Raw genomic sequence first — 113957 nt, 5'->3', positions numbered from 1 at the left:
CGCGAGGTGGAGCGCGGCTACCAGGCCACCCGCCGGGTCGAGGACTACGCCGATCGGCTGGGCTGTTCGGTGCGTACCCTCACCCGGGCCTGCCTGGCGGTCACCGGGCACAGCGCCAAGCAGGTGGTGGACGAGCGGGTCGCGCTCCAGGCCAGCCGGTTGCTGGCGGCCACCGACGAGCCGATCGCCCGGATCGGCCGGCAGCTCGGCTTCACCGAGCCGACCAACTTCGGCCGGTTCTTCACCCGCGAGGTCGGCATGAGCCCGGGCGCGTTCCGGGCCGCCCGCGAGCGGCCAGCGCCGGCACCGATGGTGCGCCCGCGTCTGCCGGTGGACGCGCGCTTCGACGTCCGTCGGGCGTGACAGCGCCACGGCGAGCAGTCCGCCAGGGCGGTTAGGCCCAACGCGTGCGGCCGGGCCGCCGGGCATTGGGCATGATGGCGGGGTGCAGATCTCCGCGCGTGGCGACTACGCGGTACGGGCGGCACTGAGCCTCGCCGCCGCGTACCCGTCGCTGCTGTCCACTCAGACCATCTCCGCGGAGCAGGACATGCCCCGCAAGTTCCTCGAGGCCGTCCTCGCCGACCTGCGCCGGGCCGGCATCATCCGGGCTCAGCGGGGCGCGGAGGGCGGTTACGCCCTGGCCCGACCGCCCCGGGAGGTGACCGTCGGCGCGGTGCTGCGTGCGGCAGAGGGCCCGCTGGCCGGCGTCCGTGGCATGCGACCGGAGGAGACACAGTACGAAGGGGCCGCCGCGAACCTGCCGCAGTTCTGGGTCGCGGTCCGTGCCGCCCTGCGCCGGGTGGTCGACGAGGTGAGCCTGGCCGACCTGGTGGACGGCCGGCTCCCCGCCCATGTGCGGCGCCTGACCACGCTGCCGGACGCCTGGGAGCCCCGCTGAGCCGGTGCCCATTCCGGCCGGTCAGAGCACCTGGACCACCTCGTCGGTCGACAGGCGCGGCAACCGCTGCGGCGGTTCCTCGGGGCCGGGTCGGCCGAGGTTCATCAACAGGAGCACCTCGTGCCGACCGTCGGGGAAGAACTCACGCCGCACACCGTCGGTGTCGAACCCGGCCATCGGGCCTGCGGCCAACCCGGCGGCGCGGACCCCGACCAGCAGGTAGCCGATCTGGAGGGTGGCGTTCAACCGCGCCTGCGCGGCACGGTCCACCGGATCCGCGAGCCACTCCCGGGCCTGCGGGCGGTGCGGGAACAGCTCCGGCAGCCGCTGGTGGAAATCCACGTCGGCGGCGAGCACCGCGGTCAGTGGCGCGGCGACGGTCTTGGCCCGGTTGCCCTCCGACAGGTACGGCACCAGGCGCGCCCGGGCCGCCGCCGAGCGCAGCAGCAGCATCCGCAGGGGTTGGCCGTTGAACGCGGTCGGGCCGTACCGCACCAGATCGTGGATCGCCGCGATCTGGGCGTCGGTGACCGGTTCGTCGGCGAAGGTGTTGGCTGTCCGGGCCGCCCGGAACAGCAGGTCCTGACCGGCCCGGTCCAGCGTGAACAGGTCGACTGCGGTGGTCACGCGGTCACCGTACCCAGCGTGGTGGTGAAGCCGCCACGGTGGTGGATCAGCGGCGCACCGTCCACTCCTTCACCGAGGGCGAGCGGCTCGGCGATCACCACACTGTGGTCGCCGGCCGGCACCCGGTGCGTCACCCGGCAGAGCAGCCGGGCCAGCACCCCGCTCAGCAGCGGCACGCCGAACGGGCCGGAGGTCCACCCCGGGTACGCGGCGAACCGGTCGATGCCGCTGGTGGCGAAGACCCGGGCGGCCTCGGTCTGGTTGGCCGCGAGCAGGTGCACCGCTACGTGCTCGGCGCGGGCCAGCACCGGCCAACTCGACGAGGAGACGTCGAGGCAGAACGACACCAGCGGCGGGTCGAGCGACACCGACGTGAACGACGTGGCGGTGAATCCGGCCCGCAGCGGCTCACCGAGGTCGCCGAGGCAGGCCGGGCGGGTGCCCCGGGCCACGGCGGTCACCACGGTGACGGTGCTGGCCTGCTGGCGCAGCAGCGTACGGAACAGGTCCGGGTCCACCGGCCGCAACTGCTCGGCGTGGGGCTGGGCCACGGTGGTCATGCCGTCACCAACTCACGTTCGGCGTACCGGCTGGCCGGCCGGGGCAGGCCGTAGTGCTCGCGCAGTGTCCGGCCGGTGTACTCGTGCCGGAACAGGCCACGGGCGCGCAGCAGTGGCACCACGTGGTCGACGAACGCCTCCAGCCCGCTGGGCAGCAGCGGTGGCATCACGTTGAAGCCGTCGGCCGCCCCCTCGGTGAACCACAGCTCGATCTCGTCGGCGATCTGTTCCGGGGTGCCCGCCACCACCCGGTGTCCTCGGCCGCCGCCGAGCCGACCGATCAGTTGACGCACGGTCAGTTTCTCCCTTCTGGCCAGGTCGACCACGAGCTGGTAGCGACTCTGGTGGGCCTGGACTGCGGACGCGTCGGGCAGGTCGGGCAGCGGCCCGTCCAGCGGCAGGCCGCTGAGGTCGACGCCGGTCATCGCGGAGAGCTGGGCGATGGCGTGCTCGGGCACGATCAACGCCTCCAGTTCGTCGGCCAGCGCCCGCGCCTCCGCCTCCGTGCCGCCGATGACCGGTGCGATCCCGGGCAGCACCTTGACCAGGTCGGCGTCCCGACCGGCGGCGGTCGTGGCCTGCTTGAGTCGGGCGTAGAACGCCTGCCCGTCGGCGAGGGTCTGCTGCGCGGTGAAGACGGCCTCGGCGTACCGGGCGGCGAAGGCGATCCCGTCGGCGGAGGAGCCGGCCTGGACCAGCAGGGGCCGGCCCTGCGGCGGTCGTGGGGTGTTCAACGGCCCGCGTACGGCGAACGTCTCCCCGGTGTGGGCGATCTCGTGCACCCGGTCGGTGTCGGCGAAGACGCCCGCCGCGGCGTCCAGCACGAGAGCGTCGTCCTCCCAGCTGTCCCAGAGCTTGATCGCCACGTCGACGAACTCGGCGGCCCGCCGGTACCGGTCGGCGTGTGCCGGGTGCTCGGCGAGGCTGAAGTTCCACGCCTCCCGGGGCTGGGCCGAGGTGACGATGTTCCAACCGGCCCGTCCCCCGCTGAGGTGGTCCAGCGAGGCGAACTTGCGGGCGACGTTGAACGGCTCGTTGTAGGTGGTGGACACGGTGGCGATCAGACCGATGTGGTCGGTCGCGGTCGCCAGCGCGGCGAGCAGGGTCAGCGGCTCGAAGACGGCTTGGATGTTGTGCCGCACGTTCGGCCCGACGGCGAGACCGTCGGCGAGGAAGACGGAGTCGAGGGTGCCACGCTCGGCGGTCCGGGCCAGCTCGACGAAGTGGCGTACGTCGGCCACCCGCTGCGGTTCGGTGCGGGGGTGCCGCCAGGCGGCCTCGTGGTGGCCGACTCCCATCAGGAAGGCGTTGAGGTGCAGGGTTCGGGGCATGAGAGGTCCTTTCCGACGTGAGGTCGGCTCAGGCCGTGACGTCGACTCGCCAGGTGGAGAAGCGACGTTCCCCGGCGACGAGGAGCTGGTTGACCAGTAGGCCGATGGCGGAGATCGTGATGATCCCGGAGTACATGTCGGTGATGGCGAAGTTGTACTGCGCGTAGTTGATGAGGTAGCCGAGGCCGGCTTTGGCGCCGACCATCTCGGCGGCGACGAGCACCAGGATCGAGTAGGCGCCGGCCAGCCGGACACCGGTGAAGATGGTCGGCACCGCCGCCGGCAGGATCACCTTCTGGAACAGTCGCAGGTGGTTCAGGCCCATCGAACGGGCCGAACGCACCAGCAGCGGGTCCACGCCCTTCACCCCGGCGATGGTGTTCAGCAGGATTGGCCACGAGCAGGCGTAGAGCACCAGGGCGATCTTCGACGTCTCCCCCAGGCCGAGGATGAGCACGAAGACCGGCAACAGTGCCAGGGCCGCCGTGTTGCGGAACACCTCGAGCAACGGGCTGAGCAGGTCCGCCAGCGGCCGGTACCAGCCGATGAGCAGGCCGAGCGGGATGGCCAGGACGACGGCCAGCGCGAGCCCGGCCACCGACCGGGTCAGGCTGGCCGCGACGTGTTCGGCGAGTTGACCGTTGCGCAGCAGCTCGAACCAGGTCACCAGCACCTCCGACAGCGGTGGCAGGAACACCCGGTCCACGAGCCCGGCCCGGGGCGCGAGTTCCCAGACGGCGGCCAGGGCCAGCACCGCGACGCTGCGGTGGGCGAGTCGGCCCGCGTACCCCAGCAGCCGGCCCGGCCAGCCGGGGTTCGCGGGCGCGGCGGTGACCGGAGCCGCCAGTCGGGTGGGTCGTTCGGCGAGGTCAACCAACGGGGGCCTCCTGTCGTCGGAGCGTCGGGCGCTCGGCGGCCTGCGCCGCGCGTACCTCGTCGCGCAGCAGGGTCCAGATCTGGTGGCGGTGGTGCCGAAAGGCGTCGGAGGAGCGGACGTCCTCGGCCGCGTCCCGGTCGCCCAGTTCCACGTCGATGACCTCCTTGATCCGACCGGGGCGGGAGGTCATCACGGCGACCCGTTGGCCCAGGTACACCGCCTCGTCGATGGCGTGGGTGATGAAGATGACGGTCTTGCCGGTGCGCTCCCAGATCCGGACGAGTTCGTCCTGAAGCGAGTCGCGGGTCTGCGCGTCGAGGGCGGCGAAGGGCTCGTCCATCAGCAGGATGTCCGGGTCGTAGGCGAGGCTGCGGGCGATGGCCACCCGCTGTTTCATGCCACCGGAGAGCTGGTGCGGGTAGTGGCCGGCGAAGGCGCCGAGCCCGACCAGGTCCAGGTGCCGTGCGACGAGGTCGGCCCGGTCGGCGGCGGGCACCCCCTTGGCCTCCAGCCCGAACGCGACGTTGCCCGCAGCGGTGCGCCACGGCAGGAGGGCGTACTGCTGGAAGACGATGCCCCGGTCGAGGCCGGGGCCGGTCACCGGTCGGCCGTCGACCAGCACCTGCCCGGCGGTCGGTTTGGAGAGCCCGCCGACCAGGTCGAGCAGGGTGGACTTGCCGCATCCGCTGGGGCCCACGACGACCAGGAACTCCCCGGGGCGTACGCCGAGGGTGAGCCGGTCCAGCGCGGTGACCGCGGTGGTACGCCGGCCGGTGCGGGTCTCGAAGGTCTTGCTCACCCGGTCGAAGCGGACCTTGTCCCCGCTCACGGCGCACCGCCGGCGGACGCGTAGGGGTTGAACTCGTTGGTGTAGATGTCTCCCGGGCTGGGTTTCGCGCCGTCGAGTTCACCCTCGTCGGCCAGCCAGTCGATCCAGGTGGCGAACTCCTGCTCGGCGATGACCCCGCCGGTGCCGGCGACTCCGGTGCTCTTCCAGTACGCCACCAGCGAGGTGTCCTCGTTTCGGCCGCGCCGGTCGATGATGGACGTCAGCCGGGCCAGCACCGTTTCCCGGGGTTCGGTGCGGGCCCACTCGATGGCCTTGCCGACGCCGGTCACGAAGGTCCGTACCGTCTGCGGGTTACGTCGGATGAAGTCGTCCCGGAAGACGTACGCTCCGGCGCTGAACGCCCCGAGCAGTTCGTAGTCGGTGAAGACCGTCCGGATCCCACCGGCCGCGACGGCCTTGTCGCGGATCACGCCACCGAGGACGGCCACGTCGATCTGCTTCTGGCGCAGCGACTGTTCGGTGTTGACCGGAGGTAGGGCGACGAGCTCGACCTGTGCGATCTCCCGGTCGTCGAGTCCACCCCGGGCGAGCCAGGTCTTCAGCACCGCCTCGGCGTGGGCACCGAGGGTGTTCATGCCGACCCGTTTGCCGATCAGGTCCCGGGGGCCGTGGATCGGGCTGTCGTCGAGCACGTAGTAGCCCTGGAAGGTTTCCGCGTCGGAGCCGTAGTAGCTGACGACGGCGGTGATCGGGGCGTTCGCGGCGGCGAGTTTGACGATCGCGCCGTTGAACGCGCCACCGAAGTCGCTCTGCCCGGTGGCGGTGGCCTGGATGTCCTGCGGGCCGCCGGTGACGTTGCCGATCCAGGTGAGTTTGACGTCACCGAGGTAGCCGAGGTCGGCGGCGAGTTCGGGCAGGGTCACCTGCCCGACGGAGCCCTGGTAGCGCAGTTCCTTGGTCTGCTCGGTGCCACCGTCGGCGCCGCAGGCGACGGTGGTGGCCAGGAGGGCCAACGCGGTGACGGCGGCGAGGGTGCGACGGGGTGGGGACATGAGGGTCTCCTGATCTGTCCACGTTGCGGTGGTGCGAGTCCCGGGCGGGGGTCGGCGACGCCACGGCGCTGGGCGGTGGCCCGGGGGATGACTGCTGTGTCGGGTGAGGGAGAAAGCGGTGCGACTCGGCGTCAGCTCAACAGAGCGCGCTCGCGTGCCGGACGAGGTCGACGTGCACACGAGCGGTGAGGAGAAGCTCGGCCCGCTGTGACATGAGGCCATGCTGCCCGCCGCCGATCAGCCTGGTCAATGGCCTTCCACTTGATGGGATCCACTCGCGTTACGCCTTGAGAGGCGATCTACAGCAGGGATGTTGCTAGAACAAGACCCACCTGTTAGATGGGATATGCATCCCGTCACTCGGGCCGGGCTTCCACTGTGCAGCGATCGGGTTTCACGAATCGACGTTCCGGGCACATTCCTGCCCGCACGGGAAGTCTCGAAGGGAGCCCACAATGGGTGTGATGTTGCGCAAGCGCAAGAAGTTCGGGCCGCTGATCCTGCACTTCACGCAGAACGGCTTCTCGTCCTGGAGCATCAAGCTCGGTCGCTGGTCCTGGAACTCGCGGGCCAGGTCGCACCGCGTCGACCTGCCGGGGCCGCTGCACTGGAAGCAGGACAAGTCCTGATCCCCACCCACCGCACAGATCAGCGGGGCGTCGGCACTCCCGGCGCCCCGGCACCATGTCCGGGGTGTTCACCTCGCAGTGGTCCCCGATCACGCCGACGACCAGGCGACCCACGCCCGATGGTCAGGGCCCCGGCCGCACCGCGCTGACCACCACGTCCCCGCCGAGCCGACCGTCCTGCGGGCTACGGGTCACCTGGCCGGCGGCGAGCAGGTCGGACAACGCCCGGGTCGCGTCCACCGCCCGGTAGGCGGTCCGCGTCACCGCGTACCGGCGCAGTTCGGTGACCGTACGCGGACCCTGCCGGGTCAGTTCCTCCAGCAGCGCCCGGCCCAGCGGCGCCGACTCCCCCGGCGCGGCGGGTGACAGCGGATCACCGTACGGGTCGCGGAACCGCGCCCCACTCTCCCAGAGGTTCTCCTTCATCTCCTCCAGGCTGCGGTCCGATCCGGTGCCGAAGCCGATCCGTCGGTCGGCGTCGATCAGCTCGACCTCGGTGGCCAGCGCGAATCCGGCGTCGACCAGCGCCTCCCGCAGGGGTGTCGCCGACCCGGCGACCACCAGGGCCTCGGCGGTCCGGCCGACCGCAGCGGCGGTCAGCGCCACCGGATCATCCGTCTCCAGGTAGGACAGCACCGGCCCGCCCAGGGCACCTGCCGCGCGCAGAGCCACCGGCAGTCGGGCCGGCGGGCCGGGCATCAGGTGTACGGCGACCTCGGCCGGCAGTTCGGCCTCGGCGGCACCGAGTCGGGCGGGCAGTTCCTCCGTCCCGTCGGCGAGCACCAGGACGGTGAGTCGGCAGCCGGGCATCCGCGCCGCGTACCCGCCGGCCACCCGTACGGTCTGCTCGGCCAGCTGCGGGTCGCTGCCGTCGTACCCCAGGGCGACGGTGGCCCGGCGGGCGCGGCGCAGCGCGGCCGGCACCCACCGGTCCAGGTGTCGGAGGAACGAGGCGGGCCCTACGGCGTCAGTCGGCATCCTGTCGTTCTACCGCAACCGGTCACGCCGACCGGCCCGGACGGTACTTCAGCGCGTGGTCGAGGCAGCGCGGCCTCCTCGAGAACGCGCTCAGACCGGGATCGACACGCCGACACCGCCTCGGGTGTCCCCGCCGTAGCGCTCGATCTCGGCAGCCAGGTCGAGCCGCCCGATCCTGGTCCGGGCGGCGAGGGCGTTGTCGTCGAGCCGGTCGGCGGGGACCAGCCAGACCACCTCGAACTCCAGCCCGTCCGGGTCCTGGCCGTAGAGGCTTTTCGTGGTGCCGTGGTCGGAGGTGCCGACCAGCGCCCCCGCCCCGGTCAGCCGGCGGGCGGTGGCGGCCAGCTCGTCGAGGGTGTCCACCTCCCAGGCCAGGTGGTAGAGGCCGACGGTCTGCCGACCGGCGGTCGACCGACCGGCGGAGGCACCGATCTCGAAGAGGCCGAGGTCGTGGTCGTTGGTGGAGCCGGGCGCCTGGAGGAAGGCGGCTCGGAAGCCTTCCGGGGTCATCGACACCCGGCGGAAGCCGAGCACGTCGCGGTAGAACGCGACGCTGCGGTCGAGGTCACTGACGTACAGGACGGCGTGGTTGAGACGGTGGATTCCCATGGGCCAAGCGTAGCCCGGTTTAGTTGAGCGTTCAACTAAACCGCTATGATGCTGGTCATGACCCGCTGGCTGACCACGGACGAACAGCGCACCTGGCGGGCGTTCCTGACCGCCTCCCGAGCGCTGATGGACACCCTCGACCGCGAGCTGCAACGTGACGCCGGCATCCCGCACGCCTACTACGAGATCCTGGTACGCCTCTCCGAGGCACCCGACCGTCGCCTGCGGATGAGCGAGTTGGCCGAGGCCAGCGGCTCCTCACGCAGCCGCCTCTCGCACGCGGTGGCCCGGTTGGAGGCGACCGGCTGGGTGCGTCGCGAGGACTGCCCCACCGACCGGCGCGGCCAGATCGCCCAGCTCACCGAAGAGGGTTTCGCGAAGCTGGCCGCCGCCGCGCCCGGCCATGTCGAGGGCGTACGCCGGCACCTGTTCGACGCGCTCAGCCCGGCTCAGGTGGAGCAGTTACGCCAGATCAGCGAGGTGCTGGCCGAACGACTGAACCGAGCCTGACCAGATCCTGACCGAACCACTCCGGCGCGGGTCTTGTACTAAACGTCGTCGAATGAGCACGATGGGGCGTGCCTTCCGGCTTCGGTGAACTGACTGATCAGGCGCACGACCTGGTCTCCGCCGGCGATCTCGCCGGTGCCCAACGGCTACTCGCCGACGCGCTGACCGGCGCCGACCCGCGCCCGGCCAACGCCACGTCCGAGTTGGCCGAGGCGGCCAGCCTGCACGCCCGGGTGCTGTTCGCACTCGGCGAGCCGCACTCGGCGCGGGGCTGGGCCGCCTACGCGTACGCCGCCAGCTCCCGGCTCTACGGCCGCTCCGATCCGCGTACGGTGGCCGCCGCGGCCACCTTGGCGGCGGTGCTGCACCGGGTGGGCAGTTGGTCGCGGGCGGCACGGCTGTACCAGGAAGTGATCATCGAGCTGACCGCGTCCGACGGACCGGAGTCGCAGCGGGTGCTCGCCGTGCACGCCGATCTGGCCACCGTGGAGTACGCCCGAGGCCAGTGTCAGGTCGCCCGCGACCGGCTCCAGGACACCTGGGAGCTGCACCGCGAGGTCTACGGTGACGGGCACCCCAGCGGAATCAAGATGCTGGCCCGACTCGGCTCGATGCAGCGTGACTGCGGTCAGTTCGCCGAGGCGCAGGACAACCTGGCCCTGGCCCGTGAACTGGCCCGCCAGCACCTGTCTCCGGACGATCCGCTGGCCGCCCAGGTGACGGCGCTGGCTCGGGCGGCGGCCAACCCCGATCACGTCTGCGCCGACAACCCACCGGTCAGCACGCAGGACCCGGTCGTACCGTCCGCCCGTACCCCGTCGACCGGCACCACCCCACCCGCGCCGTCCTGGCCGCACCCGCGCGTGCCCGACGACGACCCGACGGCCACGCCCCCGCCCGCTGTGACGGACCTGCCCGACGCATCGGCCGGGACACCCGATCCCGCGACCGGGGCGGATCCGACCCCCTGGGCCGACACCGGCGCGAGCGCCACCCCCGCCTGGCCCGAGACCGCCGCCACCGGCCCTTCGGCCGGCTGGCCGGAGGCGGCCACGGCCGGTACGCAAGCGGCAGCGTCGGAGTGGACGACCCCCGAGACGGGAGCGGCCACGCCACCGCCGGACGGTTGGCCCCCGGCGTGGGCCACGGCAGCGGAGGAACCGCCACGCGGCGAGCCGTCCTGGGCGGCGGAGCCGCAGCAGGACGATCAGCCGTGGTCCTCGTCCCACCCGACCGACCCGCAGGAGCATCCGGCCGAGGGCTACCACCCGAGCCACGGGTATCCCGCCGACTCGTCGGCGGCCGGGGGCACGTCGCCGGTACCCACGCCTCGACAGCCGGTCGACGGCCCGGCCGGACCGCCCGAGGACTGGTGGGCCGGGCCGGCGGCCGAGCAGCCCGCGCCGGACCCGCAGCCCGAGGTGCCACCGGCAGCCGGTGCCGCCGTACCGCCGACCGTGATCGGCCTGACCGGCACGCCACAGGCACCCGGGGTGTACCGGCTGCGCCGGGTCGAGCCGGAACGGCCCGGTCCGCCGTCGCCCCTGCTGCCGGTGCCGGTACGCCGTACCGCCGCACCACCGACCGCCCAGCCGAACCGGCTGGTGCTGATCGTCGCGGCCGGTGTCGCCGTGGTGCTGCTCGGCGCGGCGGCCGTCATCGCCGGGGTGTCCCGGGTGGGCGGCGGCGATCCGACGCCCCCGACGGCGAGCGGCGGCCCGAGCGCACCAGCGGCCTCCGCCACCACCGGCGATGCTCCTCCCCCGTCGCCCGGCGCGGCGCCGACCGGGCTGTCGCTGCGCGACAACCGGGACAGCGTGACGTTGCGGTGGACGTACCCGGCCGGGGCGGAGGGACCGGTGATCGTCTCGGGTGGTCGGAACGGCCAGCCGCAGAACCCCTTCGCGGATCTGCCGGCCGGCAGCGACAGCTTCGTGGTGTACGGCCTCAACCGCAGCCTCGACTACTGCTTCACGGTCGCGGTCGCGTGGTCCGCCGACACCATCGCCCGCTCCGACGAGGTCTGCACCAAGCGGCGCTGACCGTCGAACACGCGCTATCTTTGGCAGTTCAGGCATGAAAAAAGAACGGCTCGAAAGCCGTCCTGAATGCGAATTCTAGCTAAATGGGAGACGGATTGTCAAGGCACTCCGGCGGTTCGCCGTCCGACGACGAGATCGGCCGCGAGCAGGAGTACGTCTCGATGCTCTACCAGCGCCTCGACGACCTGCGTGACCAGGCACAGATTCGGTTGACCGAGCAGTTGCGGGCGACCGGTGGCACGTTGCAGGCCCGGTCACAGCGCGACAGCTCGGTACGCATGTACGCCGAGCAGGTCGAGCAGTTCTCGGCGGTGGAGAATGGTCTCTGCTTCGGCCGCCTGGACACCGACAGTGGCGAACGCCATTACATCGGTCGGATCGGCATCTTCGACAGTGACGGTGATTACGAGCCGTTGCTGATGGACTGGCGTGCCCCGGCCGCCCGCGCCTTCTACCTCGCCACCGCCGCCAACCCGCAGGGCATCCGGCGGCGTCGGCACCTGCGTACCCGGCAGCGGAAGGTGGTCGGCCTCAACGACGAGGTGCTCGACCTGGCCACCGCCTCGCCCACCGCCCACGAGGAGCTGACCGGGGAGGCGTCCCTGCTGGCCGCGCTCAACGCCGGACGGACCGGCCGGATGCGCGACATCGTGGAGACCATCCAGGCCGAGCAGGACCGGATCATCCGGGCCGACCTTCCGGGCGTGCTGGTGGTGCAGGGCGGGCCGGGCACCGGCAAGACCGCGGTGGCGCTGCACCGCGCCGCGTACCTGCTCTACACCCACCGACGGGAGCTGTCGACCCGTGGTGTGCTGCTGGTCGGCCCGAACGTGACGTTCCTGCGCTACATCTCGCAGGTGTTGCCCGCGCTGGCCGAGACGGGCGTGCTGCTGCGGACCCAGGGCGACCTCTTCCCGGGGGTGAGCGCCCGCCGGACCGAGCCCGCCACCACCGCCGCCCTGAAGGGCCGCCTGGCGATGGTGGAGGTGCTGACCAACGCCGTACGCGACCGGCAGCGGGTCCCCGACGAGCCGGTGGAGATCGAACTGCCGCAGCAGGAGGTCCTCACCCTCGACCCGGCGACCGTGTACGCGGCACGCGACCGGGCCCGGCGCAGCGGTCGGCCGCACAATCTGGCCCGCGCCGTCTTCGACATCGAGGTCGTCCACGCGCTGGCCGACCAGGTGGCCGACCGGATCGGCGCCGACCCGCTGGGCGGGGAGAACCTGCTCGACGAGGCCGACCGCGCCGAGATCCGCCGCGAACTGCGCGAGGAACCGCAGGTCCGGGCGGTACTGGACGAGTTGTGGCCGGTGCTCACGCCCCAGCGCCTGCTCGCCGACCTGTACGCCGCACCCGAGCGCATCGCCACCGCCGCGCCGATGCTCAGCGACGACGAGCGGGCCGCGCTGCACCGCGAGCCGGGCGGCTGGACTGCGGCCGACGTGCCCCTGCTGGACGAGGCGGCGGAGCTACTCGGTGAGGACGACCGGGCCGCCGCCGCCCGCCGGGAGCGGATCCGCGCCATGCAACGCGAGTACGCGGAGGGCGTGCTGGAGATCGCCCGGGGTTCGCGGTCGATCGACGTGGAGGACGAGGCCGAGGGCGGCGAGATCCTCGGCGTGACCGACCTGCTCGACGCCGACCGGCTGCTGGAACGGCAGGAGGAGGCGGACCGGCTCACCACCGCGCAACGCGCGGCGGCCGACCGTGGTTGGGCCTTCGGGCATGTGATCGTCGACGAGGCGCAGGAGTTGTCGCCGATGGCCTGGCGGCTGCTGATGCGCCGCTGCCCGAGCCGGTCGATGACCATCGTGGGTGACGTGGCGCAGACCGGAGCGCTGGCCGGCACACCGTCCTGGGCGGAGGCGCTGGCACCGTACGTGGCGGATCGGTGGCGGCTGACCGAGCTGACCGTCAGTTACCGCACCCCGGCCGAGATCATGGAGGTCGCCGCCGACGTGCTGGCCGAGATCGATCCGGCGCTACGGCCGCCCCGCGCCGTACGCTCCAGCGGTTTCCCGCCGCAGCAGCGCACGGTGCCGGCCGAGTCCCTCGCCCCGGAGCTGGTGGCGGTGACCACGGCCGAGGCGGCGCGGCTGACCGACGGGCGGCTCGGGGTGATCGTCCCGGCCGGTCGGGTCGACGATCTCGGTGCCGCGCTGACCGGGGCCCTGCCCGAGGCGGCCGTCGGTGAGCAGCCGGAGCTGGAGAGCCGGGTGGTGGTGCTGACCGTCGCGGAGGCCAAGGGCCTGGAGTTCGACTCCGTCGTGGTGGTCGACCCCGACCGCATCATCGCGGAGTCCCCCCGAGGCCGCAGCGACCTCTACGTGGCCCTCACCCGAGCCACCCAACGCCTGACCACCCTCACCCCCACCCCTTGATCCACGTTGATCAAGAAGTTTTGGACACTTTGATCTCTCGATCCTGACCAAAACTTCTTGATCAACTGGGTGGGGCGGGTGGGGGTTGGGCCACCTTGCCGGGGTGGCGTTCGGGGTCGCGCGGCACCCGGCGGGAACTCGCCGGACCGGCGGTGCCGCCGGTCGTGGTGATCGCGCCCTGACCGCGGGTCGGGCCGCCGTCGCGCAGCACGGTCGGGTCGATCGGCACGTCGGCCGGGTCGTCCGGATCCTCCCGCTGCAACTCACTCTCCACATCGGTCGGCGGTACGGTCACCTCGTCGAGCGCGCCTTCGCCGTACACGCCGCCGGCGATCCGCTCCTCGGCTCGACGGGCGGCGTCGCGTCGCATCTCGTCCTCACGCACGATCCATCACCTCGCAAGAAGGTCGGTCTCGCTGCGTGCCCGGTGACCAGCACGGCAAACCCGCGCACCGGGCCGCCCGGCACCGTCCGTACCCCCGCCGGGGCCCGATCGGACATCCGGGCCAGCAGGCCCGGTGCGGCACGTACGTGGCCGGTCGGGACATCGACACCCAGACGGGCCTGGTTCGCGACGCACATGACCCGGGTCCCGCCCGCTGGGTGTCGATGTCGCCTCCCGCGTTACCGCCGGAGGTCTCGGCACTGCGGGCCACGCCGACTCGCGGCCCTGGGCTGCGCCCAGTCCCGGGCGGTTTGAAAATCGCGGCATGGGCTGGCGTTACTGCCCTGACGGCAGGGGGTAGACCCAGGGTGCCCCCGCCAAGTACGCGAACCGTGCCGTGGCCGACACGCGGTAGCGGGGCGAGGGTCGCAGGTTACGACTCATCAATCCTGAGGAGGACAGATGAGCACGCAGGCTGCATCTACCAGGCCGACGAACCGCCCGGCGCAGGACGTGCAGAACCGCTCGATGCAGGACACGGCCACCCGTCAGATGCCGATGATGCACGACGGGCACCGGGAGCAGATGCCGGCACCGGGTACCGAGACGAAGCAGTCGTTCCTGACGACGGAGTTCTGGATCTACGCTGCCGCCGTCACCGCCGTGGTCATCGCCGCCTTCTGGCGAGGCACCACCGCGTACGGACTGAATCTGAACAACCCGGGCCAGGCATGGATGTTCATCACCCTGCTGACCCTCGGTTACCTGGGTAGCCGTGGTCTGGCCAAGGCCGGTAGCCCGAAGCGTTCCGGTGAGGAGCGTCGGCGAGGACGGTGACGCCGGCTAGGCGGAGCCGCAACCGGCCCGTGTACGCACGGTGGCCCTTCGGGACTCACTCCCGAAGGGCCACCGTTGTGTCGTACCCGGACGGTGCCTCACCGTGCCCGGCTGCGCCGGTGATGGGCAGGGTGGGCTCTAGAATTCCTCGAAGCCGCCGAAGTCATCGCCGCCGAAGTCGCCACCGAAGTCACCGGCGGCCTCGGCCACCTCCTCCTCGGCCCCCTCGAAGGCGTTACCGATCATGTGCCCGGCGAGCATGCCACCGGCGGCGCCCAGCGCGGCACCGGCCACCACCCCGCCCATGCCGACCCCACCCCGGCGCTGGTGCGGGTGGCCGAACCCATGCGGGGCACCGTAGCCCTGCGGGGCGCCGTAGCCCTGCGGTCCGAACGCCTGGGCGCGCAGGGCCCCGAAGCGGCCGATCGTCTCCTGCAACCAGCCGTCGACCACCTGCACCCAGTCGGAGCGCTCCGCGTCGGTGTGTGGGACCTGGTAACGCCCGAAGACGTCGTGGCCGGGCGTCAGGAAGCCGCCGCGCTTGTCGCACTCCAGCACCACGTCGACGCCGTGCGGGTTGGCCACGAAGGTCACTTCGAGTTCGTTGATGGTCTGCGCGTACTGCGGTGCGGCGAAGAACTCGATCTCCTGGTAGAACGGCAGCGTCTGCTGGACGCCGTAGATCATGCCGCGTTCCAGGTCGGCCTTCTTGAACCGGAACCCGAGCTGGAGGAACGCCTCCAGAATGCGTTCCTGCACCGGCAGCGGATGCACGCTGACCTCGTCCAGATCGCCCTTGTCGACCGCGCGGGCGATCGCCAGCTCGGTACGCAGCCCGAGCGACATGCCGTGCAGACGCTGGCCGTACACCGCGGTGATCGGGGTCTCCCACGGCATCGGCAGCTGGAACGGGATCGACAACGCCTGCTTCGGCGCGAGCTGGAGGGGCCCACTGACCACCTGCCGGTGGAACTCCATCACACCGGCCTGCTCACCGACCTCGACCCGGGCGACCAGACCGATGGCGATGTGTTCGATGTCCGCCTGGGCGTCCCCGCCGAGCAGGTTTACCTGACCGTCGAGTGCCAGTCCGGGTCTGGTGTTCGGGTTGGCCAGGACAGTGTCCACACTGGGACCGCCCACGCCCAACGCGCTCAACATCTTCTTGAAGACCATTCGGTACTCCTGCGGGGTCTGGTGCCCGAACTCCATTGTGGGAGCGGACGGGGACCGATGCACCTTATCGAGCGGGGCTGTGAGGTGGCTGAAAACGCACCGTTGCGGCGTCGTGTCGCTTTGGATGCGCGCGGCTGCCGTCTTGGTTGTCCGGCACGCCTACCGAGCCGGAGCCGGCCGGTCGACGACCTCCGGAGCCGGCTCGACGACGGCCCGCCGGAGGCCGAAAGAGATCACCGGAGGCCGACGGAGGCTCACGGCGGCGCCGGCCGTGTGTGGCCGGGCCCGTGCGGGCCCGGCCACCGGCGGCGCGGTTCAGCTCGCGGTGCAGGACACCGTGGGAGCCGGGTTGGTGCCGTTCCAGCTGCCGAGGAAACCGAAGGTGGTGCTGGCCCCGGCGCCGAGACGGCCGTTGTAGTCGACGTTGCGGGCGGTCACGGTGGATCCGCTGCTGGTGACGGTGGCGTTCCAGGACTGGGTCACCGTCTGGCCGTTGGCGTACGTCCAGCGCACCGTCCAACCGTCGATGGCGCTGGTGCCCGCGGTCACCTGGACCTCGCCCTGGAAACCGCCCTGCCACTCGTTGCTGATCGAGTAGGTCGCCGTGCACCCAGCGCTCGGCGGCGGGCTCGACGGCGGCGGGGAGGAGGGCGGTGGGCTTGACGGGGGCGGGCTTGACGGGGGCGGGCTCGACGGGGGCGGCGAGGTCGGCGGGGTCGAGTCGTAGACGCTGGCCTGCCGCGAGGTCTGCCGGATGCCGTTGGTGCCGTTGAACAACCGCTCGCCCCAACTGGTCAGCTGGTTCGGGTTGAAGTTGGTGGCCATGTCGAGGTACTCCACCCCGCCGCTGTTGCCACTCCACGACCAGCCCAACCAGCCGATCCCGTTGGCCTGGGTGTAGGAGAGGATGGCGTCCTCGTCGGGGTCGCCGTCGGAGTGGTAGTGCCCGAACTCGCCGACCACGATGGGCAGGTTCCGGCTGCGGAAGCGACCCAGGTAGTCACTGATCTCCGCGGCGGTGTCGAAGACGCCGTACATGTGGACCGAGAAGACCGTGTTGCGGGCCGGGTCGGCGTCGAACACCGTCGGCGCGTTGTCGCGCATGGTGAAGGACCAGTCCTGGCCCCAGTTCGGAGCGTCCACCATGATGGTGTGCGCGATGCCGCCGTCGCGCAGCCGACGGATCGCGTTCGAGGTGTCGGTGGCCCACGACGAGTAGTTCTGGTTGCCGTACGGCTCGTTGCCGATGTTGACGATCACGTACGCTTCCTGGCCGTCGAGCGCGCTGGCGATGCTGAGCCAGTAGTCCACCGCGCGGTCCAACGTGATGGCCCCGCTCTGCTCGCCGTACCCGGTGGTGTCGTGCACCTCCAGCACGCAGATCAGCCGTTGGGCCTTGCAGAGCCCGATCACGTTGGACACGTCGGCGGCGCTGTTGCGGGTCCACCGGTCGCCGCTGGAGAGCACGACCCGTACGGAGTTGGCGCCGAGGGCTTTGACGTCGGCGAAGGAACTGGTCTGGTTCACGTACCAGGTGTGCGCGTGGTTGACCCCGCGCATGATGAACTCGGTGCCGTTGGCGTCGTAGAGCCGGCCGTTGCTGACCGTGAAACCGGCGGCGGCGTGAGCCGAGGGCCCGAAGGCGAAGACTGCGGCGACGGTCGCCAACAGGATGGCGCCAATGGCCGCGAACAGTTTTCTCATGCATTCCTCGCAGGAGATGTCTCCCCCGTGCCCAGGGGGTGCGGTGAGTGACAGGTGAGCGGCTCCAGCCCGACAGCCGCGTCCAGGCCCGACGAGGCATCAGCGTATGCCGATGGAATATCGAAAGCAACCGGTTCAGTGGTCGGGCCACCAGCAACGACCGAGTCCCCAAGGGAGCGGACATTCCCGCCAGAGAATGCCAACCGCGCAGACACCTGAACCGGTTCAGACAGCGGTCGGCGCGGGCCGGACAGACCGTCAAGCCGGTCAGCAGGGTTGACCGGTGCGGCCCGGGGTATCCGGAAATGATCCGCCCAGGCCCGGTGAGGAGAGGTCAATGGTCAACATCGGCTACACCCTGCTGTGCGAGCAGGCAGGCCCGAAGGAACTCGTCGACTACGCCGTACGGGCCGAGGCGGCCGGCTTCGACCATCTCGTCACGTCTGACCACTACTACCCCTGGCTGGAGTCACAGGGCCACTCACCGTACGCCTGGTCGGTGTTGGGCGCGGTCGCGCACGCCACCTCCCGCGCGGCGCTGATGTCCTTCGTGACCTGCCCGATCCGCCGCTACCACCCGGCGGTGGTGGCGCAGAAGGCGGCCACGATCGGGGTGCTCTCCGACGGTCGGTTCACCCTCGGCCTCGGTGCCGGTGAGAACCTCAACGAGCACGTCGTGGGCGGCTGGCCACACGTGCAGCAGCGCCACGAGATGTTCGAGGAGGCGTTGCAGATCATCCGCCCGCTGCTGAACGGGGAGACGTTGACCTTCTCCGGCAACCACTTCGACGTGCCGGACGCCTATGTCTGGGACCGGCCGGACAGGCCGGTGCCGATGGCGGTGGCCGCCTCGGGCCGGCAGTCGGTGACGCTGGCCGCCGAGTACGCCGACGGTCTGATCGCCACCGAGCCGGTACCCCACCTGGTCGAGATGTACGAGCAGGCCGCCGGCACCGGCCGCCCCCGGTACGGCCAGGTGGCCATCTGCTACGGCCCGGACGAGGCCGAGTGTCGCCGGATCGCCCACGACCAGTTCCGCTGGTTCGGGATGGGCTGGAAGGTCAACACCGACCTGCCCGACCCCGACTCCTTCGAGGCGGCCACCCAGGGCGTACGCGAGGAGGACGTGGCGGCCGGGATCGCCTGCGGTCCGGACGTGGAGAAGCACGTCGCGGCGGTCAAGAAGTTCGTCGAGGCCGGCTTCACCCACGTGGCACTGATCCAGGTCGGCGGCGACCGCCAGTCGATGTTCCTGGACTGGGCCCGGGAGGAACTGCTACCTCGACTGCGCGAACTGTGACCCGCCCGACCCCGACAGGAAGACGAACCATGCGCATCGGTAACACGGAGATCCGACCCGCCGGCGGCGGCCTCGGCTGCCTCCTGATGATCCTCTTCTCCATCGTCGCCTCGATCGTCCTAACCCTCCTACTAAACCTCCTCCTCTAACACACCCCCCACCCGACCACCCGTGTTGATCAAGAAGTTTTGGTCACGCCACGCCGTTGCCGATGACCAAAACTTCTTGATCAACGCGAAGGGGTGAGGGGGGTGAGGGGGGTGAGGGGGAAGTCGGCTTGGAGGGGGTGGTGGTCGGAGGCGTGGGCGGTGTCGGGGGTACGGATAACTGATACGTGCGGGTGGAGGGTGGCCAGCTTCGGGGTGGCTAGCAGGTAGTCCAGGCGCATGTCGGCGAACTCGGCGCCACCGTGGGCGGTCGGCACCGTGGGCCCGGCACTCACCCCGAGATCCACCAGCCCGGCCGCGAGCAGCCGGGCCACCGCCCGGGTCTCCACCGTCCGCCCGTCACGGCGCAGATGCCGACGCCGGTACGCGGGCGGAAGCCGACCCACCCGGTCGGCGTGCCCGGCGTACGGGTCGAGGGTGTTCAGGTCACCGGCGAGCAGCGCCAGGTCGTCCCGGCTGCGGCGCAGGGCGGCGGCCGCCCACCGCGCCTCGACCAGCCGACGGGTGCCCGAGTACGGGTAGAGGTGGGTGCCGAGCACCGTCAACGGACCGGCGTCGGTGCCCACCACCACCCGTTGGGCCGCGTGGTGGAACGGCCGGCGTACCGGCGCGGCGGCCAGCACCGGCCATGCCGGAGCGACCAGCAGCGCGACCGGCTGCCCCAGCCAGGAACGGGCCAGGTACGGCCGGAGTCCGACACTGGCGGCGAACCCCGCGACGTCGAGACCACCCAACTCCTGCAACGCGAGCAGGTCCGGCCGCTGGCGCGCGATGACCCGGGCCACCAGCGCGCGCCGATCCGGACCGCCCCGGTCCCGGCCGCCGGTGCGGATGTTCCAGGTCATCACCCTCAGCACGGCAGGCTCAGCCCGGCTGACCGGCCCGGGCCAACTCGTCGTCGAGGGTGTCCACGTCCTCGGACTCGATGGCCGGTTGGTTGCCCTGCCGCACGTCCTCGTTGGGGCGCACCACCCAGTACAACAGCCCGATCCACAGCGCGGTGAGCAGGATCGCGCCCATGAAGTCGGTCGGGTGGTGCATGCCCCGGTACATCCGGGAGATCGCCACCCCGACCGGCATCACCACGGCGAGCGCCACGAAGACCCACCGCCACCACCGGTCGGTGCGGACGAAGACGATGACGGCGATCGCCACCCACAGGCAGAGGGTGGCCGCGATGTGCCCGGACGGGAACGACGACGTCGGCATCGGACCGTCCAGGTTCTCCACCGGCGGGCGCGGCCGGTCCACCGCCGCCGCGCTGGCGAGGAAGAGGGTCAGCTCGCCGAACATGGTCAACGTCACGAAGAGCACCGGGCGCCACCGTCGCCAGATCGCCAGCACCAGCGGGCAGAAGACCATCGAGATGAGCAGGATGGCGTGGGTGTCCCCGACCTTGCTCCACCACCAGCTCAGCTCGTCGAGCGAGGCGGTGCGATGGTCGGCGAACCAGGCGGGCACGGTCTCGTCGAGGCGGGCGAAGAAGGTGCTGTCGGCGTGGTAACTGACGAACATCCCGAACCCGTAGAGGGCCCCGAACACCAGCACCCAGCCGACGATGATCTCGGCGATTCCGGCGCGGGCGTGCGGCAGCAGCTTCTCCTCGTCCGGGGCGGGCGCCACCTCGTGCCCGACCTCCGGCTCCAGCCCGTCGGTCAGCGGCGCCGCGGGCCGCCCCCGCTCCAGCCGCCACAACCGGAAGGCGTACGCGGTGACGCCCAGCCAGGCCGCGCCGAGCAGCCAGGCACCGAGCACATCGGAGAGGAAGTGCACGCCGAGCGCGACCCGGGTGAACCCGATCAACAGGACGACGGTGGCGGTCAGGGCCACCGCCGGTCGACGCCAGCGGGGAGCAATCGCCGGCAGGAACACCAGCAGCAGCGCGCCGTAGGCCACCATCGATCCGAGGGCGTGACCGCTGGGGAAACTCTGTCCCGCGTACCCGCCGATCGGCACGTCCACCTCGGGACGCAACCGGTCGACGAGCGTCTTGAGCGAGAGGTCGAGGATCACCGCACCCGTGCCGGTGACGAGCAGGAACACCGCGAGGCGCCCCTGCCGGCGGATCAGCAACCCGACCACGGCGACGGTCACCAGCCAGATGATGACCGGACGTCCGCCGAGATCGGTGACGGCGTTGAGCACCGTCACCAGCGGGCCGATCGGCGCCACCTGGTCGTTGAGCCACCGCGCCACGCCGTGGTCCACGTCGTACAACGGCGACCATCGCACCCGGACCAACACCAGCAGCAACCCGAAGCCGGCCCCGGCACCGAGCACGAGCGCCAGACCGGCGAGCGTACGTTCGGTGAAGTGCCCGACGGGTCGTCGCAGTATGTCCCTGACCGCACCCACGGCCGCCTCCTTCGCTTCTGGCGTGGCGCAGTACCCGGTACGCCGCTGCCGTACACCCGGCGCGGATCAGAGCGCGGTCATCTCGCCGGTGTCGTGCAGCGCGGACCGCTGAGTGCTCGGCTCCCACAGGTCCGGCTTGGCCGGTTCCTGCACACCGATGCGTACCGCCTCCAGTTGCGCCGCGAAGGAGAGCCCGCCGAACAGCGCGACGCCGGTGAGGTTGGCCCACAGCAGCAGCGCCATGATCCCGGCCAACGCGCCGTAGGTCTGTCCGAAGTCCGCGCTGAAGCGTACGTAGCCGGCGAGCAGCAGGCTGGCCAGCCACCACAGGGCCGTGGCGATGCCGGCGCCGAACAGCAGCCAGGACAGGCCGGGCTGGTGGCGGCGCGGCGCATGGCGGAACAGCACCGCGACAGCGAGCACCGTCAGACCCAGACTGAGCGGCCAACGCACCACGTCCCACAGCAGGCTGGCGACGTCGCCCCAGGCGTAGTGGCGTTCCACCGAGTCGCCCATCGGTCCACCCCCGACCAGGATGAGGAACCCGGCGAGTGCCGGAAGACCGGCGGTCACCGCGAGCACCGCCGCCCGCAGGTACTTCCGACCGGCCGGGCGGTCCCGTTCGACGCCGTAGATGCGATTGGCGCCCCGCTCGATCTGGGCCATGGTGCTGGTCAACGCCACCAGGCCGGTGATGAGGCCGAGGGTGAGCGCCACCTCGCCGGCCCGCTCGACCCGTTCGGCGCCCGCGTCGTCGCCGTCCCGGAGCAGGTCGGCGACGACCTGTTCACTCGTCCCGGGGGTCAACGCCAGCACGGTGTCCGCGACCACCTCACCGCCCTCGGCCACACCGAGTTCGGAGATGAGCCCGGTGAGGGCGATCAGGAAGGGCACCACGGCCAGGCAGAGCTGGAACGCGAAGGCGCGGGAGTGGCTGAACCCGTCGCCGTACCGGAAGCGGGTGAAGGCGTCGCGTAGCAGGTGCCAGCCGCCCTCCCGACGCAGCGTCTGCCATGCGTGGTCGGCGCAGAGTTGCTCGTCGGACATCAGCCGGGTCTCCGGCACCATCCGGGTGCTGCTCATGGTGCGGCCCCTTCACCGGCGGCCGTCGGGCCCACCGGCCCGTGGCTCGCTCACCTCGTTCCCGCAGCGGGCTCGGGGCTCACCCCTCGCCCTCGCCTGCGCCCTGCTCGGCCAGGCGTTCACCCCGCTCGGCGGCGGCCGTGGCGTCGTCGGCCAGGTCGGCTGCCTGCACCGGTCGCGGAACGCACAGCCACAACGCCCGGCGGCGGATCTGCACCCGTAGTTCGCGTCCCGGCTCGATGAGGTCGCCGTCCAGTTCCCGGGGCTGGTTCCGGTTACTGGTTATCTCCACCCGGCGGGCGCGGTACACCTCCATCCGGGGCACCCGGTCACGGCGGCGCAGCACCGCCCACCCGAGGGAGACCCAGTGCCGCAGCGTACGCGGGGTCAGCACGGCGACGTCGAGGTAGCCGTCGTCGGGCTCCGCCTCGGTCAACAGGGTCAACCCGCCCTGCAGCCGTCCGACATTGGCGACCAGCACCGAGCGGGCACGACGACGCAACGGCGGTTGGTCGTCCAGTCGGATCGACACCCGCATCGGTCGATCCCGCAGGTGGCGCGTCGCTCCCACCACGTACGCCGGCCAGCCGATCCGCCGCTTAGTCGTCTCACTGGTGGCATCGAGCATCTGGGCGTCGAAGCCCATGCCGGCCATCACCGCGAAGTGTTGCCCGTCCACCTCACCGACGTCGAGCAGGCGTCGGCCACGCTCGACGGCCACCGCCAGCCCGGCGGTCAGGTCGTCGGAGATGCCCAGGTTGGCCGCGAGTAGGTTGCCGGTGCCCTGGGGCAGCACGGCAAGCGCCGTGTCGGTGCCGACCAGGGCGTCGACGCAGGCCATCACGGTGCCGTCGCCACCGCAGGCGAAGACGAGGTCCACTCCGGCGGCGAGGGCCTCTGCGGCCTGACCCCGGCCGGGATCGTCGACGGTGGTCTCGAACCACAGCGGCTCCGGCCAGCCGGCCGCGCCGAGTACGTCACCGACGGTGCGACGCAACTCGTCGAGATCGGCGACCTTGGCCGGGTTGACCACCACCGCGCTCCGCAGCGGATCTTCGTACCGTCCAGCATCCACGGCGTCAGTGTGCAGCACCGTGCCGTGTCGGGCGACTCGAAGCCGGTGTGCCTCGACTCACCGCACCGGCTCCGGGCATCGAGGTTTCGGCGGCCGACCATCCGGGGACGCCGAACCGCACCCCCCCCTGGCCGCAGCCGGGGGCGGCCCGATCGGCCGACTGAGCTGCGGCGATCCGGCCCCCAGGTGGCATCACCCCGACTAGCCTCAGACCCAGGCCGGGTGCCACAGCTGCGGGGGTGATGTCGGATGGCCGCAGCCGACCAGAAGCCGGTGCTCGCCGGTATCGCGCCGCAGGACGCGCTCCCGGTGGCCCGACTCGCCGCCCGGGTGGCCGCGGCGCACGGACGTCGGCTGCACCTGCTGCACGCGTTCAACTGGGCCGCCTTCGACGAACCGGACATCTCCCACTCCCGCGTCGAGGCCGAACAACTGATCGCCGAGGCGACCGCAGCGATCAACAAGAACGAGCCGAGCGTGCCGGTGACCGCCGAAGTCGTCGAGGGCTCGGCGGTGGAGAACATCCTCCGCAGGTCGTCGTCCGCCTTCCTGGTGACGGTCGGGGACGGCGGCATCGTCCGCTGCGACCGGTGCATCCCGTCCGACAGTCGGGCCGTGCAGGTGGCCGCCCGCGCCGACTGCCCGGTGCTGGTCGCCCGGCGAGAACCACCACCGCCCGGCCCGATCCTGGTCGGGATCGACGGTTCGGCCTCCGCCGAGGTCGCCCTGCAATGGGCGCTCGCCTGTGCCGACCGGCACCAGGCGCGGCTTCTGACGCTCTGGGTGGTCGACTCCGACGGCAGTGTCGAGGACGCCACCGAGCGACTCGACGCGACGGTGACCCGTTACCGGGTCGACCATCCCGACACCGCCGTCGAGTGCCACGTCATCGAGGGTGAGCCGGACGAGGTGTTGGTCGACCAGTCGCGCTCGGCACAGCTGGTGGTGGTTGCCGCCCGAGGCGAGGAGCCGTTGCGCGGGATGCTCGGCGCGGTCAGTCAGACGCTGCTCTACCACGCCCCGTCCCCGGTGATGGTGATCCGCGGCGTGTGCGGCGGTCCGGAGGTGACGGGCCGTGGCACCCGGGTTGACGGGACCAACGGCCCTGATTGAGGTTCGCCGATTCGGCGAAGCTGACAGTGGAAACCGCGCGTTGCGGATGCAGGATTCACCGACCCGCGAGAGGCTCAGGCAGTATGGACACCGCCGTAGACCTGCGAAGCCCCCTGACCGATGACGAACTGCGCCGACTGGACGCCTACTGGCGGGCAGCGAACTACCTCACCGTCGGGCAGATCTACCTGCTGGACAACCCGCTGTTGCGCGAACCGCTGGCCCCGGAGCACGTCAAGCCGCGCCTGCTCGGGCACTGGGGCACCTCCCCCGGGCTGAACCTGATCTACGCCCATCTGAACCGGGTCATCGTGGCGCGGGACCTCAGCGCCATCTACATCACCGGGCCCGGGCACGGTGGACCGGCGCTGGTGGCGAACACCTGGCTGGAGGGCACCTACAGCGAACTCAACCACGACATCGGCCGGGACGAGGCCGGGATGGCCCGATTGTTCCGCCAGTTCTCCTTCCCCGGCGGCATCCCGAGCCATGTCGCGGCGGAGGTGCCGGGTTCCATCCACGAGGGCGGCGAGCTGGGGTACGCCCTCAGCCACGCCTACGGCGCCGCCTTCGACAACCCTGACCTGCTGGTCGCCTGCGTGATCGGAGACGGCGAGGCGGAGACCGGCCCACTGGCCGGCAGCTGGTTGTCCAACGTGTTCCTCAACCCGGCCCGCGACGGAGCGGTGCTGCCCATCCTGCACCTCAACGGATACAAGATCGCCAACCCGACGGTGCTGGACCGCATCCCCGAGTCCGACCTGCTCGACCTGATGCGGGGCCAGGGCTACCAGCCGTACGTGGTGGCCGGTGACGACCCGACGGTGGTGCACCAGCGGCTGGCCGCCACCCTGGACCGGGCGCTCGACGAGATCGCCGGGATCCAGCGCCGCGCCCGCTCCGGCGCGACCGTCGAACGCCCGCGTTGGCCGATGATCGTCCTGCGTACTCCGAAGGGCTGGACCGGGCCCCGCGACGTCGACGGCAAGCCGGTCGAGGGCACCTACCGGGCACACCAGGTGCCGTTGTCCCAGGTCCGCAGCAACCCGGACCACCTGGCCGAGCTGGAACGGTGGATGCGCAGCTACCGTCCGCAGGAGCTGTTCGACGCCACCGGCGCGCCCGTGGCCGAGCTGGCCGACCTGCCGCCCAAGGGAACCCGGCGGATGAGCGCCAACCCGGTCGCCAACGGCGGCGTCCTGCTGCGCGACCTGACCCTGCCCGACTTCCGTGACTACGCCGTGGAGGTGCCCCGCCCCGGTGCGACGGTCACCAGCGCCACCGGCGAACTCGGCAAGTGGGTCCGGGACGTGATCAGCGCCAACCCGCAGACGTTCCGACTGTTCGGGCCGGACGAGGTCGCCTCCAACCGGCTCCAGGCCGCCTTCGAGGTCACCGACCGGGCCTGGGTGGCCGGCACGGTCGACGGCGACGACCACCTCTCCCCCGACGGGCGGGTCATGGAGGTCCTCTCCGAGCACCTGTGCCAGGGTTGGTTGGAGGGCTACCTGCTGACCGGTCGGCACGGCATCTTCACCAGCTACGAGGCGTTCATCCACATCGTGGACTCGATGGTCAACCAGCACGCCAAGTGGTTGAAGGTCACCCGGGGCATTCCCTGGCGGCAGCCGGTCGCGTCGCTGAACTACCTGCTCTCCAGCCACGTCTGGCGGCAGGACCACAACGGGTTCTCACACCAGGACCCGGGCTTCATCGACCACGTGATGAACAAGAAGGCCGAGGTGGTGCGGGTCTACCTGCCGCCGGACGCCAACACGCTGCTGTCCACCATGGACCACTGCCTGCGCAGCCGGCACTACATCAACGTGGTGGTGGCCGGCAAGCAGCCCGCGCCCAGCTGGCTGGACATGGACGAGGCCATCGCGCACTGCCGTCGCGGGGTGGGCATCTGGGACTGGGCCAGCAGCGACCGGGGCAGCGAGCCGGACGTGGTGCTCGCCTGCGCGGGCGACGTGCCGACGCTGGAGACCCTCGCCGCGGCGGACCTGCTGCACCAGCACCTTCCCGACCTCAAGGTACGGGTGATCAACGTCGTCGACCTGATGCGGCTTCAGCCGGACTCCGAGCACCCGCACGGCCTGCCGGACTCGGAGTTCGACACCCTGTTCACCCGTGACAAGCCGATCATCTTCGCCTACCACGGCTACCCGTGGCTGATCCACCGGCTCACCTACCGGCGGACCAACCACGACAACCTCCACGTCCGTGGCTACAAGGAGGAGGGCACCACCACCACGCCGTTCGACATGGTGATGCTCAACGACCTGGACCGGTTCCACCTCGTGATCGACGTGATCGACCGGGTGCCGGGGCTGGCCGCCCGTGCCGCGCACCTGCGGCAGGAGATGACCGACGCCCGCCAGGCCGCCCGCGACTACACCCGCCGGTTCGGTGAGGACGACCCCCGGGTGGCCGAGTGGCGCTGGATCCGCGAGACCGATCCGACCGACCGGTGAGGAGGTGCCCGTGATGGGTGAACACAGCACCGTACCGTCGAACCACGCGGAGATCCTGGTGGGCTACGACGGCTCACCCGACGCCACGGCGGCGTTGGAGTGGGCGCTGGACCAGGCCCGCCGCGACCCTCGGCCGATCCGGCTGGCGTACGTCTTCGAATGGCTGACCGTGGCCGGCTGGGTCGGCCCGGGCGTGACGCCGGGGATCTGGCCCGACGCGCAGGCCCGACGGCAGGTCGAGGAGCTGGTCGGCAAGGCCGCGGCGGACGCCGCCGCCACGCACCCGGGCCTGGACGTACGCGGTGAGGTGCTGGACGGCCCACCGGCCCTGCTGTTGGAGGAGGCGTCGAGGCAGGCCGGCCTGCTGGTGCTGGGCAGCCGGGGGCACGGCGGCTTCGCCGGCCTGCTCGCCGGTTCGACCGCCGTCGCCGTCACCGCGCACGCGCACTGCCCGGTGGTGGTGGTCCGTGGCCGCCCAACCGGGGGCGACCGGGCCGGACACGTCGCGGTCGGCGTGGACGGCTCGGAGCATTCCCTGCTGGCCCTCGGCTTCGCCTTCGAACAGGCGGCCCTGCACCAGGTACCGCTGCACGTGGTCCGGGCCTGGCAGCCCCGACGTGACCAGTGGCACCTCGACGGCGAGCAGGCCCGGGACGCGGCGCTGGCCGAGCACCGCGCCGAGTTGGACGAGGCGCTGCGCCGCTGGCAGGGCACCTTCCCCGACGTCGAGGTCACGGTCGAGACGGCGGCTGCGGCCCCGGCCGGTCTGCTCATCGACGCCAGCCGAAACGCGCGCCTGATCGTGGTCGGCACCCGGGGGCGCGGTGGGCTGCGCGGCATGCTGCTCGGCTCGGTCAGCCAGCAACTCATCCAGCACGCCCACTGCCCGGTGGCGGTGGTCCGGGAACGCTGAGACAGCACGCGGACCACGCGGGTCAGGTCGACCCGCGTGGTCCGGCACCGAGCGCGCGTAGCGCGTTGAGGATCACCAGCACGTCGATGCCCTCCTGGACGAACGCGCCCGCCACGGGTGGTAGCTGCCCGGCCGCCGCGAAGCCCATCGCCAGCAACGCCAGACCCATGCCCACGGTGGCGCTCTGCACCGCGATCCGGCGGGCGTACCGGGCCACCTCGACCGCGTCGGCCAGCGGGTCGAGGCGGTCCACGCTCAACACGGCGTCGGCGATGTCGGCCGAGGCGGTAGCTCCCGTCGTGCCCATCGCCACACCGACGCTCGCCTCCGCCAGTGCCGGGGCGTCGTTCACCCCGTCGCCGACCATCACCGTCACCGCGTGGTCCGTCTCGGCACGGACCCGGCTCGCCTTCTCCTGCGGGGTGCACCGGGCCAGCACGTCGTCGACGCCCACCGCAGCGGCGACCCGGTGGGCGTCCTCGGGCCGGTCCCCGGTGACCATCACGATCCTGGTGAGCCCGGCGGCACGCAGCCGGTCCACGGTCCGGCGGGCGTCGGGGCGTACCGGATCCTCCAGTAGGACCACGCCGAGCAGCTCGTGCTCGTCGGCCACCCAGGCCGACGACTGGCCCGCCGATTCGGCCCGGCGGCGGGCCTGCTCGGCCCAGCCGGGCAGCTCGCCGTGGAACTGCCCGACCCGGACCTGCCGGCCGTCCACCCGCCCGCTGACCCCCTGGCCCGGCTCCTCGGTCATCTCCGTCGGGGTGACCAGCCGCAGGCCACGGTCGGCGGCGGAGCGCACCAACGCCGCCGCGAGCACGTGCGGGGACAACTGTTCCACCGAGGCGGCCAGCCGCAGTACCTCCTCGGGGTCGCCGCCGGGCGCCACGGCGGTGTCGACGACCCGGGGACGCCCGGCGGTGAGCGTGCCGGTCTTGTCCACCAGCAGGGTCCGTGCCCGCCCCAGGACCTCCAGCGAGCCGCCGTCGCGCACCAGCACCCCGCGCCGGGCCGCCCGGGACAGCCCGGAGACGATGGCGATCGGGGTGGCCAGCAGCAACGGGCACGGGGTCGCCACCACCAGCACCGCCACCGCCCGCAGGAACTCGCCGGAGGCCAGCCAGCCCACCCCGGCCAGCACCAACGTGAACGGTACGAAGGCGGCGGCGTAACGATCGGCCAGCCGCACCATCGGCGCCTTGCGGGCCGTCGCCTCCTCGGCCAACCGCACGATCCCGGCGTACGTGCTGTGCTCGGCGTTCGCGACCGCCCGCAGCCCGAAGGCGGCTCCGGCGTTGACCACCCCGCTGCTCAGCCGTTCCCCGGCTGCCCGCTCGACGAGGCGGGACTCCCCGGTGACCACCGACTCGTCGAGCGTAGCGGCGGTTTCGGTGACACCGTCGACGGCGACCACGTCACCCGGGCCGACCAGCAGCCGGTCGCCGACCGTCACCTGGTCCACCGGCACCACCTCGACGCCGCCGTCGGGGCTGCGCCGTCGTGCGGTACGCGGTGCCCGCTCCAGCAGCGCCCGCAGGTCACGGGTCGCCCGACGTTGTGCGTACGCCTCCAGGGTCCGACCGGTGGCCAGCATCACGGCGACCACCGCGCCGGCCAGGTACTCGCCGACCACCAGCGCGCCGCCCAGTGCCAGCACGGCGATCACGTCCACGCCGAACTGCCGTCGCAGCAGCTCGCGCAGCACCGCCCCGGCGGCGGGCAGCAACGCGGCGAGGGTCGCCACCGCCCACCCGGCGTCGGCGACGCCCGGGTATCCGGCCAGTCGTGCCACCGCACCCGTCGCCACCAGCAGCGTGAGTGCGGTCAGCGGAGTCCACAGCCACCAGCTCCGACGCCGCGAACCGTCGGTCCCGGGCCGGGCCGGTTGCGCCGGCAGGCACTCGTTGGCGTCTCGCTTTCCCACCTACGGATCGTCCCAACACGTGGGGTGTCCCGTCGGGTGGTCCGGCTCAGAAGTCGCCGGCGCAGGTCCCGCCCGTTCGGGGCAGGCGGGTCGTGCGGGCCGGCGACCGATGCAGCAGGATGAACCGGACCGTACCCACGGCCGTACCGGAGTGCGGCACCATGGCAGAGACGGAAAGGTCGTGAGGATGAGCCACCAGACGCCGGCTACCCACCGCCCGCTGACCACCGCCCTCGCGGAGGCCGCCGCGATGGCCGGTCACGCGCCGTCGGTACACAACAGTCAGCCGTGGCGCTGGCGCGTGCTGCCCGACGCGTTGGAGTTGCGGGTGGCGCCGGACGACCGGCTGGCCGCCACCGACCCGCATGGGGAGCTGGTCACCCTCAGCTGCGGTGCGGCACTGCACCACGCCCGGCTGGCGCTGGCCGCCGAGGGTTGGACGACCAGTGTGCAGCGGATGCCCGACCCGGGCGACCCGGACCTGCTCGCCCGGCTCACCGAGCCACGGGCCACCGGGGCCGACCCGGACGCGATGCGGTCGGTGCAGTGCATGCAGGTACGCCACACCGACCGGCGGCCGGTCAGCGACGAGCAGGTCCCCGCCGAGGCGTTGAACAGCATCGTGTCGGCTGCCGGCCGGGAGGGGGCCCAGCTGGAGATCCTCGACCGCGATCAGGTGCTGCACCTGGCGGCCTCCGCGTCCCGCGCCGCCACGATCGAGGCGGACGACTCCGGGCTGCGGGAGGAGCTGGAGTACTGGACGAGCCGCTCGGGCGGCGTCGGGCTCACCCCGGAGGTGCTGCCGGAGCAGCCCGCACAGACCACCGTGCCGGGTCGGGACTTCGGCCGTCCCGGCACCCTGCCGGTCGGGCCGGGGCACGACCAGGCGGCGTCCTACGGGGTGCTCTACGGCGACGAGGACGAGCCGGTCGCCTGGCTCCGCGCCGGTGAGGCGCTGTCGGCCGCCTGGCTGACCGCCACCCGGCTGGGGGTCTCGGTGGTGCCGCTCAGTGGCGTGGTGGAGGTGAGCACCACCCGGCAGACCCTACGCGGGGTGCTCTCCGGGCTCGGCTACCCGTACCTCGTCCTGCGCCTCGGGATCGCCGACCCGGACCACGCCGGTCCGCCGCACACCCCGCGACTGCCTCGCGAGCAGGTGGTGGACACCTCCGCCGTCACCGGCGACGCCGGGTAACCGCACCGGGACGTTTCCGTATCACCGGGCCCCGGCTAGCATCGCCGGGTGACCGTCGGCGCGCCCAACCCCCGGAACGAGCCTCCGTCGCTCGGCCTCAGCCCGCTGTCCCGGGTCCGCCTGGACGAGCTACTCCAGGAGATGCTGGACCGGGTCGGCGAGGTGGTGACCAGCCGGGAACGGTTACGGGCGCTGCTCGACGCGGTCGTCGGCATCGGCACCGATCTGGATCTGCGCAGCACCCTTACGCGCATCGTGCAGGCGGCCTGTGACCTGGCCGGCGCCCGCTACGGCGCGCTCGGGGTGATCGGCTCCGACCGGATGCTGCACGACTTCATCACCCACGGCATCTCCCCCGAGCTGCACGCCAAGATCGGTGACCTGCCGCACGGCCGGGGCGTGCTCGGCCTACTCATCGACGATCCGAAGCCGTTGCGGATGCCGGACATCACCCAGCATCCGAACTCCTACGGCTTCCCGCCGCACCATCCGCCGATGCACACCTTCCTCGGCGTGCCGGTCCGCATCCGCGACCAGGTCTTCGGCAACCTCTACCTCGCCGAGAAACAGGGCGGGACCGAGTTCACCGACGACGACGAGGAGATCGTCGTGGCGCTCGCCGGGGCGGCCGGGGTGGCGATCGAGAACGCCCGGCTGTACGCGCTGGCCCACCGCCGGGAACGCTGGCTCTCCGCCACCGCGGAGATCACCTCGCTGCTGCTCGGTGAGGTACGCCGCACCGACGCGCTGACCTTGGTGGCGCGCCGTGCCCGGGAGGTCGCCGAGGCCGAGTTGGCCCTCGTGCTGATCTACGACGAGGAGGCGGACCATTTCACCGTGGAGGTCGTCGACGGTGTCGGCGCCCAGCCCCGCGCGTTGGTCGGCACGGTGCTGCCAGCGGCCGACACCAGCTTCGCCGCTCCGGTGGCCCAGGGGCGACACGACCTGGTGGAGGACCTGGCCCATGCCGCGCCGTGGCCGGCGGTGCTGCGCACCGGGCCGGCGGTGATCTCGCCGCTGGCCACCGCCGACACCCTGCACGGTGCGCTGGTGATCGCGCACCGCGTCGACCACAGCGGTGTCTCCGACGACGACATGACCCTGCTGGGCAGCTTCGCCAACCAGGCCGCGCTGGCCATGGAACGTGCCCGGGGCCAGGAGGAACGCGAGCAGTTGGTGGTCCTTGAGGACCGCGAGCGGATTGCCCGGGACCTGCACGACGTGGTGATCCAGCGGCTGTTCGCCACCGGCCTGCAACTACAGAGCGCGGTGCCGCTGGCGGCGCGCTCGGAGGTGGCCAAGCGGATCAACGCCGCGGTCGACGACCTGGACACCACGATCAAGGACATCCGCCGCACCATCTTCGAGCTGCGTACCCCGATGAGCGCGGCGTTGCGCACCGAGATCCGCGAGGCGGTGGAGGCCGCCGCCGAGTTGCTGGGCTTCCGGCCCAGGCTGGAGTTGACCGGGCCGATCGACAGCGCGGTGCCGGACGAGGTCCACCCCGAACTCAGCGCCGTGCTCCGCGAGGCGCTGTCCAACGCGGTACGCCACGCCCAGGCCACCACGGTGTCGGTGGCGGTACGCGTCGACGCCGCCCAGGTCACCGTCACCGTCACCGACGACGGGGTGGGATGCGACCCGGCCGCCGCCCGGGGCGGGTTGGTGAACCTGCGTGAGCGCGCCGAACGACACGGGGGCACCTTCGAGGTACGCGCTGCCGAACCGCACGGCACCGAACTGCTCTGGTCGATCCCGCTGCCCGCCTGAGCACGCCGCGAGCCGGAGCGGCCCGGTGGACGGGTCAGCGGGTCTTGCCGAGCAGGCGGGTGGCCAGCACGGCGGCCTGGGTACGCCGCTCCAGGCCGAGCTTGGCCAACACACTGGAGACGTAGTTCTTCACCGTCTTCTCGGCCAGGAACATCTTGCCGGCGATCTCCCGGTTGGTCAGCCCCTCGGCGACGTACTCCAGGATCCGCCGTTCCTGCTCGGTGAGGGACTGCAACTCGCGGGGCTGTTCCACCCCGCTGCGGATGCGGTCGAGCACGCGGGTGGTGATCGCCGGGTCGAGCAGCGACTGACCGGCCGCCACCCGGCGTACCGCGTCGACCAGGTCGGTGCCGCGGATCTGCTTGAGCACGTACCCGGAGGCACCGGCCATGATCGCCGCGAACAGCGCCTCGTCGTCCTCGTACGAGGTGAGGATCAGTCCCTTGATCGTGGAGTCCACGGCCCGGACGTCCCGGCACACGTCGATGCCGTTGCCGTCGGGCAGCCGGGCGTCGAGGATCGCCACGTCGGGACGCAGCGCCGGGATCCGGCGGGCCGCCTCCTGGGCCGAGCCGGACTCGCCGACGACCTCTATGTCACCGCTGGCGTGCAGCAGGTCGGCGAGACCACGACGTACGACCTCGTGGTCGTCAAGCAGGAACACCCGGATCATCCTCCCTTTCTACCCGCCTACGCCCACCCATCGCACGGGCCAAAGGTCCCAACCCACCCGGCTTCGGGGCTGCGCCGGGCGCGAATCTCCTGATCAAGAAGCTCGGTGGGGGCGGGGTGGCCTGCGGTTTCGGGACGTGTGGCCCTGCTGGTCAAGGGGACTCGGGGCGCACCGTGGGGGTACCAGGGCGAAGGGAGGGGGCCGACCATGGAAACCGGCTACACCGTCGATCAGCTACGGACCGCCGCGACCGACGCGATCCGCGCACCGTCCATGCACAACGTCCAACCGTGGCGGTTCCGGCTGCGCGACGGTGGGATCGAGGTCCTGCTGGACCCGACCCGGCGGCTGCCCGCCACCGACCCGAGCGGTTGGGGTGCCCGCATCGCCGGTGGGGCGGCGTTGTTCAATCTGCGCCTCGCCCTGGCGGTGGCCGGCATCCCGGCGAAGGTGCGGCTGCGTCCGTACCCGGCGGAGCCGGACGTGCTGGCCCGGCTGGTACCGGACCTGCCGCAGCGTCCCAGCCCCGCCGAGCAGAACCTCTACGCGGCCATTCCGCGCCGGTTCAGCAACCGCGCCCCCTTCTGGCCCGAACCGGTCCCGGCCGACTCCCGCTGGCGGCTGGGCGAGGCGGCCCGTGCCGAGCACTGCTGGCTGGAACTGTTGATCGGGGTGAGTGCGGTCAACGCGTTCGCCGAGATCGCCCGCAGCGCGCACCGGGTCCTCGAACGCGATCCCGCCTACCGGGCGGAGCGCGAGGCATGGGTACGCGCCAGACCCGAGCCGGACGGCGTCCCGGTCACCGCCAGCGGCCCCCGGGCCGAGTCGCAGGACCTGCTGCCGTCGCGTGACTTCGGCGGTACCCAGCGGTTGCCCGGCCGCGACTTCGAGCCGGAGCCACTCGTGGCGGTGCTCGGTTCGGCCGGTAACACCGCCGTCGACCAGGTGGTGGCGGGTCAGGCGTTGCAGCGGGTGCTGTTGACCGCCACCGAGGCCGGGCTGTCCGTGTCGCTGCTGTCCCAACCGATCGAGGTGCCTTCTGCCCGGGAACAGATCCGGGTGTCGCTGGGGCGGTTCGGCACGCCGCAGATGGTGATGCGGATCGGGTACGGCCAGCCGGGTCGGCCCACCCCGCGCCGCCCGGTGTCGGAGGTGCTGGACCTGCCGGTGTACCCGACCGACGGCAGCCGCGACGGTCGACGACTCACGGGCGAGCAGGTAAGACGGTAGGTGCCGTGCCCGGCGGACGGCGTGGGCGTCCGCCGGACACGGCAGGGCGGTGCCGCGGGCACGGCGGGCACCACCAGCCAATTCCTTGGTGAAAGGACGGCAAGTCCCATCGTCGTGCCCGCCCGGATGCCACGTCAATAACTTCCGGAAAAATATCGGTACCCGGTCAGACAGCGGCGGCGCTGTCCCGGATGACGAGCTCGGTCGCCAACTCCACCCGAGGGCTCTCCACCTTCTCCCCACGAGCCAGACGCAACACCGTCCGAGCAGCCAACATCCCCATCTCGGCCAGCGGCTGCCGCACCGTGGTCAACGGCGGAGAACACCACCGCACCTCCGGCAGGTCGTCGAAACCCACCACGCTGATGTCGTCCGGCACCCGCAAACCCCGCTGCCGAACCGCCTCGTACACACCCAACGCCATCTGGTCACTCGACGCGAAAATCGCCGTCGGCGGCTCGCTCAACCCGAGCAACCGCAGCCCACCGTTGAACCCGGCCTCGTGGTAGAAGTCGCCCGGGCAGATCAGGTCCTCGTCGAAGGGCAGGCCGGCGGCGTCCAGGGCGGCCCGGTAGCCGTCCATCCGGGCCCGGCTGCACATCAGCTGCGATGGCCCGGCGATGAACCCGATCCGCCGATGCCCCAACCCGATCAGATACTCCGTCGCCCGCAGGCCACCGGCCCAGTTGGTGGCACCGATCGTCGTCGCCTCCCGGGCCGGGAGGCCGTCCGCGTCGACGATCACCACCGGGATGTTCAGCCGGCGCAGCTCGTCCTGTAGGGGCGGCTCCACCATCGAGGTCACGAAGATCACGCCTTCGGTGCCCCGACGGCGCATGCCGTCGAGCCACTGCTCCGCCGAGGAGGTCCGACGGTGGATGGCCGACACCACGGTGCCCACCCCGGCAGCGTGGGCCACATCCTCCACACCCCGAATGATCTCCACCGCCCACGGGCTGTCCAGATCATTGAAGACCAGGTCCACCAACCCCGAACTAGCCCGCATACTCGGCGGCCGACGCCGGTAACCATGCCGCGTCAGCAACTCCTCCACCCGCTCACGGGTCTGCGGAGCCACATCCGAACGACCATTGATCACCCGGGAAACCGTCGGCACCGACACCCCCGCCAGGTCCGCTATCGCGGAGATTGTGATCTTCCGGGTGTCTCTGGCAACCACGGCACTCCCCTACCAACCGGTACGGCGACAGCCCGCACCGTTCCCGGTACGGCTAGGGCGGGCAACTAGCCGCCCGCCCACACCCTAGTGCCGGAAATTTCACTCGACTATCGGTAGTTGGCGCAGTTCACTCCGAAGAAACGTGATCAACACGTGGCGCGGCGGCGCTGTCCCGGATGACGAGCTCGGTCGCCAACTCCACCCGAGGACTCTCCACCTTCTCCCCACGAGCCAGACGCAACACCGTCCGAGCAGCCAACATCCCCATCTCGGCCAGCGGCTGCCGCACCGTGGTCAACGGCGGAGAACACCACCGCACCTCCGGCAGGTCGTCGAAACCCACCACGCTGATGTCGTCCGGCACCCGCAAACCCCGCTGCCGAACCGCCTCGTACACACCCAACGCCATCTGGTCACTCGACGCGAAAATCGCCGTCGGCGGCTCGCTCAACCCGAGCAACCGCACCCCGCCGGAGAACCCGGCCTCGTGGTAGAAGTTGCCCGCCTGGATGAGCCGGTCGTCGATCGAGATCCCGGCGGCCTCCAGGGCCGCCCGGTAGCCGTCTATCCGGGCCCGGCTGCACATCAACTGCGGCGGCCCGGCGATGAACCCGATCCGCCGATGCCCCAACCCGATCAGATACTCCGTCGCCCGCAGGCTTCCCGCCCAGTTGGTGGCACCGATGGTCGGCGCGTCCTGAGCGGGAACACCAGCGGGATCGACGATCACGGCGGGGATGTTCAGCCGACGCAACTCCGCCTGCTGCGGCGGTTCGAGGGTGGAGGTCACGAAGATGACCCCCTCGGTGGAGCGGGTCCGGATGTTGTCCAGCCACTGCTTGGCCGAGGAGGAACGCCGGTGGATGGCCGACACCACGGTGCCCACCCCGGCAGCGTGGGCCACATCCTCCACACCCCGAATGATCTCCACCGCCCACGGACTGTCCAGATCATTGAAGACCAGGTCCACCAACCCCGAACTAGCCCGCATACTCGGCGGCCGACGCCGGTAACCATGCCGCGTCAGCAACTCCTCCACCCGCTCACGGGTCTGCGGAGCCACATCCGAACGACCATTGATCACCCGGGAAACCGTCGGCACCGACACCCCCGCCAGGCGGGCGATGGCCGCGATGGTCACCGTCCGGTTGTCGTTGGCAGCCATGCGCCTCCCTCTCTCGCTCATCCACTGACGCTGCCGGCGAGGTGCCGGCGCTGACAATCGGCGGCATGGCGTCCGTGCCCCGGCACACCCGCTACTTCTGCTTCTTCGCGACCCTGGTGATGTCCTTGACGATCTGGTCCGGCCGCTTCTTGCCGGCGATCAGCTCGGCCACGCTCTCGTTGACCTGCTGACCCACCGCCGGCGGGTACGCCTGGTCGAGGTAGAGCTGGAAGCCGGTCGCGATGCCGAGGTTAGCCGCCACGACCTGGTTGTTCAGGTCCTTGATGCCACCGGCCGCGGCCTGGTTGGTGGGCAGCACCGCACCGGTCTGGGCGGCCCGCCGCTGGTTCCTCGCCTGCAGCAGCGTCCGCAGGAAGTCAACCGTGGAGGCCGGCGCGTCGCGGCCGACCACGAAGCCGTTTCCGCCGCCGAACGCGTCGGTGGCCGAGCCCTTGCCGTTCTCCACCGCCGGGAAGGGGAAGAAGGCGAGCCGGTCGCCGAGGCCACGCTTGCTGCTCGACGAGGAGGCCTGCACCGACGGGGCCCACTGGCCCATCAGCTCCATGGCGGCGTCCTCGTTGCCCATCGTCGCGGCCTGCCCGGTCTCGGACCCGTACTCCGCGCGCAGGAAGCCCTTCTGGAACGGCTCCATCTCGACCAGTTCCCGCAGGCGCTCGCCGGCGGCGATGAAGACCGGGGTGTTGAAGTTGCTGTCCTCTGCCGCGGCCTGCAGCGCCTCCAGCCCGCCGATCCGCATCGCCAGGTACGCCCAGTAGTAGTGACCCGGCCACTTGTCCTTGCCACCGAGCGCGATCGGGGCGATGTTGACGGCCTTGAGCTTCGTGACCGCCTCCAGCAGCTCGCCCCAGGTCTTCGGTGGCGTCTCGATACCGGCCTTGGCGAAGTGGTCCCGGTTGTACCAGAAGCCGACCATGCCGATGTCGAACGGGATGCCGTAGATCTTGTCGTCGACCGTGTACGGCTGCAACGAGGCGGGCAGCAGCTGCCCGATCCATCCCTGGACCTCGCCGGTGATGTCCTTGACCAGACCGGCCTCGACCTGCTGTCGCAGTGCGCCGCCACCCCATGACTGGAACAGGTCCGGCGGCATGGCCGCCTCGACCGCGCCGTTCAGTTTGGTCTTGAACGCCTCGACCTCCAGCGGATGCACATCGATCGTGACGTTGGAGTGTGCGTTCTCGTACTGCCGTGCCATATCAGCCCAGACGCTGAGCATCGGCTCGGCGTCCTGGACGTGCCACCACCTGATCTTCTGCGGGCTTGCGGAAGCGCCGCTGTCCCCATCCCCGCAGGCGCCGAGCAGGAGCGCGCCGGCGCCTGCGCCGGCCAGCCCCAGCAGCGACCGGCGGGAGAGGTGCGATGTCATGGTTCATCCCTTCGGGAGGCGTGATGCGCGGAGGGAACACCGCCGCGATCGGCGGCGGCCATGAAAACGGGATCGCAAGTTTCGCTTCGATACCGATATTTTCGAGATGATTGCGGGCACGTTACGACGGCCCTACGTCGCCGGTCAAGGGGGTGTCGCGAGCGGACGCCAGCCGATACCGTGAGCCCAATCTTGGCACTTCCGGAGTATTTCCGGGAAGAAACCGGGATCGTGACCTGAAGGAGTCGAACATGTCGACCGAGATCGCAGACGTGGCTATCGGCCGGTCGATCCGCAACCCCGTCCTGTCCGGCTTCCATCCGGACCCGTCCATTCTGCGGGTCGACGACGACTACTACCTGGCAACCTCGACCTTCGAGTGGTACCCCGGCGTCCGGGTGCACCACTCGAAGGACCTCGTCCACTGGCGGGAACTGGGCGGGATCATCACCGAACGACGCCTGCTCGACCTGCGCGGCTGCGGCGACTCCAACGGGATCTGGGCGCCGGACCTGACGTACCACGACGGGTTGTTCCACCTCGTCTACAGCGATGTCGCCAGCTTCGCCAGCGGGTACTGGGACGCGCAGAACTTCCTCACCACCGCGCCGACCATCACGGGACCGTGGTCGGACCCGGTACGGCTGCACTCGCACGGCTTCGACGCCGCGCTGTTCCACGACGACGACGGCACCTCCTGGCTGTTGGCGATGAGCGCTGACTGGCGGCCGGGTCGCGACCGCTTCGGTGGTATCGAGATTCAGCAGTATGACCGGGTCAAGCGGCAACTGGTCGGACGACCCCGGATCATCTTCACCGGCACCGAGGCGGGGCTGACCGAGGGACCGCACATCTACCGCCACGACGGCTGGTACTGGCTGGTCACCGCCGAGGGCGGCACCAGTTGGGAACACCAGGTCACCGTCGCCCGGTCACGGGACCTGTTCGGACCGTACGAGGTGGACCCGGCCGGACCACTGATCACCTCGGTGGGTCGGCCCGACCTGACGTTGCAGAAGGCCGGCCACGGCAGCCTGGTCCGCACCCAGCGCGGCGAGTGGTACCTGGCCCACCTGGTGGCCCGCCCCTACAGTCCGCTCGGCAACTGCGTCCTCGGCCGGGAGACCGCGATCCAGAAGGTGGACTGGTCGCCGGGCGGCTGGCCGTGCGTTCCCGGCCGGGTTCCGGCCGACGAGATCCCGGCCCCGGACCTGCCGGCCCATCCGTGGCCCGACGAGCCGACCACCGATCACTTCGACGCCCCCCAACTGGGCCCCGGCTGGTCGACGCTGCGCCGGCCGGCCACGGACGACTGGATCGACCTGCGTTCCCGCCCGTCGCACCTGCGCGTGTACGGCGGCCAGTCCCCGGTCGGCAAGCAGACCCCGAGCCTGGTGGCGCGGCCGGTGGGAGCGGTCCGCTGCTCGCTGGAGACCCTCGTCGAGTTCGACCCGGGCGACCACCGGCACCTGGCGGGGATCACCGGCTACTACAACACCGAGAACTGGCACCATCTCTACCTGACCCGCGCCGACGACGGACGGGCCGTGCTGGAGCTGCTCACCTGCGACGGGGGGCACCGCACCGCGTACCCGCAGCTGACCGTCGACACCGGAGGCCGACTGCGGGTGGGCCTGCGGGTCACCTTCGACGGCCCGGCGCTACGCTTCGCGTACGACCTGGGTGACGGCTGGCAGGACCTGCCGGTGGAGTTGGACGCCACCATCCTCTCCGACGAACACGCGGCCCGGATCGTCGACGGCGAACCGGCGGCCTGGGGCTTCACCGGCGCCCTGCTCGGCATCTGGGTGCAGGACATCGGCGGCGACGGCCGCTACGCCGACTTCGACTACGCCACCTATCTCGAACACTGATCCGGTCGGCCCGGCGGCGCACGACCGTCGGGGCGACCCACCCGCTGTCGCGGGCCCTTGACCCGGGCCGGCTCGAACCCGTCACGGAACCCTCGGGAGCGAGCCGGCCCGGCCTCGTTCACAAGGTGTGTCGGGAGGTTGACCGACCGCCACAAACGCGGGGATGGATCCGGAAGTTTCCGGTTTGAATCCGGACGTTCCCGCAGTGCACACGGGCAACTTCCGGAATTTTTCGAGGTTGACGGGGGGCATCGATGGCCCTAACGTTTCGGCCAAGTTACCGATCGACATCCGGAAAAATATCGGTGGCTTCCGCGACCGCTCGCGACCGGCCACCGCCCCACGCACCGCCTCCGACCTGCTCAGCACCGGCCCGGAACCTGCACTTCATGATCGACACCTGTCGATCGGAGATCGAGAGGACCGCAGATGAAGTTGAGACGGTGGATGACCGTCGGCACGGTCGCCGTGGTGACCGCGGCGACGTTGAACATGGTGCCGGCCACCGCCGGACGGCCGTACGACCCGACCGCGCAGACCCTCGGCGCTCTCGGCCTGCGCCACGGCCTCCAGATCGGCACCGCGGTCAGCATGGACGCCCTCAACGACAAGGCCGACCCGGAGTACCGCAAGATCACCGCATCCGAGTTCGTCTCCGTCACCGCCGAGAACGCGATGAAGTGGGAGAGCCTCGAACCCACCCGTGGCACCTACAACTGGGGTCCGGCCGACCAGCTCGTCGAGTTCGCCAAGCGCAACCGGCAGAGCGTACGCGGACACGTGCTCGTCTGGCACAACCAGCTCCCGCAGTGGCTGACCGACGGGGTCGCCGACGGCTCCATCAGCAAGCAGGAGCTGCGCGAGCTGCTGCGCAAGCACATCACCACCGTGGTCAAGCGCTACAAGGGCAAGGTCTGGCAGTGGGACGTCGTCAACGAGGCGGTCAGCGACCCGTGGGACAACCCACCCACCCTGCACTACAAGGGCTTCTGGGCGGAGCACCTCGGCCCCGGCTACCTCGCTGACGCCTTCCGGTGGGCCCGCGCCGCCGACCCCAAGGCGCTGCTGTTCTACAACGACTACAACATCGAGGCGTTCGGCTCCGGCAACCCCGCCGACGACAAGACCCAGTTCGTCTACGACATGGTCAAGCGGCTGCGCGCCCAGGGCGTACCGATCGACGGCGTCGGCGCGCAGGGCCACCTCGGCACCCAGTACGGCAACTTCAGCACCTTCCAGGTGACCGAGGCGTTGAAGAAGTTCACCGCGCTCGGGGTGGCGACCGCGTTCACCGAGGTCGACGTCCGCAGCCAGGTGACCGAGGCCGTCCAGGACGGCAACTCCGAGGAGATCAACCCCAGGTTGCAGGCCTCGGCCGCCAACCACAGCGTGCTGTTGAAGGCGTGCCTGGCCGTCCGCAGCTGCCTCTCGTACACCGTCTGGGGCTTCAGCGACAAGCACTCCTGGGTGCCGGGCTGGTTCAGCGACCCGCCCGAGGGCCTGGCCACCATCATGGATGAGAACTACCAGCCCAAGCTGGCCTACCACGAGATCAAGTCCGACCTGATCCTCGCCGGCCCGCCGTACGTCCTGCCCCGCATCGCACCCAAGCCCCGCCGCTGACCCTCGTCACGGCGGGCGGACCAGCCATCCACCACCACCAGCGGGCCGTGTGGGGCGGTCAACCGCCCCACACGGCCCACCTAAAGCGGGAGGTCCGACCGATGACGTCCACAACCCATCCCCTACGCCCACCGCGTGCCGCGTCCGGGTTGGGCGCCGGACCGCCACCGGTACGACCGACCGAGGTCATCGGCGCCGACCACACCGTCTGTCTCACCTTCGACGATGGCCCACACCCGGAACACACCCCACACCTCCTCGACGTCCTGGCCGCACACCGCGTCCAGGCGATCTTTTTTGTGCAGGGTGACCGTGTCATCGAGCACCCCGAGCTGGTGCGCCGGATCGTCGCGGCCGGACACACGCTGGGCAACCACAGCATGCACCACGACGACATGAGCACCTGGGCCGCCGGCCGGATCGCCTCGGACCTGCTGGAGACCAACGCGGTCATCCGGCACGCCGTACCGCACGTCCGGGTCCGCTACTTCCGCGCACCGTACGGCGCCTGGGGTCAGACCCCCGGCGTGGCGACGGCGCTCGGGATGCGGCCGATGGGTTGGCGGCTGGCCGTGATGGACTGGGAGACACCCGGCACGGACGAACTGCTGCGGCGGCTCGTCGAGGGTGTCGCACCCGGTGCGGTGGTACTGCTGCACGACGGCGGCGGTGACCGCAGCCAGACCGTCGACGCCGTCGACCGGGCCATCCCCGAACTGCGCGCGGAGGGTTGGCGTTTCGCGCTGCCCGCAGGCGCGGACGCGCGCTGAGGGCACCCGACCCGCTGCCGCCCGTCGAGACCACCGGCTCAGCTGTGCGGCCGAGACCGCCGCACAGCTACCGTCGACTGTCGCGTGCCTGAGCGACATTCCCGAGCCGCGCGCCCAGGCACGGAATCGAGTGTCTGTGTGGCTGCGTGCGGCCCGTCGAACCCGGCGCGATCGCGCCCGGCAGGGCCAGCCTCGCGAAAGATGGTGGGCGATACTGGGTTTGAACCAGTGACCTCTTCCGTGTCAAGGAAGCGCGCTCCCACTGCGCCAATCGCCCGTGGTGATCGGCGGCACCCACAGGTGCGGCCGGACTGCGAGCGGACGACGGGATTCGAACCCGCGACCCTCACCTTGGCAAGGTGATGCGCTACCAACTGCGCTACGTCCGCATGCCCCCGGCAGTGCCGGCGACGCAGGTAACTCTACCCGATGACAAGATCGCGGGGAGTGCCGCCCCCGGCAGGTACGTGATTGCGCCGCTCATCCCCCGGGTACAGACCTCTCTCGACAGCACACCGCACCCCCGGACAAAGGAGGCTGTCGTGGGTATCGGCACCAGCATCTTTCTGTTGGCGCTCGGCGCCATCCTCACCTTCGCGGTCAACGCCAGCATCGGTGGCCTCGACCTGGACGTCGTCGGCTGGATCCTGATGGCCGCCGGCGTACTCGGTCTGATCATGACGACGCTGGTCTGGGGCCGCCGTCGCCAGACGGTCGCCACCAGCGACGAGCCGGTGGAGTACCGCCGGGTCGAGGAGCGCCGGGACGTCGCACCGCCGCTGTGACCGGTGGGCGGTCGACGGTCACCGGAGGGTGGCCGTCGACCGCCGCACGCCGGATCAGGGGCGCCCGGCGGTCAGTTCCGTGGCGACCGGCGCGTCCCAGTCGATCCGGTATCGCTGCTCCGGGCCGAGCGTGCGTTCCGGATCGAGGAACGTCCGCAACGCCAACGGCATCATCAGCCGCATCATCCGCTTCGCGATCGGGCCGACCGTCTTGGTGGAGGTGGTCTGCCGACCTCGCCGGATCACCCGCTCGACGCGCCTGCGGCGCAGCCGCTCGTACGCCTCGAACGCGGCCGACACCTCGCAGTGGTCCCGCAGGCAGCGGGCCAGCTGCACGGCGCTCTCCACGGCCAACGACGCCCCCTGACCGGAGCTGGGCGAGGGGGCGTGCACCGCATCGCCCACCAGCACCATCCGGCCGCCGTGCCAACGCGGCACCGACGGCATGCTCTCGATCGACCCGATGGCCACCAGGTCGTCCGGCTCGGTGTGCGCGAGCACCTGCCCGGCCGGCACGTCGTCGGCGAACACCTCCCGCAGCCGGTGCAACCACTGCTGCCGTGGGATCCGGCTCGCCTCGGCGTAGCTGGTCGGCCGGCGGTCCGGCACGTTGGCGAACCAGGCGGTGCGGCCGTCCGGCTGCACCCAGTAGCCGAAGAAGGCCCGGGAGCCGAAGACGAAGTACATCGCGTCCGGTTCGGCGTCGGGCACCGCGTACCGGGCCGCGCCGCCGAGGTTCAGCAGGGGCAGCACCTGCGGCCCGGGGGCCTGCGGGTCGATGAGCGTACGCACCCGGGACCGGATGCCGTCCGCACCGACCAGCACGTCGGCGCTGGCGGTGGAGCCGTCGGCGAACCGGGCGAGCACCCCGTCCCCGTGCTGCTCGGCATCGACCAGCCGCTTGTCGTACCCGATGCGTACGCCCTGCGCCTCGGCCCGCTCCCGGAGCACCCGGGCGAGGTCGTCCCGCCACAGTCCGAGGGTGACCGGTTCGACCGCCACGTGCGGGAAGGCGCCGATGCGGCCCCCGCCGCCGTCGGTGACCACGGTGCGTCGCATCGGTAGGCCGACACCCTCGACGGACTGCTCGGCGTCGACGCAGCGCAGCGCGGCCAGCCCGTTGGGGGCGAGGGTCAGGGTCACCCCGCTCCCCTCGGCCGACGCCGGGTACGCCTCGTACACGGTGGCCTCGATCCCGGCGCGACGCAGCGCCATCGCGGTCACCGGACCGGCGATCCCGCCGCCGATCACCAGCGCGGTTCGGACGGCAGTCATGTGCGACCCCCCATGGTCTCCTGCCAGGACTTCGCATAGTCCGGCTGCTTGAGTGACTCGACCAACTCGACGACGAACCGGCGCTCCGCCTCCAGCAGCGCCAGCGAGTACTGCTCCTCGACCAGGAAGATCCACGCGACGCCGTCGGCCCGGGCCTCGTCCACGGTGGTGCGGGTCTCCTCGATCCGGCCGGCCAGCGCCGCCGACCGGCGGCGCAGCACCTCGACCGCCTCGTCGGGCGGGAGCAGGCTGAGCAACGACAGTGCGACGGCGAAGTGCGGGTACTCCTCGCGGGGCTGGGCGAGCAGGGAGCGCAGCCAGTCGTGCACCTCGTGCCGGCCTTCTTCGGTGATCGCGTACACCGTGCGCTCGGGTCGGGCGCTGTCCCGGACCGTCTCCTGGGCGGTGACGAAACCGGCCCGCGCGAGCTGCTCTATGACCATGTAGAGCGAGCTGCGGGTGTACCGGATGTGCCGGTCCTTGCCGGTCTGCTTGAGGCGTCGACCCAACTCGTAGGGATGCATCGGCTCCCACAGCAACCAGGCCAGCACAGCCAGGGCCAGCGGGTTGGGCACTCTCCGGCGTCGCTCCACCACAGCTCCTTTAGTCAGCACTGACTATCCAGGACTGACTATTGAGCCGTCAACCCGGTCCGAGGCGACATGGAGACACGAGAAAGGCCCGCCACCGGATCTCCGGTAACGAGCCTTATCTGTTGGATCTTGATGGTGGGCGATACTGGGTTTGAACCAGTGACCTCTTCCGTGTCAAGGAAGCGCGCTCCCACTGCGCCAATCGCCCTTGCTGTTCCGAGGTGGGGACGGGATTTGAACCCGCGTACACGGCTTTGCAGGCCGTTGCCTCGCCTCTCGGCCACCCCACCGAGGTTGCCCCCGTCACGCGTGGCGGCAGCTCCGAGCGGACGACGGGACTCGAACCCGCGACCCTCACCTTGGCAAGGTGATGCGCTACCAACTGCGCTACGTCCGCACGCCCCGGGCATTCCCGGTGACGGATGAGAACTCTAGCCGAGCGGTCGAACGGATGCCAAATCGGGCTCCCACCCCGGCGAGCCGGAAACTGTCCGGCTTCCGACTCTGGAGAGCCAGATCAACAGGGGTTTGGTGACGGGCCGTATCCGGCTCGATCGGATACGGTGACGAGCGTGACGAGACGTGCGGCGGAAATCCGCCTGGATGCCCTGCTGCGCACCGCATGTGACGTGATCGGGCAACGCGGGTTGGCGAACACCCGCACGGCGGATGTGGCGCAGGCCGCCGGGGTGAGCCAGGCGCTGGTCTTCTACCACTTTGCCACGAAGGAGCGGTTGCTCGCCCAGGCCTTCGCGTACGCGGTCGAACAGGATCTGGCCCGGCTCGACGCGGTGACCCGGTCCAACGCCCCGCCGCTGACCAAGCTCCGGCGGATCCTGCGCCTCTACACCCCCACCGGGCGCGCCACCTCCTGGTCCATGTGGATCGACGGTTGGGCGGAGTCCCTGCGTACCCCCGAATTGGAGAAGGTCTCCCGCAAGCTGGACCTCCGCTGGCGGCAGGACCTCGCCTCGGTGATCACCGATGGGGTCCGTGAGGGCGTCTTCGTCTGCACCGACCCGGCCGGCGCGGCCTGGCGGATCAGCGCCGTGATGGACGGCCTCGCGGTGCAGCTCGCGGTACACGACCGGGTGATCTCCCGTCGGCAGTTCGCCGAGTGGGTACGCCTGGTGACCGCCCGCGAGCTGGGGCTGGACCCGGCCCAGCTGGAGTAGCCGGGGCCTTGCGCCGACCGGGGCACGTTCGCCGGAAGTTGCCCACGCCACCGGATCCCGGCGGTTACCCACGCCAGCGACGGGAACAAGGGCCGCATGGAGCTGCTGAAGACATACCGGCGCAGCCTGGCCGATTTCACCGAGCGGGTGGAGCAGGTGCACCCCGGGCAATGGTCGGCCGTCACCCCCTGCCCCGGCTGGGACGTCCGCGCACTGGTCAACCACGTGGTCAGCGAGGAACGCTGGAGCGTGCCGCTGCTGGCCGGGCGCACCCTCGACGAGGTCGGTGACCGCTACGACGGCGACCAACTCGGCGCCGACCCGATCGCGGCCGCCCGCGAGGCGGCGTCGCAGGCCGAGGTCGCCGCCACCAGCCCGGGTGCCCTGGACCGCACCGTGCACACCTCGGCCGGTGCCATCCCCGTCGAGGAGTACCTGCGCCAACTGCTGGCCGAACACCTCGTGCACGGTTGGGACCTCGCGGTGGCGATCGGTGCGGACCCCTCGACGGACGCCGACGCGGTCGCCGAGGTGGCCCGTTGGTACTCCCACCGCATGGCGGACTACCGACGTAACGGGCTCGTCGAACCCGAGGTCGAACTGCCCGCCGGGGTCAGCGAGCAGGATCGGCTCCTGGCCGCGTTCGGCCGCGACCCCGACTGGGCACCGTGACCCGCCACGGGTGGGGCCGCACCGCCCCGGCCGGGACCGACCCACCGCCACGGTGGGGCCGGCCTGACCGCCCCCACCGTGGCCCGGGTCAACTCAGGTAACCGCCGTCGCGGGGTACCGTCCGCCACCGACTGCGCGGGCCGCCCGGCCGGTCCCACCGTCCGGGCGCCGGGCCGACCGCGTCGGTCGCGGCCTCCGGCTCACGGGTGAGCTGCCGCAGTCGCAGCAGCAGACCCACACCGAGGAAGAGCAGCAGACCGCCGAGCAGGAACGCCACCTCGGTCAGCCCGAGCCCGGTGCCGGTCTGCGACAACCGGTTGCCCGCCGCGTCGGCGGCCGGTGGATCGGCCGCCCCACCGGCGTACCCCGCGTCATCGGCGGGATCGTCCTCCTCCTCGGTCGGATCCACCGTTGGCACCTCGACGGGTTCCTCCGTCGGATCCACCGTCGGCACCTGGGACGGGGTGGGCGACGCGGTCGTGGGGCGAGCCTCGACGCCCCGGCCCACCACCTCACGGGTCGCCGTCTGACGCGACAGCAACCGCAGGTTCCGGTCGTACGCCTCGGCGGCGATACTCACCCGGCCCCGGTCGACGTCCCGGGCGAACGCGATCCGGTACTGGGCGGTGACGGTACGCCCCGGGCAGAGCGTGCCCGGGTCGAGCTGACGGTCGGTCAACCTGGCCGCGTCACCGTCGATCCGCACCTCCACCGGGAACGAACCGGTCTCCTCGATCCGGTCCACCCGCACCTGGTCCAGGCGCAGCCCCTGCACAGCCAGCACCATCGACCAACGCACCTTGATGCAGTCACCCCGGTCCGTCCGCGACACCACCGCGGAGACCGTCACCGCCCGCCCACCGGCGGTGAACCGGTCCGGCAGACCGCCGAGTTCGGTGGCGAACGCCGCGTGCGCCGGCGCGGCCATGGTCACGTCCACCCCGATGAGACATACCAGTGCCACCCCGATCCGTAGCGTGTAACGCCACAGCCTCTTCACGATCCGTCCTCCCGTCGGTTGCCTCCAGTCGCAACGCTAGGAGCGCGGCAGGCCACCCGGTAGACGGGCGTGTTCGCATGGACCGTGAAGCGAGATGCCCGATTTCACGTACGGTATTGAACCGGTAACGGATCACCCGCGACACGCCGTGCACCGGGGCGGGGGACAATCAACCGATGTCCGCGCTCTCCGCCGCCTTCGTCCGGCTACACGCCCGGCTCACGCCCGTCGCCTTCGTACCCGAGGTGCGGCTGCACCAGGCGGACGAGCCGATCGGGTTGTGGGAGCTGACCGAGGGCGAGTTCCGCAGCGACCGGCCGCCACCGTTCTGGGCCTTCGCCTGGGCCGGTGGCCAGGCCCTGGCGCGCTACGTCACCGACCATCCGGAGACGGTCGCCGGTCGCCGGGTGCTCGACCTGGCCTCCGGCTCCGGCCTGGTGGCCATCGCCGCCGCTCGGGCCGGCGCGGCCAGCGTCCGCGCGGTGGAGGTCGACGACCTGGCCGTCGCGGCCGTGGCACTCAACGCCGAGGCCAACGGGGTACGCGTCGACGCCGAACTCGGCGACATCCTCGACGGCGACGCGGGCGACGCCGAGGTCGTCCTCGCCGGTGACGTCTTCTACAGCGGGGCGATGGCCAACCGGGTCCTGCGGTTCCTGCTGCGCGCCGCCCGGGGCGGGGCGTCGGTGCTGGTCGGTGACCCGGGGCGGGCCTTCCTACCTCGGGAACGCTTCGACGAACTCGCCGCCTACGACGTGCCGGTCAGCGTGGCCCTGGAGAGCGTACGGGTGAAGCGCACCACGGTGTGGCGGTTGCGCGCCGGTCGTGCGGAGGCCGCCGACTAGCGTGACGCCGTGCTGTTCCGCAGCTGGGAGCAGGTCCCGACGACGAGCGCAGGCACCGGGGCCGGTGGCGCTCTCCCCCACTGGCCCGACGTGGCCCGGGTCGCCGACCACGTGGGCGTCGAGCACCTGCTGGTGACCCGGCACGCCCTGGTCCGGCGGGTGCTCACCGACCCCGGCACGTTCCGGCCCGACAACGCCCTGGACGCGGTGACCCCGATGCCGGTGTCCGCGCTGCGGATCCTCGCCGCGCACCGGTTCCGGCTGCCGCCGACGCTGGCCAACAACGGTGGGGCGAGCCACCCGGAGATTCGTGCCCTGGTCGCCGACGCGCTGCACCCGAAGCGGGTGGCCGACCAGCGGGACTGGCTGACCGCGCTGGTCCGCCAGCGGGTGGCCGGGCTGACCGCCGACCTGGACGCGGGCCGACCGGTCGACCTGTACGCCGGGCTCGCCGCCGACCTGCCGTTGCTGGTCCTGGCCCGCCTTGTCGAGTTGCCCGACGCCCCGGTCACGGCGGTCAAGACCTTCGCCCGCGCGGCCCTGGAACTGTTCTGGGCCCCGCTGGACGTCGACCGGCAGCAGCAGCTCGCCGTCGAGGTGGGTCGCTTCCATCGGGTGCTGCGCGAGTTCGCGGCCACCGGCGGCGGGCTGGCCGGGGCGCTGCGGGCCGCCGGGCACCCACCCGACGTGGTGGTCGGGGCGCTGTTCTTCCTGCTGGTCGCCGGTCAGGAGACCACGTCCCAGTTCCTCACCCTGCTGATGCACCGCCTCGTCGGCGAACCGGCCGTGCTCGCCGGGCTGCGGGACGGCTCGGTCGCGGTCGCCGACGTGGTCGAGGAGGGGCTACGCCTGGAACCACCGATCGTCACCTGGCGGCGGGTCGCCACCGTGGACACCACGCTGGGCGGTACGGCGGTGTCGGCGGGTAGCAGTGTGGTGCTCTGGCTGGCCCGCGCCGGACGGGACCCGGCAGTGGTGGACGCACCCGACGAGTTCCGACCCGGCCAACGCGGGTCGCGCCGGCATCTGGCCTTCGGGGCGGGAGCACACCGCTGCGTCGGCGACCAACTGGCGCGGATGGAGGCCGCGACGGTGGTGACCGAGGTGGCCCCGCTGCTGGCCGGGGTCCGTGTGCTCCGCGCACCCTGGTACCCGGACAACCTCACCTTCCGGATGCCTGACACCTTCGTGGTGCGGCGCTGAGCCACCCCGTCGGGACCTGCCTCAGCCGGTCTCGTCGGCCCAGGCCCGCCAGTCGTCGAGGACCCCGTACAGCGCCGGGGTGAGCCAGCCCGGCGCGGAACGCCGGAACACTCCCGGGTCCATCGACCCGGCCCCGGCGGGCAGCGCGCCGAGCAGGTTCGGCAACAGATCAGCGAGGTTGGCCCAGTGCACCAACTCGGGGTCGTTCGGCCAGGCGCCGATCACCACGCCGGACGGTACGGCCCGCCGCTCCAGGGCCTCCAGGGTGAGCGCGGTGTGGTTGAGGGTGCCCAGCCCGGCGCGGGCCACCACCACCGCCGAGGCGCCCAGCGACACGGCCAGGTCGGCCACCGTCCACGGCTCCCCCGAGGGCCGCAGCCCCATCGGCACGAGCAGCCCACCGGCCCCCTCGACGAGCACCAGGTCGTGCTTGTCCGTCTCCTCCCGCACCGCGTCGACCACGTTGTACAGCTCCAACGGTGGCAGTTCGGCCACCCGGGCGGCGGCCAGCGGCGCGAGCGGGTCCGGGAAGCTGGCCAGCGTACGCCCGGTCATCGGCGCGGCCAGCCGGGTGACGGTCTCGACATCGGCGGGGTCACCGGTGGCCGTGCCGGTCTGGCCCGGTTTGACCACCGCGACCCGCAGTCCCGCCGCCTGGGCCGCAGCCGTGATCGCCGCGGTCACCACCGTCTTACCGACCTCGGTGTCGGTGCCGGTGACCAGCACCGGTCCACGCCACTGATCCGTCATGGTGCACACTCCACGATGACCTCCAGGGCGTGTTCGAAGTCCACCCGCGGCACTCCGGCGCTGACGGTCAGGCGCAGCCTCGACCGGCTGTCGGGGGTCGACGGCGGGCGGAAACAGCCGACGGCCACCCCCCGGTCCCGGCAGGCGGCGGCCCACGCCGTCGCCGCATCCGGCCCCGGTGCGGTGACCGAGACGACGGCCGCGTCGGCACCGGAGACCTCCAGGCCGGCCGCGCGTAGCCGATCCACCGCGAGGACGGTCCGTTCGGCCAGTTCGGCGCGGAGCCCGGCACCGGTGCGGGCGAGCCCGACGGCGGCCTGCACCCCGGCCGCCACCACGGGTGGCAGGGCGGTGTCGTAGATGAAGGTACGCGCGGTCTCCACCAGGTGCCGGACGAACTCTGCGGGACCGGCCACCACCCCACCGGCGCCGCCGAGCGCCTTGGACAGGGTTGCGGTGATCACCACGTCGGGGGCCCCGGCCAGCCCCGCCCCGGCCACCGCACCGGCACCGGCCGGGCCGGTCACGCCCAGCGCGTGCGCGTCGTCGACCAGCAGCAACGCGCCGTGCTCGCGGGCGACGGCGTGCAGCCGCGCCAACGGGGCAAGGTCACCGTCGACGGAGAAGACCGACTCGGTGACCACCACCGCCGGTCGGCCCGGGGCGGCGGCGAGGGCGGCGGCGACCGCCGCCACGTCGGCGTGCGGGGTCACCACCGTCTCCGCACCGGAGATCCGACAGCCGTCGATCAGCGACGCGTGGTTGTGCGCGTCGGAGACCAGCAACGTCCGGGGACGCACCAGCGCGCGGATCGCGCCGAGGTTGGCCAGGTAGCCGGAGGAGAAGACCAGGGACCGGTCGGTGCCGAGCCACTCGGCGAGGGTCTCCTCCAGGCTGTGGTGTACCTCGGTGGAGCCACGGACCAGTCGTGAGCCGGTCGCACCCAGACCGTACGCGGCGAGGGCTCCGCTGGCGGCGGCGATCACCTCCGGATGCGCGGCCAGGCCCAGGTAGTCGTTGCCGGCCAGGTCGATCACGACATCGGTGGCGGCGCGCGGATGCAACCGACGGGTCAGTCCCGCCTTCGCCCGCAGCGCGGCACGGCGGTCCAGTGCCGCCAGCCAGTCCGCCACCCCAGGTCCCTTCCCCCACCGGTTCCCGCCGTCAGGCGCTTCCGCCGGGCGAAGTTACCACCCGCCGTGCCTCTCCCGGCGTGGCGTGGCGAGGCTCGCCGCGCCACCCGGGCGCAGGTACGAGCCGCCCGTCCGCGCTCGTTTACCGCCCGCGAAGTGGCCTTGTAGGGTACGAGCCATGCCAGAGATCCTCGACCAGGCCCGGGACCAGGTGCTGAACAACGGCGTCGGTCTCGACGAGGCCGGTGTCCTCGCCGTGCTGAACCTGCCCGACGAGCACCTGTCCGCCACGCTCCAGCTCGCCCACGAGGTGCGGATGCGCTGGTGCGGCCCGGAGGTCGAGGTCGAGGGCATCGTGTCGCTGAAGACCGGCGGCTGCCCCGAGGACTGCCACTTCTGCTCCCAGTCGGGCCTGTTCACCTCACCGGTGCGCTCCGTCTGGCTGGACATCCCGTCGCTGGTGAAGGCGGCGAAGGAGACCGCCGCGACCGGGGCGACGGAGTTCTGCATCGTCGCCGCCGTCCGTGGTCCGGACGCCCGGTTGATGAAGCAGATGCGGGAGGGCGTCGCCGCGATCAAGGCTGAGGTCGACATCCAGGTCGCCGCCTCGCTCGGCATGCTCACCCAGGAGCAGGTCGACGAGTTGGTCGACATGGGTGTGCACCGCTACAACCACAACCTGGAGACCTGCCGGTCGTACTTCCCGAACGTGGTCACCACCCACTCCTGGGAGGAGCGCTGGGAGACCCTGCGGATGGTCCGCGAATCCGGCATGGAGGTCTGCTGCGGCGGCATCCTCGGCCTCGGCGAGACGGTCGAGCAGCGGGCCGAGTTCGCCGCGCAGCTCGCCGAACTCGACCCGCACGAGGTGCCGCTGAACTTCCTCAACCCTCGGCCCGGCACGCCGCTGGGTGACCGTCCGGTGGTGGAGGGCAAGGACGCGTTGCGGGCCATCGCGGCCTTCCGGCTGGCCATGCCGCGCACCATCCTGCGGTACGCGGGCGGCCGGGAGATCACCCTGGGCGACCTCGGCACCCGTGATGGACTGCTCGGCGGCATCAACGCCGTGATCGTCGGCAACTACCTGACCACCCTCGGTCGCCCGGCCACCGAGGACCTCACACTGCTCGACGAGCTGAAGATGCCGGTCAAGGCGCTGTCGGCGACCCTGTGACGCCGATGGGCGACCGCAGGCCGCCGGGCACGTGGTGTGACCGGTGCGGCGAAGCCGCCACGGCCGGCGAGCACGACAGCTGTGCGGCGGCCCGGTCCTGGGAGCCACCGCGCTACTGCACCCACTGTCGACGCCGGATGAAGGTGCAGGTGTTGCCGGGCGGCTGGACGGCGACCTGCGTCGAGCACGGCGAATCACGAGGTTGAGCATGAAGCTGCGCGGACAGCGGGTGACGCTGCGACCGGCGACCGCCGAGGACGTGCCCACGTTGGCGGCGATCCGCGCCACGCCCGAGGTCCGCCGCTGGTGGCGCGGCGGCGACGACCTGGTCGCCGCCGTCGAGGCGGACCTCGCCGACGAGGGCGTCTCGGTGTACGCCATCGAGCACGGCGACCGGGTGATCGGCGCGATCCACTGGCACGCCGAGGACGACCCGGACTACCGGCACGCCGGCATCGACATCTTCCTCGATCCTGCGGTACGCGGCGCCGGCCTCGCCGGGGACGCCATCCGCGTCCTCGTCCGGCACCTGATCGACGTCCACGGCCACCACCGCTTCACCATCGACCCGGCGGCGTCGAACACCGCCGCCATCCGGGCGTACGCGAAGGTGGGGTTCCGCACGGTCGGGGTGATGCGCCGCTACGAGCGGGGCGAGGACGGCCGCTGGCACGACGGCCTGCTGATGGATCTCCTCGCCGACGACCTGCGCGACTGACCGCTGCCGACGCCTCACCTGCTGACCAGCCGGGGACCAGCGGCCGTCGGGCCATACCCGACGCCCCGCTCGCCGGGCCGGGGCAGCCCCGGCCCGGCGAGCGGCTCAGCCGTGGAGATCTCAGGCGATGGTGCAGGTCGAGCCGTTGAGCGTGAAACTCGTCGGCGGCGGGTTGCTGCCGGTGTGCGTACCGTTGAAGCCGATGCTGGTCGACGCCCCCGGTGCCAGGTTGCCGTTGTAGGACAGGTTCGTCGCGGTCACCGACGTGCCGTTCTGCTGGAAGTCGGCCGACCAGCTCTGGCCCACCCGCTGTCCGGCGTGCGGGAAGGTGAACGCCAGCGTCCAGCCGTTGATCGCCGAGGTACCGGTATTGGTGATCGTGATGCTGGCGGTGAATCCGCTGCCCCAGTCGTTGACGCCGTACGCGATCCGGCAGGGCGAGGTCGGCAGCGGCGCCGAGGTCGTCACCGTCACCGACTCCGACGGCGGCGAGGCGTTGCCGGCCGCGTCGATCGCCACCACGTAGAAGTTGTATCGCGTCTCCGGCTCCAGCCCGGTCACCGTGTACGTGGTCCCGGTGACCGTGGCGACCAGCACATCACCCAGCAGGGTGTGGTAGATCCGGTAACCGGTCACGCCCACGTTGTCCGTCGACGGGGACCAGCTCAGGGTCGCGCCCGAGGTGGTGATGCCCGAGACCGTCAGGTTGCTCGGTGCGGTCGGCGGTGTGGTGTCGCCGTCGTCGACGGCGGGGGTGGTCACCGTCACCGTCGGCGACATGGCCGAGACGTTACCGGCCTTGTCCTGGGCGTACACGCCGAACACGTACGTCCGGGCGGGCGTCAGGTCGTCGATCGTCAACGAGTTCGTGGCGGTGTCGCGCAGCATGATCGCGTCGCTGCCGATCGTTTGAATGCTGACGGTGTACTTGTCGATGCCGCTGCCGGTGTCGGTGGACGGCGCCCAGGTCAGGTTCACCGAGCGGGAGGTGAGCCCGGAGGCGACCGGCGTACCGGGGGTGGTGGGCGGGGTGGTGTCCGCGCTGGACGTCGGCTCTTCACCCCACACCCGCACCCCGCCGGCGTAGAGCGGCACGTTGCGGTTCGGCCCGGCGGTGGCCTGGAACGACGGGTCGTTGGCGGTGTTCCAGGTGCCGCCCTCGGGCACCCCTACCTTGAACTGCACCTCCATCCGGTGCTGTGACTGGCCGGCCGGTGCGATGGTGTGCCCGGTGCAGTCGACCTCCACGTACCAGAGGTCACCGCTGGCCTGCTGGGCGGTGGACGGCGCTGGGCAGCCCTGGGTGTAGCCGGGGGTGACGGTGACCGGGCCGGTGCCGTCGGGGCGGAAGTAGTAGCGGAACTTGGCGTCGGTCAGTGCCCGTGCCGGGAATGCCGACTTGTTGTAGATCATGACCTTGAGCCCGGTGGCCCGGGTCTCGTTCTGCATCACCGTGGTCTCCACGGTCAGCTCGTCGATGTCGGGCTGCTCCGGCACCGGGAAGTTGGCCAACGGGGTGCCGCCGTACTCCTGGGTGAGCCGGGCCAGCGCGGAGGTGAAGCCGGCGTTGTAGTCGGTGGCGACCTCGTTCATCACATAGTCCGACCGGTTGTCGGTGTACGCGTCGTTCGGCGAGGACGGCCCACCGACCAGTGCGCCGTAGAGGACGTGCCGGGTCTCGGTGGGCACGGTCATGCTGTCCCACCAGGAGCCGTGCGCGGTGCGGTGGTGCGGGTTCTTCGGGGAGTTGGCGCCGAAGCCGATCATGTAGCTGGAGTTACGCGGGTTGTCGCCGAGCGCGTAGTTGATCTGCCGGACGGCGAAGTCCTTGTAGCGCGCCTTACGGGTCGCGTCGGTGGTCTGGTCGCTGTAGACCAACGCGGCGAACGCGGTGTTGGCCGCGTAGCGCAGCGCGCCCCACGAGTCGAGCACCGCCATCCCGCCGGGCGAGTACCGCACCCGCTCGCCGTTGACGCCGACGGTCCAGAAGTCCAGCCACCGGTTGGCGTCGTCGATGTACTTCTGCTTGCCGGTCAGGTTCGCCAGCAGCACGTACGCCCCGAACTGCTTGTTGTCCCAGGCGACGGTCCACTTGTACGAGCGGGTGTCGGTCTGCGGCTCGGTGCCGAGCTTGTCGTACTCGCTCTCCGCCTTGGCCAGGTACGCGGCGTCACCGGTGGCCCGGTACAACCAGATCGCACCCCAGACCAGTTCGTCCTGGTAGCCGCTCCAGGAGCGGTAGAAGCTGGTGGCGTCGGTGATGCACTCGTGGTAGCTCTTGCGCACGTTGTCGGCGAAGGTGTAGAGCTGCCGCGCGTGGGTGAGCAGCTTGTCGGCGTAGGCCGCGTCGGTCGGTCGGAACACCATCGACGAGGCGGCCATCGCGGCGGCGGTCTCCCCCGCCAGGTCCGCGCCGCCACAGCTCGCATCGATCTTGTACGCGGGCCGCGCCATCTGCATCACCTCGGCCGGACCCCACCACTTGTGGTCGTCGTCGCCCTTGCCCACCTGTCCGTAGAGGACGTTCGGCGACGGGTGCGCCTTGACGAAGTAGTCGTTGACGAACCGGAGGTTGTTCAGCAGGTGGGTCAGTTGGCCGGAGGCGGCGTAGCCGGCCCGGTACTCGACCGCGCCCCAGGCGAGCATGGTGGTGGTGAAGGCCATCGGGAAGCCGAACTTGACGTGGTCACCGGCGTCGTACCAGCCGCCGGTGAGGTCGAGCCCGACATCCGAACCGTCACGGAGCGCCGAGTCGCCGCGCCACGAGACGCGGTTCCAGTCCGGCAGCTTCCCGGACTGTTGCGCCTCGTAGAACAGCAGTGATTTCTGCAGCGCCTCGGCGTAGTTGAAGTCCGGTGCTGCGGCGGCGGCCTCGGCGCCGGACGTCGGCGCGGCGGCGGCCCCGGTCGCGGGTACCCCGACGGCAAGCGCCAGACCGGCGGCGAGGGCGGTGGCGGCGGCCAACATCCGGCGGGGCCAGGGCTGGTCGGAACGGCGGTGCGGCCAAGGCTGGTCCGGCCGGTCTCGATGACCGCCGGAGCGGCCCGGCCGGGTCGGTTCGTGCATGGACGACTCCTGTCGATGCGTGGCCGGCAGCGTCGACAAAGGCAAGGCCAGGTCGGGTGGAACGGGCTGCCGACGGTGGTGGCGAGGTGGCTCCAAACAGGACCGGGAGCGCTCCCATGGATAGTCAGCAATGTAATGCTCCGGTCACCGCTTTGTGAAGACCAGCCTCGCCGTACCCGCCGACAGGTTTCACCGCCACGACATCGCCGCGGCGTGGACGTCCACTCCCGGCCAGGGAGCACCGCAGGAGTCAGCCGGCGTTCTCCACCCTCGCCGTCACCTCGACGGTCAGCGGCACGGTGACGGTCAGCAGGCTGCCGTCCCGCTCGACGGTGGTGGGCCGGGACAGCCGGTCCAGCGTCCGCAGCATCGGCGCGTTGTCCGCCTGGATGTGCAGCACCATCGCCGCGTAGCCGGCCGACTCGGCCTGTCGGGTCAGCCGACGCAGCAGGACCGAGCCGAGCCCACGGCACTGCCAGTCGTCGCGTACCAGAAACGCCAATTCGGCCTCGTCGCCCTCGGCGAGCAGGTTCGCCATCGCGACGACCGACTCCGCCGCCCCGTCGGAGCCGGTCGTCGCGGCGACCAGGGTCAGCCCACGAGCGGGCTCCAGGAGCCGACCCAGTCGGGCCGGGGAGGGCAGACCCGCACTCCCCAGGTAGCGGCGCTGCCGGCTACGCGCCGAGCAGGCCTGGTGCAACTCGACCACCGCCGGCACGTCGTCCGCGACGGCGGGGCGTACGGTCAGCTCCGCACCGTCCGGCAGCACCACGGTGACCTGCTCGGCACTGCGGCGGGCCGCCGTGGCCCCCAGTTCGAGCAGCGCCTGGGCTCGGGCGTACTCGGCCGGGGTGAAGCTCGGCGCGACCCGGCGCAGCGCGTACGACCCGCCGTTCGGGTCGGCCAGCAGCATGGTCATCCCGTCGATCCCCGGACGGGGCAGCGCCGGGGCCGCCCGCCAGGTCACCTCGTCGGCCCCGAGCAGGGCCCGCAGCACCTCACCGGTCGCGTCCAGGTCGTGCACCAGCCGGGTCGCCAACCCGAGGACGCGGGTCGGCTGGTCGGCCAGGCCGCGCGCCTCGCTGCGCGACACCCAGCAGTCACGCCCCCGTCCGCGTTCGACGGCGGCGAGCAGATCCGCCTCGTCCAGGGTGTCCGGCGCGTCGACAAGGAAGTCGTCGACCGCGCCACACTCGGTGGTGTGCACCTGCACGGTGAGGATGTTGACTCCACGCAACGCGAGGCTCGCCGTGAGCACCGACAGGTAGCCCGGCCGGTCGTCCACGGTGGCTCGGATCCGCCACAGCGTCATCGTCGCCTCCTTTCCCGTGCCACCCTCGTGCGCGGCTGTTGCCGGACGGTTGCCTCACCATGTCCAGCCGCGACCGGCCCTGCGGTCTACGTCACAGACCCCGGTCAGGGGTTGGCGCTGACCGGGGGCGCGCCGACCAGGTCGAGCCGGTCCCCCAGGATCACCGCGCTGGCACGGACCAGTTGGGCGAGTCGGTCCACCTCGGTGGAGTGGAAGGCGGCCGGGGTGAGGGTTTCGCTGTACTCACGGCAGACCACCAACACCAACCCGGCCCGGCCGAACGGCGCGACCGCGAAGTGGCCACCGTCGGGCGCGGTCATCGACCGGGCGCGCAACGGGGTGACCTCCGGCAGCTTCGGTGGCACCGGGGTACGCCAACTGGCCTGCCCCACCGTCGCGCCGCCACCTCCGGTGCGGGACGCCCAGTCGACCGGCACCACTGCGGCGACCGCCCAGTCGGCGGCGAGCAGCCCGGGTACCGCGTCGACCAGGGTGGCCAGCCCGTCGGCCGGGTTGGCGGCGACCTGGGCCAGCAACTCGGCGTCCTGACCGGTGGTGGTGGGCGCGCCGATCGCCCGCCAGACCCCGTCGACGCGTACGCCGGGAATCGCCGCCAGACCGGCCAGCAGCCGCTCCACCCGCGCGACGCCCGGCCACACCACCGTGAAGTCGTCGACCGCCCGCCCGCCGAGACGCTCCAGCACCACCACCTGGACGATGTCCGCCCCGGACACGCCGAGGGTGCGCGCCACCTGACCGAGTGTGCCGGGACGATCCGGCAGGGTGACCCGAACACGCAGCAACATCTCAAACCCCTCCGCTCGGCGGGCCGACAACATGGCCGGCAGGCCGTCCCAGCCTGACAGTTGACCATTTCGTCCCTGTTGCGGAGGCATGTCCCGAGCGTCAAACCTGACCTTGACAACCCGCCCGAGCTGCCATTGAACTGTCCGGATGATCGAACCGACCGCCGGCTCACCCGCCGGTCTGGACACCGACCGGCTCGGCGGTTACCTGGCGGCGCACCGCCCCGACCTGGCCACCGGTCCGTTGCGCGCCGAGCTGATCGCCGGGGGCCGGTCGAATCTGACCTACCTGGTGCACGCGGGCGGACGGGAGGTGGTGCTGCGCCGCCCGCCGCTCGGGCACGTGCTGGCCACCGCGCACGACATGGCCCGGGAGTTCCGGGTCATCTCGGCGCTCGCCACGACCGACGTCCCGGTTCCCGAGGCCCTGCTGCTCTGCTCCGATCCGGAGGTGCTGGGTGCGCCGTTCTACCTGATGGAACGGGTGCCGGGCGAGGTCTTCCGGAGCCGTTCGCGGACCGACCGGCTCACCGCTGAGCAGCGGCACGGGCTGGCCATGGCGATGATGGACACCCTGGCGGCGCTGCACACGGTCGAGCCGGCAGCGGTCGACCTGGCCGACTTCGGCCGCCCGGAGGGCTTCCTGGCCCGGCAGGTGCGACGCTGGTCGGGGCAGCTCGAACGCTCCCGCAGCCGGCCGTTGCCCGGCATCGACGACCTGCGCGACCGGCTCGCCGCCACCGCGCCCGAGGGGGCCAACGCCGGTCGGATCGTGCACGGGGACTTCCGGTTGGACAACCTCCTCGCCGTGGTGGCGCCGGTGACGGTGACGGCGGTGCTGGACTGGGAGATGGCCACTCTCGGCGACCCGCTGGCCGACCTCGGGCTGCTGCTGACGTACTGGGACGTGCTCGGGGGCAGCGAGGTGTCCGAGGGCAACCCGGTCGCCGACGGCCTCGGTCCACGGGCCGGGTTCCCGAGCGGTGCCGAGCTGATCGACCGGTACGCCGGCCGCAGCGACGTCGACGTCGGTCCCCTGCACTGGCACATCGCGCTCGGCTGCTTCAAGCTCGCCGTCATCTGCGAGGGCATCCACTATCGGCACACCCTCGGCCAGACCGTCGGCGAGGGTTTCGACACCATCGGCGGCCTCGTTGCCCCGCTGGTCACACACGGACTGACCGCGGTGAAGGAGGCCTGATGGATTTCGCGTACGACGATCGGACCGAGCAGCTGCGCACGGAGCTGACCGATTTCCTGGAGCAGCACGTGTACCCGGCCGAGGAGGTGCACGCCGCCCAGGTGGCCGCCGCCGGTGACCCGTGGGCCCGGCCCCCCGTGCTCGCCGAGCTGAAGGCCGAGGCCCGCCGACGCGGCCTGTGGAACCTCTTCCTGCCCGATCCGCGCCACGGTGCCGGGCTGACCAACCTCCAGTACGCCCCGCTGGCGGAGCTGACCGGCCGCAGCCCGCACCTGGCTCCGGAGGCGCTCAACTGCGCCGCTCCGGACACCGGCAACATGGAACTGCTCGCCGAGTTCGGCTCACCGGCCCAGCAGGAACGCTGGCTCGCCCCGCTGCTGGCCGGCGAGATCCGCTCCGCGTTCTGCATGACCGAGCCCGAGGTGGCCTCCTCCGACGCGACGAACATCGCCACGTCGATCCGCCGCGACGGCGACCACTACGTCATCGACGGGCGCAAGTGGTGGTCCTCCGGCGCGATGGATCCGGCCTGCCAGATCCTCATCGTGATGGGCAAGACGGACCCGGACGCCGACCGGCACCGCCAGCAGAGCATGATCCTGGTCCCCCGGGACACCCCGGGCGTCACCATCCGCCGGGGCATGCGGGTCTTCGGCTACAGCGACGCCTCGCACGGCGGTCACGCCGAGATCGACTTCAAGAGCGTACGGGTACCGGCGGAGAACCTGATCGGCGCGGAGGGCGCCGGTTTCGCCATCGCCCAGGCTCGGCTCGGTCCCGGCCGGATCCACCACTGCATGCGGCTGATCGGGATGGCCGAGCGAGCCTTGGAGTTGCTCTGCCGCCGCACCGTCGAGCGGGTCGCCTTCGGTCGTCCCCTCGCCGAGCAGGGCGTGGTACGCGAGTGGATCGCCGAAGCCCGGGTCCGCATCGAACAGGCCCGACTGCTGGTGCTCAAGACCGCCTGGTTGATGGACACCGTCGGCAACAAGGGCGCGCACACCGAGATCCAGGCCATCAAGATCGCCACACCGGCGATGGCCGAGTGGGTCATCGACAAGGCCATCCAGGCGTACGGTGCCGCCGGGGTCAGCCAGGACACCCCGCTCGCCGCACTCTGGTCCCAGGCCCGCTCGCTGCGCCTCGCCGACGGCCCCGACGAGGTTCACCGGAACAGCCTCGCCAAGCGCGAACTACGCCGCTGGACCACCCCCTGACGCCGGTACGGCGTCCCACCGTGGCGACGAGACCGTCACCGCACCGCCCATCTACCCGTTGCGCCGCCCACCTACCCGCCACAGCGCCCACCTACCCGTTGCGGCGACCGAGCCCGCCGAATCGACCACGCCCAGCCACCCAACTATCCGCACCACCACCCACCGTGACCGTCGCCCCCTCCCCCTAATGCAGTAGTACGCCCTTTGCTCTGCTTCAACGTACGCAACAGTCACGCTCAGTGTCGGCTGCGCGGTGGGTGGACAAATTCGGCCCCGCATCGTCCCTGGTCACGGGCTTGTGCGTTGGTTGAAGCAGAGCAAAGGGCCCAGGGCGACCGCAGGGAACCCGAGCGGGCGATCGCAGAGCGTGAGACTCACGGAGCGTAAGGCGGCATTCTCACGGGCGGCGGCCGGCGGCTGCTCCGCCAGAGACCTCCGGCCCGCGAGGACGAGGTGAGGCCGTAGCCGGGTCTGCGGAACCGCAGGGAGGCAAGGGTCGACGCACGGAGCGGGGGCAGGAGGGGTCACGGGCCTTCGCGGCCCCGCCACGAAGTTCAGGCGGAGGCGCGCTCGACGAACTGGGTGTCCAGGACCACGTGTGGCGCGGGGACCTCGTCGCCCCGGATGCGGGCGACCAGGAGCCGCGCCATCTGCCGGCCCATCTCCTCCACTGGCTGGAACACCGACGTCAGCGGCGGCACCGCCTGCCGGGCGATCGGCTCGTCGCCGAAGCCGACCACGGCCACGTCCTCCGGCACCCGGCAGCCGGACTCACGTAGCGTCCGCAGGGCACCGAACGCCATCAGGTCGGCGGCCACGAACACGGCGTCCAGGTCGGGGCAGCGCTCCAGCAGCTGCCGCATGGCCGTCGCGCCGCTCTCCTCGCTGAAGTCCCCGTACGCGATCAGGTCGGGGTCGACGCCGAACCCGGCGGTGCGGACCGCTTCCCGGTAGCCGGACAACCGGGCCAGACCGGCGCCCATGTCCTGCGGACCGGCGATGGTGGCGATGCGCCGCCGTCCCCGGCCGGCAAGATACTCGACGGCCTGCCGGGCCCCACCGGCGTTGTCGACGTCGACGAACGAGACGGGCTGCGCATCGGGGTGCAGCATCCGTGCGGGCCGCCCACCGAGCACGGTGGGCAACTCCCGCTCCTCCAGCAGCGTGGGCAGCGGATCGTCGTCGTGCAGCGACAGCAGCAGCACCCCGTCGACGTGCTGGTTGGTCAGGTGGTGCTCGACCCGTTCCCGCTCCAGCGGCGACTGTGCCATGGCCAGCCACAGCTGCAACGGTGTCTCCAGCAGGGCGGAACTGATCCCTCGGACGATGCCGGCGAAGAACGGCTCGGCGAAGATCCGCTCACCGGACTCGCTGACCACCAGGGCCACCGAGTCGGTCCGCTGGGTGACCAGCGCCCGAGCGGCACGGTTCGGTACGTACCCCAGTTCGGCGATGGCCTGTTGCACGGCGGCCCGGGCCTCCGGACTCACCTGGGGAGAGCCGTTGACCACGCGGGAGACTGTGCCACGGCCGACTCCGGCGCGGGCGGCGACCGCGTCGAGCGTCGGCCGCCCGAGCGACCGGGTGCGCTGCGTTGTCATCGTGTGCTCCTCCGACATCAGGCGGCCCCGGCACCTTCACCAGCGTCGGTGCCGGGCCGCCCGTTACTGGCTGGCCATCGCCCTATTCTGCGGCCAGACCGTTGCGTCGGATCACCTCCGCGTACCACCTGGCACTGGACTTGGGGATACGCGTCTGCTTGTCATAGTCGACGTAGATCATGCCGAATCGCTTCGTGTAGCCCCAGGCCCACTCGAAATTATCCATCAGCGACCAGGCGAAGTATCCACGCAGGGGGACGCCCGCGCTGATCGCCTCGTGCGAGGCGCGCAGGTGAGCGTCGAAGTACGCCAGCCGGTCGACGTCGTCGACCGCACCGTCGACCACCTCGTCGACGAAAGCCGACCCGTTTTCGGTCACGTAGAGCGGAAGATCGGTGTACTCCTCGTGCACCCGACGCAGCGTCTCCACCAGGCCGGGGGCGTCGATCTCCCACCCCATGTCGGTAACCGGCACCCCTCGGGTGACGAACCGGACATCCTCGCTGCCCGGCCAGCACGCCTGGTCCCGCCAGTAGGCCTCCGGCTGCTCGCCGGGGACCGGCGCGGCCACCACGTGCCGGCTGTAGTAGTTGATCCCGACGACGTCCAGCGGCGAGGAGATGACCGCCAGGTCACCCTCGTGAACGTGATCGAAATCGGTCACCTTGGCCAGGTCGGCGACCAGGTCGTCCGGGTACGCACCGCGCAGGATCGGGTCGAGGAAGAACCGGTTGGCCAGCCCGTCGATCCGCCGGGCCGCGTCGGCGTCGCCGGGCGAGTCGCTGATCGGGGTGACCGGGTACAGGTTGAGGGTCACCCCGAGCTGCGCCTGCGGCACCGCGGTACGCAGCGCCTGCACGGCGAGACCGTGCCCGAGCATCAGGTGGTGTCCGGCGCGGACCGCGTCGGCGCCGTCGGTGCGACCCGGGGCGTGCACCCCGGAGCCGTAGCCGAGGAAGGCTGAGCACCAGGGCTCGTTGAGGGTAGTCCAGTACTTCACCCGGTCACCGAGGGCGTCGGCCATCAGCAGGGCGTAGTCGGCGAACCGGGCGGCGGTGTCCCGGGCCGGCCAGCCGCCGGCGTCCTCCAACTCCTGCGGCAGATCCCAGTGGTAGAGGGTCAGCCAGGGCTCGATCCCGTTGGCCAGCAGTTCGTCGACCAGCCGCTGGTAGAAGTCGAGCCCTTCGGCGTTCGCCGGACCGGATCCGCCCGGCTGCACCCGGGGCCAGGAGACCGAGAAACGGTACGACTTCAACCCCAGCTCGGCCATCAGCCGGACGTCGTCGCTGAGCCGGTGGTAGTGGTCGCAGGCGACGTCGCCGGTGTGCCCGGCAACCGTCCGTCCCTCGGTGTGGCTGAAGGTGTCCCAGATCGACGCGGTCCGACCGCCCTCGTTCGCCGCGCCCTCGATCTGGTACGCGGCAGTGGCCGCGCCCCAGAGGAAGCCGGGCGGAAAGGTCAACGGCGGACGCTCGTCGAGGACGCCGACAGCGGGCGGAGTGGCGGGGTTGCTCACGACTTGACTGCACCTTCCATGATCCCGCCGATGATCTGGCGGCCGAAGATAATGAACACGAGCACCAGCGGGATGGTGCCGACCGCCGTGGCGGCGAAGACCTGCGAGTAGTCCGTGTAGTAGGCGTACGAGAGGAAGGAGAGCGAGACCTGCAGGGTCGGGTTCTCCGGGGTGAGGATCGCGTACGGCCAGAGGAAGGAGTTCCAGGTCTCCATGAAGGTCAGCAGACCCAACACACCGGCGGCCGGACGCAGCGCGGGCAGCACGACGTTCCAGTAGATCCGGAACGTGCTGGCGCCGTCGACGCGGCCGGCCTCGATCAGCTCGTCGGAGATCGCCTGGCTGGCGTACTGCCGCATCATGAACACGCCGAAGGCGCTGACCAGGAACGGCACGGTCACCGCGTAGAGCGTGTCGTACCACCCGAGCGACTGCATCATGCTCCAGAGCGGGATGAGCCCCATCTGGGTCGGGATCATCATCGTGACGATGATCGACAGCAGCAGCACGTTGCGACCACGGAAGCGCAGCTTCGCGAAGGCGAAGCCAGCGAGCGAGCCGGTGAGTACCACCGACACGGTGACCACCGAGGAGACGATGATCGAGTTCATCATGCCCTTGAGGAAGTTGGCCGCGTCGTTGTCGAGCACCCGGCCGAAGTTGTCACCGAACGCGCCACCCGGGGTCATCGGCGGCGGCACGTCGTTGATGGACTCCAGGCTGCGGGTGCCGATGACCACCATGTAGTAGAAGGGGTAGATCGACATCAGCGCCGCCACGACGAGCGCGATGTAGGTCAGAGGACTGGTGCGCCACAGGCGCTTGGAAGCCGAGATCATCGATCTCTCCTCACTTGGCCGCGCGGCGGACGAGTACGAAGTTGATCAGCGACACCAAGACGATGATCATGAAGATCGCCCAGGCGACCGCGGCTCCGTAACCTGCGGTACTCAGGTTGTAGATGCCCTTCTCGTACATGTACATGGCCAGCGTCTGGTACTCCCGCTGATTGCCACCGATGATGCTGCCGTTGGCGAACAGCAGCGGCTCGGTGAACAGCTGCATGCCGCCGATCGTGGAGAGGATGACCACGAAGATGAAGGTGGGCTTGAGCATCGGCAGGGTGATCTGCCAGAACTGCCGCCACTGGCTGGCTCCGTCGATCGCCGCCGCCTCGTAGAGGTCCTTCGGGATGGCCTGCATGCCGGCGAGCAGGATCAGGGTGTTGTAACCGGTCCATCGCCAGTTGACCATCGTGGCGATCGCGGTCCAGGAGCTCCACTCCTGGGCGCGCCAGTCGATCTGATCCACCCCGACGAGGCTGAGCAGCCAGTTGAACAGGCCGAAGTCGCGCTGGAACAGCATGCCGAAGACGATCGCGACCGCCGCCACCGAGACCACGTTCGGCACGAAGATGGCCATCCGGAAGAAGGTCTTGGCGCGCAGCAGAGTCTGGTTGAGCAGGTTCGCCAGGAACAGCGCCATCAGCAGCTGGGGGATGGTCGACAGGGCGAAGATGCCGAACGTGTTGATCAGGGCGTTCCAGAAGTACTCATCGGTGACCAGCTCGCGGTAGTTCTCGAGCCCGATGAAGGTGTGGTCGCCGATCATGTCCCAGTCGTGCAGGGACATCCAGGCGGTGCGCAGCATCGGGTACAACCCGAAGGTCCCGAAGATCAGGAAGAACGGCGCGATGTAGAGGTAGGGCGAGTACTTGAGGTCCAGGCGGTTGAAGAGGTATCCCCGGCGGCGTCGAGAAGAGGTGTCGGGGGGTGGTGCGGCTGGCGACGGCGGCGCCGTTGTGGCCGACAGGCTCATGCGAAATTCCTTTTCCAGCGAGGCCCGGTGGGCCCTCGCGCAGAAACTGCGCGGTGGGGACCGACCGGTGGCGTTCGGGGGTAGCCCCGAACGCCACCGGAGGGGAATCACTCAGAAGGCACCCTGAGTCTGTGCATCCTTCGTGAACTGCTCCCAGGCCTTGTCCTTGCTGGCCTGCCCGTTCTCGAACGCCCGCATCGCCGGCTCGAACGCGTTCTCCTTCACCGCCTGGTGCTTCGGGCCCAGGTGCACCGGCTCGATCTTGGCGACGCTCTCACCGAAGATCTTGCCGGTCGGCGCGTTGCTGAAGTACTCGTTGGTGTAGCTGAGGAAGGCCTCGTCCTTCAGCGCCTCCAGGTTGGTGGGCAGCGGGCCCTTGGCCTTGAAGGCCTCCACCTGGCTGGTGGCGTTGGTCAGGAACTCGGCGAGCTTCGCCGCCTCCTCCGGGTACTTGCTCTGCTCCGGCACGGCCAGCCACGAGCCGCCCCAGTTACCGCCGCCGCCCGGCACCGCCGCGACGTCCCACTTGCCCTTGTTGGCCTCGCCGGAGTTGTCCGCGACGATGCCGAGCATCCAGGACGGGCAGAAGGTGGCCGCGAAGGTGCCCTGCTTGAAGCCACCGGACCACTCCGGCGACCAGGTGGACGCCTTGGCGGAGATGTCGACCATCGAGGTCGCGGTGTCCCAGGCGGCCTTCACCGCGGGGCTGGAGTCCGCGATGATGTTGTTTTCCTTGTCGTAGAACAGATCGGAGCCCTGCTGGAAGAGCACGCCGTTGGAGACGGCGGTGATCGAGTCGACGAACGCCTTGCCAGTGGCCTGCTTGTACTTCTGGCCGGTCTGGTGGAAGCCGTTCCAGTCGGGCCAGAGCGCCGCGACGGCGTCCCGCTCGGTGGGCAGGCCGGCGGCCTCGAACAGGTCCTTGCGGTAGCAGACCGCGAGGCTGCCGACGTCGGTCGGCAGGCCGATCAGACGGCCGTCCGGCGCCTTGCCCAGCTCCCACTTCCAGGGCAGGTAGTCGTCGGCGATCTCGGACGACACCAGCGGAGTCAGGTCAGCCCAGTTACGCGGGTTGGCCTTGAACTCGTTGAGGATGCCCTCCTCCAGCGCGGTCACGTCCGCCGCGCCCTTACCGGTGGCGAGGTAACGGACCAGCTTGGGCCGGTACTCACCGAGCTGAGCGGTCTTGCGCAGCTCGATCTTGATGCCGGTCTTCTGCTCGTACTCCTTGACGAGTTCGTCGTAACCCATCTCGCCAAAGGTGTCGACGACCAGCTTCGCGGGCTTCTCGCCCTCGGCCGGCTTGTCGTCGTCATTGCCGCAGGCCGCGAGACCGCCGACAGCGGTGATCGCGGCCAGGGTGGCTGCCGCCATGCGGGAACGCCGCGTGGTGAGGCTCATCCTGACCCCTCTTTCAGTGGTGAGGCTGCTGGATTATTTGTGGTGGGGGTGCCGCAGCGCCTGCCGGCACCGACTCGGTGTGTCGGCGTCGACGTCCATGGGCGGGCATGTGATCCACGCCTCTTGGGAACGCTCCCATGAGATTGCCGGGAGGTGTCGGGAGTGTCAATAGGCCAGTGGGAGCGATCCCAGATCGTTACCACGCAGCCCGTTTAACCATGGCTGTGCACGGAAAATGCTGACAGATTGTGGCCTCCGCCACACTGTCAGCCCTCGATCGCCGGCTCGGCGAGCATCGGGCGGCGGGGTTTCAGCAGAGCCGACGCAGCAGGGTGTCCGCCCGGCCGGGATCGAATGCCTCCGGGTCGAACGCGGCTCCCACCCAGTCCCGCATCGTCTGATGCTCCGGGTGGCTCGGCTCGGCCAGCGCGGCGAGCAGCACCAGGTAGCCCTGCGGCCCACCAACGTCCTCCGGCGGGCAGGCCCGCTCCCCGTCGAGGCAACCCGGATAGCGCTCGTCCGCTTCGGCGGTGAAGACGTCCTCCACCACCAGATCGTGCTCCCACCAGTCACCGAAGTCGTAGGTGTAGTGGAACCGGCTCCCCTTGCCGACCACCGCGTCCAAGCGGACGTCCAGCTCGTCGTGCAGGGCGAGTTCGCCGTCCGGGTCGGGTTCGCCGTACTGCACGCCGTCGATCTCGAACGAGTGCAGGTGACAGTCACGCCACCCCATCGCGTGCTGCACCACCCGGTGCACCCGATCCAGGGTGTAGCCGCCGGGTACCAGCACCCGGCGCCAGATCGCCGGACGGACCCCGGCCAGGGACATCCTCAGCTGGAAGATCTGACGCGGCATGGGTGTCCCATCCTCCCTCGGCATAGGCTGCGAGCATGATCTGCCGAGCGTGCCGGGCGCGGCGGCACGACGACTGCCCGGGCCGGAACTGGTGTGACTGCCAGCACCGTACCCCCCGACCCACCCCTCCTGTCACCGGTCCGGCCGGCGAATGAGCCACGGAGCAGCCATTTCCGTCCTCTGGCCGGAACCGTCGTCCGGGCCGGTGGACGACGACACGCTCATCGCCCGCTACGGCCGCGCCGACCGGCCGCGCCTGCGGATGAACTTCGTGACCAGTGTCGACGGCGCGGTCAGCCTCGACGGCTACTCGGCCGGGCTGTCCGGCGCGCCGGACAAGCGGGTCTTCGGGCTGCTCCGGATGCTCTGCGACGCGCTGCTGGTGGCCGCCGGCACGCTGCGCCACGAGGGCTACCGGGCGATCCGGCTGGACGAGCGACGCCGGGCGTGGCGACGCGCGCACGGGCTGACCGAGTACCCGACGCTGGTCGTGGTCTCCGGCACGCTCGACCTCGATCCGGCTCAGGCCGCCTTCGCCGACGCTCCCGTGCGTCCCGTGGTGCTCACCCGCCGGGACGCGGTGGCACCTGCCGGCCTGTCCGCCGTGGCCGACCTGGTGCGCTGCGGCGACGACCAGGTCGACCTGGTGGCCGGGCTGGCCGAACTGCGTCGCCGTGGGCTCGCTGAACTGCTCTGTGAGGGCGGGCCACAGCTCTTCGGCGCCCTCACCGCCGCCGACCTGGTCGACGAGGTGTGCCTCTCGGTCGCCCCGCTGCTCGCCGGAGCCGGCCCGGGGCGGATCACCTCCGGCGAATCGAGTCCCGCCGCCCGGTCCCTGCCGTTGCGTCACGTACTGCTCGCCGACGACGGCACCCTGCTGCTGCGCCACGCCCGCACCTGACCGCCCCGCCCGACCGGGTGCCGGTCACCGAAGTTGGCGGAGTCTGCGTGCGAGCGGGGTCGGCTCACTAGCGTGAAGCGCGGATGGGTGACAGCCGGAGGGCGGGGGCGTTGACGCAGGAGGTGGTCGAGCTACGGGTGCACGGGCTCTCCGGCACCTCCGCCGAGAAGCTGCTGGACCACCCGGTCGTGATCCGGGTCGCGGGTGACCGACACGCCGGCTTCTACCGACCCCGGCCCGGCTTCGGCATCAGCGACCGGCCCTCGTACCTGCGGGTGGAGGTCTACCGCTGGGGTGCGCTGACCGCCGGTCGGGCGGTACGAACCCTGTCGCTGCTGTTCCTGCTGCCGTTCATGCTGATCAACGTCGCCACCTGGGCGCGACCGGCGACCGGCGGCGCGGGCGGGGTGATCGGTTCGCTGTGCCGACTGCTCGCCGTCACCCTGACCGCCGCGTTCACGCTCTCCCTGATCGGCGTGACGATCGACATCATCGGCTGGCAGTGCGTCCCCTACCAGCCCTGCCGCGCCGGGCGCAGCTACCTGTCCTGGCTGGTCGAGCTACCACTCGGCCCCCGCCTGGCGCTGCTCGCCCTGGTGCCGATCGGCGCGCTGCGGCTGCTCTGGTGGCTGGGCACCCTGTCCGCCCGGGCCCTCGAAGGGTTCCGGGCCTCTCCCGGGCAGGACCGCGCCACCGGTGGAGAGGACCGGGTCGACGCTCCGGGTTTCTGGAACGACTCGCTCGTGGTGCAGCGACTGCGCGCCATCCACATGGCGGTCGGGCTCGGCGTACTGGACGCGAGCCTGCTCGGCGCGCTGCTGCACGTCCAGGCCACGCCGGTGGGGTACGCGCTCATCGGCGCGGTGTTCCTGCTGCTGGCGGCGGGCATCGTCCTGCTCAGCATCCCGGCCCGGTTGGTGCAGGACACTCCCGGTCGTGGCCCGGTCAACCTGCGCGGTATCCGGCCGTTGCGGATCGCCGCCATCGTGCTCACCGTGCTGACCCTCGGCTACAGCGCGATGTCGTCGGGGCCGGAGCAGCCAGAGGGAAAACTGCCCGGGTACGAGGGTGGGGTGGCCGGATTGATCACGGTCCAGGCGATCCTGCTGGTCGGCCTCTTCGTCGCCACCCTGCACCAGCGACGTCGCAGCCTGGCCGATTCCCCGTCCTGGCTGGCTGGACTGGGCACCCCGACGCTCGCCGTCGGAGCGTTCGCCGCCGCGTACGGGTTCGCCGCCGCTCTGGTCTACCGGGTCGCCGACATCCTCGACCGGGCGGACGTACCCAATCCGGCCTGGCCGGGACGGCCCGACGCGCCGCCGCTGGAGCCGCCGGTCTCCTACCGCTGGGCGGCGGTAGCCGGTCTGGTCGCCATCCTGGCCGTCGCCGCGACCACGCTGTGGCGGCTCGTGGCCACCCGCCGGTACCGTCAGCGGCTCGCCGACCAGGTCGTCGAGTCGGACTTCCCCGGCGACCAGACGCCAGAGGCCCTGTCCCGACGAACGGCAGTCCAGAAGGCCGTCGCCCGAGCCGCGGTCATCGAGCAGCTCAGCCCGGTCGTCGCCGTGTTCCTGCTGCTGTCGTTGCTCGGTGCGGCCATCGTCGCGTTGGACATCTTCGGCATCGGCCCGTCGGAGTTGGCCCGACGGTTGGGTGACCACGGCGACAGCGCGGCCCTGCGGGTGGCGATCGCGACCGACATCGGCGTGTTCTTCATCGAGCTGACCGGGCTCGGGATCCTGCTGCTGGGGTTGTTGTCCTACCGGTCGGAGGAGACCCGGCGTTCGGTCGCCGCAGTCTGGGATCTGGGCACCTTCTGGCCGCGAACCGTGCACCCGTTCGCGCCACCCTGTTACGCCGAACGCGCGGTGCCGGAACTCGCCAAGCGGGTCACCACGCTGACCGGCAACGGTGCGGTGATCCTATCCGGGCACAGTCACGGCTCGGTGCTCGCCGCCGCCGCCCTGCTCCAGTTGCCACCCCAGGTGCTGGACCGGGTGGCGTTGCTGACCCACGGCAGCCCGCTGCACCGGCTGTACTCCCGGATCTTCCCGGCCTTCTTCGGCGACCCGGTCCTGCACGAGCTGGGCGAGCGGATCGGCTGGCGGTGGGTGAACCTGTGGCGTAACACCGACGCGGTCGGCGGGCCGATCTTCTCGGCGCACCGCCCCGGCCAGCCGCCGCAGGTCACCGGCCCGGCCGGCGAGGTCGACCGACGACTGCGCGACCCCCGCAGTCTCACCGTGCCGCCCGACGACACGGTCCCACCGCCGATCAACAGACACTGGCCCTACCACACCGACGAGGCGTACGAGGCGGCGGTGCGGGAGCTGGCCGAGCGGCTCCGAACGGGCAGTGGAAGCGGAGCAGCCACGGCGGGACACGACGGCTGAACACCCGCACACCCGGTCAGCGGATCGTCGCCGTACGCGGTCACCGGAAGGTGCCGGGGTGTCCTGCGCCGCGTCGCGTGGCGGCCTGTCGTACTCCTCCGGCAGGATGCAGGGCGGATATGCCGACCGCGACGACCAGCCGAGCGGAGTTGCCCGATGACCGACCAGGGGTTCGACGGCCCGGACGAGGGGGTGGGCCGGGTGCTGGGCACCGCCGACGCCACTCCCCTACAGTTCTGGACGGCGGTCTCCCCGGGCAGCTACCTCCAGCTTGACGACGTGGTGGTGACCCGGCGGGAGCTGCCCGACCGGGAGCCGGTGACGATCGCCGGGGTCGTCACCCAGGTCCGGGCGCGGCACGAGGGTGCGCAGTTCGACTCCGACGTGTTCGCCATCGCCGACGGCACCCTCCCGGCGCAGGTGCAGGAAGCCGCCGAGATCACCACCACCCGGGTCGACCCCGAGTTCTACGTGCCGCCGCAGCCGGGTGCCGTGGTGCACCGGGCGGAGGGCGACGCCCGGGCCCGCGCGTTGCACTTCGACCGAATGGAACGGCGCATCCCGATGGGCACCGGCCGGGACGGCGTTCCGGTCTACCTGAACGCCGACTTCCTCGACGGCAGCCGGGGCGCGCACGTGTCGATCTCCGGCATCTCCGGGGTCGCCACCAAGACCAGTTTCGCCACCTTCCTGCTCTACTCGGTGTTCCGTTCCGGGCAGCTCGGCGGCGACGCGGTCAACGCCAAGGCGCTGATCTTCAACGTCAAGGGTGAGGACCTACTCTTCCTCGACCATCCGAACGCCCGGCTCGACGACGCGACCCGGGCCGCGTACGCCCGGCTGGGCCTGGTCGCCGACGCCTTCCCCGACGTACGGGTCTACGCGCCGCCACGGGTCAACGACTCGTCCGGCACGCCGGACGTGAGCAGCCGGCTCACCGGGGTGGACAGCTTCTACTGGACGCTCACCGAGTTCTGCGCCGACCGTCTCCTGCCGTACGTCTTCGCCGACGCCGACGACGAACGGCAGCAGTACACGATGGTGGTCCACTCCGTCGCCGCTCACCTGGCCCGGTACGCCCAACCCGCCGACGGCGGCGTCAGCATCGACGGCGTCCGCCTGGGCAGCTACGGCGACCTGGTCGACCACATCGTCGAGCAGCTCAGCGACGACGAGACCCGGGGCGACTGGGCGGGCAGCGCGGTCGGTCTGGGCACGGTCAACGCCTTCGCCCGCCGGCTGATCGGCAGCAAGAAGGACCTGTCCCGGCTCATTCGCGGCGACCTGGCCACCCGCCGCCCGCACAGCATCAACACCTCGGAGAGCGCCCAGCTCACCGTCGTCGACCTGCACAACCTGCCGGATCGGGCGCAGCGTTTCGTGGTCGGTGTGACGCTCAAGAGCGAGTTCGAGCGCAAGGAGAAGTCCGGCACGGCCCGGCCGCTGCTCTTCGTCGTGCTCGACGAGTTGAACAAGTACGCCCCGCGCGAGGGTTCCTCCCCGATCAAGGAGGTGCTGCTCGACATCGCCGAGCGGGGCCGCTCGCTCGGGGTGATCCTGATCGGTGCCCAGCAGACCGCCAGCGAGGTGGAGCGCCGCATCGTCACCAACTCGGCCATCCGGGTGGTGGGCCGGCTGGATCCGGCCGAGGCGTCCCGCCCGGAGTACGGCTTCCTCCCGCCCGCCCAGCGACAACGCGCGCTGCTGGCCAAGCCGGGCACGATGTTCGTCAACCAGCCGGACATCCCGGTGCCGCTCTGCCTGGAGTTCCCGTTCCCTGCCTGGGCGACGCGGGTCTCCGAGGCGGGGGCCGCGCCGTCGCAGACCCTGCGTTCGATCACCCAGTCCGCCGACCCGTTCGCGGTGGTCGGGTCCGGCGGCGGCACCGACGACGACATTCCGTTCTAGCCCCGGGGTGGGATGACAGCATGAAGATCCTGCACACCTCCGACTGGCACGTGGGCAAGGTCCTCAAGGGGCAGTCGCGGGCCGAGGAGCACAAGCAGGTGCTGGCCGAGGTCATCGACATCGCCCGGCGGGAACAGCCCGACCTGGTCGTCATCGCCGGTGACCTCTACGACACTGCGGCACCGACCCCGGAGGCGACCCGCCTGGTCACCCGGGCGTTGACCGCGCTGCGCCGCACCGGCGCAGACGTGGTGGCGATCGGCGGCAACCACGACAACGGCCCGGCCCTGGACGCGCTACGGCCGTGGGCCGAGGCGGCCGGCATCACCCTGCGCGGCGGCGTACGGGAGGATCCGGCCGAACACGTCATCGACGGCACCACCGCCGGTGGGGAGCGTTGGCGGCTGGTCGCGTTGCCGTTCCTGTCTCAGCGGTACGCGATACGCGCGGTGGAGATGTACGAGCTGACCGCCGCCGAGACCACCCAGACGTACGCCGACCATCTGGGCCGCATCCTCGCCCGGCTGGCCGAGGGTTTCGACGAGCCGGACCGGGTGCACCTGGTCACCGCCCACCTCACGGTGGTCGGCGCGGCCACCGGCGGCGGCGAGCGGGACGCGCACACCATCATGGGGTACGCGGTGCCCGCCTCGGTCTTTCCCGGCACCGCCCACTACGTGGCGCTCGGGCACCTGCACCGCTCCCAACGGGTGCAGGGGCCGTGCCCGATCCGCTACAGCGGCGCTCCTCTCGCGGTGGACTTCGGCGAGCAGGAGAACGTCCCGGCGGTGACCCTGGTCGAGGTCACCGCGACGACGGCGGCGCGCATCCGCGAGGAACCGGTGACCTCGGCGACCGCCCTGCGCACCGTACGCGGCACCCTCGCCCAGCTCGCCGAGATCACCCCGCCCGAGGGTTGGCTGCGGGTGTACGTGCGCGAGCAGCCCCGCGCCGGCCTGCGGGAGGAGGTGCAGCAGTTGCTTCCCCGCGCCCTGGAGATCCGGATCGATCCGGAGCTGGTGCCGGCTCCCGGCACCGGCACCCGGGTGGCCCAACGCTCCGGCCGCTCACCCCGCCAGTTGTTCGCCGACTACCTGGACAGCCGGGGGCACGCCGACGAGGACGTCCGGCAACTCTTCGACGAGCTGCTCGAGGAGGTCGATCACTGATGCGACCGATGCGGCTGGACCTGGCCGGTTTCACCGTCTTCCGCGACGCCACCACGATCGACTTCACCGACGCGGATTTCTTCGCCCTGGTCGGGCCGACCGGTTCCGGCAAGTCGACTGTGCTCGACGCGATCTGCTTCGCGCTCTACGGCACGGTGCCCCGCTGGGGCGGCACGCGCGGGCTGGGCAACGCGCTCGCCCCGTCGGCCACCGAGGCACGGGTTCGGCTGGTCTTCGAGTCCGCCGGGGCCCGGTACGTCGCCACCAGGGTGGTGCGTCGGGACGGCCGGGGCAATGTCAAGACCGCCGGTGCCGGGTTGCAGCTGATGCCGGAGGGGTTCGACGTCACCAAGTTGGACACCGGGCTCAGTCCGGAGGATCTCGGCGAGGTGGTCGCCGGCACACCGGCGGAGATGGACGCCGCCGTGCTGGCGGCGGTCGGTCTGCCGTACGAGCAGTTCACCAGCTGTGTGGTGCTGCCGCAGGGCCAGTTCGCCGACTTCCTGCACGCCCGCCCGGCCACCCGGCAACAGATCCTGGTCAACCTGCTCGGGCTCGGCGTGTACGAGCAGGTGCAGCAGCGGGCCACGACCCGGGCCGGGCAGGCGGAGGCGAAGCTGGAGACGGTCGACCAGTTGCTCGCCGGGTTGACCGACATCGACGACGCCGCGCTGGAACAGGCCGCCGGTCAGGTGGACCGGATGCGGAAGCTGGCCGAGGCGGTGACCGCCGCCGTACCGGAGCTGGCGGCGGCGCGTGCGACGGTCACGGAGGCCACCGCGGCGCTGGCCACGCTCGACGCCGAACTGGCCCGGTTGGACGAGGTGCGCGCACCGGACGGGGTCGCCGAGGTGGCCTTGGCGGTGGTTGAGGCGCGCGCCGCGGCCGACGCGGCGGCGGCCGCGGTGTCGCTGGCCGAGGAACGTGAGGAGAAGCTACGCGGCGAGCTGACCGCCGCCGGTGACGAGAGCGCCCTGCGGATGCTGCTGCGGGCGTACGCCGACCGGGAGCAGCTCGGTGACCACGCGGAGCGGGTCCGCGCCGGGGTGGACGCGGCCGAGGTCGAGCACGACACGGCGGTGCGGGCGTTGGCCGAGGCGCAGGCGGCGGCCGAACGCGCCGAGGCGGAGCTGGCGGCGGCGTTCCAGGCACACGAGGAGGCGAAGACCGCCGACCAGGCGACGGCGTTGCGGGCCCATCTCACCGCCGGGGAGGTCTGCCCGGTCTGTGAGCAGACGGTGGCCGAGGTGCCGCCGATTCCGGCCGGTTCGGCGGTGACCCGGGCGGTGGCGGCCGGCAAGGCGGCCCGCGCGGCGAGCGAGGCGGCCCGGAAGGTCGTCGCCGAGCGGGACGCCGCCGCGCGGGACCTGGAGCGGGTGCTGCTGCGGGCCCGTACCGAACACGACGGGCTCCGGGCCCGCCTGGCGACGCTGGACGAGCAGCTCGCGGGCGCGGCCACCGTCGAGGCGCTGCGGTCGCGGCTGGCGGAGTTGGCCCGGCTGCGGCAGGAACTGGACGAGGCGACCACCGCGGTCCGGGCCGGGCGGGACGCGGCCCGGCGGGCCCGGGGGGCGGTGGAGGCGGCGCAGGAACGGCTTCGGGCGGCGTGGCGACGGTTCGACGACACCCGCGACGCGGTGGCCCGGTTCGGGCCGCCCGCCACCGACCGCGAGGACGTCGCCGCCGCCTGGACCACGTTGGCCGAATGGGCGCAGGATCAGGCGCACCGCCGCCGGTCGGAGCGGGCCGGGTTGGCCACCGCCGTGACCGAGGCCGAGTCGGCGGCCGACGCGGTGGCGGACCGGATCGCCGGCATCTTCGCCGACGCCGGGTTGCTCGCCCCCGACGATCCGGTCCGCGCCGCCACCGTCGCCGTGGAGCGGGCCGAGGCGGAGCTGCGTCGGCTGACCGAGCGGCGCGAGCAGGCCGGGGCGTTGCGGGAGCAGCGGGCCGAGCACGAACGCGAGGCGCGGGTGGCGCGGGCGTTGGCGGGGCACCTGCGCGCCAACAACTTCGAGCGGTGGCTGCTGGCCGAGGCGCTGGATCTGCTGGTCGACGGGGCGTCGGGGATTCTGCGGGAACTCTCCGGCGGCCAGTACGACCTGGTCCACGACAAGGGCGAGTTCTTCGTGGTCGACCACCACGACGCCGGGCTGCGTCGCGGGGTGCGGACGCTCTCCGGCGGGGAGACCTTCCAGGCGTCGCTGGCGTTGGCGTTGGCGCTGTCGGAACAGTTGGCGGGGATGTCCACCACCGCCGCCAGCCTGGAGTCGATCGTGTTGGACGAGGGTTTCGGCACTCTCGACGCGGCCACCCTCGACACCGTCGCCGCCACCCTGGAGAACCTCGCCGCCCGGGGTGACCGCATGGTCGGCGTGGTCACCCACGTGCCGGCGTTGGCCGAACGCATCCCGGTCCGCTTCGAGGTGCACAAGGACGCCCGCTCGGCCCGGGTGGAACGGGTCGGCCGGTGATGCGGTCGTGAGCCGGTTCTTCGTCGACGCCTGGGATCCGGGCTTCGGTACCTCGTTCGAGGCGTCACCGGCCGGACCGGCCGCTCCGAGCAGCGCGCAGGTCGAGGCGGAGCACGAGTTGCCGGTGGTGGACTGGCGGGCGATCGGCCCCCGGGCGGGGGTTCGGGCGCCCGACGTGGTGCTGCTAGTCGACGGGGTACGCCGGATCGACGCCAGCATCTGGACGGCCGAGGAGGACGGCGGCTCGTTTCCCGGGCTGGCCGCCTCCTACGCCGCCGGGGTGGTGCGGTGCGACCTGGACCGGGGTGCCGCCCAACTGGCCGGTGCCACGGTGGCACGCGGTCTGTTCACCGCCAGCCCGTCGGCGACCGACGTGGTCGCCGGCAACGTCCGCTACCCGGTGCACCGGGTCAGTGGCAGCGGCGAGCAGGCCAAACTCCCGGCGGCCGTGCAGGGGCCGTTGACCGCCCTGGAGGTGCAGGTGTCGGCCGCCGCGCGTACCGACGACGACCTGCTGGTGGTGGACGGGCCGTTGCGGAACCGGCGGCAGTTGCCCCGCACGCTCGGTTACATCAAGACCCAGCACAGCCAGTACCTCGACGCCCGACTCACCGCCGTGGTCACCGGTCTTCCGCCGGGGCACCGTTCGCCGGTGTTCCGGCTCGGTACCGCCTGGGGTGGCTGGTCGTGGTATCTACGGCTGCCGGTGGCGGCGGGTGCGCCGTGGGCGGGCATCGTACGGCTGGAGTGCTCCGCCGACCTGGAGATCGCCGAGGCGGTGCGGTTGGCGGACCTGTCGCTGGTCACCCTGCCCCGGTTCGCCTCCAGCCCGTACAAGGACCCCCGGGCCCCGCAGAACCTGATCCCGATCGCCGGGCTGGAACGGTTGCTGCGCTCCCGGTTGGGCGACGCGCGACTGCTGCATCGCGCGCTGACCGCCGCCGCCCGCACCGCCGCCGCTCGGGCGGGCCGCTGAATGGGCCGCCGACGCGACGCCGACCGGATCACCGAGCAGGTCGACACGGGGCTCGCCGAGTTGCTACCGGATCCGGACCGGTCCGGATCGTGGACGCTGCTGCTCGACGGCGCACCGCAGTCGCATGTGGACCTGACCGACCCGACGCACCTGGAGTTCGAGTACGTCCGCCGGTTGGCCGCCGCGATCGACCTGGTGGCCGCTCCGGGGGCGCCCCTGCGGGTGTTGCATCTGGGTGGCGGCGCGCTGACCCTGCCCCGCTATGTCGCCGCCACCCGCCCGGGCTCGACGCAGCGGGTGGTCGAGGTGGACAAGGCCCTGGTCGACCTGGTGCGACGGGCGTTGCCGTGGCGGGCCGACCCGCGCCTGAAGGTCCGCGTGGGCGACGCCCGAGCGGTGCTCGCCTCGTGCCGGGAGGCCAGCTACGACGTGGTGGTCGCCGACGTCTTCGCCGGCGCCCGGACCCCGGCCCGGCTGACCTCGGTGGAGTACGCCGCCGAGGTGGCACGGGTGCTGCGTCCGGCGGGCTGGTACCTGGCCAACGTCGCCGACGGTCCACCGCTGCGCCACGCCCGGAGTCAGGTGGCCACCGTGCGGACGGTGCTGCCCAGGGCGTGTCTGGTCGCCGACGCCGGGGTGCTGCGGGGCCGGCGCTACGGCAATCTGGTGCTCGTCGCCGGTCGCCAGGACCCGCCGGTCGCCGCGCTGGCCCGCCGGGCCGCCGGTGACTGGTTCCCTGGTCGGGTGCTGTCCGACGCGGAACTCGACCGCTTCACCGGGGGTGCCTGCGTGGTACACGACGACGACGCGGTCGACTCGACGCCACCGCCGCCGGGGATTTTCTCCGTCCGACGTTGATCCGTTCGGTGCCGCCCTCCGTACCAGTCAGCAGCCATGCCCGTGGGGGGACGGCTTTCTGTCCATGGACGTCGGAGGTCTGCATGCACGCACTGGCGGTCGGTTGGCAGGACGACCGGGTGCGGGTGGACTGGATGTCCGCCCGGTCCCAGTCGCGGCCGACCACGTCCCCTCGCGGGGTCGACTCCCGGGCGGCGGCTCGCCAGAATAGCCCGGTGACGCCGCGACCCACCCCTGGCCGCCACCAGGCTTCCACTACCGAAGCCGCACACTCGGACCAGTTGATCCGCACGCTCTACGCCGAACACGCCGGACCGCTGCTGATGTTCGTGATGCGGCTGACCGGCGGTGATCGGCAACGGGCCGAGGACATCGTCCAGGAGACGCTGCTGCGGGCTTGGCGCAACGCGCATCGGCTGGGCACGCAGGGACAGGGGTCGCTACGGCCCTGGCTGGTGACGGTGGCGCGACGCATCGCCATCGACGAGCACCGCAGCGAGCAGGCCCGTCCGGCCGAGACGTACGACCGGGACCTGACCGCGTTCGCCGAGGCCGACAGCACCGACCGGGTGCTGCGGTCGATGACGGTGGCGGACGCGCTGCGAACGTTGAGTCAGTCGCACCGGGAGATCCTGGTGGCGACGTACTTCCGGGGCCGGACGGTGCCGGAGGCGGCCGAGGAACTCGGTCTGCCACTGGGCACCGCGAAGTCGCGGGTCTACTACGCGCTGCGCGCGCTGCGCACAGCTCTGCAGGAGAGGGGGGTGACGGAATGAGCCGGGTTGACCACATGGACGTCGCCGCGTACGCGCTCGGCGTGCTTGACGAACAGGACATGGAGCGGTTCGAGGAACACCTCGCGACCTGCTGGGCCTGTGCCGCCGAGCTGGAGACGATGGTGCCGGTGGTCGGGCTGCTCTCCGACATCGACGAGGGGTCGATCACGGCGCTGGAGCAGACCCACACGGATCCGGTCCTGCTGGATCGAACGCTTGTGGCGTTGCGTACGCACCGTCGACGGGCCCGGTTCCGGCAGGTCCTCGCGACCGCGGCGGCCGTCGTGGTGTTCGGTGGGTTGACCGGTGTCGTGTTCAGCAACCTCACCGACAGCAGCTCGGCACCGCCGATCGCCGGGCCGACCACGGCTCCGGTGGACCCACCGACCGACCGCCCCGGAAACCCCAGCGGTCCCAACCTCGGTGGCAACGAGCAGGAAGGCGCCCAGATCGACGTCACCGACGCGACGACCGGCGTACGGGCGACCTTCTTCCTCATCTCGAAGGACTTCGGCACCAAGATGGACTTCAGCCTGAGCAGGTTGCCCGGACCACGCACCTGCCGACTGGTGGTGGTGCGGGACGACGGTTCCACCGAGGTCGTCTCCACCTGGTTGGTGCCGGACGGCGGGTACGGCACCAACAGCAACGGGCAGTTGCTCGCCCTGTCGGCCGCCACGTCGACGAAGCTGGACAAGATCAAGCACTTCGAGGTGCAGGAGGTCGACTCGCGGGGAGCCACGGACACTCTGGTGACCGTCCCCACGGCCTGATCCACGTCGACGATGGCCCGCCTCGGTACCGAGGCGGGCCATCGTCGTCTCGACGGTGACCGCCCCGACCCGGGATAGCTTGGCTGTCACCGCCCGGACCTGGGGATACGGACTTACACGGACAGAGGGGCCAGACGGTTCAATAGATTCCTGTGAACTTGCCCACCGTTTCCGATTCAACCTTGACAGCGCTCGCCCCGTATTTCCCGGTGAACTTGTCAAGTATGAGGAGGGCACGTGGCACAGATGAAGCGGACCGTCATCGCCGTGGGCGCCATGTTCGCACTTACGGCCTGCGCTCCCGCGGGTTACGGCGGGGCGGACGCAGGCGCGGCCGAGCCGGTCGCCGTCGCCGCGGCCGAGCCCAGCACGAGCGCCGACCCCGAGAGCAGCGCGGAGCCGGGCGCCTCGGCGTCACCGGGCGCGGAAACCGAGAGCGACGCTCCCCTGCCCGACGGGGTCGAAGCCACCGAGAGCCTGACCGCCAAGAAGTTCCCCCGGATGGGCAGCGCGGTGGTCAACCAGGACGGATTCATCCTGTACCGCTTCGACCGCGACACCAACGACCCGCCGTCGTCCAACTGCGACGGCCAGTGCGCCGAGGTGTGGCCGCCGGCCCTGACCGACGGCACCCCGAAGCTCAAGGGTGTCTCCGACGACGCCGTCGGCACCATCACCCGCGAGGACGGCACCCGGCAGATCACCCTCGACGGCTGGCCGCTCTACACCTACATCGGTGACAAGAAGGCCGGCCAGTGGAAGGGCCAGGGCGTCGGCGGCACCTGGTTCGTGGTCAACCCGGACGGCAGCAAGAACCTGGAGTGCCTGCCGAAGGGCACCCCGAAGGCGGTCGCCCCGCCGTCGAAGAGCAAGTCGGAGGACTCCGGCTCCGACTACGACTACTGACCCGTCAGCACGGCGAGTGGCCGGCCGCAGCCAGCGATGGCGCGGCCGGCCACCGTCGTCTGTCAGGCGCGCTCCCAGGGGCTGGGCACCGGGAAGTAGGTGTCGAGGAACGGCGTGACCACCTTGAGTTGCGCGGCCAGGTCCTCCTCGGTGGAGAACGCGTCGTTCAGGCAGAACACGTGCCGGTCGCGCTTGGCCAGCAGGTGCGCGAGACGGGCCGGTGTGTCGGGGTGGGACAGTTCCGCGATGGTGTACGTCAGCTCCCCTGGTACCGCCCTCCCGGTGTGGAACGCGTAGTAGTGGTGCAGTGACGAGGCGATCGAGATATCGGTCAGGCTCCGGAACCGACTCGCGGCGGTCTGCTTGTGCTGGGCGGCGAAGGTTTCCTCGATTTCGTAGAGCACGCTGCGCCGCAGGGCGTGGGGCATGTGCTTCATCTTCTGCGCGAGCACCGTGCCGAACCGCTCGGCGATCAACCCTCGGTTGTTCTTCCCCGCCGCAGAGGAGGGAATGTCCTCCGTGGACGGTGCACCGGGCGGTACCAGGGCGGGCGACGGGAAGAACCGGGAGATCCCGTTGGCGAAGAAGAAGTCGCTGGGCAGCACCTCGCAGCCGAGAAAGACATCGTCGTTGAAGTAGAGGAAGTGCTCGGAGAGCCCGTCGATGTGGTGCAGTTGGCTCTCAATGGCGTGTGAGTTGTAGGTGGGCAACACCGACCGGTCGGTGAAGATCTCCCGATGGCTGACCACCTGGATTCCGGGTGCCGATTGATCCAGCCAGCTCGGTATCTGGTCGTCGGTGACCAGGTACACATTGCGCACCCAGGGTGCGAACAGGTGTAAGGACCGCAGCGAGTAGCGCAACTCGTCCCGGCTGAGGAACCTGGCCGCACTGGCTGCCTCGCTGTGGTACGGGCTACCGGTCGCCGCGGCACGACGCCGCAGCCACTCGGGATCCGTACCGTCGACCCAGGTGTACACGACATCGATCGGGAACGCGACGTCTTCCGGACGTCGGCCGGCGAACTCCGGCCTTGTCCGAGCCGTCGCGGGAGCCGACGCGGGCAGCAACGCGGTGAACAGCGATTCGGACACGGCGACCGGCGACGTGTCCGCCACGACCTCCTCGGCCACCGGGTTACGACGGGGAGCAACCAACGCCGTTCCCTGCCGATTCCAGAACTCGATCTCACAGCCGTACGCCTGGCCGAGGACCAGCCGCTGCCGAAGGTCTGTCCAGTACCAGGTCACCCGGATCACCGATGCCTCGGTGATCCGCTTCCACGACTTCGACTCGAAGCCCGGCAGCGGCGTCTGTTCACTGCCCTGGCGCACCGCTGCCACGTAGCCCGGTACCCGGGTGCAGGCAACGCTGAGGGCAGCGTACGCCCGCTCCCGGTCAGCGGCATCCACCGCGACCACCGACGACAGATGCGATCGACCACAAACGCGGAAGTACTCCACGCCGGCCTCGTCGAACGCGGCGGTCACCGCCGCCAGGTTCTCCGTCCGGGCGCGCACCGGCGTGCTGTCGGCCACGACCTGGGCCACCCGAAGCGCCTGGTCCGCGACGACGACCGCCCGGTCACCGCCAGCGAACAGTTCCGGTTGACGACGAGCCAGCCACTCACCCCGGCGGTCAGCGAGTGGGGTGCTCCGGGACGCCCGCGCCACCCACTGCTTCAACTGGTGCCGGGCCCGCGGGCTCACCTTCCGCGCGATCGCCCGACGGGTCTGCGGGCTCAGCACCCGCCGGTAGACATCGACCAGCCCGGCCGGTTCCGCCAAGGCTCGCGGCGTATCCGAGTCGCTGCCACTCCCGTCCGCCATCTGTGTCACCGTCCCACCCCGGCTGCCGGCCGCACAATGAGGTGGTGCCCGCCGCTGTTCACCGCTGGGGCCCCGGCAGCGCGGCGATGGCGGCGGTTACCCGCTGGCAGTTCTGCTGATCCTGCACCTCGAAGAACTCAGCCGCACGCCTCGAATACATCTCCTCGCGGACGCAACCGTTCTCCAGGTAGGCAACGATGGCCTTGACCGTTTCAGCAGCCGACTCGCAGACCGGGCCGAACCCATGGTCCCGGTGCTCGAAGTAGCCGCGACGGTAGCCGCCGATGGCGAAGTACTCGTCGCTGTCGAAGTGGGCGTAGATCAGCGGGGTGCCCAGATAGGCCACGTCGAAGGCGGTGGAGGAGTAGTCGGTGATGAACAGGTCGCACTGCCGAAGGGCATCCTGCACACTGCGTTGCGTTTGGTCCACGACAGCGAAGCAGGACTCCGCAGGGACCATGCTCGTCGACATGGTTCGCATCTCGTAGTGCGGGAGGAACTCGAGCACGTACCCATGGCGTTGAAGGCTCTGCTTCAACTCGTCGCTGCCGAAGAGCTCCTCGAGGAACTTCGCATATCGGGATGACTCAAACGGAAACCGGGGCCGCAGCGACGGGTTGTAGGACGGGCTCACCAGGTAACTACGCCAGGTGGGCATCAGCAGGATCCGTCGGTGCCCGCGATCCGGAAGCAACGCGTCGAAGCGTGGGAAACCGAGCCGTTGCGCGGCGCTGCCGTAGTCGAACTGGTTCGCCACATACTCGGCCTCCTTCCCGGCGGCAGCCACGAACAGGTCGACCCCGGTCTTGGCGCGGTGCAGCCCACCGCTGACGTCCTTGTCCGTGACCCCGTGCTGAAGGAAGACGCGAGCCGGACCGATGCGCCAGTTCAGGTGCTTCAGGAAGGCGGTGCGATCCCATCTGGACGGAAGCATGTACGAGTCGATGTCATAAGAGTTGATCAGCTTCGTGGCGTGCAGCAACAAGAACTTGTGTCGGAACGAGTCGTACGTGACGACATTGCCGAGCCCGCGCAGCCGCTCCCGGTCGGGGCTGTTCTTCTCGATGACGTAATAGGCGTTCCGCCTGCGCTCGTTCTTCCGCAGATAGCGGAACAGGTGCCAGGAGTTGTCCTGTGCGGTGTCCTTGCGCTCCCCGATCAGCCAGATGTCCCGTCGCCGCATGAACGGTTCGGTGAGTGCCCGCAGCAGGCGTTGCTTCCAGAACGGTTGTCGCGAGACAGCGTGTCGCAGATCCTTGCGGAGCAGCATGCGCTGCCATCGACGCCGGCCTGCAGCGCCGCCTGCCTTGAGGACCTGCAGCGTGGCGTCCTCCCGCCCGCTGAAGCCGGGAAGAATACGGGTGTCGCCAGCGACCTTCAACAGCGCGTCACGCATGAAGGCGGCGGAGATCAGACACTGCCGGGATGCCTGGCCGGTTTCCGTCATGAAAACCAGCCGCAAGCTGTGGTGGCCGCCGCGCAGCTCGGCGACTGGAATCTCGGCCGTGAAGCCGGCCCACTCACGGTTGTTGTCCGGCGACTTCAGATCGGCACGACGCTCCAGTGTCGCCGGGGTCGTCAGGCTGCTACCCCGCACCCGCAACCCGAGCGGGGTCTTGATCGGACGGTTCATCGGGAGCCCGCTGATCTGCACGTGCCCCGACACCTTGAGCTTTTCGCCCGAGTCGCTCAGGCGCACCTGCTCAAGCCGCGCGGATACGCTGCTCACCTTAGTGAGCGGCAGGAACGCCGGTGGAATCGGATAGTCCAGGAACAGCTCTCCCCCGCACGCCACCACTCCCTGCACCCGTTCCCAGGGGCGGGCGAACAAGTCGAAATCGTACGACTTGAAGGCCAGGTATGGGACTCGGTGCCGGGTGTCGGCGGTCCATCGGGCAATGAAGGACGGCTCGATGTCCTGGTAGATCTTGCTGCACTTCTCGAAGATCCGCCACAGGTCCTTATCCTCGAACAGCAGGTGTGCCCGCATGGCGAAACCCTGGTAACTGCGGACGAGGAAGCGCTCAAGCACCTCCCGACGAAAAACGTCGAGTTCGGGTCGCAACTCCGCGAGGGTCTCACAAAGTTCGAGGTGATCCCAGTAGTTCTGCTCCCGCGTAAACAGATTGTCCATGATGGAGTTACCGCTGACCCGACGACGGTACTGGTAGACCACCTCGTCGACGAGGGCGATCCGCTCCGCCTTCAGCAGCATCGGTATGGCGAGGAAGGCGTCCTCGAAGTGCACCCCTTCCCGGAAGCGGAAGCCTTGCTGCCGCAGTTGGTTCAGGTCGTAGAGCTTGTGACACGGTCCGGCGTCGAAGATCAGCTCCGGTGCGTCGACGACGGATTGCAGCAGGCGGTCTCCCTTTCCGAACGGCTTCTTCCACAGGAAGGCCGTGGGCTTCGGGAAGGTGTCCATGTCACCGATCGCGATGCTCGCCTGATGCGTCACGATCGCCTTGAGTAGGACCTCGATGGCGCGTGGCGGCAGGATATCGTCCGAGTCGACGAACGCGACGTACGGCGTGTCCGCCATGTCCAGGGCCAGGTTCCGCGCGGCGCCCGGCCCGCTATTGTTCTGCCGCACCGCTGTGACGTTGGGATGTTCCGCAGCAAACTGCTTGGCCAACAGATCGGACCCGTCGGTGCTGCCGTCATCGACCAGAATCACGCGGCACTGTGCGAATACGGTCTGCGCCGCGATCGAGTCAAGGGTCTCGGGGAGGTAGTCCTCCACGTTGTAGACCGGGACGATGATCGTGACCTGGGGGACAGAGCCTACCACTCGGAGCTCCAGTGAGGATGGTGTGCGGGGAGTACGCGTTGACAGCTGCATCTACGTGCGCCGGGGTCAGCCGTCCGGCCTGGTGAGGATGTTGTGGCCGCCGGCTGACCTGAACCGGGAGTTGGGCAGGGTCGGTGCGTCGACCTGGTTGGGGTGTCGCCTGACCGGAACGCTCTGCCCGGCTTGACGCCACAGGGCGCTGGCCCCCTGCTTGCGCCGCTCGGCCACCGTCTCCTCGGGCAACTCGAACGGTGCCGGGAAGGGCAGGTAGCGGGGCAGGAAGTCGGCGAGCATCCGCTCCTGCTCCTCCAGCGCGCGAGGATCGGAGTCGGTGTCGTTGAGGCAGAACACGTCACGGTGCCGCTTCGCGAGCAACTCGGCGAGGCGGGCCGGTGTCGAGGGGTGACCGAGGTCCGCGTACTCGTATTCGATGTCGGCCGGAACCGCCTGCGCGGTCAGGTACGCCCAGTACTGGTGCAACGACGAGGGGATCGACAGGTCCTCGTGGTGGCGGAACCGGTGCTGCGCGGTGGCCGTCACGTCGGCCTGCAACACCGCCTCGATCTGACGCATGATGCTGCGGCGCAGGGCGAACGGCGTGTGCTTCATCTTCTGTGTGATGGTTACGCCGAACTGCCGCTGGATGTGCCGACGGTTGTTCTTACCGGCGGCGTTCACCGGCGGGTCGGTGGGCTTCGCCTCGCCGAGCCCGAACTGGGCGGGCGAGGGGAAGAACTTCGCGATGCCGTTGGCGTGGAAGAAGTGGGTCGGCAGCAGCGGGCGGCCGAGGAAGACATCGTCGTTCAAGTAGAGGAAGTGCTCCGCCAGCCCTTCGATGCGGTGCAGCCGGGATTCGATGGCGTGCGAGTTGAACGACGACAGGCCGCCGAGGTCGGCGAAGAGTTCGGCGTGCGACACGACGGTGATCATCGGATGGCTGGGATCGAGCCAGCTGGGCAACTGACCGTCGGTGACCAGGAAGATCTTGCGCAGCCAGGGGGCGAAGCTGTGCAGCGAACGCATCGAGTAACGCAGCTCGTCCCGATTCTGGTAGCGCGACGAGTTGGCCGCGATAGCGTGCAGCTCGCCGCCCGGCGCGCCCATCGCGGCGCGCTTGCGTTCCAGCCACTCCGGGTCCGAACCGTCCACCCAGGTGTAGACCGCGTCGATCGGGAACCCGACCCGGTCCGGGGCCCGGACCGTGAGGTCGCGCCGAGTGCCGTAGGTGTGGTCGTCCGCCTCCGGCACGAAGTGGCTGAGCAACGCTGCGGCGACCCGCACCGGCTCGGCTCGGGCCGGCGCCTCGTCGATCACCGCGTTGTGTCGGGGTGCCCGGACGACGTCGCCCACCCGGCTCCAGAATTCGATCTCGCACGCGAACTGGCCACCGAGCACCACTCCAGCTCGCACGTCGGTCACCGGGAACCACACCTGGATCACCTCGGTCGGTGCCAGGTCCGGCTGGTTGCGCCCGGGGCGCACCTCGACGGTGCGTACGTGGGCACCCGACAGCGTCCGCGCGGACTCGACCAGCCGACGGACCGCGTCCCGCTGGTCCACCAGCACCGCCACAGAGCTACGCAGGTAGTCGTCGTTACGCAGGCAGTGGTACTCGATGCCGGCGGCCTCCAGCGCCCCGGTGACCGCCGTCAGATTACGGTGCCACATCTCCAGCGGCGTCGCCGCGGCCACCACTTCTGCCTCGGTGCGGGAGCCGTCGTCGGTCACCGTCACCCGGCTGCCGACCGGGTGCAGGACGTCACCACCGCGCGGCCGGGTGAAGGTACGCACCAGAGCGAGCCGGCGGTGTTCGGGAAGCAGGTTGAGCAGTCGCTGCCGGAGACCGGGCGGCAGGAGACGGTAGGCGCGCAGCGCGATCATCAGACAGACCGTTCACTATGGACGATCACGGCACGCTCAGCGGATACGGGCGCCGAGGCGGTCATCCGCCAGGCACCTCGTGTGAACAACCGCTCCGGCAGCCATCCCCGTTACCCTTCCCCACAGCTCCCCGTGACACGCGGACGGTCTCCGACCGACGTGGCAAACCTCGCCGTTCCGGACGGATCTGACCCCGCGCAGGTCGGACCATAGCAGTGCGTTCATCTGTGGGACAGTTGCGTTTCTATGGGCCGCTGCCGGGTCGACGGACAACAGGTCGGATAGGTCCGCTCCTGTGGTTTTTGCCCGAAGAATCCTGACCGATCAGGTGGTCCGGAAACTGAACGGATGGTTACCAGAATCGGCCGAGCACCATCTATCCCTCGGATCCCGGGCCACTGCGCGACGAGGAGTCCGCACACAGCACCGCTCCGGTCGCCCCGTGACCGGGATCGTGCGGGCTGCGGTCGAGGTGGCACAGTGACGTGGTGACCGGGATGGAGCCGAACCTGCGTCGGGTGCTGCGTACGCCACCCGGCTACCGCTTCGTCGCCTCGGTGCGCCCGCTCACCTTCAGCCCGTACGACCCGTGCGCCCGGATCGTCGCGGGCGTCCTCTGGTGGGCGGCGCGCACGCCCGACGGACCGGCCACCCTCGCCCTGCGACCCGAGGGCGACGGCCTGGTCGCCGAGGGGCACGGCCCGGGTGCCGCCTGGATGGTCGAGCACGCCGACTCGGTGGCCGGGCTCCGCGACGACCTGACCGGCTTCCCGGAACTCGCCGCGAGCCACCCGGTGGTGGCTCGGCTGGCCAGTCAGCAGGCGGGGCTGCGAATGCCGGCCACCGGGCTGATCTTCCCCCGGGTGCTGCGGGCCGTGCTGGAGCAGAAGGTCACCGGCAAGGAGGCCTACCGGGGGTACGCGGCGACGGTGCGCCACTTCGCCGAACCGGCACCCGGACCGGTGCGGCTGCTGCTGCCACCCGACCCGGCGGCCGTCGCGGCCACGCCGTACTGGGTCTTCCATCCGTTCGGGGTGGAACAACGCCGGGCCGAGACGTTGACGCGGGCCGCCCGGGTCGCCGACCGGCTGCAACGGTGCGCCGACTCGGCCCAGGCCACCCGGTTGTTGCGGTCGATCCCGGGCGTCGGGCCGTGGACCGCCGCCGAGGTGGTCCGGGTCGCGTACGGCGACGCGGACGCGGTGAGCGTCGGCGACTACCACGTACCCAACACGGTCGCCTGGGCCCTGGCCGGGGAACCGCGCGGCGACGACGCCCGGATGCTGGAGCTGCTGGAGCCGTTCCGGGGCCACCGGGGCCGGGTGTGCCGGCTGCTGGAGGCCGCCGCCGTGCAGGCCCCGAAGTTCGGCCCCCGCGCGCCGATCCGCTCCTTCGCCCATTTCTGAACGCCGGTCTCAGGCGGCCTCGCGCAGATCGGCCAGGCTGACCGGGGTACGCCGGTGCAGCAGTTCCGCCACCTCGTCGACCGAGCCGACCTCGCCGAGCACGTTCTTGCCGCCGCCGAAGCGGCGGGGATAGCGGTGCACCACCCGGTACACGTACCGGCCGTGGATCAGCTCGACGCTGACCCGCCACCGCCCGCAGCACCCGCACGCCCACTCCGCCACCTCGCGAAAGTAGCTCTGACCTGCGGTTTACCGATTCGCCCGAGCGGGACGGGACGGGCGTGAGACGGACACGCCGCCCAGCGGACGACGGTGATCCGGCTCACCACTGTCGGTGCCGTCTGGTTGACTGATCGCCGTGGACCTGCCGATCAACCCACCGGTGGAGCCGATGCTCGCCCGCAGCGTCAGCTCGATCCCCACCGGCCCGGGCATGACCTACGAGCCCAAGTGGGACGGCTTCCGCTGCATCGTCTTCCGCGACGGTGACGAGGTGGAGCTGGCCAGTCGGGGCGGCAAGATGATGACCCGCTACTTCCCCGAGGTGGTCGAGCAGGCCCGCCGGCAACTGCCGCCGCGCTGCGCGGTCGACGGCGAGCTGATCGTGATCCGCCGCGACGGCCCGGACGGGCAGCCCCGGCTCGACTTCGAGCTGCTGGCCCAGCGCATCCACCCGGCGGCCTCCCGGGTGAAGCTGCTCGCCGAGACGACGCCCGCCGACTTCGTCGCCTTCGACCTGCTCGCGCTCGACGACGAGAGCCTGCTCGACGCCCCCTACCCGACCCGCCGGGCCCGGCTGGAGCAGGCGTTGGCCGGGGTACGGCCGCCGGTGCACGTCACCCAGATCACCACCGACGCCGACGTCGCGCGACGCTGGTTCGACGTCTTCGAGGGCGCCGGCCTGGACGGGCTGATCGCCAAACCCGCCGACCTGCCGTACGAGCCGGGCAAGCGGCTCATGTCGAAGGTCAAGCACGCCCGCACCGCCGACGCGGTGGTCGCCGGGTTCCGCTGGCACAAGTCCGGTCCGGTGGTGGGTTCGCTGCTGCTCGGCCTCTACGACGACTCCGGAGTGCTACACCACGTCGGGGTCAGCGCCTCGTTCACCATGGCCCGCCGCGCCGAGCTGCTGCAAGAGCTGGCTCCCTACCGCGACGCCGGGCCCGAGCACCCGTGGGTGCACGGCGACCACGAACGCGGGCAACGCATCCCGGGCGGAGTCAGCCGGTGGACCGGCACGAAGAACCTGGAGTGGGAGCCGCTGCGCCCGCAGCTGGTGGTCGAGGTGGCGTACGACGCGATGGAGGGTGACCGGTTCCGGCACACCGCGCGCTTCGTCCGCTGGCGACCCGACCGCGACCCGCTCTCCTGCCGATACGATCAACTCGACCGGCCGGTCCGGTTCGACGTGGACCAGGTGTTGCGGGGCGACCCGACGGTGTCGGCCGGGTCCGCATAGCTTGGCCGTAGACCCGATCACGGAGGCTCGTTCGTGACCCGTACGCCCGACCGGATCCGCCGCTTCCGGCTCACCGTGGCCGGTCTGACCGCTGCTGCTGTGGTCACCGCCGGCTGCACGCTGCCGGCGTTCGCGCCGCGTGCCGACACCGACGGCGAGGCCGCGGCGACGGGAACCGCCAACTGGCGCTCCTGCCCCGAGGTGGCCGACGAGGTGGTGGGGCGACGCGCCCCGGGCATCCGGTACGAATGCGCCCGCATCCAGGTGCCCCGGGACTGGGCTGGTGGCAGCGCCGCCACGACCGGTCCCGCTGCCGGCAAGACCTTCGAGATCTCGCTCATCCGGGCCCGCTCCGACAACCAACGCGACCGGATCGGCTCCCTGCTGATCAACCCGGGTGGTCCCGGCGGCTCGGGCGTCGACACCGCCGTCTACCTCTCCTTCGGCGAGCAGTACGGCGGCCTGCCCGACAGCATCATGGAACGCTTCGACATCGTCGGCTTCGACCCGCGTGGCGTGGCCCGGTCCAGCCCGATCGAGTGCATTTCGGACGCCGACCTCGACGCGATCTTCGGCTTCGACCCCCACCCGGCCAGTCAGGAGATGTTCGACGATCTCGTCGCGCTCAACAAGCGCATCGGTCAGCGCTGCTTCGACAAGTACGGCGACCAGCTCCCGCTGTACGGCACCGAGCAGGCCGCCCGCGACATGGACGCCATCCGGGCGGCCGTCGGTGACGAGAAGCTGACCTACCTCGGCTACTCCTACGGCACCCTGCTCGGCGCCACGTACGCCCAGCTGTTCCCGCAGCGGGTACGGGCGCTGGTGCTCGACGGTGCGGTCGACCCCCGGCAAGGGCTGATCGAAGGCTCGGAGAGCCAGGCGAAGGGCTTCGAACGCGCCTTCGACAACTTCAACCGGTGGTGCGAGCTCAACGCCGCCCGCTGCCCCATCGCCCCCTACGCCCGGTCAGCAGTCAACTCGGCAATGGAGAAGGCCCGGGTCTCCCCCGTCCGGACCGCCGACGGTCGGGAAGCCACCGCCGGCTGGATCTTCTACGCACTCGTCGCCTCGCTGTACTCGGAAACCGGCTGGCAGCAACTCGCCCAGGCCATCCACCGGCTGAACGAGGGCAACCCCACCGACGTCTTCCGGCTCGCCGACAACTACGCCGACCGCGACCCCGACGGTCGCTACAGCAACCTCTTCGACGCCAACCTCGCCGTCAACTGCGCCGACGAGGAGCAACGCCCCAGCCTGGAGCGGATCCGCGAACTCCAGTTCGTGTGGGGCACGCAGTACCCCATCTTCGGCCCGGCACTGGCATCCGGCCTGGTCTCCTGCACCGAATGGCCCGGCGGCAGCGACCCCTACCCCACCGGCCGCGCCGACGGCGCCCCACCGATCCTCGTCATCGGCACCACCGGCGATCCGGCCACGCCGTACGAGCAGACCCCGGCGCTGGCGGAGATGCTCGGTGTCGGACGGGTGCTCACCTGGGAGGGCGAGGGGCACACCGCGTACCCGCAGACCACCTGCATCACCGAGGCCGTCGACGCGTACCTCATCGACCTGACCGTCCCACCCGAGGGAAAACGCTGCCCGGCGCGCTAATGCCACGAATGAGAGCCCACGGCAAGCTACTCGTCCCACCCGCCCCTTGACGTCAGGTTGATGCCTTGCGCGTCCGTCATTTGCTCGGCGCGATGAATAATCTCATCGATCTCGCGTTCATAGAGCCCGAGATCCTCGACGGCTTGCACGAAACCAAGCACCTTTACCTGAATCGCGAGTTCCAGATCAGCTTCTTCGCATACGGCGCGACCCTGATCAAGAACACCTTCGGTTATCGAAATGGCAGTCAACCTGTCAAGAAGCGGATCTTGTGAAGCGGTGACTACTCTCTCAGCAAAACCGGCAACAATTTCGATGGTCCGACCACGATTGAAGCGTTTCTTGACTGCTATCTCGAACGCAGCGCTGACCACTGCAGCGATCGCCTCGTTCGACTGCTCACGCGGCAAGGCAGCCACCCGCTCACGGTCATATACGGCCATAGCTCTCAAAGTTTGACCAATCACCGATCTCGGTTGAATACCGGCATCATTTCTGCCGCCTTTGGTAGCAGCACTTACACCCGCCGCACGGCGAGATCGTCCAGTCTTCCGCCGCCAACGATCCAGCCGCTTCTCCGCAGCCCTGACCAACTCCGCCACATCCCGTTCCGACAGACGCGCCATCCGAACTGACTCTTCGAGAACAGGTAGAACCAACAGTCGATCACGACGTCGAAGATCACGTGGATGGGCTTTCCCCATAGCCAGATCAACGAGCGCCTTAGCGACATCGGGCGCGACCGGAGAATGCCTCTGCCTCGCGAGGGTGGTTGTAACGAAGGTTTGCGCAGCTTCGGCATCGAGGTCTTGGGCAAACATTCGCCGCATCACGACAATCCATGCTTGGTAGATCAGCTCGGGTGCCGACATGGGGTGAACCATCAGGAGCAATGTACGCTGTACATTCTGAGAGATCAGATACTGCCATACACGCTTCCCGGCACCTGTCGCCGGCACCAAGCTCACCTCTCCTGCCTGCCGTACCACCGCCTCGCCACCTCCACCATCATCTTCGCCGCACGTTTTGCTACCGCAAAGACTCCCAAGAATCCTATAAACCAGCCGGTCGCTGGATCGGGGTGTGCTGCCTTGATCGCCTTTTCAAGACCTCTCGCCGGCGCCTCGGTTTGGGTACGACGGTTCTTGATTTGCTCCGACCGCTCCGTGGTCCGGTTTATTTCAAGAAGGTTCTCCTTGCCAATCCTGTCGCACGTACACACCTGCCGCTCGCGCAAGTCCCGGTTAGGAATGCCCGTAGCTCCGCCGTGCACCGGGCAACTCGGGTTGACATTGTGTACGAGAACCGAGATGTCGCCGGCGATCACATAGTAGGTGTGGATGTCGTCAACGGTGAGGTTGTGAACCGTGGCGATCGCGCCATAGGCGACGACGGCGATGACGATGGCCCGGGCGCCGTCGGGAGTCAGCAGCTGATCGCCCAGGCTGAGGTGCTCGGCGCGCAGCCATTCCCGCTTGTTGTCGACCCAGAACGGGTGCCCGTCGGTGGCGGTGACCATGCCGTCGGCGGTGCCGTCGCCGTCGGAGTCGATGCTGATGTCGACGAGCGTCTTACCTCCGCCGCCCGTGATCAGAGCAGTGACCGGGCGGGCGCCCTCCTTGCCCGTCTCGGGATCGACGGCCCAGACCACGTCGTCGAGTTCAATGTGCTCGATGGCCTTGTAGCTGCCGTCCGCCATCAACACGGGAGTACCAGGAACGAAGCTGTTACATGGAGGCCCCTTGCTCTTGATGGCGTTCTTTACCGCGCCCGCACCGCGCGCAGCGGTCTTCGCTTGGCGGACGCCGGGGACCATGCCTGCCACGCCCATCGCGCAGTCCAGACCGATCTCACCCACGCACGTCTTGATGGTGTCGATCGCACCGGCCACCACAGCCACAGCCCCGGCGGCTACTGCCACCACCTGCGCCGGCGGCGGCAGCACGGCAGCCACCATCGCCACCGTGCCAGCAACCGCAGAAATCGTGCCGGCATTGTTGACCACCGTCTTGACCGCCGATGTGGCAGCGCCGGCCACCGCGTTGCCAGCCCGGCTGGCCGCGTTCTTGACCTTGCCCCAGAAGAGCCCGTCCGGGTCGGCGAACGTGATTGGGTTGTTGTTCGCATACGCGAACGGGTGCATGCGCTGCGGGTCGTACTCGTCCGTCTGTGGGTCAACGGAGATGAACGCACCCAGCGCCGCGTCGTAGAACCGGGCACCCAGCAGCGACAGGCCGGTCGGGTCCTCGATGCCGCCAACGAAGCCGCGCTGCCCGGAGGGCCAGGTGCCACCGTTGCCGCCGGAGCGCTTGTTGCCGTACGGATCGGAGTAGCGGACGGTGTCGACCCGGGTCACCGAGTTGACCGCCCAGTGGGCCGAGTCGTGCTGGTCCGACGCTAGCCAGATCAGGTCCTTCGCACCGCCGGCGGTGGACGCCGTGCGGGAGGCGATGACATCACCAGCGTGCTCGTAGTAGCGGGTCGCCGTCTTGTTCTGGCCGGAGACGGTCAACTCGTGCCCGGCAACGAAGACGGTGGCGTCGCCGTTGGGGTCGATCCGGGCGATCCGGTTGCCGTCCACGTCGAAGTGCATCCGGGTGGTGCCGTCGGGTCCGGTGATCTCGCTGAGCTTGCCCTGGGCGTTCCAGTCGAGGGTCTCGGTGACCCCGCCGACCCGCCGGTAGGTCAGGTTGCCGACGGCGTCCCAGTCGTAGTGGTCGACCCGTTCGCCGGTGGTGACCGTCCGCACCGCGTGCGGCTGGGCGCCGATCGTGGCGTACCCGTAGGTGGAGGTCAGGCCGGTGCGCTGGTCGGTCACCGACTCGCGGGAGCCGGCCTTGTCGTAGGCGTACGCCTTCCAGTACGGCGAGATGCCACCCACGGTGCTCGACTGCGGGTTGCTGGCGCACGTGCTCGTGCTCTGCGTCCACGCTTGGGTCAGGCGACGCAGCTGGTCGTACTGGAAGCACTGGACGTCGCTGTCACCGGGCCGGGCGTTGCCGTCGTTGTCCTGCGGCCGGTTGGCCATCGACAGCACGTTGCCCGCCGGATCGTACTGGTAGCTCAGGGCGGCGACGTTTGTGATGCTGGCGTCACGGTCGAAGTAGAACTCGGCGAGCCGCCGGGTCACATCGTCGTAGACGTAGGTGTGGTACGCCTGCGGCTTGTTGTTCACCCCGAGCTTGCGTTGCAGCAGCTCTCCGTAGGGCGAGTAGGTGGCGTCGTCGACGTAGACGTTGACCGTTCCGGAAGGCGAAGCCGTGCCGACGCCGTTCCAGGTGTCGAGGGTCTCCTCGCGGGTGACCAGCCCTTCGGTCGGGGTGGCACCGTGGGTGTTTGAGCCGTCGTGGTAGGTCCGGACGTCGGAGACGACGTCGTTCGGGCGGGAGATTATCGCATCGCATGCCTTGGCGACGGTCTCCACCCGGGACACGGCCGCCCGGATCCACGCGGTGTCGTTGCTGACGTACGTGGTGCGGGTGCAGGTCTCGTCGCCGGTCTGGGCGGTGTCGCCCAGGTCGGACACCGTCTCCGGCAGACCCTCCGAGGTGTACGTCGTCCGGGACTCGGTGCGCGCCCACTTGCTCGGCGCGAGAAGCTTCCGGCTCCGCTGCACGGAGGGACCACTCAGGTACGCGCGGGAGGTGCCTCCGTCGTGGGTCCGTGCGGCTGTCTGCCGGGTCCAGTACTGCGTGGTGGACGCCTCGATCAATGTCGAGTTGTCGAGAGTCGCCTCCTCCAGCGGCATACCGGCAAGCGCCGGGTGGTCGGCGAAGGTGTCTCCTTCGGAGTCGGAAACCTGCACGTCACGTCGCCCTCCGCCGGGCAACGGCTGGTCGTGCATGCCTCGGTGGAACCGCTTACGGGTGGTCCGTGGCACGCGGCAGACACGGTCGCTGTGCCGCCCACGACGTAATCCGTCTCGCGGACCAGCGGATTGGCTGCCGCCGCTGCGCTCTTCACCACGAGGAGGTGGGAGAAGCCACCGCGCTCGGCGCGCACCAGGAGGTCAACGTCCGGGTACACGTTCGGATAGGTGATGCTGTCTCCGGCGATCACACCCGGCGGGAGTGGGTCCGCCCAGCCGAGTGAGAAGCTGGCACCACCCCCGGTCATTGTGGCGAAGGCACCCTTCCCGCCCGGCGAGAAGACCACGTCGGCGCTCGAAGCCACCGGTCGCACCAGGCCGTCAGGACCTACCGTCAGGGTCGTGTCGATCTCCGCCCAGGTGCCGGCCTGCCTGGTCCATTGCGGTTCCGCCCACGACTCGAAGGTGAAGTCGCCGGAGGGCTGGGCAAAGACCTTCGTCGTCTCCGAGGCCGCTTCCAGCACTTCCACGGGAGCGTCGCACTTCTCGGCCAGAGCCTGAGCTGCGTGCTCCGAAGCCACTCCGGATCGCACATCGCCCGAGCACGGGTCGGCGAGGTTGGCGCTGGCGCGGGTAGCCGGCGGTAGCGTGGCGATGGAGCCAGCCAGCACCACAAGGGCCACAGTGGACCGAATCCAGGCAGGACGAACCGACAAGCCGCACCCCCGTGAAGCAAACGTGATCAAGCTTGCGGCACAACGTACAGATAGGTAAATCCAGCACCAGAGCGAATCTGGGCCGATACTCTCCGCGCACTCCTTACGGTGCAATCGTCGGTTCTAGCGCGGCCAGTAGCTGACAGTGACTGCCGCCGTCCGCTCCTGGCGGCCGGACTCGGGTTGCGCTGAGTTCGCTGCGGCGAGATGGCCGATGCTCGCCGCATTCGAATGGACGGGCACCACCGACAGCAGCCCGATCACCTGGGTCTCGCTATGGGCGGGCGTCCGTGAGGTAGTGGCGTACCACGCGGGTGACGGTGTCACGGTCGCCCTCGACGCGTACGGTGCCGGCGCGTTCGGCGTCGGTGAGCGGCAGGCCGCCGAAGAGCACCTCGCTCCAGGCCGTCGAGTCGGCGGTCACGATCGCCACCGGGTCGACGACGGCACCGGGCCGGACGTCCAGCAGCCCGTCGACGGCGGTCAACCGGTTCTCACGTACGGGTGGGTCGGGCTGGCGTGCGTCGTAGAGGCGCAGGGCGGTCGGCGGCAGGCCCTCGGGGACGGGGGGCGCCATGGTGCGCATGGCGAGGACCATGGCGTCGGGGGTCATGCCACCGCTGGTGCGGGGGTCCGGTCCGGAGGTGTACCAGCGGCCCAGGGACGCGAGGACCGACTCCAGGCCCCGACCCCACTCGGTGACGGCGTACGCACGGGTGCGGGCCAAGTCGGGCAGGGTCACCTGGTCGACGATGCCGGCCTGACGCAGGGATCTGAGCCTGTCACTGAGGACTGCCGGCGTGATACCACGGACGGACTCCTGAAGGTCGGCGAAACGCTTGGGGCCGAGGAGCAGTTCGCGGACGACGATGAGCGTCCACCTGTCGCCCACCAGGTCGAGGGCATTGGCGGCCCGGCAGGCGTCGCCGTGGTGCGCGTAGGTCAACTTGGCAGGCAATCCCGATTAACTTCTTTCACACGAGTGGACGCTATGTTTATAGTAGCGGTATGCAGAGTATGGATACACCACCAGCACCTCCGGTGGTCGACCGCGACACGTGGCTCCGAGAGCGAAACGCACTCCTCGTCCGGGAGAAGGAGCACACCCGGGCGGGTGATGCCATCGCCGCTGCCCGCCGTCGCCTCCCGATGACCGAGGTCAACCCGGTCAAACTGGTCGGCGAGCGGGGCCCGGTCTCGCTGCTCGACCTCTTCGACGGGCGTGACCAACTCGTGGTCTACAAGCACATGTGGCACCTCGGCAAGCCGTTCGAGGAGCAGTGCGAAGGCTGCACCATCAGCATCTGGAACTTCCACGAGGCTAGCTACCTGGAGGCACGGGGCACCAGGTTCGCGGTCTTCGCCGAGGGACCGTACGAGGAGATCGCACCGTTCCGCGAGTTCATGGGCTACCTTCACCCCTGGTACTCGACGTACGGCATCGACGAGCCCGCGGTCGCCGGCGGCGGCAACATCGCCTGCTACCTGCGCCGGGGTGACCGGGTGTTCCTCACCTACGAGACGACCGGTCGCGGCGTCGAGGCGATCATGGGCTCGCTCAAGCTGCTCGACATGACGGCCTACGGACGACAGGAAGCCTGGGAGGACTCCCCCGAAGGCTGGCCGCAGGCCGACCCTACGTACAGCTGGTGGCGCAAGGACGGCCGCCCGGTAGCCCAGTGGACCCGCCCCGGCGCGACACCGGTCCAGTCGGACCAGCACCACTGTCACTGAGAACCCCAGTCGAACGGTTGCCACCTGCCTCAGGCCAACTAAACGAAGTCCCTGGGCCACCTACGGCGCGCCCAGGGACTTCGACATGGTCCCTAGCTCACGGCTGTCTGATCCTGCGGAGCGAAGCAGGGGCGCAGGGGTGGTGGTCTGGCCGCCGGGCACCACGTTGCTGAAGAACGGCCCGGCGGGCGTACGCGTGCCTGACGTCGGAGAGACTCTGCCGCGCATCGGGGCACGCCGTTGTGGGACGCTCGCGGGATGGGCGACGTGATCTTCCGTGACGCGGTTCGGGCCGACCTGCCGGCCATCCTCGACCTGCTCGCCGACGACATGCTGGGGCGTACCCGTGACGTCGGCGAGGTCGACGCCAGGTACGAGAAGGCGTTCGCGGAGATCACCGCCGACCCGCGTAACCAGCTCATCGTCGCCGAGGCGGGGGGTGAGTTGCTCGGCTGCATGCAGCTCACCTACATTCCGGGGCTCGGCCGGCACGGCACCGAGCGGCAGTTGATCGAGTCGGTCCGGGTCCGCTCGGACCAGCGCGGACGGGGTCTGGGCCGGCAGATGATGACGTGGGCGATCGACCAGGCGCGGCAGCACGGCTGCGGTCTGGTGCAGCTCACCACCGACAAGGCCCGCCACGACGCGCACCGCTTCTATCTCGGGCTCGGCTTCGTCGCCAGCCACGAGGGCATGAAGCTCAGTCTCTGACACCGGCGGACGGACGCCCTGCCAGCCTGGGTCGCCCCACGTCGCAGTTGATGACGCAGGCCCAGAAGGTCGTCAGCGTCGCCAGACTCGACCCGTGGGTCAAGGACCGGGCGGACCCGGATCAGCCAGAAGTCACCCTCGGGCAGGACGATCGCCCAGCCGATCGGGATGTCGTTCTCCGCCACGAGCACCAGCAGTTCCGGCTTGCTGTCGACCTCGATCTCGGGCAGGTCCGCCACCTCGACGGACCCGATCCCCTGCTCCCCGCTCACTGGTAGCTCCGCTGGTTACACCGCCGCACCGTGTGGCTAAAGAGCTGCTGCCCGACCCTCGTCAACGGCCGCTGTCGTGGCTGGACCCCCGTCGGGGCGTTCGCACGCAGGTCGACCGGCGCGGTAGGTACCGGGCTAGTCGGCTCTACGGTGCCTCGTCGAGAACTGGGACGTCTGCTCCGCCAAGCCCGCGAACAGGCCGGCATCGGCTTGGAAGCCGCCGCCTCAGATCTTGAATGGTCACGGGCGAAGATGTACCGGATCGAGTCCGGCCAGACCCCGATCCGCGCACTGGACGTCGAACAGATGTGCCGGCTGTACGGTGCCTCGCCGGAGACGTCGGAGGTCCTGATCAGCCTCGCGAAGGAGTCCAAGGGCAAGGGCTGGTACCACGCCTACGGCGAGGTGATCCCTCGGTGGTTTCAGCTGTACGTCGGGCTCGAATCGGCCGCGAGCCACATCCGCACCTACGAGCACGGCCTGGTTCCTGGACTCCTACAGACTCCCGAGTACACGGCGGCAGTCGCGCGATCTCGGCCGGGCATCACGGACGAGGAGGTCGCGAAGATCGTTGAGCTGCGGTTGGAACGCCAACGCGTTCTCGCCAGGCAACGTCCGGCCGCGCCCACCCTTGATGCAATCCTGGACGAGGGCGTTCTGCACAGGAGCGTGCCCGGCATGGCTGAGCAGATTGACCGACTGCTTGCGGCCAGCGAGAGACCCAACGTGTCGATCAGGATCTCCCCGCTTGAAAGCAAGCTGACTCGTGCTGCCGTGGCCGGAAGCTTCGTCATCCTGGACTTTCCCACCCAGGGTGCTCGGTCAGCCGAGCCGACCACCGTGTACTGCGAGGGACTCACCGGCGCGCTATACCTTGACCGGCTGGAAGAGGTCCGCGCGTATGCCGAACTCTGGAAGCACATCAGTGCCGAGGCGTTGAGCGTCGAGGCGTCCCAGACGCTGATGCGGCAAGTCAAGGAGAGGCAGCATGACTGATCTGACCGGTGCGATCTGGCGGAAGGCCAGCCGCAGCAGCGACCAAGGCAACTGCGTGGAGGTGGCGGACAACCTTGCCCGGGTCGTGGGGGTGCGGGACAGCAAGGACGCCGACGGGCCGGTGCTGCGGTTCGACACCTCCCAGTGGCGCTGCTTCGTGAACGGTGTGAAGGGTGGCACCCCGAGCTGACGCTCGATCGGCGCGTTGCCCGCCGTAGCGCGGGGCTGGTTCGATCATCGGCATGGACATCCTTCTGGCCACACTCCTCGCCCTGGTCATCGGCCTGCTGCTCGCGCAGGCGCCGAGCCGCCGCGAGGTGGCCCGCACCGCGTACCGGCTGACCGAGCTGGAGCGGCGGCTGACCCTGGTGATGGATCACCTCGGCGTCGCCGACACCGACCCGCTACCCCCGGCCGTCCGGGAGGAGCTTGCCCGCGGTAACAAGATCAAGGCGATCGCGGAGTACCGGAAGATCACCGGCGCGGACCTGCTGACTGCCAAGACCGTGGTGGAGGCGGGCGAGACGCGCCGGTGATGGTCAGCGGGGGCGGTCGCGGTCCTTGGAGGGTTGGACCCGCTTCGGTTCGCCCGGCATCTTCGGATGGTCGGGTGGGTAGGGCAGGTCGCCCTCGCCGGCTGCGGCGTCCCGCTCGGCCCACTCCAGCAGCGGTGTGATGTCCCACGCGGCGTCGTCGATGCCGGCGTGCGGATCGCCGCGCTGGGCCAGCCGTTCCGGCACGGTACACAGGTCGAAGTCGTCCGGGTCGACGTCGGGAAGCTCGTCCCAGGTGACCGGGGTGGAGACGGTCGCCCGGGCGTTGGCGCGCAGCGAGTACGCGCAGGCGATGGTGCGGTCGCGGGCCATCTGGTTGTAGTCCACGAAGACCCGTTCGCCGCGTTCCTCCTTCCACCAGGCGGTGGTAACCAGGTCGGGTCGGCGGCGGGCCAGTTCACGGGCCAGCGCGATGGTGGCCCGGCGTACCTCGACGAACGTCCAGCGCGGTTGGATGCGCAGGTAGACGTGCACACCTCGACCGCCGGAGGTCTTCGGCCAGCCCGGCACGCCCAGCTCGTCGAGGATCGCGCGCAGCTCGGCGGCGGCCGTCGCGGCGTGGGCGAAGTCGGTGCCGGGCTGCGGGTCGAGGTCGACCCGCAGCTCGTCGGGCTGGTCGACGTCGGTGGCGCGCACGGGCCACGGGTGGAACACCACCGTGCCCATCTGTGCTGCCCAGGCCACGTGGGCCAGGTCCGCCGGGCAGAGCTCCGCGGCCTTGCGCCCGCTGGGGAAACTGATCTCGACGGTACGCACCCAGGGCGGCACGCCCCGGGTCGGCACCCGCTTCTGGAAGAACATCTCCCCCTCGATGCCGTCGGGGAAGCGTTGCAGGGTCGTCGGCCGGTCACCCAGCGCCCGCATGATGCCGTCGCCCACGCTGAGGTAGTAGTGGAAGACGTCGGCCTTGGTGAAGCCACGCTCCGGGAAGATCACCCGATCGGGGCTGGACAGTCGTACGGTGCGCCCGGCCACCTCGATCTGCTCGGCCGCAGCCTTCGTGCCACCCATTGCGCGACCATATGCGACGGGTACGACCTTCGGCGTACGGTTGAGCGGTGACTCTTCCCGACAGCGAACTGCCCCGCACCGAGGACGAGTGGCGGGTCCGGCTCAGCCCCGACGAGTTCCGGGTGCTGCGCGAGCACGGCACCGAACCCGCGTGGACCGGTGAGTACGTCGACACCAAGACGCCGGGTATGTACCGGTGTCGGGCCTGCGGTGTCGAGTTGTACCCGAGTGACACCAAGTTCGACTCGCACTGTGGCTGGCCCAGCTTCGACGACGCGATCCCCGGCGCGATCAAGGAGATCGAGGACAACTCGCTCGGCATGCGTCGCACCGAGATCCGTTGCGCTCGCTGCGACAGCCACCTCGGGCACGTCTTCCGTGGTGAGGGCTTCACCCCGAAGAACACCCGGCACTGCGTGAACTCGCTCTCCATCCGCCTGGACCCGAGCGGGGCCTGAACCGAGCGAGGCTTAACCTGAGCGAGGCCTGACCCGCCCGTTGCCGACCGCGCGTCACCCGACTACCGACACCGACCGCGCGTCCGCCCGACTATCGACGTCGGGCGGTCGCGGCGTCGGCTGGTCAACCGGCTGCGGGCCGCTCGCCCATCAGCGCGACCTGGGCGGTACGCGACTGCTCGACGCGCCGGGCCAGGTCGAGCACCCGTGCGTCGCTACCCGCCGCCAGGTGTGCGCGGGCCAGGTCGGCCGCTGCCTGCTGGTGGCTGCTGAGCACGTCGATCAACACTCGGTCGACCTCGGCGGTCGGGGCGTCGCGCAGTCGCGCCACCTGTTCAGGGTCGGTGCCGTGCCCGGCGTGGTCGTCGGCGCGGGCACTGCGCCCGGCCTGAGCCAGCCAGCCGCGTACGGTGGCCAGTTCGTCGGCCTCGGTCACCTCGACGGCGGCGACCAGGGTCCGCAGCTCGGGGTCGGTCAGCCGGTCCCGCACGAGCCGGACGATCTGGAGGGTCTGCTCGGTGTGCCCGGCCATCATCGACAGAAACAGCAGGTCGATGCCGGTCAGCTCGCCCGGCGTCGCGGCTCGGGTCACGGCCGCCGAGCCGGTCGCCTCGGTGGGTGCGGGCGCGCCGCACCCGGTGACGGCGAGCAGCACCGCGAGCAGGTGGGGTGGCAACACCCGCAGCGCGGCACGTCGAGCACGTCGCACGGCGGGCCCGGCGGGCGGTACGGCGGGCGGGAGATGCGACCGGAGTCGGCCGCATCTCCCGTCGGTCAGATCTGGCTCCACAGTGCCGGTACGTTCGGCGGTTCCCATCCGGCGAGGGCGGTGTGCGCCTGCCGGCAGACGTAGGTGCGACCGCCGTAGGTGACCTGGTCGCCGACGGCGTACGCGCGACCGGCTGTCCAGGTGCCGCCGGTGGGCGGGTTGGTCGTCGGCGCGACCGTCGGGGTCGGCGACGGCGGGTTGGTGGTCGGGCTCGGGCTCGGACTCGGCGTCGGGTTGCCGCCGCCACCACCGACCTGGAGGTCGACGCAGGAGTAGAAGGCGTTGGCGGTGTCGGCGATGTTCCACACCGCCAGCAGCTTCTGCCGACCTGGGTAGCCGGAGAGGTTGACGGTGTGCGAGACGGTCGGGCCGGGCTGGCGTCCGCCGCCGGAGAAGACCGCGACGCGGGTGTTGCCGATGAAGTACTCCCAGTCGCGGGTGGCGTGCATGGCCGTGTTGACCCAGGTGAACGTCACGGTGGTGCCGACCGAGGTGGCCGGCCAGCCCCGGTTGTCGTCGTTGAGGACGGCGAAGTGCGAGATGTTGGCGTGGCAGTTGCGCAAGCCCTTGGGGCCTTCGACGCTCTGCGGTTCCCACCTGATCTGCCCGCAGTCGGGCACCCGGTTCTGGGCGCAGAGCGCCTGGCGGCTCGGCGGTGCTGAGACGTAGCCGTGGGCCTGGGCGGGGGTGGCGACGGCCAGGGTGGAAACCATGGCGCCCGTCGCGACGAGCGGAAGGGTGAGTCTTCGGCGCATGGCGGCAACTCCTTGTCGGCGTGATGCCTGGTGAGGTGCCACCAACATAATTTAAACCTTGTTAACAGTAAAGACTACTATCAATAAAACAAGGACCGCCCGGCGCAGTGCCGCAAGATGGGACAAAAGGTCTACCGATGGAGGTACGGGGCGTGGCTACCTGCGAGGTCTGCGGCAACGACTACTGGCTGGCGTTCGAGGTACGGACGGTCAGCGGCGACGTGCACACCTTCGACAGCTTCGAGTGCGCGATCCACAAGCTGGCACCGATCTGCGAGCACTGCGGCATCAAGATCTCCGGCCACGGGGTCGAGGTCTCCGGTCGGTTCTTCTGCTGCGGCCACTGTGCCCGCTCGGTGGAAGCCGAACACGGTGCCGAGATCCGCGACGCCGTCGGCGCACGCCCCGCCTGACCGCCCCGCCACCACTACCACGCACCACCCGCACACCCGCGCAGCACCGGTAGGCAGCGGCAAGATCCCTGAGTCACCGCACTAGCCTGTCGGCATGCCCGCCACGCCCCTGCTCCGGATCGCCAGCTTCGACGAGTTGGACACCCGAACCTTCCACGACCTGGTACGCCTGCGGGTCGACGTCTTCGTGGTCGAGCAGGAGTGTGCGTACCCGGAGATCGACGGGCGCGACGTCGAACCCGGCACCCGGCATCTGTGGCTGGCGCAGCACGGCGCCCCGGTGGCGTACCTGCGAATTCTGGCCGACCCCGGCGGGGTCGCCAGGATCGGGCGGGTGGTGGTGGCACCGGACGCCCGGGGGGCCGGGCACGCGGGACGGCTGATGACGGCGGCCCTGGCGGAGATCGGCGACCGGCCGTGCGTACTGGACGCGCAGTCGCACCTGGTGGAGTTCTACGCCCGGCACGGCTTCACGGTCAGCGGGCCGGAGTACGTCGAGGACGGCATCCCGCACACCCCGATGCGCCGGATCTGCTGAGCGACCCGAAACCGGTGCTGGAAGCGTTTCGACAACCCCTCGCACCTGATGCCGGAAATCGCTTTCCTCATTGACGTACACCGATCAAACGTGCCATCCTTCCGGTCGAGTCAGCACGCGTGGGCACGCTGACAGCACGGGAGAGGGCAACTCCCGAGCGTCCGGGCGATGTCGAAATCCGACGACTCCCCCTGGGGGCTCCATGTCCAACTCACTCAGATCATCGCGGGCACTCTGGCTGCTGGCCGTCGCGGCCATCGCCACACTGCTCCTCACCACGGCTCTGGTGGCACCCGCCTCCGCGCACGGCTCGGTGGCCGACCCGGTCTCCCGCAACTACGGCTGCTGGCAACGCTGGGGAAACGACTTCCAGAACCCTCGGATGGCCACCGAGGACCCGATGTGCTGGCAGGCGTGGCAGACCGACACCAACGCCATGTGGAACTGGAACGGCCTCTACCGCGAGGGGGTGGCCGGCAACCACCAGGCCGCCATCCCCGACGGTCAGCTCTGCTCCGGCGGGCGCACCGAGAACGGGCGCTACCGGGCGATGGACACCCCGGGCGCGTGGCGGACCACCTCGGTCGCCAACAGCTTCCGGCTGAAGTTCTACGACCAGGCCAGTCACGGTGCCGACTACATCCGGGTGTACGCCACCCGGCAGGGCTACGACGCGCTGACCACGCCCCTGGCCTGGTCGCACCTGGAACTGGTCGGGCAGATCGGCAACACGCCGGCCTCCCAGTGGCAGCAGGAGCCCGGCGGAGTGTCCATCGAGATCCCGGTCAACGCTCCCGGGCGCACCGGACGGCACGTCATCTACACGATCTGGCAGGCCAGCCACTCCGACCAGTCGTACTACATCTGTAGCGACGTGCAGTTCGGCGGATCCAACCCGCCCCCCACCACCACGCCGCCGCCGAGCACGCCCTCGCCCACCACGCCGCCGCCCAGCACGCCGCCGCCCTCCGACCCGCCGGTGACGGGCGCCTGCTCGGCGACGTACCGGGTCACCAACAGCTGGTCCGGCGGATTCCAGGGTGAGGTCCAGGTGACGGCCGGCAGCGCCCCCATCCGAGGCTGGACGGTGCGGTGGACGTACGCCAACGGGCAGCAGATCAACCAGTCCTGGAACGCCACCGTCACCACCAGCGGCTCGACGGTGACCGCTCAGAACGTCGGGCACAACGGCAGTCTCGGTGCCGCCGCCAGCACCACCTTCGGTTTCCTGGCCTCGACCAGCGGCACCAACAGCACACCGACGCTGACCTGCACGGCGACCACCTGACCCCGGCCGGGGCCGCGCCACACTTCCTCGGGCGCGGCCCCGCCCGGCACGGTGAGCGGCAGCCGAAAGGCCGGGCATCGGCACCCGGCAGCCCGGCGGGGTGGCCAGCACCGGTCTGGCGGTGCCGAACCCCGCTGCGGAGAACGCTTCCCGCGTTGACGTACGCCGATACTTCGTGGCACGCTCCCCTCGGAGCCACACCACAAGGGCAACGCAGATCGGCCACGGGAGAGGCAACTCCCGAGCGTCCGGGCGCAGTCGCGAACTGACAATTCCCTTGGGGAGCTCCATGCCGAACGTACTCAGATCACCACGTGCTGCCTGGCCGCTGGCCATCGTGGCCGTCGCCCTCTTGCTGCTCACCACCGCGCTGGCCAACCCCGCCTCCGCGCACGGCTCCGTGGTCAACCCCGCGTCGCGCGCCTACGGCTGCTGGGAGCGCTGGGGTGGCGACCACATGAACCCGCGGATGGCCACCGAGGACCCGATGTGTTGGCAGGCCTGGCAGGCCGACCCGAGCGCCATGTGGAACTGGAACGGCCAACTCCGCGAGGGTGTGGGCGGCAACCACCAGGCCGCCGTGCCGGACGGCCAGCTCTGCTCGGGCGGGCGGGCCGAGGGCGGTCGCTACAACGCCCTCGACGCGGTAGGTGCCTGGCGGACCACCCCGGTCGCCAACAGCTTCCAGTTGAAGTTCTTCGACCAGGCCAGCCACGGTGCCGACTACATCCGGGTGTACGCCACCCGGCAGGGCGTGGACACGCTCACCAAGCCACTGGCCTGGTCCGACCTGGAACTTGTCGGCCAGATCGGCAACACCCCGGCGTCGCAGTGGCAACGTGAGGTCGACGGGGTGTCGATCCAGATTCCGGTGAACGCGCCCGGCCGCACCGGTCGGCACGTCATCTTCACGGTCTGGCAGGCCAGCCACTTCGACCAGTCGTACTACATCTGCAGCGACGTGCAGTTCGGCGGATCCAACCCGCCGCCCACCACGCCGCCGCCCACGACGCCGCCGCCGAGCACTCCCCCGCCGAGCACTCCCCCGCCGAGCACGCCGCCGCCCTCCAACCCGCCGGTGACGGGTGCCTGCTCGGCGACGTACCAGGTCACCAACAGCTGGTCCGGCGGATTCCAGGGTGAGGTCCAGGTGACCGCCGGCAACGCGGCCATCAGCGGTTGGCGGGTGACCTTGACGTACGCCGACGGCCAACAGGTCAGCCAAGCCTGGAACGCCACAGTCAGCTCCAGCGGCTCCACGGTGACCGCGACCAACGTCAGCTACAACGGCAACCTCGGTGCCGGCGGCAGCACCAGCTTCGGCTTTCTCGCCTCCGGCAACAGCACCAGCACGCCGACGGTGACCTGCACCGCGACCACCTGACCCCGGGCGGGGCCGCGCCACACTCCCTCAGGCGCGGCCCCGCCCGGTCCAGCCACAGGCGCCCCGCGTGTTAGGAAGGGCCCCCTTTACCACGCCAGGCGTTAACAAGGTGCCCTTCCTTGCACACAGCTCAGGGGAGGGCGGAGACGATGTCGGCGATCGCGCGCCGACGGCCGGTGTAGAAGGGGACCTCTTCGCGTACGTGCAGCCGGGCCCGGGAGGCACGCAGGTCACGCATCAGGTCGACGATGCGGTGCAGCTCGTCGGCCTCGAAGGCGAGCATCCACTCGTAGTCGCCGAGTGCGAAGGAGGCGACCGTGTTGGCCCGCACGTCCGGGTAGCCGCGCGCCATCTGGCCGTGCTCGGCCAGCAGTTCCCGCCGCTCGGCGTCGGGCAGCAGGTACCAGTCGTAGGAGCGGACGAACGGGTAGACGCAGAGGTAGGCGCGGGCCTCCTCACCGGCCAGGAACGCCGGGATGTGGCTCTTGTTGAACTCGGCCGGTCGGTGCAGTGCCATCTGCGACCAGACCGGGGACATCGCCCGACCCAGGGCGGTTCGCCGCAACCGCAGGTACGCGTCCTGAAGGGCGTCGCTGGACGAGGAGTGCCACCAGATCATCAGGTCCGCGTCAGCGCGTAGTCCGGACACGTCGTAGGTGCCGCGCACCACCACGTCCTTGCCGGCCAGTTCCTCGATCAGCGACTCCACCTCGCCGCTGACGTTGTCGCGCAGCGACGGCAGCGGCGCGCTGGCCCGGAACACCGACCACATGGTGTAGCGGATGGTGGAGTTCAGCTCGCGCAGCCGGGCCGCGTTGCTCTGGTCGGTCATGTCGCGGATCCTTCCAATGCGGTGATGATCTCCTCGGCCGCCGTCTCGCCGGAGCGGACGCAGATCGGGATGCCGATCCCGTCGTAGCCGGCACCGGCCAGCCGCAGCGTCGGATGTGCCGCCCGCAGCGCCGACCGGGCGGCGGCGACCCGGTCGAGGTGACCGGGGGCGTACTGCGGCAACGCCCCGCCCCAGCGCTGCACGTGCCCGGCGACCGGTGTCGGCAGCGGTGTGCCCAGCACCGCCGACAGTTCCCGGTGCACGATGGCGGCGAGATCCTCGTCGGAGCGCTGGAGTTGCTCCTCGTCGCCGTAGCGACCCACCGAGGCGCGCACCAGCGCCAGCCCGTCCGGCCGGCGCAGGTGCCCCCACTTGGTGGTGAAGAAGGTGGACGCCTTGACCAGCAGGCCCTCGGTGGAGGGCACCAGGAGGCCGGAGAGTTCCGGCAGGGCCGGTTCGGGCAGTGCGAGGGTGACCAGGGCGACGCTGGCGTAGTCCAGCTCGCCGATCAGCGTCGCCGCGTCGGCGGCCACGTCGGCGAGCAGACGCGCGGCCGGTCGGGCCGGTACCGCCAACACCACCGCGTCCACGTCGACGTGCTCGGGGTCGCGGGTCGGGCCGACGGTCAGCCGCCAGCCGGGGCCGGTCGGGGTGAGTTCGCGTACCGCCGCGTGGCGGCGGATCGTCGCGCCGCTGGCGGCGACCGCCGCGTCGACCAGGGTGCTCAGTCCGCCGTCGAGGGTGCCGAAGACCGGCTCGCCGGGGGCGCGCGGCGTGGCGGCCAGCGCCCGGCGCACGGCGGCGAGCAGCGTGTGCTCCACCCGGGCGGCGCGGGCCAGCGCGGGCATGGTGGCCACCAGCGACAGGTCGTCGGCGCGGCCCGCGTACACCCCGCCGAGCATCGGGTCGACCAGCCGTTCGACCACGTCGTCGCCGAACCTCGCGCGGACCAGTGCGCCCACCGAGACGTCCTGGTCGGGACCGAGCAGGGGCCCGCCGCCGTCGCGGTCGGCGTCCGGGGTCGGCCGGGCCACCGCCGCCACCTTCTCCAGATCACCGGGTACGCCGACCAGCGTGCCGCCGGGGATCGGGCGCAGCCCACCGGCCAGGGCCAGCGCCGCCTGCCCGACGCTCGGGTGCACGATCCGCCCCGCCAGGCCGAGCCGACGGACCAGGGCCAGCGCGGCGGACTCCCCACCGGCCGGGTCACGCATCAGGAACGCCTCGGCCCCGAACTCGACCGGTCCCCCGGCCAGCTCGCCGGTACGCAGCTTGCCGCCGAGCGTCCCGGACTGCTCGTAGACGGTGATGTCGAGGTCGGGGCCGTGGTCGCGTAGTCGGACCGCAGCGGCCAGCCCGGCGATGCCGCCGCCGACCACCGCCACCCGCCGCCGCGTCGCCATCGTGGTCAGTCCCGCCCGACCGGCCCGGCGGACAGCTCGTGCACCAGGGCGACGACCCGGGTCAGCACCTCCGGGTCGGTCTCCGGCAGCACACCGTGGCCGAGGTTGAACACGTGCCCCGGCGCGGCGCGGCCCTGCTCCAGGATCCGGCGCACCTCGGCCTCCACCACGTGCCAGGGGGCCAGCAGCAGAGCCGGGTCGAGGTTGCCCTGCACGGCCCGGTCCGGCCCGATCCGGCGGGTCGCGACGTCCAGCGGCGTACGCCAGTCGACGCCGACCACGTCGGCGCCGGCCTCGCCCATCGCGCCGAGCAGTTCGGCGGTGCCCACCCCGAAGTGGATGCGCGGCACACCGGCGTCGGCGAGCCCGGCGAGCACCGCTGTCGAGTGGGGCAGCACGAACCGGCGGTAGTCGGCCTCGGACAGCGCACCGGCCCACGAGTCGAACAACTGCACCGCCGAGACACCGGCCTCGATCTGCACCCGCAGGAACGCCAGGGTCATCTCGGCCAGTCGGCCGGCGAGCGCGTGCCACAGCTCGGGCTCGCCGTACATCAACGCCTTCGTCTTGGCGTGGGTGCGCGACGGGCCGCCCTCCACCAGGTAGCTGGCAAGCGTGAACGGGGCCCCGGCGAAACCGATCAGCGGGGTGTCGCCCAGCTCCTTGACCAGCATCCGGACCGCCTCGTCGACATAGTCGACGTCGTCGCGGCCGATCGGCCGGATCCGGTCGATGTCGGCGGCGGTACGCACCGGCTCGGCCACCACCGGGCCGGTGCCGGGCACGATGTCCAGGTCGATCCCGGCGGCGGCCACCGGCACCACGATGTCGCTGAAGAGGATCGCGGCGTCCACCCCGTGCCGGCGTACCGGCTGAAGGGTGATCTCGGTGACCAGGTCGGGTCGGCGGCACGACTCCAGCATCGCCACGTTGGCCCGGATCTCCCGGTACTCCGGCAGCGACCGGCCCGCCTGGCGCATGAACCAGACCGGCGTGTGCGGTACGGGCCGACGGCGACACGCCCGCACGAAGGGCGAATCGGCGGGCCCGCCAGGGCGGGGTTCGTCGTCTCGGGCGGCGGTGCCCGTGGTGTCGGTGGTCATCGCGGCAATCGTGCCACGCGCCCGACCTCTGGAAAGGAAGGGCCCCTTGTTAACGCCTCCGGTAGAGCAGGGGCCCCTTATTAACACCATGGCAAGATAACGCCGAGGCCCGGTCGAACCCGTACGGTCGGGTGGACGACCCGTGGCGATCATCGGCGAGTCGATCGTCGGCGCGCCTCGCGGTCGCGACCCGGGCGGCGGCATAGGCTGCGGACATGGCCCCCCCGATCGCGCTGCCTGACACGTTCGCTCGCGCGGTCGCGGGTCTCCGGTCGGCGACGCCTCGGCCGGAGATCGTTCTGGAGGAGGTTGGGGCCCCGCAGCGGCTCGCCCCCTACGCGTTCGCGCTCTCGGCGACGGTGCTGCGCGACGGCGACGAGGTGGCCACCGGGCGGCTGATCCTGCTGCACGATCCGGCCGGACACGAGGCGTGGCAGGGCACCCTGCGGCTGGTCACCTACGTGACCGCCGAGTTGGAGGTCGACCTCGCCGCCGACCCACTGCTGCCCGGGGTGGGGTGGACCTGGCTCACCGACGCCCTCGACGCCCAGGACGCGGGATACCGGGCCATCGGCGGGACGATCACACAGACGATGTCGACCCGATTCGGTGAGCTGGCCGGGCCACCCGCGGCCGGCGACGTGGAGATCCGCGCCTCGTGGACGCCGACCTGTGTCGACCTGGCCCCACATCTGAACGCCTGGTGCACCCTGCTCGCCTCCACCGCCGGCCTGCCGCCGCCGGGGGTCACCGCGCTGCCGGAGCGCCGCTCCGCCGCCACCGGCTGAGCCCGTCCGACGTATGCCGACACGCGGCGGGGCGGGTGCGCGGCACTCGATCCACTCGCGCACTAGGGTTGTCAGGTGACCGACGAACCACCCCTGCGCCGTCGGGCCGCCGCAAGCCGTACGGGAAACGACACGCAGCACCCGCCATCGGCGCGGTCGGAGCCCTCGGACGCGGGGACCGAGCCTGTTGGCAGCCAGTCCGTGCCGCTGACCGAGCCCCGTGAGGGCACCCCCGAGCCAGTCGCCGACCCGGAGCAGTTCGCCGAGGTCGTGGCACGGTTCGCGGGCGGAACCGGCCCGGTGGCCCTGGACGCCGAACGTGCCTCCGGCTACCGCTACAGCCAGCGGGCCTACCTCGTACAGTTGCGCCGTGCCGGTGCCGGCACAGCGTTGATCGATCCCCTGCCGCTGCCCGACCTGAGCGCCCTGGACGCGGTGATCGCCGACGCGGAGTGGGTGCTGCACGCGGCGAACCAGGATCTGCCCTGCCTCGCGGAGTTGGGGCTGCGTCCACGCCGGTTGTTCGACACCGAGCTGGCGGCGCGGCTGGCCGGTTTCGAGCGGGTGGGGCTCGCGGCGCTCACCGAGCAGCTGCTCGGGTTCAGCCTGGAGAAGCACCACTCTGCGGCGGACTGGTCGAGCCGGCCGCTGCCCGAGTCCTGGCTGACCTATGCCGCGCTGGACGTCGAGTTGCTGACGGACCTGCGCGACGCCCTCGACGCCGAGCTGGCCCGGCAGGGCAAGTCCGAGTGGGCGGCGCAGGAGTTCGCCGCGCTCGTGCTGAACGGGGCCCGACCGCCCCGGGTACGCGCCGAACCGTGGCGGCGGACGTCCGGAATCCACCGCGTCCGTGGCGCGCGGGCACAGGCCCGGGTCCGTGCCCTGTGGTACGCGCGGGACCAGATCGCCGCCCGACGGGACACCGCGCCGGGGCGGGTGCTGCCCGACTCGGCCATCGTCGCGGCGGCCGAACTGGACCCGAAGGACGAGAAGACACTGCTCACGTTGCCCGGCTTCGGCGGTCGTTCGGTGCGGCGGCTGGCCCGTACCTGGCTGGCGGCGCTCGACGAAGCCCGGCAGTTGCCGGACGACGCGCTGCCGGCGGCCCCGACCGTGGACGGCCCGCCTCCGCCGCACCGCTGGGCGGAGCGGGATCCGGCCGCCGCCGCCCGCCTGGCCCGCTGCCGCGAGGTGGTGTTGCGGGTGGCCGGCGAGCACAACCTGCCGCCGGAGAATCTGATCTCCCCCGACATCATCCGCCGGATCGCCTGGCAGCCCCCCGAGGAGATCACCGAAGCCACCGTCGCCGATGCCCTGCGCGACCACCACGCCCGCGAATGGCAGATCGCCCTCCTCCTCCCCCACCTCCCCACCGCACTCTCCCCCACCTCCTGACCCGGCTTGACCCGTTGATCAAGAAGTTTTGGGGGGCGCGGGGGGGGGGGGGGGGCCCCCAACGCGGGGGGTGTGACGGCGGGGGGGGGGGGGGGGGGGGGGGGGGGGGGTGGGGGGGGGGGGGGGGGGTGGGGG

The 113957-nt window shown here is 70.7% G+C and carries 101 protein-coding genes, 5 tRNA genes and 1 pseudogene (1 of these 107 cut by a window edge); 52 read left to right on the top strand and 55 right to left on the bottom strand.

Annotation, left to right across the window (positions count from 1 at the left end; genetic code table 11):
* Both ACLQ2S_RS05715 and ACLQ2S_RS05710 read left to right on the top strand, forming a co-directional pair.
* Positions 1–363, top strand: partial view of a helix-turn-helix transcriptional regulator gene (locus tag ACLQ2S_RS05715; protein ID WP_155215462.1) — the 3' portion only. The gene continues 537 nt to the left of window position 1, outside the view; 363 of the gene's 900 nt are visible here — the last part of the coding sequence; the start codon falls outside the window, past its left edge; it ends in the stop codon at positions 361–363.
* An 82-nt stretch (positions 364–445) separates the two neighbouring features.
* The gene (locus ACLQ2S_RS05710; protein ID WP_309222780.1) at positions 446–901 is read left to right on the top strand and encodes an RrF2 family transcriptional regulator; all 456 of its coding nucleotides are present in this window, start codon (positions 446–448) and stop codon (positions 899–901) included.
* A 21-nt stretch (positions 902–922) separates the two neighbouring features.
* Here the strand turns inward: ACLQ2S_RS05710 and ACLQ2S_RS05705 are convergent, their stop codons facing one another.
* The 7 genes from ACLQ2S_RS05705 to ACLQ2S_RS05675 form a co-directional block, all read right to left on the bottom strand.
* Positions 923–1528: a malonic semialdehyde reductase gene (locus ACLQ2S_RS05705; RefSeq protein ID WP_309222781.1), complete on the bottom strand. Its 606-nt coding sequence runs from the start codon at positions 1526–1528 to the stop codon at positions 923–925.
* Positions 1525–2088 (bottom strand): flavin reductase family protein, encoded by a 564-nt coding sequence (locus ACLQ2S_RS05700; protein WP_155215463.1) that lies wholly within the window; start codon positions 2086–2088, stop codon positions 1525–1527. Before ACLQ2S_RS05700 ends, ACLQ2S_RS05705 begins: the two co-directional genes overlap by 4 nt.
* Positions 2085–3419, bottom strand: a complete 1335-nt coding sequence (locus ACLQ2S_RS05695) for an LLM class flavin-dependent oxidoreductase (RefSeq protein ID WP_155215464.1) — start codon at positions 3417–3419, stop codon at positions 2085–2087. Before ACLQ2S_RS05695 ends, ACLQ2S_RS05700 begins: the two co-directional genes overlap by 4 nt.
* Positions 3420–3447: 28 nt before the next feature.
* A complete protein-coding gene (locus ACLQ2S_RS05690) occupies positions 3448–4296 on the bottom strand; it encodes an ABC transporter permease (RefSeq protein WP_155215465.1) in 849 nt (282 codons plus the stop codon).
* On the bottom strand, positions 4289–5125 hold the full coding sequence (locus ACLQ2S_RS05685; RefSeq protein WP_309222782.1) for an ABC transporter ATP-binding protein: 837 nt from the start codon (positions 5123–5125) through the stop codon (positions 4289–4291). The genes ACLQ2S_RS05690 and ACLQ2S_RS05685 overlap by 8 nt, the downstream gene beginning before the upstream one ends.
* Positions 5122–6138, bottom strand: a complete 1017-nt coding sequence (locus ACLQ2S_RS05680; protein WP_155215466.1) for an ABC transporter substrate-binding protein — start codon at positions 6136–6138, stop codon at positions 5122–5124. The genes ACLQ2S_RS05685 and ACLQ2S_RS05680 overlap by 4 nt, the downstream gene beginning before the upstream one ends.
* Before the next feature lie 136 nt (positions 6139–6274).
* On the bottom strand, positions 6275–6352 hold the full coding sequence (locus ACLQ2S_RS05675) for a putative leader peptide (protein WP_373306315.1): 78 nt from the start codon (positions 6350–6352) through the stop codon (positions 6275–6277).
* 241 nt (positions 6353–6593) lie between these two features.
* Here ACLQ2S_RS05675 and ACLQ2S_RS05670 point away from each other — a divergent pair, with 241 nt between their 5' ends.
* Positions 6594–6767 (top strand): DUF4236 domain-containing protein, encoded by a 174-nt coding sequence (locus ACLQ2S_RS05670; RefSeq protein ID WP_155215467.1) that lies wholly within the window; start codon positions 6594–6596, stop codon positions 6765–6767.
* 123 nt (positions 6768–6890) lie between these two features.
* Here the strand turns inward: ACLQ2S_RS05670 and ACLQ2S_RS05665 are convergent, their stop codons facing one another.
* On the bottom strand, positions 6891–7745 hold the full coding sequence (locus ACLQ2S_RS05665; protein ID WP_155215468.1) for a hypothetical protein: 855 nt from the start codon (positions 7743–7745) through the stop codon (positions 6891–6893).
* 90 nt (positions 7746–7835) lie between these two features.
* Positions 7836–8354: a VOC family protein gene (locus ACLQ2S_RS05660; protein WP_155215469.1), complete on the bottom strand. Its 519-nt coding sequence runs from the start codon at positions 8352–8354 to the stop codon at positions 7836–7838.
* 48 nt (positions 8355–8402) lie between these two features.
* On the opposite strand from ACLQ2S_RS05660, the gene ACLQ2S_RS05655 reads away from it, so the two are divergent.
* The 3 genes from ACLQ2S_RS05655 to ACLQ2S_RS05645 all read left to right on the top strand — a co-directional run bounded on the left by ACLQ2S_RS05655 (position 8403) and on the right by ACLQ2S_RS05645 (position 13290).
* Positions 8403–8864, top strand: coding sequence for a MarR family winged helix-turn-helix transcriptional regulator (locus ACLQ2S_RS05655; protein ID WP_425701255.1), 462 nt, complete (start codon positions 8403–8405; stop codon positions 8862–8864).
* A gap of 68 nt (positions 8865–8932) precedes the next feature.
* Positions 8933–10906 carry a tetratricopeptide repeat protein gene (locus tag ACLQ2S_RS05650; protein WP_425701254.1) on the top strand — a complete coding sequence of 658 codons (1974 nt, stop codon included), beginning with the start codon at positions 8933–8935 and terminating at the stop codon, positions 10904–10906.
* Positions 10907–10989: 83 nt separating this feature from the next.
* The gene (locus tag ACLQ2S_RS05645) at positions 10990–13290 is read left to right on the top strand and encodes a HelD family protein (protein WP_425701253.1); all 2301 of its coding nucleotides are present in this window, start codon (positions 10990–10992) and stop codon (positions 13288–13290) included.
* Between the two features lie 88 nt (positions 13291–13378).
* Here the strand turns inward: ACLQ2S_RS05645 and ACLQ2S_RS05640 are convergent.
* A pseudogene (locus tag ACLQ2S_RS05640) lies at positions 13379–13660 on the bottom strand (hypothetical protein); the annotation flags it as partial.
* Positions 13661–14137: 477 nt separating this feature from the next.
* On the opposite strand from ACLQ2S_RS05640, the gene ACLQ2S_RS05635 reads away from it, so the two are divergent.
* Positions 14138–14512, top strand: coding sequence for a hypothetical protein (locus ACLQ2S_RS05635; protein ID WP_155215472.1), 375 nt, complete (start codon positions 14138–14140; stop codon positions 14510–14512).
* 138 nt (positions 14513–14650) lie between these two features.
* On the opposite strand, the gene ACLQ2S_RS05630 is transcribed toward ACLQ2S_RS05635, so the two are convergent.
* Both ACLQ2S_RS05630 and ACLQ2S_RS05625 read right to left on the bottom strand, forming a co-directional pair.
* Positions 14651–15688: a sporulation protein gene (locus tag ACLQ2S_RS05630; RefSeq protein WP_155215986.1), complete on the bottom strand. Its 1038-nt coding sequence runs from the start codon at positions 15686–15688 to the stop codon at positions 14651–14653.
* Between the two features lie 315 nt (positions 15689–16003).
* On the bottom strand, positions 16004–17392 hold the full coding sequence (locus ACLQ2S_RS05625; RefSeq protein WP_425701252.1) for a cellulase family glycosylhydrolase: 1389 nt from the start codon (positions 17390–17392) through the stop codon (positions 16004–16006).
* 337 nt (positions 17393–17729) lie between these two features.
* On the opposite strand from ACLQ2S_RS05625, the gene ACLQ2S_RS05620 reads away from it, so the two are divergent.
* On the top strand, positions 17730–18692 hold the full coding sequence (locus tag ACLQ2S_RS05620) for a TIGR03557 family F420-dependent LLM class oxidoreductase (protein ID WP_425701251.1): 963 nt from the start codon (positions 17730–17732) through the stop codon (positions 18690–18692).
* 229 nt (positions 18693–18921) lie between these two features.
* On the opposite strand, the gene ACLQ2S_RS05615 is transcribed toward ACLQ2S_RS05620, so the two are convergent.
* The 4 genes from ACLQ2S_RS05615 to ACLQ2S_RS05600 form a co-directional block, all read right to left on the bottom strand.
* Positions 18922–19704, bottom strand: coding sequence for an endonuclease/exonuclease/phosphatase family protein (locus ACLQ2S_RS05615; RefSeq protein WP_425701250.1), 783 nt, complete (start codon positions 19702–19704; stop codon positions 18922–18924).
* Positions 19705–19723: 19 nt separating this feature from the next.
* Positions 19724–21214, bottom strand: a complete 1491-nt coding sequence (locus ACLQ2S_RS05610) for a phosphatase PAP2 family protein (RefSeq protein WP_425701249.1) — start codon at positions 21212–21214, stop codon at positions 19724–19726.
* Between the two features lie 66 nt (positions 21215–21280).
* Positions 21281–22297 (bottom strand): YihY/virulence factor BrkB family protein, encoded by a 1017-nt coding sequence (locus ACLQ2S_RS05605; protein WP_425701248.1) that lies wholly within the window; start codon positions 22295–22297, stop codon positions 21281–21283.
* Between the two features lie 79 nt (positions 22298–22376).
* Positions 22377–23372, bottom strand: a complete 996-nt coding sequence (locus tag ACLQ2S_RS05600; protein WP_425701247.1) for a diacylglycerol/lipid kinase family protein — start codon at positions 23370–23372, stop codon at positions 22377–22379.
* Between the two features lie 249 nt (positions 23373–23621).
* Between ACLQ2S_RS05600 and ACLQ2S_RS05595 the strand changes: the two genes are divergently transcribed.
* From ACLQ2S_RS05595 to ACLQ2S_RS05585, 3 genes are all read left to right on the top strand, one after another.
* Complete coding sequence (locus tag ACLQ2S_RS05595) at positions 23622–24485, top strand: universal stress protein (protein ID WP_425701246.1); 864 nt, start codon at positions 23622–23624, stop codon at positions 24483–24485.
* 83 nt (positions 24486–24568) lie between these two features.
* Complete coding sequence (locus ACLQ2S_RS05590) at positions 24569–26962, top strand: phosphoketolase family protein (RefSeq protein WP_425701245.1); 2394 nt, start codon at positions 24569–24571, stop codon at positions 26960–26962.
* Positions 26963–26975: 13 nt separating this feature from the next.
* Complete coding sequence (locus tag ACLQ2S_RS05585; RefSeq protein ID WP_425701244.1) at positions 26976–27875, top strand: universal stress protein; 900 nt, start codon at positions 26976–26978, stop codon at positions 27873–27875.
* A gap of 22 nt (positions 27876–27897) precedes the next feature.
* Here ACLQ2S_RS05585 and ACLQ2S_RS05580 read toward each other — a convergent pair whose 3' ends face one another.
* A complete protein-coding gene (locus ACLQ2S_RS05580; protein ID WP_425701243.1) occupies positions 27898–29799 on the bottom strand; it encodes a heavy metal translocating P-type ATPase in 1902 nt (633 codons plus the stop codon).
* Positions 29800–29986: 187 nt separating this feature from the next.
* Here ACLQ2S_RS05580 and ACLQ2S_RS05575 point away from each other — a divergent pair, with 187 nt between their 5' ends.
* Together ACLQ2S_RS05575 and ACLQ2S_RS05570 are read left to right on the top strand one after the other, a co-directional pair.
* The gene (locus ACLQ2S_RS05575; protein ID WP_425701242.1) at positions 29987–30994 is read left to right on the top strand and encodes an Acg family FMN-binding oxidoreductase; all 1008 of its coding nucleotides are present in this window, start codon (positions 29987–29989) and stop codon (positions 30992–30994) included.
* Between the two features lie 141 nt (positions 30995–31135).
* Positions 31136–32764: a sensor histidine kinase gene (locus tag ACLQ2S_RS05570; RefSeq protein WP_230462364.1), complete on the top strand. Its 1629-nt coding sequence runs from the start codon at positions 31136–31138 to the stop codon at positions 32762–32764.
* A gap of 34 nt (positions 32765–32798) precedes the next feature.
* On the opposite strand, the gene ACLQ2S_RS05565 is transcribed toward ACLQ2S_RS05570, so the two are convergent.
* Positions 32799–33437, bottom strand: coding sequence for a response regulator (locus ACLQ2S_RS05565; protein ID WP_425701241.1), 639 nt, complete (start codon positions 33435–33437; stop codon positions 32799–32801).
* Positions 33438–33644: 207 nt separating this feature from the next.
* Between ACLQ2S_RS05565 and ACLQ2S_RS05560 the strand changes: the two genes are divergently transcribed.
* Positions 33645–34667, top strand: a complete 1023-nt coding sequence (locus ACLQ2S_RS05560; protein WP_425701240.1) for an Acg family FMN-binding oxidoreductase — start codon at positions 33645–33647, stop codon at positions 34665–34667.
* 166 nt (positions 34668–34833) lie between these two features.
* Here the strand turns inward: ACLQ2S_RS05560 and ACLQ2S_RS05555 are convergent, their stop codons facing one another.
* The 3 genes from ACLQ2S_RS05555 to ACLQ2S_RS05545 all read right to left on the bottom strand — a co-directional run bounded on the left by ACLQ2S_RS05555 (position 34834) and on the right by ACLQ2S_RS05545 (position 38399).
* On the bottom strand, positions 34834–35847 hold the full coding sequence (locus ACLQ2S_RS05555) for a LacI family DNA-binding transcriptional regulator (RefSeq protein ID WP_309222787.1): 1014 nt from the start codon (positions 35845–35847) through the stop codon (positions 34834–34836).
* 127 nt (positions 35848–35974) lie between these two features.
* Positions 35975–37012, bottom strand: coding sequence for a LacI family DNA-binding transcriptional regulator (locus ACLQ2S_RS05550; RefSeq protein ID WP_425701239.1), 1038 nt, complete (start codon positions 37010–37012; stop codon positions 35975–35977).
* A 91-nt stretch (positions 37013–37103) separates the two neighbouring features.
* Positions 37104–38399 (bottom strand): extracellular solute-binding protein, encoded by a 1296-nt coding sequence (locus ACLQ2S_RS05545; RefSeq protein WP_155215483.1) that lies wholly within the window; start codon positions 38397–38399, stop codon positions 37104–37106.
* Between the two features lie 251 nt (positions 38400–38650).
* Between ACLQ2S_RS05545 and ACLQ2S_RS05540 the strand changes: the two genes are divergently transcribed.
* The 3 genes from ACLQ2S_RS05540 (at position 38651) to ACLQ2S_RS05530 (ending at position 42666) form a co-directional block, all read left to right on the top strand.
* A complete protein-coding gene (locus tag ACLQ2S_RS05540) occupies positions 38651–40273 on the top strand; it encodes a glycoside hydrolase family 43 protein (protein ID WP_425701238.1) in 1623 nt (540 codons plus the stop codon).
* 429 nt (positions 40274–40702) lie between these two features.
* Positions 40703–41896: an endo-1,4-beta-xylanase gene (locus ACLQ2S_RS05535; protein WP_425701237.1), complete on the top strand. Its 1194-nt coding sequence runs from the start codon at positions 40703–40705 to the stop codon at positions 41894–41896.
* A 101-nt stretch (positions 41897–41997) separates the two neighbouring features.
* A complete protein-coding gene (locus ACLQ2S_RS05530) occupies positions 41998–42666 on the top strand; it encodes a polysaccharide deacetylase family protein (RefSeq protein WP_155215486.1) in 669 nt (222 codons plus the stop codon).
* Between the two features lie 202 nt (positions 42667–42868).
* On the opposite strand, the gene ACLQ2S_RS05525 is transcribed toward ACLQ2S_RS05530, so the two are convergent.
* Together ACLQ2S_RS05525 and ACLQ2S_RS05520 are read right to left on the bottom strand one after the other, a co-directional pair.
* Positions 42869–42943, bottom strand: a tRNA-Val gene (locus tag ACLQ2S_RS05525).
* A gap of 39 nt (positions 42944–42982) precedes the next feature.
* Positions 42983–43055, bottom strand: a tRNA-Gly gene (locus ACLQ2S_RS05520).
* 153 nt (positions 43056–43208) lie between these two features.
* On the opposite strand from ACLQ2S_RS05520, the gene ACLQ2S_RS05515 reads away from it, so the two are divergent.
* Positions 43209–43451 carry a DUF6458 family protein gene (locus ACLQ2S_RS05515; RefSeq protein WP_425701236.1) on the top strand — a complete coding sequence of 81 codons (243 nt, stop codon included), beginning with the start codon at positions 43209–43211 and terminating at the stop codon, positions 43449–43451.
* Positions 43452–43505: 54 nt separating this feature from the next.
* Here ACLQ2S_RS05515 and ACLQ2S_RS05510 read toward each other — a convergent pair whose 3' ends face one another.
* The 5 genes from ACLQ2S_RS05510 to ACLQ2S_RS05490 form a co-directional block, all read right to left on the bottom strand.
* Positions 43506–44726 (bottom strand): FAD-dependent monooxygenase, encoded by a 1221-nt coding sequence (locus ACLQ2S_RS05510; protein WP_425701235.1) that lies wholly within the window; start codon positions 44724–44726, stop codon positions 43506–43508.
* Positions 44723–45319 (bottom strand): PadR family transcriptional regulator, encoded by a 597-nt coding sequence (locus ACLQ2S_RS05505; protein ID WP_425701234.1) that lies wholly within the window; start codon positions 45317–45319, stop codon positions 44723–44725. Before ACLQ2S_RS05505 ends, ACLQ2S_RS05510 begins: the two co-directional genes overlap by 4 nt.
* 133 nt (positions 45320–45452) lie before the next feature.
* Positions 45453–45527, bottom strand: a tRNA-Val gene (locus ACLQ2S_RS05500).
* Positions 45528–45538: 11 nt separating this feature from the next.
* Positions 45539–45609 (bottom strand) — tRNA-Cys (locus ACLQ2S_RS05495).
* A 34-nt stretch (positions 45610–45643) separates the two neighbouring features.
* Positions 45644–45716 (bottom strand) — tRNA-Gly (locus ACLQ2S_RS05490).
* 175 nt (positions 45717–45891) lie between these two features.
* Here ACLQ2S_RS05490 and ACLQ2S_RS05485 point away from each other — a divergent pair.
* Together ACLQ2S_RS05485 and ACLQ2S_RS05480 are read left to right on the top strand one after the other, a co-directional pair.
* On the top strand, positions 45892–46494 hold the full coding sequence (locus ACLQ2S_RS05485) for a TetR/AcrR family transcriptional regulator (protein WP_309222790.1): 603 nt from the start codon (positions 45892–45894) through the stop codon (positions 46492–46494).
* Positions 46495–46590: 96 nt separating this feature from the next.
* The gene (locus tag ACLQ2S_RS05480) at positions 46591–47166 is read left to right on the top strand and encodes a TIGR03086 family metal-binding protein (protein WP_155215489.1); all 576 of its coding nucleotides are present in this window, start codon (positions 46591–46593) and stop codon (positions 47164–47166) included.
* Between the two features lie 88 nt (positions 47167–47254).
* On the opposite strand, the gene ACLQ2S_RS05475 is transcribed toward ACLQ2S_RS05480, so the two are convergent.
* Positions 47255–48166, bottom strand: a complete 912-nt coding sequence (locus tag ACLQ2S_RS05475) for a hypothetical protein (RefSeq protein WP_425701233.1) — start codon at positions 48164–48166, stop codon at positions 47255–47257.
* Between the two features lie 176 nt (positions 48167–48342).
* On the opposite strand from ACLQ2S_RS05475, the gene ACLQ2S_RS05470 reads away from it, so the two are divergent.
* On the top strand, positions 48343–49011 hold the full coding sequence (locus ACLQ2S_RS05470; protein ID WP_155215490.1) for a class I SAM-dependent methyltransferase: 669 nt from the start codon (positions 48343–48345) through the stop codon (positions 49009–49011).
* Positions 49012–49020: 9 nt separating this feature from the next.
* On the top strand, positions 49021–50214 hold the full coding sequence (locus ACLQ2S_RS05465; RefSeq protein WP_425701232.1) for a cytochrome P450: 1194 nt from the start codon (positions 49021–49023) through the stop codon (positions 50212–50214).
* Positions 50215–50235: 21 nt separating this feature from the next.
* On the opposite strand, the gene bioD is transcribed toward ACLQ2S_RS05465, so the two are convergent.
* Together bioD and ACLQ2S_RS05455 are read right to left on the bottom strand one after the other, a co-directional pair.
* Positions 50236–50964 (bottom strand): dethiobiotin synthase, encoded by a 729-nt coding sequence (gene bioD / locus ACLQ2S_RS05460; protein WP_155215491.1) that lies wholly within the window; start codon positions 50962–50964, stop codon positions 50236–50238.
* Positions 50961–52097 (bottom strand): 8-amino-7-oxononanoate synthase, encoded by a 1137-nt coding sequence (locus tag ACLQ2S_RS05455; protein ID WP_309222793.1) that lies wholly within the window; start codon positions 52095–52097, stop codon positions 50961–50963. Before ACLQ2S_RS05455 ends, bioD begins: the two co-directional genes overlap by 4 nt.
* Before the next feature lie 178 nt (positions 52098–52275).
* Between ACLQ2S_RS05455 and bioB the strand changes: the two genes are divergently transcribed.
* From bioB to ACLQ2S_RS05440, 3 genes are read left to right on the top strand one after another with little or no spacing between them, the layout of a single operon-like run.
* Complete coding sequence (gene bioB, locus ACLQ2S_RS05450) at positions 52276–53271, top strand: biotin synthase BioB (RefSeq protein ID WP_155215492.1); 996 nt, start codon at positions 52276–52278, stop codon at positions 53269–53271.
* Between the two features lie 5 nt (positions 53272–53276).
* On the top strand, positions 53277–53477 hold the full coding sequence (locus tag ACLQ2S_RS05445) for a hypothetical protein (protein WP_155215493.1): 201 nt from the start codon (positions 53277–53279) through the stop codon (positions 53475–53477).
* Positions 53478–53479: 2 nt separating this feature from the next.
* The gene (locus ACLQ2S_RS05440) at positions 53480–53989 is read left to right on the top strand and encodes a GNAT family N-acetyltransferase (RefSeq protein ID WP_155215494.1); all 510 of its coding nucleotides are present in this window, start codon (positions 53480–53482) and stop codon (positions 53987–53989) included.
* 120 nt (positions 53990–54109) lie between these two features.
* Here ACLQ2S_RS05440 and ACLQ2S_RS05435 read toward each other — a convergent pair whose 3' ends face one another.
* The 3 genes from ACLQ2S_RS05435 to ACLQ2S_RS05425 all read right to left on the bottom strand — a co-directional run bounded on the left by ACLQ2S_RS05435 (position 54110) and on the right by ACLQ2S_RS05425 (position 59173).
* The gene (locus ACLQ2S_RS05435; RefSeq protein ID WP_425701231.1) at positions 54110–57055 is read right to left on the bottom strand and encodes a glycoside hydrolase family 9 protein; all 2946 of its coding nucleotides are present in this window, start codon (positions 57053–57055) and stop codon (positions 54110–54112) included.
* Positions 57056–57305: 250 nt separating this feature from the next.
* Positions 57306–58367 (bottom strand): GNAT family N-acetyltransferase, encoded by a 1062-nt coding sequence (locus ACLQ2S_RS05430; protein ID WP_425701230.1) that lies wholly within the window; start codon positions 58365–58367, stop codon positions 57306–57308.
* Positions 58368–58471: 104 nt separating this feature from the next.
* On the bottom strand, positions 58472–59173 hold the full coding sequence (locus tag ACLQ2S_RS05425; protein ID WP_155215497.1) for an amino acid-binding protein: 702 nt from the start codon (positions 59171–59173) through the stop codon (positions 58472–58474).
* A 148-nt stretch (positions 59174–59321) separates the two neighbouring features.
* Here ACLQ2S_RS05425 and ACLQ2S_RS05420 point away from each other — a divergent pair, with 148 nt between their 5' ends.
* Together ACLQ2S_RS05420 and ACLQ2S_RS05415 are read left to right on the top strand one after the other, a co-directional pair.
* The gene (locus tag ACLQ2S_RS05420; RefSeq protein ID WP_155215498.1) at positions 59322–60374 is read left to right on the top strand and encodes a phosphotransferase family protein; all 1053 of its coding nucleotides are present in this window, start codon (positions 59322–59324) and stop codon (positions 60372–60374) included.
* Complete coding sequence (locus ACLQ2S_RS05415; protein ID WP_155215499.1) at positions 60374–61591, top strand: acyl-CoA dehydrogenase family protein; 1218 nt, start codon at positions 60374–60376, stop codon at positions 61589–61591. Before ACLQ2S_RS05420 ends, ACLQ2S_RS05415 begins: the two co-directional genes overlap by 1 nt.
* 554 nt (positions 61592–62145) lie before the next feature.
* Here the strand turns inward: ACLQ2S_RS05415 and ACLQ2S_RS05410 are convergent.
* The 6 genes from ACLQ2S_RS05410 to ACLQ2S_RS05385 form a co-directional block, all read right to left on the bottom strand.
* Positions 62146–63192, bottom strand: coding sequence for a LacI family DNA-binding transcriptional regulator (locus ACLQ2S_RS05410; RefSeq protein ID WP_155215500.1), 1047 nt, complete (start codon positions 63190–63192; stop codon positions 62146–62148).
* A gap of 82 nt (positions 63193–63274) precedes the next feature.
* A complete protein-coding gene (locus ACLQ2S_RS05405; protein ID WP_309222794.1) occupies positions 63275–64708 on the bottom strand; it encodes a GH1 family beta-glucosidase in 1434 nt (477 codons plus the stop codon).
* Positions 64705–65547: a carbohydrate ABC transporter permease gene (locus ACLQ2S_RS05400; protein WP_155215501.1), complete on the bottom strand. Its 843-nt coding sequence runs from the start codon at positions 65545–65547 to the stop codon at positions 64705–64707. Before ACLQ2S_RS05400 ends, ACLQ2S_RS05405 begins: the two co-directional genes overlap by 4 nt.
* Before the next feature lie 10 nt (positions 65548–65557).
* Positions 65558–66526, bottom strand: a complete 969-nt coding sequence (locus ACLQ2S_RS05395; protein WP_155215502.1) for a carbohydrate ABC transporter permease — start codon at positions 66524–66526, stop codon at positions 65558–65560.
* A 111-nt stretch (positions 66527–66637) separates the two neighbouring features.
* Positions 66638–67927 (bottom strand): ABC transporter substrate-binding protein, encoded by a 1290-nt coding sequence (locus tag ACLQ2S_RS05390; RefSeq protein WP_425701229.1) that lies wholly within the window; start codon positions 67925–67927, stop codon positions 66638–66640.
* Between the two features lie 310 nt (positions 67928–68237).
* Complete coding sequence (locus tag ACLQ2S_RS05385; RefSeq protein WP_425701228.1) at positions 68238–68783, bottom strand: plasmid pRiA4b ORF-3 family protein; 546 nt, start codon at positions 68781–68783, stop codon at positions 68238–68240.
* Between the two features lie 151 nt (positions 68784–68934).
* Here ACLQ2S_RS05385 and ACLQ2S_RS05380 point away from each other — a divergent pair, with 151 nt between their 5' ends.
* The 10 genes from ACLQ2S_RS05380 to ACLQ2S_RS05335 all read left to right on the top strand — a co-directional run bounded on the left by ACLQ2S_RS05380 (position 68935) and on the right by ACLQ2S_RS05335 (position 81917).
* Complete coding sequence (locus tag ACLQ2S_RS05380; protein ID WP_425701227.1) at positions 68935–69684, top strand: pyrimidine reductase family protein; 750 nt, start codon at positions 68935–68937, stop codon at positions 69682–69684.
* 83 nt (positions 69685–69767) lie between these two features.
* Entirely contained in the window at positions 69768–72077 is a 2310-nt protein-coding gene (locus ACLQ2S_RS05375) for a hypothetical protein (RefSeq protein WP_155215506.1), read from the top strand.
* Between the two features lie 156 nt (positions 72078–72233).
* Positions 72234–73985 carry an ATP-binding protein gene (locus ACLQ2S_RS05370; protein WP_155215507.1) on the top strand — a complete coding sequence of 584 codons (1752 nt, stop codon included), beginning with the start codon at positions 72234–72236 and terminating at the stop codon, positions 73983–73985.
* Between the two features lie 20 nt (positions 73986–74005).
* Positions 74006–75154, top strand: coding sequence for an exonuclease SbcCD subunit D (locus ACLQ2S_RS05365; protein WP_155215508.1), 1149 nt, complete (start codon positions 74006–74008; stop codon positions 75152–75154).
* Positions 75154–77628, top strand: coding sequence for an AAA family ATPase (locus ACLQ2S_RS05360; RefSeq protein WP_425701226.1), 2475 nt, complete (start codon positions 75154–75156; stop codon positions 77626–77628). The genes ACLQ2S_RS05365 and ACLQ2S_RS05360 overlap by 1 nt, the downstream gene beginning before the upstream one ends.
* Positions 77629–77635: 7 nt before the next feature.
* Positions 77636–78604, top strand: a complete 969-nt coding sequence (locus ACLQ2S_RS05355) for a hypothetical protein (RefSeq protein ID WP_425701225.1) — start codon at positions 77636–77638, stop codon at positions 78602–78604.
* Complete coding sequence (locus ACLQ2S_RS05350) at positions 78605–79462, top strand: spermidine synthase (RefSeq protein WP_425701224.1); 858 nt, start codon at positions 78605–78607, stop codon at positions 79460–79462.
* Between the two features lie 83 nt (positions 79463–79545).
* Positions 79546–80238: a sigma-70 family RNA polymerase sigma factor gene (locus ACLQ2S_RS05345; protein WP_425701223.1), complete on the top strand. Its 693-nt coding sequence runs from the start codon at positions 79546–79548 to the stop codon at positions 80236–80238.
* Positions 80235–81011 carry an anti-sigma factor family protein gene (locus ACLQ2S_RS05340; protein ID WP_425701222.1) on the top strand — a complete coding sequence of 259 codons (777 nt, stop codon included), beginning with the start codon at positions 80235–80237 and terminating at the stop codon, positions 81009–81011. The genes ACLQ2S_RS05345 and ACLQ2S_RS05340 overlap by 4 nt, the downstream gene beginning before the upstream one ends.
* Positions 81012–81248: 237 nt before the next feature.
* A complete protein-coding gene (locus ACLQ2S_RS05335; protein ID WP_425701221.1) occupies positions 81249–81917 on the top strand; it encodes a COG4315 family predicted lipoprotein in 669 nt (222 codons plus the stop codon).
* A 62-nt stretch (positions 81918–81979) separates the two neighbouring features.
* Here ACLQ2S_RS05335 and ACLQ2S_RS05330 read toward each other — a convergent pair whose 3' ends face one another.
* From ACLQ2S_RS05330 to ACLQ2S_RS05320, 3 genes are read right to left on the bottom strand one after another with little or no spacing between them, the layout of a single operon-like run.
* Positions 81980–83746 carry a stealth family protein gene (locus ACLQ2S_RS05330; protein WP_155215513.1) on the bottom strand — a complete coding sequence of 589 codons (1767 nt, stop codon included), beginning with the start codon at positions 83744–83746 and terminating at the stop codon, positions 81980–81982.
* Between the two features lie 58 nt (positions 83747–83804).
* Positions 83805–86585 carry a bifunctional glycosyltransferase/CDP-glycerol:glycerophosphate glycerophosphotransferase gene (locus ACLQ2S_RS05325; RefSeq protein WP_155215514.1) on the bottom strand — a complete coding sequence of 927 codons (2781 nt, stop codon included), beginning with the start codon at positions 86583–86585 and terminating at the stop codon, positions 83805–83807.
* A 15-nt stretch (positions 86586–86600) separates the two neighbouring features.
* Positions 86601–88415, bottom strand: coding sequence for a stealth family protein (locus tag ACLQ2S_RS05320; protein ID WP_425701220.1), 1815 nt, complete (start codon positions 88413–88415; stop codon positions 86601–86603).
* Positions 88416–88903: 488 nt separating this feature from the next.
* Here ACLQ2S_RS05320 and ACLQ2S_RS05315 point away from each other — a divergent pair, with 488 nt between their 5' ends.
* A complete protein-coding gene (locus ACLQ2S_RS05315; RefSeq protein ID WP_309222796.1) occupies positions 88904–89821 on the top strand; it encodes a DNA-3-methyladenine glycosylase family protein in 918 nt (305 codons plus the stop codon).
* A gap of 9 nt (positions 89822–89830) precedes the next feature.
* On the opposite strand, the gene ACLQ2S_RS05310 is transcribed toward ACLQ2S_RS05315, so the two are convergent.
* Entirely contained in the window at positions 89831–90043 is a 213-nt protein-coding gene (locus ACLQ2S_RS05310; RefSeq protein WP_155215516.1) for a hypothetical protein, read from the bottom strand.
* Positions 90044–90179: 136 nt separating this feature from the next.
* On the opposite strand from ACLQ2S_RS05310, the gene ACLQ2S_RS05305 reads away from it, so the two are divergent.
* Both ACLQ2S_RS05305 and ACLQ2S_RS05300 read left to right on the top strand, forming a co-directional pair.
* Positions 90180–91280, top strand: a complete 1101-nt coding sequence (locus ACLQ2S_RS05305; RefSeq protein ID WP_425701219.1) for an ATP-dependent DNA ligase — start codon at positions 90180–90182, stop codon at positions 91278–91280.
* 33 nt (positions 91281–91313) lie between these two features.
* Positions 91314–92894, top strand: a complete 1581-nt coding sequence (locus ACLQ2S_RS05300) for an alpha/beta hydrolase (RefSeq protein WP_425701218.1) — start codon at positions 91314–91316, stop codon at positions 92892–92894.
* Positions 92895–92920: 26 nt separating this feature from the next.
* On the opposite strand, the gene ACLQ2S_RS05295 is transcribed toward ACLQ2S_RS05300, so the two are convergent.
* The 4 genes from ACLQ2S_RS05295 to ACLQ2S_RS05280 all read right to left on the bottom strand — a co-directional run bounded on the left by ACLQ2S_RS05295 (position 92921) and on the right by ACLQ2S_RS05280 (position 98376).
* Complete coding sequence (locus ACLQ2S_RS05295; protein WP_425701217.1) at positions 92921–93778, bottom strand: hypothetical protein; 858 nt, start codon at positions 93776–93778, stop codon at positions 92921–92923.
* An 80-nt stretch (positions 93779–93858) separates the two neighbouring features.
* On the bottom strand, positions 93859–96699 hold the full coding sequence (locus ACLQ2S_RS05290) for a polymorphic toxin-type HINT domain-containing protein (RefSeq protein ID WP_425701216.1): 2841 nt from the start codon (positions 96697–96699) through the stop codon (positions 93859–93861).
* Positions 96603–97376, bottom strand: coding sequence for a hypothetical protein (locus tag ACLQ2S_RS05285; RefSeq protein WP_425701215.1), 774 nt, complete (start codon positions 97374–97376; stop codon positions 96603–96605). The genes ACLQ2S_RS05290 and ACLQ2S_RS05285 overlap by 97 nt, the downstream gene beginning before the upstream one ends.
* A gap of 316 nt (positions 97377–97692) precedes the next feature.
* Positions 97693–98376, bottom strand: a complete 684-nt coding sequence (locus ACLQ2S_RS05280; protein ID WP_425701214.1) for a winged helix-turn-helix transcriptional regulator — start codon at positions 98374–98376, stop codon at positions 97693–97695.
* Between the two features lie 50 nt (positions 98377–98426).
* Between ACLQ2S_RS05280 and ACLQ2S_RS05275 the strand changes: the two genes are divergently transcribed.
* Both ACLQ2S_RS05275 and ACLQ2S_RS05270 read left to right on the top strand, forming a co-directional pair.
* Positions 98427–99152, top strand: a complete 726-nt coding sequence (locus tag ACLQ2S_RS05275) for a DUF899 family protein (RefSeq protein WP_425701213.1) — start codon at positions 98427–98429, stop codon at positions 99150–99152.
* 258 nt (positions 99153–99410) lie between these two features.
* Positions 99411–99863 (top strand): GNAT family N-acetyltransferase, encoded by a 453-nt coding sequence (locus tag ACLQ2S_RS05270; protein ID WP_425701212.1) that lies wholly within the window; start codon positions 99411–99413, stop codon positions 99861–99863.
* Here ACLQ2S_RS05270 and ACLQ2S_RS05265 read toward each other — a convergent pair.
* Entirely contained in the window at positions 99809–100135 is a 327-nt protein-coding gene (locus ACLQ2S_RS05265) for a hypothetical protein (protein WP_425701211.1), read from the bottom strand. The genes ACLQ2S_RS05270 and ACLQ2S_RS05265 overlap by 55 nt on opposite strands.
* A 150-nt stretch (positions 100136–100285) precedes the next feature.
* On the opposite strand from ACLQ2S_RS05265, the gene ACLQ2S_RS05260 reads away from it, so the two are divergent.
* The 3 genes from ACLQ2S_RS05260 to ACLQ2S_RS05250 are packed head-to-tail and all read left to right on the top strand — an operon-like array spanning position 100286 to position 101667.
* A complete protein-coding gene (locus ACLQ2S_RS05260; RefSeq protein WP_309222798.1) occupies positions 100286–101131 on the top strand; it encodes a helix-turn-helix domain-containing protein in 846 nt (281 codons plus the stop codon).
* Positions 101124–101321 carry a DUF397 domain-containing protein gene (locus tag ACLQ2S_RS05255; protein ID WP_155215525.1) on the top strand — a complete coding sequence of 66 codons (198 nt, stop codon included), beginning with the start codon at positions 101124–101126 and terminating at the stop codon, positions 101319–101321. Before ACLQ2S_RS05260 ends, ACLQ2S_RS05255 begins: the two co-directional genes overlap by 8 nt.
* Positions 101322–101373: 52 nt before the next feature.
* Positions 101374–101667, top strand: coding sequence for a hypothetical protein (locus ACLQ2S_RS05250; protein WP_155215526.1), 294 nt, complete (start codon positions 101374–101376; stop codon positions 101665–101667).
* A gap of 3 nt (positions 101668–101670) precedes the next feature.
* Here ACLQ2S_RS05250 and ligD read toward each other — a convergent pair whose 3' ends face one another.
* Entirely contained in the window at positions 101671–102696 is a 1026-nt protein-coding gene (gene ligD, locus ACLQ2S_RS05245) for a non-homologous end-joining DNA ligase (RefSeq protein WP_155215527.1), read from the bottom strand.
* A 47-nt stretch (positions 102697–102743) separates the two neighbouring features.
* On the opposite strand from ligD, the gene msrB reads away from it, so the two are divergent.
* A complete protein-coding gene (msrB, locus tag ACLQ2S_RS05240; protein ID WP_309222799.1) occupies positions 102744–103154 on the top strand; it encodes a peptide-methionine (R)-S-oxide reductase MsrB in 411 nt (136 codons plus the stop codon).
* A gap of 124 nt (positions 103155–103278) precedes the next feature.
* On the opposite strand, the gene ACLQ2S_RS05235 is transcribed toward msrB, so the two are convergent.
* Together ACLQ2S_RS05235 and ACLQ2S_RS05230 are read right to left on the bottom strand one after the other, a co-directional pair.
* On the bottom strand, positions 103279–103863 hold the full coding sequence (locus tag ACLQ2S_RS05235; RefSeq protein WP_425701210.1) for a DUF305 domain-containing protein: 585 nt from the start codon (positions 103861–103863) through the stop codon (positions 103279–103281).
* 65 nt (positions 103864–103928) lie between these two features.
* Entirely contained in the window at positions 103929–104678 is a 750-nt protein-coding gene (locus ACLQ2S_RS05230) for a lytic polysaccharide monooxygenase (protein ID WP_155215528.1), read from the bottom strand.
* A gap of 152 nt (positions 104679–104830) precedes the next feature.
* Here ACLQ2S_RS05230 and ACLQ2S_RS05225 point away from each other — a divergent pair, with 152 nt between their 5' ends.
* From ACLQ2S_RS05225 to ACLQ2S_RS05210, 4 genes are all read left to right on the top strand, one after another.
* Positions 104831–105091, top strand: a complete 261-nt coding sequence (locus tag ACLQ2S_RS05225) for a Prokaryotic metallothionein (protein ID WP_309222917.1) — start codon at positions 104831–104833, stop codon at positions 105089–105091.
* 94 nt (positions 105092–105185) lie between these two features.
* The gene (locus tag ACLQ2S_RS05220) at positions 105186–105629 is read left to right on the top strand and encodes a GNAT family N-acetyltransferase (RefSeq protein ID WP_425701209.1); all 444 of its coding nucleotides are present in this window, start codon (positions 105186–105188) and stop codon (positions 105627–105629) included.
* A gap of 202 nt (positions 105630–105831) precedes the next feature.
* Positions 105832–106917, top strand: coding sequence for a lytic polysaccharide monooxygenase auxiliary activity family 9 protein (locus ACLQ2S_RS05215; RefSeq protein WP_425701208.1), 1086 nt, complete (start codon positions 105832–105834; stop codon positions 106915–106917).
* 289 nt (positions 106918–107206) lie between these two features.
* Entirely contained in the window at positions 107207–108301 is a 1095-nt protein-coding gene (locus ACLQ2S_RS05210; RefSeq protein ID WP_155215532.1) for a lytic polysaccharide monooxygenase auxiliary activity family 9 protein, read from the top strand.
* Positions 108302–108431: 130 nt separating this feature from the next.
* Here ACLQ2S_RS05210 and hemQ read toward each other — a convergent pair whose 3' ends face one another.
* The 3 genes from hemQ to hemE are packed head-to-tail and all read right to left on the bottom strand — an operon-like array spanning position 108432 to position 111639.
* A complete protein-coding gene (gene hemQ, locus ACLQ2S_RS05205; protein WP_425701207.1) occupies positions 108432–109133 on the bottom strand; it encodes a hydrogen peroxide-dependent heme synthase in 702 nt (233 codons plus the stop codon).
* Positions 109130–110536 (bottom strand): protoporphyrinogen oxidase, encoded by a 1407-nt coding sequence (gene hemG, locus ACLQ2S_RS05200; RefSeq protein ID WP_155215534.1) that lies wholly within the window; start codon positions 110534–110536, stop codon positions 109130–109132. Before hemG ends, hemQ begins: the two co-directional genes overlap by 4 nt.
* A gap of 5 nt (positions 110537–110541) precedes the next feature.
* A complete protein-coding gene (gene hemE / locus ACLQ2S_RS05195) occupies positions 110542–111639 on the bottom strand; it encodes a uroporphyrinogen decarboxylase (protein ID WP_425701206.1) in 1098 nt (365 codons plus the stop codon).
* Between the two features lie 215 nt (positions 111640–111854).
* Here hemE and ACLQ2S_RS05190 point away from each other — a divergent pair, with 215 nt between their 5' ends.
* Entirely contained in the window at positions 111855–112427 is a 573-nt protein-coding gene (locus ACLQ2S_RS05190; protein ID WP_155215536.1) for a DUF3000 domain-containing protein, read from the top strand.
* 75 nt (positions 112428–112502) lie between these two features.
* The gene (locus tag ACLQ2S_RS05185; RefSeq protein WP_425701205.1) at positions 112503–113822 is read left to right on the top strand and encodes a ribonuclease D; all 1320 of its coding nucleotides are present in this window, start codon (positions 112503–112505) and stop codon (positions 113820–113822) included.
* The last annotated feature ends 135 nt before the right edge of the window (positions 113823–113957 follow it).

This window comes from Micromonospora sp. DT48 (assembly GCF_049844495.1).
Lineage (GTDB): Bacteria > Actinomycetota > Actinomycetes > Mycobacteriales > Micromonosporaceae > Micromonospora.
Note: the sequence above shows the minus strand (reverse complement) of the source record. Positions and strands in the feature narration are given on the sequence as shown.

Excerpts from the sequence above, each read along its gene's own strand:
- ACLQ2S_RS05535 (WP_425701237.1), top strand. The coding sequence starts at position 40,703 with ATGAAGTTGAGACGGTGGATGACCGTCGGCACGGTCGCCGTGGTGACC.
- ACLQ2S_RS05430 (WP_425701230.1), bottom strand. The coding sequence starts at position 58,367 with ATGACGCTGTGGCGGATCCGAGCCACCGTGGACGACCGGCCGGGCTAC.
- ACLQ2S_RS05330 (WP_155215513.1), bottom strand. The coding sequence starts at position 83,746 with ATGGCGGACGGGAGTGGCAGCGACTCGGATACGCCGCGAGCCTTGGCG.
- ACLQ2S_RS05435 (WP_425701231.1), bottom strand. The coding sequence starts at position 57,055 with ATGCACGAACCGACCCGGCCGGGCCGCTCCGGCGGTCATCGAGACCGG.
- ACLQ2S_RS05675 (WP_373306315.1), bottom strand. The coding sequence starts at position 6,352 with ATGTCACAGCGGGCCGAGCTTCTCCTCACCGCTCGTGTGCACGTCGAC.
- ACLQ2S_RS05350 (WP_425701224.1), top strand. The coding sequence starts at position 78,605 with ATGGGCCGCCGACGCGACGCCGACCGGATCACCGAGCAGGTCGACACG.
- ACLQ2S_RS05440 (WP_155215494.1), top strand. The coding sequence starts at position 53,480 with ATGAAGCTGCGCGGACAGCGGGTGACGCTGCGACCGGCGACCGCCGAG.
- bioD (WP_155215491.1), bottom strand. The coding sequence starts at position 50,964 with ATGACGGATCAGTGGCGTGGACCGGTGCTGGTCACCGGCACCGACACC.
- ACLQ2S_RS05425 (WP_155215497.1), bottom strand. The coding sequence starts at position 59,173 with ATGTTGCTGCGTGTTCGGGTCACCCTGCCGGATCGTCCCGGCACACTC.
- ACLQ2S_RS05445 (WP_155215493.1), top strand. The coding sequence starts at position 53,277 with ATGGGCGACCGCAGGCCGCCGGGCACGTGGTGTGACCGGTGCGGCGAA.
- hemQ (WP_425701207.1), bottom strand. The coding sequence starts at position 109,133 with ATGACCGACCAGAGCAACGCGGCCCGGCTGCGCGAGCTGAACTCCACC.
- ACLQ2S_RS05375 (WP_155215506.1), top strand. The coding sequence starts at position 69,768 with ATGGGTGACAGCCGGAGGGCGGGGGCGTTGACGCAGGAGGTGGTCGAG.
- ACLQ2S_RS05560 (WP_425701240.1), top strand. The coding sequence starts at position 33,645 with ATGGAAACCGGCTACACCGTCGATCAGCTACGGACCGCCGCGACCGAC.
- ACLQ2S_RS05340 (WP_425701222.1), top strand. The coding sequence starts at position 80,235 with ATGAGCCGGGTTGACCACATGGACGTCGCCGCGTACGCGCTCGGCGTG.
- ACLQ2S_RS05605 (WP_425701248.1), bottom strand. The coding sequence starts at position 22,297 with ATGAGCAGCACCCGGATGGTGCCGGAGACCCGGCTGATGTCCGACGAG.
- ACLQ2S_RS05410 (WP_155215500.1), bottom strand. The coding sequence starts at position 63,192 with ATGACAACGCAGCGCACCCGGTCGCTCGGGCGGCCGACGCTCGACGCG.
- hemG (WP_155215534.1), bottom strand. The coding sequence starts at position 110,536 with ATGGCGACGCGGCGGCGGGTGGCGGTGGTCGGCGGCGGCATCGCCGGG.
- ACLQ2S_RS05625 (WP_425701252.1), bottom strand. The coding sequence starts at position 17,392 with ATGAGAAAACTGTTCGCGGCCATTGGCGCCATCCTGTTGGCGACCGTC.
- ACLQ2S_RS05615 (WP_425701250.1), bottom strand. The coding sequence starts at position 19,704 with ATGACCTGGAACATCCGCACCGGCGGCCGGGACCGGGGCGGTCCGGAT.
- ACLQ2S_RS05575 (WP_425701242.1), top strand. The coding sequence starts at position 29,987 with ATGAGCCACCAGACGCCGGCTACCCACCGCCCGCTGACCACCGCCCTC.
- ACLQ2S_RS05270 (WP_425701212.1), top strand. The coding sequence starts at position 99,411 with ATGGGCGACGTGATCTTCCGTGACGCGGTTCGGGCCGACCTGCCGGCC.
- ACLQ2S_RS05215 (WP_425701208.1), top strand. The coding sequence starts at position 105,832 with ATGTCCAACTCACTCAGATCATCGCGGGCACTCTGGCTGCTGGCCGTC.
- ACLQ2S_RS05585 (WP_425701244.1), top strand. The coding sequence starts at position 26,976 with ATGGGTGAACACAGCACCGTACCGTCGAACCACGCGGAGATCCTGGTG.
- ACLQ2S_RS05320 (WP_425701220.1), bottom strand. The coding sequence starts at position 88,415 with ATGATCGCGCTGCGCGCCTACCGTCTCCTGCCGCCCGGTCTCCGGCAG.
- ACLQ2S_RS05190 (WP_155215536.1), top strand. The coding sequence starts at position 111,855 with ATGGCCCCCCCGATCGCGCTGCCTGACACGTTCGCTCGCGCGGTCGCG.
- ACLQ2S_RS05480 (WP_155215489.1), top strand. The coding sequence starts at position 46,591 with ATGGAGCTGCTGAAGACATACCGGCGCAGCCTGGCCGATTTCACCGAG.
- bioB (WP_155215492.1), top strand. The coding sequence starts at position 52,276 with ATGCCAGAGATCCTCGACCAGGCCCGGGACCAGGTGCTGAACAACGGC.
- ACLQ2S_RS05550 (WP_425701239.1), bottom strand. The coding sequence starts at position 37,012 with ATGGCTGCCAACGACAACCGGACGGTGACCATCGCGGCCATCGCCCGC.
- ACLQ2S_RS05275 (WP_425701213.1), top strand. The coding sequence starts at position 98,427 with ATGCAGAGTATGGATACACCACCAGCACCTCCGGTGGTCGACCGCGAC.
- ACLQ2S_RS05295 (WP_425701217.1), bottom strand. The coding sequence starts at position 93,778 with ATGGTTCACCCCATGTCGGCACCCGAGCTGATCTACCAAGCATGGATT.
- ACLQ2S_RS05365 (WP_155215508.1), top strand. The coding sequence starts at position 74,006 with ATGAAGATCCTGCACACCTCCGACTGGCACGTGGGCAAGGTCCTCAAG.
- ACLQ2S_RS05530 (WP_155215486.1), top strand. The coding sequence starts at position 41,998 with ATGACGTCCACAACCCATCCCCTACGCCCACCGCGTGCCGCGTCCGGG.
- ACLQ2S_RS05660 (WP_155215469.1), bottom strand. The coding sequence starts at position 8,354 with ATGGGAATCCACCGTCTCAACCACGCCGTCCTGTACGTCAGTGACCTC.
- ACLQ2S_RS05380 (WP_425701227.1), top strand. The coding sequence starts at position 68,935 with ATGAGCCACGGAGCAGCCATTTCCGTCCTCTGGCCGGAACCGTCGTCC.
- ACLQ2S_RS05250 (WP_155215526.1), top strand. The coding sequence starts at position 101,374 with ATGGACATCCTTCTGGCCACACTCCTCGCCCTGGTCATCGGCCTGCTG.
- ACLQ2S_RS05565 (WP_425701241.1), bottom strand. The coding sequence starts at position 33,437 with ATGATCCGGGTGTTCCTGCTTGACGACCACGAGGTCGTACGTCGTGGT.
- ACLQ2S_RS05345 (WP_425701223.1), top strand. The coding sequence starts at position 79,546 with ATGCACGCACTGGCGGTCGGTTGGCAGGACGACCGGGTGCGGGTGGAC.
- ACLQ2S_RS05595 (WP_425701246.1), top strand. The coding sequence starts at position 23,622 with ATGGCCGCAGCCGACCAGAAGCCGGTGCTCGCCGGTATCGCGCCGCAG.
- ACLQ2S_RS05620 (WP_425701251.1), top strand. The coding sequence starts at position 17,730 with ATGGTCAACATCGGCTACACCCTGCTGTGCGAGCAGGCAGGCCCGAAG.
- ACLQ2S_RS05370 (WP_155215507.1), top strand. The coding sequence starts at position 72,234 with ATGACCGACCAGGGGTTCGACGGCCCGGACGAGGGGGTGGGCCGGGTG.
- ligD (WP_155215527.1), bottom strand. The coding sequence starts at position 102,696 with ATGGGTGGCACGAAGGCTGCGGCCGAGCAGATCGAGGTGGCCGGGCGC.
- ACLQ2S_RS05470 (WP_155215490.1), top strand. The coding sequence starts at position 48,343 with ATGTCCGCGCTCTCCGCCGCCTTCGTCCGGCTACACGCCCGGCTCACG.
- ACLQ2S_RS05420 (WP_155215498.1), top strand. The coding sequence starts at position 59,322 with ATGATCGAACCGACCGCCGGCTCACCCGCCGGTCTGGACACCGACCGG.
- ACLQ2S_RS05390 (WP_425701229.1), bottom strand. The coding sequence starts at position 67,927 with ATGAGCCTCACCACGCGGCGTTCCCGCATGGCGGCAGCCACCCTGGCC.
- ACLQ2S_RS05700 (WP_155215463.1), bottom strand. The coding sequence starts at position 2,088 with ATGACCACCGTGGCCCAGCCCCACGCCGAGCAGTTGCGGCCGGTGGAC.
- ACLQ2S_RS05540 (WP_425701238.1), top strand. The coding sequence starts at position 38,651 with ATGTCGACCGAGATCGCAGACGTGGCTATCGGCCGGTCGATCCGCAAC.
- ACLQ2S_RS05545 (WP_155215483.1), bottom strand. The coding sequence starts at position 38,399 with ATGACATCGCACCTCTCCCGCCGGTCGCTGCTGGGGCTGGCCGGCGCA.
- ACLQ2S_RS05695 (WP_155215464.1), bottom strand. The coding sequence starts at position 3,419 with ATGCCCCGAACCCTGCACCTCAACGCCTTCCTGATGGGAGTCGGCCAC.
- hemE (WP_425701206.1), bottom strand. The coding sequence starts at position 111,639 with ATGACCACCGACACCACGGGCACCGCCGCCCGAGACGACGAACCCCGC.
- ACLQ2S_RS05655 (WP_425701255.1), top strand. The coding sequence starts at position 8,403 with ATGCTGGTCATGACCCGCTGGCTGACCACGGACGAACAGCGCACCTGG.
- ACLQ2S_RS05360 (WP_425701226.1), top strand. The coding sequence starts at position 75,154 with ATGCGACCGATGCGGCTGGACCTGGCCGGTTTCACCGTCTTCCGCGAC.
- ACLQ2S_RS05570 (WP_230462364.1), top strand. The coding sequence starts at position 31,136 with ATGCTGGACCGGGTCGGCGAGGTGGTGACCAGCCGGGAACGGTTACGG.
- ACLQ2S_RS05510 (WP_425701235.1), bottom strand. The coding sequence starts at position 44,726 with ATGACTGCCGTCCGAACCGCGCTGGTGATCGGCGGCGGGATCGCCGGT.
- ACLQ2S_RS05645 (WP_425701253.1), top strand. The coding sequence starts at position 10,990 with ATGGGAGACGGATTGTCAAGGCACTCCGGCGGTTCGCCGTCCGACGAC.
- ACLQ2S_RS05415 (WP_155215499.1), top strand. The coding sequence starts at position 60,374 with ATGGATTTCGCGTACGACGATCGGACCGAGCAGCTGCGCACGGAGCTG.
- ACLQ2S_RS05680 (WP_155215466.1), bottom strand. The coding sequence starts at position 6,138 with ATGTCCCCACCCCGTCGCACCCTCGCCGCCGTCACCGCGTTGGCCCTC.
- ACLQ2S_RS05670 (WP_155215467.1), top strand. The coding sequence starts at position 6,594 with ATGGGTGTGATGTTGCGCAAGCGCAAGAAGTTCGGGCCGCTGATCCTG.
- ACLQ2S_RS05395 (WP_155215502.1), bottom strand. The coding sequence starts at position 66,526 with ATGAGCCTGTCGGCCACAACGGCGCCGCCGTCGCCAGCCGCACCACCC.
- ACLQ2S_RS05255 (WP_155215525.1), top strand. The coding sequence starts at position 101,124 with ATGACTGATCTGACCGGTGCGATCTGGCGGAAGGCCAGCCGCAGCAGC.
- ACLQ2S_RS05385 (WP_425701228.1), bottom strand. The coding sequence starts at position 68,783 with ATGCCGCGTCAGATCTTCCAGCTGAGGATGTCCCTGGCCGGGGTCCGT.
- ACLQ2S_RS05635 (WP_155215472.1), top strand. The coding sequence starts at position 14,138 with ATGAGCACGCAGGCTGCATCTACCAGGCCGACGAACCGCCCGGCGCAG.
- ACLQ2S_RS05590 (WP_425701245.1), top strand. The coding sequence starts at position 24,569 with ATGGACACCGCCGTAGACCTGCGAAGCCCCCTGACCGATGACGAACTG.
- ACLQ2S_RS05665 (WP_155215468.1), bottom strand. The coding sequence starts at position 7,745 with ATGCCGACTGACGCCGTAGGGCCCGCCTCGTTCCTCCGACACCTGGAC.
- ACLQ2S_RS05230 (WP_155215528.1), bottom strand. The coding sequence starts at position 104,678 with ATGCGCCGAAGACTCACCCTTCCGCTCGTCGCGACGGGCGCCATGGTT.
- ACLQ2S_RS05630 (WP_155215986.1), bottom strand. The coding sequence starts at position 15,688 with ATGGTCTTCAAGAAGATGTTGAGCGCGTTGGGCGTGGGCGGTCCCAGT.
- ACLQ2S_RS05220 (WP_425701209.1), top strand. The coding sequence starts at position 105,186 with ATGCCCGCCACGCCCCTGCTCCGGATCGCCAGCTTCGACGAGTTGGAC.
- ACLQ2S_RS05325 (WP_155215514.1), bottom strand. The coding sequence starts at position 86,585 with ATGCAGCTGTCAACGCGTACTCCCCGCACACCATCCTCACTGGAGCTC.
- ACLQ2S_RS05210 (WP_155215532.1), top strand. The coding sequence starts at position 107,207 with ATGCCGAACGTACTCAGATCACCACGTGCTGCCTGGCCGCTGGCCATC.
- ACLQ2S_RS05400 (WP_155215501.1), bottom strand. The coding sequence starts at position 65,547 with ATGATCTCGGCTTCCAAGCGCCTGTGGCGCACCAGTCCTCTGACCTAC.